Source organism: Rhodoferax ferrireducens (assembly GCF_049302455.1).
GTDB lineage: Bacteria > Pseudomonadota > Gammaproteobacteria > Burkholderiales > Burkholderiaceae_C > Rhodoferax > Rhodoferax ferrireducens_B.
Genome location: NZ_JBAQMD010000115.1, coordinates 1 through 94789, shown reverse-complemented (window position 1 = coordinate 94789; position 94789 = coordinate 1). Strand labels below are relative to the sequence as shown.

Annotated in this window: 86 protein-coding genes; 55 read left to right on the top strand and 31 right to left on the bottom strand. The window is 61.2% G+C overall.

The features are described from left to right. From WA157_RS19105 to WA157_RS19095, 3 genes are all read left to right on the top strand, one after another. Positions 1 to 903 (top strand): type IV pilus twitching motility protein PilT (locus WA157_RS19105; protein WP_422622490.1); only part of this gene is annotated, 903 nt, incomplete at its 5' end. A gap of 72 nt (positions 904 to 975) precedes the next feature. Continuing rightward, a complete protein-coding gene (locus WA157_RS19100) occupies positions 976 to 2112 on the top strand; it encodes a PilT/PilU family type 4a pilus ATPase (RefSeq protein ID WP_422622489.1) in 1137 nt (378 codons plus the stop codon). Positions 2113 to 2120: 8 nt separating this feature from the next. Next, a complete protein-coding gene (locus WA157_RS19095) occupies positions 2121 to 3035 on the top strand; it encodes an NAD(P)-dependent oxidoreductase (RefSeq protein WP_422622488.1) in 915 nt (304 codons plus the stop codon). Positions 3036 to 3077: 42 nt separating this feature from the next. Here the strand turns inward: WA157_RS19095 and WA157_RS19090 are convergent, their stop codons facing one another. Genes WA157_RS19090 through WA157_RS19080 form a run of 3 tightly spaced genes read right to left on the bottom strand, consistent with a single transcriptional unit; the run spans position 3078 to position 4735 of the window. Next, positions 3078 to 3716, bottom strand: a complete 639-nt coding sequence (locus tag WA157_RS19090; RefSeq protein ID WP_422622487.1) for a BON domain-containing protein — start codon at positions 3714 to 3716, stop codon at positions 3078 to 3080. Between the two features lie 2 nt (positions 3717 to 3718). Beyond that, positions 3719 to 4312: a phosphoheptose isomerase gene (locus WA157_RS19085; protein ID WP_011466136.1), complete on the bottom strand. Its 594-nt coding sequence runs from the start codon at positions 4310 to 4312 to the stop codon at positions 3719 to 3721. A 36-nt stretch (positions 4313 to 4348) separates the two neighbouring features. After that, a complete protein-coding gene (locus tag WA157_RS19080) occupies positions 4349 to 4735 on the bottom strand; it encodes a YraN family protein (protein ID WP_422622486.1) in 387 nt (128 codons plus the stop codon). On the opposite strand from WA157_RS19080, the gene rsmI reads away from it, so the two are divergent. The 9 genes from rsmI (at position 4735) to WA157_RS19035 (ending at position 16948) form a co-directional block, all read left to right on the top strand. Beyond that, positions 4735 to 5670, top strand: a complete 936-nt coding sequence (gene rsmI / locus WA157_RS19075; protein WP_422622485.1) for a 16S rRNA (cytidine(1402)-2'-O)-methyltransferase — start codon at positions 4735 to 4737, stop codon at positions 5668 to 5670. The genes WA157_RS19080 and rsmI overlap by 1 nt on opposite strands. A gap of 13 nt (positions 5671 to 5683) precedes the next feature. Further along, positions 5684 to 6133, top strand: a complete 450-nt coding sequence (locus tag WA157_RS19070; RefSeq protein WP_422622484.1) for a MerR family transcriptional regulator — start codon at positions 5684 to 5686, stop codon at positions 6131 to 6133. Positions 6134 to 6187: 54 nt separating this feature from the next. Then, positions 6188 to 6550 carry an EthD family reductase gene (locus WA157_RS19065; protein ID WP_422622483.1) on the top strand — a complete coding sequence of 121 codons (363 nt, stop codon included), beginning with the start codon at positions 6188 to 6190 and terminating at the stop codon, positions 6548 to 6550. Positions 6551 to 6730: 180 nt separating this feature from the next. After that, complete coding sequence (gene trhA, locus WA157_RS19060) at positions 6731 to 7351, top strand: PAQR family membrane homeostasis protein TrhA (RefSeq protein WP_422622482.1); 621 nt, start codon at positions 6731 to 6733, stop codon at positions 7349 to 7351. Between the two features lie 191 nt (positions 7352 to 7542). Then, positions 7543 to 11199: an indolepyruvate ferredoxin oxidoreductase family protein gene (locus tag WA157_RS19055; RefSeq protein WP_422622481.1), complete on the top strand. Its 3657-nt coding sequence runs from the start codon at positions 7543 to 7545 to the stop codon at positions 11197 to 11199. Positions 11200 to 11273: 74 nt separating this feature from the next. Further along, entirely contained in the window at positions 11274 to 11603 is a 330-nt protein-coding gene (yajC, locus tag WA157_RS19050) for a preprotein translocase subunit YajC (protein WP_041791009.1), read from the top strand. Between the two features lie 30 nt (positions 11604 to 11633). After that, complete coding sequence (gene secD, locus WA157_RS19045) at positions 11634 to 13514, top strand: protein translocase subunit SecD (RefSeq protein ID WP_422622480.1); 1881 nt, start codon at positions 11634 to 11636, stop codon at positions 13512 to 13514. A 23-nt stretch (positions 13515 to 13537) separates the two neighbouring features. Next, the gene (gene secF / locus WA157_RS19040; protein ID WP_422622479.1) at positions 13538 to 14491 is read left to right on the top strand and encodes a protein translocase subunit SecF; all 954 of its coding nucleotides are present in this window, start codon (positions 13538 to 13540) and stop codon (positions 14489 to 14491) included. 84 nt (positions 14492 to 14575) lie between these two features. Next, positions 14576 to 16948, top strand: a complete 2373-nt coding sequence (locus WA157_RS19035) for a DUF1631 family protein (RefSeq protein ID WP_422622478.1) — start codon at positions 14576 to 14578, stop codon at positions 16946 to 16948. Here the strand turns inward: WA157_RS19035 and WA157_RS19030 are convergent. The 3 genes from WA157_RS19030 to WA157_RS19020 form a co-directional block, all read right to left on the bottom strand. Next, positions 16945 to 17457 (bottom strand): DUF494 family protein, encoded by a 513-nt coding sequence (locus tag WA157_RS19030; RefSeq protein WP_422622477.1) that lies wholly within the window; start codon positions 17455 to 17457, stop codon positions 16945 to 16947. The genes WA157_RS19035 and WA157_RS19030 overlap by 4 nt on opposite strands. An 87-nt stretch (positions 17458 to 17544) precedes the next feature. After that, positions 17545 to 18774, bottom strand: coding sequence for a DNA-processing protein DprA (dprA, locus tag WA157_RS19025; RefSeq protein WP_422622476.1), 1230 nt, complete (start codon positions 18772 to 18774; stop codon positions 17545 to 17547). A gap of 43 nt (positions 18775 to 18817) precedes the next feature. Beyond that, positions 18818 to 20047: a LysM peptidoglycan-binding domain-containing protein gene (locus tag WA157_RS19020; protein ID WP_422622475.1), complete on the bottom strand. Its 1230-nt coding sequence runs from the start codon at positions 20045 to 20047 to the stop codon at positions 18818 to 18820. 360 nt (positions 20048 to 20407) lie between these two features. Between WA157_RS19020 and def the strand changes: the two genes are divergently transcribed. The 10 genes from def (at position 20408) to WA157_RS18970 (ending at position 30101) form a co-directional block, all read left to right on the top strand. Continuing rightward, positions 20408 to 20917, top strand: a complete 510-nt coding sequence (gene def, locus WA157_RS19015; RefSeq protein ID WP_422622474.1) for a peptide deformylase — start codon at positions 20408 to 20410, stop codon at positions 20915 to 20917. Then, complete coding sequence (gene fmt / locus WA157_RS19010; RefSeq protein WP_422622473.1) at positions 20914 to 21885, top strand: methionyl-tRNA formyltransferase; 972 nt, start codon at positions 20914 to 20916, stop codon at positions 21883 to 21885. Before def ends, fmt begins: the two co-directional genes overlap by 4 nt. A gap of 51 nt (positions 21886 to 21936) precedes the next feature. After that, on the top strand, positions 21937 to 23748 hold the full coding sequence (locus WA157_RS19005) for an NAD(P)H-dependent oxidoreductase subunit E (protein WP_422622472.1): 1812 nt from the start codon (positions 21937 to 21939) through the stop codon (positions 23746 to 23748). Further along, positions 23745 to 24467: a 2Fe-2S iron-sulfur cluster-binding protein gene (locus WA157_RS19000; protein WP_422622471.1), complete on the top strand. Its 723-nt coding sequence runs from the start codon at positions 23745 to 23747 to the stop codon at positions 24465 to 24467. The genes WA157_RS19005 and WA157_RS19000 overlap by 4 nt, the downstream gene beginning before the upstream one ends. Then, positions 24464 to 25030 carry an NADP oxidoreductase gene (locus WA157_RS18995; protein WP_422622470.1) on the top strand — a complete coding sequence of 189 codons (567 nt, stop codon included), beginning with the start codon at positions 24464 to 24466 and terminating at the stop codon, positions 25028 to 25030. Before WA157_RS19000 ends, WA157_RS18995 begins: the two co-directional genes overlap by 4 nt. A gap of 12 nt (positions 25031 to 25042) precedes the next feature. Then, positions 25043 to 26566: a Ni/Fe hydrogenase subunit alpha gene (locus tag WA157_RS18990; RefSeq protein WP_422622469.1), complete on the top strand. Its 1524-nt coding sequence runs from the start codon at positions 25043 to 25045 to the stop codon at positions 26564 to 26566. Next, entirely contained in the window at positions 26563 to 27033 is a 471-nt protein-coding gene (locus tag WA157_RS18985; RefSeq protein WP_422622468.1) for a hydrogenase maturation protease, read from the top strand. Before WA157_RS18990 ends, WA157_RS18985 begins: the two co-directional genes overlap by 4 nt. A 93-nt stretch (positions 27034 to 27126) precedes the next feature. Next, entirely contained in the window at positions 27127 to 27543 is a 417-nt protein-coding gene (locus WA157_RS18980) for an archease (RefSeq protein ID WP_422622467.1), read from the top strand. 3 nt (positions 27544 to 27546) lie between these two features. Further along, positions 27547 to 28977, top strand: a complete 1431-nt coding sequence (locus tag WA157_RS18975) for an RtcB family protein (protein ID WP_422622466.1) — start codon at positions 27547 to 27549, stop codon at positions 28975 to 28977. A 17-nt stretch (positions 28978 to 28994) separates the two neighbouring features. Then, positions 28995 to 30101: a CapA family protein gene (locus WA157_RS18970; protein WP_422622465.1), complete on the top strand. Its 1107-nt coding sequence runs from the start codon at positions 28995 to 28997 to the stop codon at positions 30099 to 30101. A 24-nt stretch (positions 30102 to 30125) separates the two neighbouring features. Here WA157_RS18970 and WA157_RS18965 read toward each other — a convergent pair whose 3' ends face one another. The 3 genes from WA157_RS18965 to WA157_RS18955 all read right to left on the bottom strand — a co-directional run bounded on the left by WA157_RS18965 (position 30126) and on the right by WA157_RS18955 (position 33512). Then, positions 30126 to 30587: a CBS domain-containing protein gene (locus tag WA157_RS18965; RefSeq protein WP_422622464.1), complete on the bottom strand. Its 462-nt coding sequence runs from the start codon at positions 30585 to 30587 to the stop codon at positions 30126 to 30128. Positions 30588 to 30620: 33 nt separating this feature from the next. After that, positions 30621 to 31181: an HPF/RaiA family ribosome-associated protein gene (locus WA157_RS18960; RefSeq protein ID WP_422622463.1), complete on the bottom strand. Its 561-nt coding sequence runs from the start codon at positions 31179 to 31181 to the stop codon at positions 30621 to 30623. A gap of 114 nt (positions 31182 to 31295) precedes the next feature. Next, positions 31296 to 33512, bottom strand: coding sequence for a molybdopterin-dependent oxidoreductase (locus tag WA157_RS18955; protein ID WP_422622462.1), 2217 nt, complete (start codon positions 33510 to 33512; stop codon positions 31296 to 31298). A 337-nt stretch (positions 33513 to 33849) separates the two neighbouring features. Here WA157_RS18955 and WA157_RS18950 point away from each other — a divergent pair, with 337 nt between their 5' ends. The 4 genes from WA157_RS18950 to WA157_RS18935 all read left to right on the top strand — a co-directional run bounded on the left by WA157_RS18950 (position 33850) and on the right by WA157_RS18935 (position 38567). After that, positions 33850 to 34998: a PEP-CTERM sorting domain-containing protein gene (locus tag WA157_RS18950; RefSeq protein ID WP_422622461.1), complete on the top strand. Its 1149-nt coding sequence runs from the start codon at positions 33850 to 33852 to the stop codon at positions 34996 to 34998. Continuing rightward, positions 34965 to 35357, top strand: coding sequence for a hypothetical protein (locus WA157_RS18945; RefSeq protein ID WP_422622460.1), 393 nt, complete (start codon positions 34965 to 34967; stop codon positions 35355 to 35357). The genes WA157_RS18950 and WA157_RS18945 overlap by 34 nt, the downstream gene beginning before the upstream one ends. A gap of 434 nt (positions 35358 to 35791) precedes the next feature. Then, complete coding sequence (locus WA157_RS18940; protein ID WP_422622459.1) at positions 35792 to 37195, top strand: aspartate ammonia-lyase; 1404 nt, start codon at positions 35792 to 35794, stop codon at positions 37193 to 37195. Positions 37196 to 37241: 46 nt separating this feature from the next. Beyond that, positions 37242 to 38567 (top strand): anaerobic C4-dicarboxylate transporter family protein, encoded by a 1326-nt coding sequence (locus WA157_RS18935; RefSeq protein WP_422622458.1) that lies wholly within the window; start codon positions 37242 to 37244, stop codon positions 38565 to 38567. Positions 38568 to 38595: 28 nt separating this feature from the next. On the opposite strand, the gene WA157_RS18930 is transcribed toward WA157_RS18935, so the two are convergent. After that, on the bottom strand, positions 38596 to 39696 hold the full coding sequence (locus WA157_RS18930; RefSeq protein ID WP_422622457.1) for an MBL fold metallo-hydrolase: 1101 nt from the start codon (positions 39694 to 39696) through the stop codon (positions 38596 to 38598). A gap of 108 nt (positions 39697 to 39804) precedes the next feature. Between WA157_RS18930 and WA157_RS18925 the strand changes: the two genes are divergently transcribed. The 6 genes from WA157_RS18925 to WA157_RS18900 all read left to right on the top strand — a co-directional run bounded on the left by WA157_RS18925 (position 39805) and on the right by WA157_RS18900 (position 46660). Continuing rightward, positions 39805 to 40269 carry a MerR family transcriptional regulator gene (locus WA157_RS18925; RefSeq protein WP_422622456.1) on the top strand — a complete coding sequence of 155 codons (465 nt, stop codon included), beginning with the start codon at positions 39805 to 39807 and terminating at the stop codon, positions 40267 to 40269. Beyond that, positions 40250 to 41494 (top strand): isovaleryl-CoA dehydrogenase, encoded by a 1245-nt coding sequence (locus WA157_RS18920; RefSeq protein WP_422622455.1) that lies wholly within the window; start codon positions 40250 to 40252, stop codon positions 41492 to 41494. Before WA157_RS18925 ends, WA157_RS18920 begins: the two co-directional genes overlap by 20 nt. Positions 41495 to 41598: 104 nt before the next feature. After that, entirely contained in the window at positions 41599 to 42270 is a 672-nt protein-coding gene (can, locus tag WA157_RS18915) for a carbonate dehydratase (RefSeq protein WP_422622454.1), read from the top strand. Positions 42271 to 42329: 59 nt separating this feature from the next. After that, the gene (gene aceK, locus WA157_RS18910; protein ID WP_422622453.1) at positions 42330 to 44177 is read left to right on the top strand and encodes a bifunctional isocitrate dehydrogenase kinase/phosphatase; all 1848 of its coding nucleotides are present in this window, start codon (positions 42330 to 42332) and stop codon (positions 44175 to 44177) included. A gap of 76 nt (positions 44178 to 44253) precedes the next feature. Then, positions 44254 to 45447 (top strand): acetyl-CoA C-acyltransferase, encoded by a 1194-nt coding sequence (locus WA157_RS18905; RefSeq protein WP_422622452.1) that lies wholly within the window; start codon positions 44254 to 44256, stop codon positions 45445 to 45447. Positions 45448 to 45529: 82 nt separating this feature from the next. Further along, positions 45530 to 46660, top strand: coding sequence for an acyl-CoA dehydrogenase family protein (locus WA157_RS18900; RefSeq protein WP_422622451.1), 1131 nt, complete (start codon positions 45530 to 45532; stop codon positions 46658 to 46660). A gap of 773 nt (positions 46661 to 47433) precedes the next feature. On the opposite strand, the gene WA157_RS18895 is transcribed toward WA157_RS18900, so the two are convergent. Beyond that, entirely contained in the window at positions 47434 to 48495 is a 1062-nt protein-coding gene (locus WA157_RS18895) for an AraC family transcriptional regulator (RefSeq protein ID WP_422622450.1), read from the bottom strand. A gap of 123 nt (positions 48496 to 48618) precedes the next feature. On the opposite strand from WA157_RS18895, the gene WA157_RS18890 reads away from it, so the two are divergent. Genes WA157_RS18890 through WA157_RS18870 form a run of 5 tightly spaced genes read left to right on the top strand, consistent with a single transcriptional unit; the run spans position 48619 to position 55802 of the window. Further along, positions 48619 to 50355, top strand: coding sequence for an AMP-binding protein (locus WA157_RS18890; protein WP_422622449.1), 1737 nt, complete (start codon positions 48619 to 48621; stop codon positions 50353 to 50355). 10 nt (positions 50356 to 50365) lie between these two features. Beyond that, complete coding sequence (locus WA157_RS18885; RefSeq protein ID WP_422622448.1) at positions 50366 to 51988, top strand: carboxyl transferase domain-containing protein; 1623 nt, start codon at positions 50366 to 50368, stop codon at positions 51986 to 51988. Positions 51989 to 52044: 56 nt separating this feature from the next. Continuing rightward, entirely contained in the window at positions 52045 to 52821 is a 777-nt protein-coding gene (locus WA157_RS18880; RefSeq protein ID WP_422622447.1) for an enoyl-CoA hydratase/isomerase family protein, read from the top strand. 22 nt (positions 52822 to 52843) lie between these two features. Continuing rightward, entirely contained in the window at positions 52844 to 54868 is a 2025-nt protein-coding gene (locus WA157_RS18875) for a biotin carboxylase N-terminal domain-containing protein (RefSeq protein ID WP_422622446.1), read from the top strand. Positions 54869 to 54881: 13 nt separating this feature from the next. Beyond that, the gene (locus tag WA157_RS18870; protein ID WP_422622445.1) at positions 54882 to 55802 is read left to right on the top strand and encodes a 2-hydroxyacid dehydrogenase; all 921 of its coding nucleotides are present in this window, start codon (positions 54882 to 54884) and stop codon (positions 55800 to 55802) included. Between the two features lie 6 nt (positions 55803 to 55808). Here WA157_RS18870 and WA157_RS18865 read toward each other — a convergent pair whose 3' ends face one another. Both WA157_RS18865 and rtcA read right to left on the bottom strand, forming a co-directional pair. Next, positions 55809 to 56312 carry a type 1 glutamine amidotransferase domain-containing protein gene (locus WA157_RS18865; RefSeq protein WP_422622444.1) on the bottom strand — a complete coding sequence of 168 codons (504 nt, stop codon included), beginning with the start codon at positions 56310 to 56312 and terminating at the stop codon, positions 55809 to 55811. A gap of 77 nt (positions 56313 to 56389) precedes the next feature. Then, positions 56390 to 57427, bottom strand: coding sequence for an RNA 3'-terminal phosphate cyclase (rtcA, locus tag WA157_RS18860; protein WP_422622443.1), 1038 nt, complete (start codon positions 57425 to 57427; stop codon positions 56390 to 56392). Between the two features lie 199 nt (positions 57428 to 57626). Here rtcA and WA157_RS18855 point away from each other — a divergent pair, with 199 nt between their 5' ends. After that, a complete protein-coding gene (locus tag WA157_RS18855; protein WP_422622442.1) occupies positions 57627 to 58814 on the top strand; it encodes a radical SAM protein in 1188 nt (395 codons plus the stop codon). 28 nt (positions 58815 to 58842) lie between these two features. On the opposite strand, the gene WA157_RS18850 is transcribed toward WA157_RS18855, so the two are convergent. Beyond that, positions 58843 to 59205 (bottom strand): hypothetical protein, encoded by a 363-nt coding sequence (locus WA157_RS18850; RefSeq protein ID WP_422622441.1) that lies wholly within the window; start codon positions 59203 to 59205, stop codon positions 58843 to 58845. Positions 59206 to 59532: 327 nt separating this feature from the next. Between WA157_RS18850 and WA157_RS18845 the strand changes: the two genes are divergently transcribed. Next, positions 59533 to 59730: a hypothetical protein gene (locus tag WA157_RS18845; protein ID WP_422622440.1), complete on the top strand. Its 198-nt coding sequence runs from the start codon at positions 59533 to 59535 to the stop codon at positions 59728 to 59730. Between the two features lie 83 nt (positions 59731 to 59813). Here WA157_RS18845 and WA157_RS18840 read toward each other — a convergent pair whose 3' ends face one another. The 3 genes from WA157_RS18840 to WA157_RS18830 form a co-directional block, all read right to left on the bottom strand. After that, on the bottom strand, positions 59814 to 60341 hold the full coding sequence (locus tag WA157_RS18840; RefSeq protein ID WP_422622439.1) for a hypothetical protein: 528 nt from the start codon (positions 60339 to 60341) through the stop codon (positions 59814 to 59816). A gap of 76 nt (positions 60342 to 60417) precedes the next feature. Continuing rightward, the gene (locus tag WA157_RS18835) at positions 60418 to 61215 is read right to left on the bottom strand and encodes an abortive infection family protein (protein ID WP_422622438.1); all 798 of its coding nucleotides are present in this window, start codon (positions 61213 to 61215) and stop codon (positions 60418 to 60420) included. 88 nt (positions 61216 to 61303) lie between these two features. Beyond that, on the bottom strand, positions 61304 to 61969 hold the full coding sequence (locus tag WA157_RS18830) for a hypothetical protein (protein WP_422622437.1): 666 nt from the start codon (positions 61967 to 61969) through the stop codon (positions 61304 to 61306). Between the two features lie 590 nt (positions 61970 to 62559). Between WA157_RS18830 and WA157_RS18825 the strand changes: the two genes are divergently transcribed. From WA157_RS18825 to WA157_RS18815, 3 genes are read left to right on the top strand one after another with little or no spacing between them, the layout of a single operon-like run. After that, positions 62560 to 62808 carry a DUF3297 family protein gene (locus WA157_RS18825; protein ID WP_422622436.1) on the top strand — a complete coding sequence of 83 codons (249 nt, stop codon included), beginning with the start codon at positions 62560 to 62562 and terminating at the stop codon, positions 62806 to 62808. Between the two features lie 48 nt (positions 62809 to 62856). Then, entirely contained in the window at positions 62857 to 63765 is a 909-nt protein-coding gene (locus WA157_RS18820; RefSeq protein WP_422622435.1) for a hydroxymethylglutaryl-CoA lyase, read from the top strand. 1 nt (position 63766) lies between these two features. Beyond that, entirely contained in the window at positions 63767 to 64522 is a 756-nt protein-coding gene (locus tag WA157_RS18815; protein WP_422622434.1) for a YbaK/EbsC family protein, read from the top strand. 23 nt (positions 64523 to 64545) lie between these two features. Here the strand turns inward: WA157_RS18815 and WA157_RS18810 are convergent, their stop codons facing one another. The 5 genes from WA157_RS18810 to WA157_RS18790 form a co-directional block, all read right to left on the bottom strand. After that, complete coding sequence (locus WA157_RS18810; protein WP_422622433.1) at positions 64546 to 64881, bottom strand: hypothetical protein; 336 nt, start codon at positions 64879 to 64881, stop codon at positions 64546 to 64548. A gap of 9 nt (positions 64882 to 64890) precedes the next feature. Continuing rightward, a complete protein-coding gene (locus WA157_RS18805; protein ID WP_422622432.1) occupies positions 64891 to 66414 on the bottom strand; it encodes a Do family serine endopeptidase in 1524 nt (507 codons plus the stop codon). 130 nt (positions 66415 to 66544) lie between these two features. Then, entirely contained in the window at positions 66545 to 67879 is a 1335-nt protein-coding gene (locus WA157_RS18800) for an ATP-binding protein (RefSeq protein ID WP_422622431.1), read from the bottom strand. Continuing rightward, positions 67876 to 68541: a response regulator gene (locus WA157_RS18795; protein ID WP_422622430.1), complete on the bottom strand. Its 666-nt coding sequence runs from the start codon at positions 68539 to 68541 to the stop codon at positions 67876 to 67878. The genes WA157_RS18800 and WA157_RS18795 overlap by 4 nt, the downstream gene beginning before the upstream one ends. 20 nt (positions 68542 to 68561) lie before the next feature. After that, complete coding sequence (locus tag WA157_RS18790) at positions 68562 to 69074, bottom strand: OmpH family outer membrane protein (protein ID WP_422622429.1); 513 nt, start codon at positions 69072 to 69074, stop codon at positions 68562 to 68564. Between the two features lie 533 nt (positions 69075 to 69607). On the opposite strand from WA157_RS18790, the gene WA157_RS18785 reads away from it, so the two are divergent. Both WA157_RS18785 and WA157_RS18780 read left to right on the top strand, forming a co-directional pair. Further along, positions 69608 to 69781: a hypothetical protein gene (locus WA157_RS18785; RefSeq protein WP_422622428.1), complete on the top strand. Its 174-nt coding sequence runs from the start codon at positions 69608 to 69610 to the stop codon at positions 69779 to 69781. A 247-nt stretch (positions 69782 to 70028) separates the two neighbouring features. Next, positions 70029 to 70661: a 2-hydroxychromene-2-carboxylate isomerase gene (locus WA157_RS18780; RefSeq protein ID WP_422622427.1), complete on the top strand. Its 633-nt coding sequence runs from the start codon at positions 70029 to 70031 to the stop codon at positions 70659 to 70661. A gap of 6 nt (positions 70662 to 70667) precedes the next feature. Here WA157_RS18780 and WA157_RS18775 read toward each other — a convergent pair whose 3' ends face one another. Next, positions 70668 to 71774 carry an ABC transporter substrate-binding protein gene (locus WA157_RS18775; protein WP_422622426.1) on the bottom strand — a complete coding sequence of 369 codons (1107 nt, stop codon included), beginning with the start codon at positions 71772 to 71774 and terminating at the stop codon, positions 70668 to 70670. A gap of 157 nt (positions 71775 to 71931) precedes the next feature. Between WA157_RS18775 and WA157_RS18770 the strand changes: the two genes are divergently transcribed. Beyond that, positions 71932 to 78282, top strand: coding sequence for an excinuclease ABC subunit UvrA (locus tag WA157_RS18770; protein WP_422622425.1), 6351 nt, complete (start codon positions 71932 to 71934; stop codon positions 78280 to 78282). A 4-nt stretch (positions 78283 to 78286) separates the two neighbouring features. On the opposite strand, the gene WA157_RS18765 is transcribed toward WA157_RS18770, so the two are convergent. From WA157_RS18765 to WA157_RS18755, 3 genes are all read right to left on the bottom strand, one after another. Next, entirely contained in the window at positions 78287 to 78907 is a 621-nt protein-coding gene (locus WA157_RS18765; RefSeq protein ID WP_422622424.1) for a MarC family protein, read from the bottom strand. Positions 78908 to 78976: 69 nt separating this feature from the next. Then, complete coding sequence (locus tag WA157_RS18760) at positions 78977 to 79663, bottom strand: ProQ/FINO family protein (protein ID WP_422622423.1); 687 nt, start codon at positions 79661 to 79663, stop codon at positions 78977 to 78979. A gap of 66 nt (positions 79664 to 79729) precedes the next feature. Further along, a complete protein-coding gene (locus tag WA157_RS18755; protein ID WP_422622422.1) occupies positions 79730 to 80308 on the bottom strand; it encodes a DsbC family protein in 579 nt (192 codons plus the stop codon). Between the two features lie 207 nt (positions 80309 to 80515). On the opposite strand from WA157_RS18755, the gene WA157_RS18750 reads away from it, so the two are divergent. Next, a complete protein-coding gene (locus WA157_RS18750) occupies positions 80516 to 81118 on the top strand; it encodes a 2-hydroxychromene-2-carboxylate isomerase (RefSeq protein ID WP_422622421.1) in 603 nt (200 codons plus the stop codon). Positions 81119 to 81144: 26 nt separating this feature from the next. Further along, positions 81145 to 81837 (top strand): dienelactone hydrolase family protein, encoded by a 693-nt coding sequence (locus WA157_RS18745; protein WP_422622420.1) that lies wholly within the window; start codon positions 81145 to 81147, stop codon positions 81835 to 81837. Positions 81838 to 81862: 25 nt separating this feature from the next. Here WA157_RS18745 and WA157_RS18740 read toward each other — a convergent pair whose 3' ends face one another. From WA157_RS18740 to hemB, 5 genes are all read right to left on the bottom strand, one after another. After that, positions 81863 to 82585 (bottom strand): amino acid ABC transporter ATP-binding protein, encoded by a 723-nt coding sequence (locus tag WA157_RS18740; RefSeq protein ID WP_422622491.1) that lies wholly within the window; start codon positions 82583 to 82585, stop codon positions 81863 to 81865. Then, positions 82572 to 83339: an amino acid ABC transporter permease gene (locus WA157_RS18735; protein WP_422622419.1), complete on the bottom strand. Its 768-nt coding sequence runs from the start codon at positions 83337 to 83339 to the stop codon at positions 82572 to 82574. The genes WA157_RS18740 and WA157_RS18735 overlap by 14 nt, the downstream gene beginning before the upstream one ends. Positions 83340 to 83360: 21 nt before the next feature. Next, on the bottom strand, positions 83361 to 84128 hold the full coding sequence (locus WA157_RS18730; protein ID WP_422622418.1) for a basic amino acid ABC transporter substrate-binding protein: 768 nt from the start codon (positions 84126 to 84128) through the stop codon (positions 83361 to 83363). 124 nt (positions 84129 to 84252) lie between these two features. Next, positions 84253 to 85494: a magnesium transporter CorA family protein gene (locus WA157_RS18725; RefSeq protein WP_422622417.1), complete on the bottom strand. Its 1242-nt coding sequence runs from the start codon at positions 85492 to 85494 to the stop codon at positions 84253 to 84255. A 58-nt stretch (positions 85495 to 85552) separates the two neighbouring features. Continuing rightward, a complete protein-coding gene (hemB, locus tag WA157_RS18720) occupies positions 85553 to 86566 on the bottom strand; it encodes a porphobilinogen synthase (protein WP_422622416.1) in 1014 nt (337 codons plus the stop codon). Positions 86567 to 86849: 283 nt separating this feature from the next. On the opposite strand from hemB, the gene WA157_RS18715 reads away from it, so the two are divergent. The 8 genes from WA157_RS18715 to tuf form a co-directional block, all read left to right on the top strand. After that, positions 86850 to 87278 (top strand): CopD family protein, encoded by a 429-nt coding sequence (locus WA157_RS18715; RefSeq protein WP_422622415.1) that lies wholly within the window; start codon positions 86850 to 86852, stop codon positions 87276 to 87278. A gap of 16 nt (positions 87279 to 87294) precedes the next feature. Beyond that, positions 87295 to 88389, top strand: a complete 1095-nt coding sequence (locus WA157_RS18710) for a VanZ family protein (protein ID WP_422622414.1) — start codon at positions 87295 to 87297, stop codon at positions 88387 to 88389. A gap of 10 nt (positions 88390 to 88399) precedes the next feature. Further along, positions 88400 to 88783, top strand: a complete 384-nt coding sequence (locus WA157_RS18705) for a (2Fe-2S) ferredoxin domain-containing protein (RefSeq protein WP_422622413.1) — start codon at positions 88400 to 88402, stop codon at positions 88781 to 88783. Positions 88784 to 88898: 115 nt separating this feature from the next. Then, entirely contained in the window at positions 88899 to 90086 is a 1188-nt protein-coding gene (locus WA157_RS18700) for a D-alanyl-D-alanine carboxypeptidase family protein (protein WP_422622412.1), read from the top strand. Between the two features lie 189 nt (positions 90087 to 90275). Next, complete coding sequence (rpsL, locus tag WA157_RS18695) at positions 90276 to 90653, top strand: 30S ribosomal protein S12 (protein ID WP_011466063.1); 378 nt, start codon at positions 90276 to 90278, stop codon at positions 90651 to 90653. A 149-nt stretch (positions 90654 to 90802) separates the two neighbouring features. After that, positions 90803 to 91276, top strand: coding sequence for a 30S ribosomal protein S7 (gene rpsG / locus WA157_RS18690; RefSeq protein WP_011466062.1), 474 nt, complete (start codon positions 90803 to 90805; stop codon positions 91274 to 91276). A 163-nt stretch (positions 91277 to 91439) separates the two neighbouring features. Further along, positions 91440 to 93542 (top strand): elongation factor G, encoded by a 2103-nt coding sequence (gene fusA / locus WA157_RS18685; RefSeq protein WP_422622411.1) that lies wholly within the window; start codon positions 91440 to 91442, stop codon positions 93540 to 93542. A gap of 180 nt (positions 93543 to 93722) precedes the next feature. Continuing rightward, positions 93723 to 94789: elongation factor Tu (tuf, locus tag WA157_RS18680; RefSeq protein ID WP_422622410.1), on the top strand; the 1067-nt coding region annotated here is incomplete at its 3' end.

Below are 94789 nucleotides of genomic sequence, written 5' to 3'. Positions count from 1 at the left end.
CATGCCATGGTGTACGACATCATGAACGACTCGCAGCGTAAAGCCTATGAAGAGTTTCTGGAGGTCGATTTTTCGTTCGAGATTGAAGGGCTGGCCCGCTTTCGGGTCAATGCCTACAACCAGCAGCGCGGGGCTGGTGCGGTGTTTCGGACCATCCCGAGCAAAATCCTGACCTTGGAGCAATTGAACGCACCGAAGATTTTTGCCGATCTGGCGCTCAAACCGCGTGGCCTGGTGCTGGTGACCGGCCCCACCGGCTCGGGTAAGTCGACCACCCTGGCGGCCATGGTCAATTTTCTCAATGAAACCGAGTTCGGCCACATCCTGACGGTGGAAGACCCGATCGAGTTTGTGCATGAGTCCAAAAAATGCCTGGTCAACCAGCGCGAGGTTGGCACCCACACACTCAGTTTTGCCGCCGCGCTGCGCTCGGCCCTGCGCGAAGACCCGGACGCCATTCTGGTGGGCGAAATGCGCGACCTGGAAACCATCCGCCTGGCCATGACCGCCGCCGAAACCGGCCACCTGGTGTTTGGCACCTTGCATACCTCCAGCGCCGCCAAGACCATTGACCGCATCATTGATGTCTTTCCGGCCGAAGAAAAAGAGATGGTGCGCGCCATGTTGTCCGAATCCCTGCAGGCGGTGATCTCGCAGACCCTGTGCAAAACCAAGGACGGCCAGAGCCGCGTCGCGGCGCACGAGATCATGCTCGGCACCAGCGCCATCCGCAATTTGATCCGTGAGGCCAAGGTGGCGCAGATGTATTCGAGCATTCAGACCGGCAACAGTGTGGGCATGCAGACACTGGATCAGAACCTGAGTGATCTGGTCAAACGCAACGTCATCAGTCCGTCGGAGGCGCGCTCCAAAGCCAAGATTCCGGAGAATTTCCCCGGCTAAAGTAGGGCTCCCACGCTGCTCACGGCGTGTGTTGCGCTGCCCCCACGACCCAATTAACAAAGAGGTGTTCTCATGGAACGCGATCAAGCCACCAAATTCATCAACGATCTGCTCAAGCTGATGATCAGCCGCAACGGCAGCGACTTGTTCCTCACGGCCGATTTTCCGCCCGCCATCAAGGTGGACGGCAAGGTCACCAAGGTCTCGCCCCAAGCGCTCACCGCGGCGCATACCCTGTCGTTGGCGCGCTCCATCATGAGCGACAAGCAGGTGGCCGAGTTTGAACGCACCAAAGAGTGCAACTTTGCCATCGCACCGCCCGGTGTTGGCCGTTTTCGCGTCAGCGCCTTTATCCAGCAGGGCCGGGTTGGCTTGGTGCTGCGGGTCATACCGCTGAGCGTGCCTACCATTGATGGTTTGGGTGTGCCCCCGGTACTCAAGGAAGTGGCCTCTGCCAAGCGCGGCTTGTGCATTTTGGTGGGAGCCACCGGCTCCGGCAAATCGACCACCCTGGCCGCGATGGTTGACTGGCGCAACGAAAACTCGTTTGGTCACATCATCACGGTTGAAGACCCGATTGAGTTTGTGCATCAGCACAAAAACTGTGTGGTGACCCAGCGCGAGGTCGGAATCGACACCGACAGTTGGGAAGCGGCGCTCAAAAATACCCTGCGCCAGGCGCCCGATGTCATTCTGATGGGCGAGATTCGCGACCGCGAAACCATGGAGCATGCGGTCGCGTTTGCCGAGACCGGGCATTTGTGTCTCGCCACCTTGCACGCCAACAGCGCCAACCAGGCGCTGGACCGGATCATCAATTTCTTCCCTGAAGAGCGCCGCGCGCAGTTGCTGATGGACTTGTCGCTCAACCTGAAGGCGCTGGTGTCGCAGCGGCTGATCCCGAAACAGGATGGTCGCGGGCGCTATGCGGTGGTCGAGATCATGCTCAACACGCCGCTCATCTCCGACATGATCTTCAAGGGCGAAGTCTCCGAGATCAAGGAGATCATGAAGAAAAGCCGCAACCTGGGCATGCAGACTTTCGACCAGGCTTTGTACGACGCCTACGAAGCCAACCTGATCACCTATGAGGACGCCCTGCGCAACGCCGATTCACTCAATGACCTGCGCCTGCAGATCAAGCTCAACAGCCATCGCGGCAAAGCCCAGGACCTGAACGCCGGTACCGAAAATTTCTCCATCGTTTAAAGACCACCATGAACAACACACCTCGCAAAACATATGAACCTACCCCGGCCCGCAAAGTCGCCTTTCTGGGCCTGGGCGTCATGGGCTATCCGATGGCCGGGCATCTGGCACAGGCCGGTCACCAGGTGACGGTGTACAACCGAACCGCTACTAAATCAGTAGCATGGTGTGCAGATTACACGGGGGCTGGAGCCGTAAAACATGCCCAAACGCCGAGGCTGGCGGCGCAACAGGCCGAATTCGTTTTTTGCTGCGTGGGCAACGACGATGACTTGCGTAGTGTCACCCTGGGTGTCGATGGCGCCTTTGCCGGGATGGAGCCGGGCAGCGTGTTTGTGGATCACACCACCGCCTCGGCCCGCGTGGCGCGCGAGCTGTACCGCGCGGCCAAAGACATGGGCCTGCACTTCATTGATGCGCCGGTATCGGGTGGCCAGGCCGGGGCGCAAAACGGTGTGTTGACCGTGATGTGCGGCGGTGATCAGGCCGCGTTTGACAAGGCGCAACCGGTGGCCATGGCCTTTTCCAAGGCCTTTACGCGTCTGGGCGAGAGCGGCGCAGGTCAACTGGCCAAGATGGTGAACCAGATTTGCATTGCCGGGCTGGTGCAGGGCTTGAGCGAGGCGATTGCCTTTGGCCAGCAGGCCGGTCTTGACATGAACCAGGTGCTGGACGTGATTGGCAAGGGAGCAGCGCAGAGCTGGCAGCTCGACAACCGGGGCAGGACCATGGTGGCCGACAAGTTCGATTTTGGATTTGCGGTGGACTGGATGCGCAAAGACCTGGGGCTGGTGCTCGATGAGGCCAAGCGCAACGGTGCGCGCCTGCCGGTCACCGCGCTGGTGGACCAGTTTTATGCCGACGTGCAGCACATGGGCGGCCAACGCTGGGACACGTCGAGCCTGATCAAGCGCCTAAGATGAAGTTCCCCCACGCTTCCTAGGGGCGGCCCGTCGGAAATTGCTCTATTTCTTGGTCTCAACCGGGGCCGGTTTGGGCAGCAGGTTTTGCAGCTCTTCTTCGCTGATGATCTCCAGCACGCGCACTACTTTCTGCACGCCGCCGGTGGCGCGGGTAATGTCGGTGGCCCGGTTGGCCTCGCGCTGGGTCACGCGTCCCATCAAATAGGTGGTGCCGCGTTCAGTCACCACCTTGAAGGCGTTCGCATACAGGTCCTTGGCGTCGATCAAAGCCGCTTTGACCTTGCCGGTCACCAGCGCGTCCGAAGAACGCTGGGTCAGGGTGGAGTGCCCCAGCACCGCCAGCTCATTGACGATGGCGCGCACATTTTCAACCCGTGACACCACTTGTTCCACCAGTTGCTTGTCCTGTGCGTTGGGCACCTCGCCCGTCAACAGCACCTGGCGGTTGTAGCTGGTCACGCTGACGTGGACCCGGTCCCCGAGGTTCTCGCGGATGCGGGCGGACGCGTGCAGTTCAATGCCCTCGTCTTCAATTTGTGTGCCCGTGGTACGGCGGTCGGTGGCCATCAGCGAGCCCATGACGGCGCCGCCCATGATGATGGGCGCGCAAGCGCTCAGCGTGCCGCCCAAACTGGCGCTGAGCACCATGAGGGTCAAAAGTTTTTGAGTTGCAAATTTCATGGTCATGTTTCTTGATCTCCAAGTAGCTGCGCGTCCACTGCGTCGCAAATGCAATGCAGCGCCAGAATGTGGACTTCCTGAATGCGCGCGGTGCGGTCGTGGGGCACACAAATGTGCACATCGGTATCGCGCAGGGCGTGGCTCATTTTGCCGCCACCGTGTCCGGTCAAACCCACCACCACCATTTCGCGCTCGTGCGCGGCCTCAATGGCGGCCAGCACATTGGCTGAATTGCCGCTGGTTGAAATGGCCAGCAACACGTCGCCGGGTTGCCCCAGGGCGCGCACCTGGCGCGAAAAAATCACGCTGAAGTCGTAATCGTTGGCAATCGCGGTGAGGATGGAACTGTCGGTGGTCAGCGCGATAGCCGCCAGCTCCGGGCGTTCGCGCTCAAAGCGCCCGACAAATTCGGCCGAAAAATGCTGCGCATCCGCCGCCGAGCCGCCGTTGCCGCAGGCCAGCACTTTGCCTCCGCTGGTGACGCAGGCCAGCAGCGCCTGCACGGCGGCGGCAATTGGTTTGCTCAAAATGGGCGCGGCCTGGTATTTCAGGTCAGCGCTGTCGATAAAGTGTTGTTGAATACGTTGCTCAAGCATAGGCGCGATGATACCCGGCCCCTTCTTATGCCGTGCTCAATAGGTCTCAAAGGCCGCTTGCAACCATTGAATGACACCGCGCTCCAGCGTCACCACATCAAAGCGGCAGGGCGGTGGCTCGCGCAAGCGCATCAAATAATGACGCGCCGCAAAAATAATGCGCCGTTGCTTGGTGGCGCTGATGCTGGCCGCAGCCCCGCCATGGCTGGCGTTGGCGCGTTGACGCACCTCGACAAACACCGTCGTGCCATCCGGCGCGCGCATGATCAGGTCAATTTCTCCGCCCCCGCGCCCTGGCGTCCGATAATTGCGCTCCAGCAGGCGCAGACCCGCCTGCTGCAGATGGCGCAGTGCGGACTCTTCGGCTGCATCGCCTGCTTGCTTGCTGGTGCCGACCTGGGTCTTGATTTGAGGAATTGCCATTGACTTCTGTTTACGCTTCTTTGTATGCCTCTGCTTTGGGCGCCGCGTCTGAGGCCGCCGGTGGCCAGAATTATCCGCCCGGCGCGCTCTACGTGGTGGCCACGCCGATCGGCAACCTGGCCGACATCACCTTGCGCGCATTGCATGTGCTGCAGTTGGCCGACACCATCGCCTGCGAGGACACGCGCCATACCCAGGCCTTGCTGCGCGCCTACGGTATCGACAAATCAAATGCGCAATTGCTGGCCGTGCACCAGCACAACGAAGCGCAGGCCGCGCAAGTGGTGACTGAGCGGCTGCAGCGGGGTGAACGCGTGGCCTACGCGAGCGATGCCGGCACCCCCGCCGTCAGCGACCCTGGCGCGCGCCTGGTCGCCAGCGTGCGCCAGGCTGGGCTGCCCATCGTGCCACTGCCCGGTGCCAGCAGCGTCACGGCCGCCCTGAGCGTGGCGGGCATTGCCGCGGACGACGCGCAGCATGGCGGGTTTGTCTTTGTTGGTTTCTTGTCGTCCAAATCGAGCGAACGTGCCAGCGCCATTGAAGCGCTGGCGCAGGAAGCGCGCGCGGTGGTGTTGCTGGAGGCGCCGCACCGGATTGAAGCGCTGGCTGCGGCGCTGGCCACGCTGGGCGAGCGACCGCTCACGATTGGGCGAGAGCTGACCAAACAGTTTGAAGAAATCGCCACCATCGCGGCGCATGATTTTCCCGGCTGGCTGCAACACGACACCAACCGCAGCCGCGGCGAGTTTGTGTTGGTGCTGCATCCGGCCGCCGTGGTAGCCGATGCGGGGGCCGAGCAGCGCATCCTCCAACTGCTGTTGGCCGAACTGCCTTTGAAGACCGCCGTCAAACTGACCGCCGACATCACGGGCGCCTCGCGCAATGCCTTGTACGAGGCGGCACTGGCCATGAAGAAGGGGCAGGCCGCGTCATAGCCCGGCCGGGCAAATGAGGCTGGTGGTTCGATGGCAAAACGATCATGAGGAACACGAAAAAAGGCGGGATTCACTGCGGTTCTGCGATGAAGATCGTTGGGTACGCCTGATGTACATAGGAAAGCTCGCCAAATTGAGCGGGGCAACACCAAAGGCGATTCGCCTGTATGAGGCGATGGGCCTTATTCCCGTTCCCAGCCGACAGGGGCAGTACCGCGTTTACTCGTTGAAAGACGTGTCACTGGTACATATGATCCGGCGTGCTCAGGCTGTCGGTTTCAGCCTTGCCGAATTGAAACCCCTGGTTGCACTTAAAGCGAAAACCAATCAGCTTTCCATAGAGGAAGCGAACCGTCTGATTGCCAGGAAACGGGAAAAACTGCGCAATGACATGAATAAGATCATGTCGCAAGACCAGCAACTGATGGCGCTTCATGAAGAGCTCAATCGGATTTGCCCATAGGAATCAGGAACGAGTTTTGCCGATAGCTTGACTCTGCCCCCAGGGACAAGGCTGATGATCCAGATATCACCTTTTCCAATCTACGAGGCAGCGATGGTAAAAATCAGCATTTTGTATCCGAACAGCAAGGGCTCACGATTCGATCTGAGCTATTACAGTCAAACACATATGCCAATGGCTATCGACCTGCTTGGTACTCACACCGGCTTTAAAGGTGTTTCGGTGGAGCACGGACTTGGAGGCGCAATTCCTGGCACAGAGGCGACCTACGTCGCCATGTGTCACTACCATTTCGATGCAGTTGAAAGCTTCATGGCGGCATTCACACCACACGCGGCGACACTCCAGAATGACATGCAAAACTACACGGACATTGAGCCGGTTATTCAGGTCAATGAAGTGTTGATTGCTCGGTAGTTATTGCCTTATCGCTTGATCCATCGGTTGGGTCATGAAAGTGAAGGAAAAATCATGCTTGCCCCGGCAAAGGCCCCGGCCAAAGCAACTGGCAAGCGCGCCGCAGCGGCGCCCGTCAAAGCGGCGCAAACTACACCCTCCAGCACGGACCGTGTCATCTCCCCGGCTTAAGGACGTTTTGTGTACGACGGCGAAAAATTCAACAGTGTCAGCCACCTGATTGGCTCGGCATTCTCCATCTCTGGCCTGTCCATCCTGGTCACGGTGGCCGTCATGCAAGGCGATCCGTGGAAGGTGGTGAGCTTCAGCATCTATGGCGCGACACTCGTGCTGCTGTATTGTTTTTCAACCATTTACCACAGCATCCAGCATCAGCGCGCCAAGGCGATTTTGCAAAAAATCGACCACAACGCCATCTACCTGCTGATTGCCGGCACCTATACGCCGGTCGCGCTGGTCACCCTGCGCGGACCTTGGGGCTGGACGCTGCTGGGTTTGAGTTGGGGGCTGGCGTTATTTGGTATTGCCCAGGAGTTGACGCTGGGCCGGCGCACGCGTCGTCTGTCAATGATGCTGTACCTGCTGATGGGGTGGCTGGTGGTCATTGCCATCAAGCCATTGACACACGCCATGCCATTGGCCGGTCTGGTTTGGCTGGTGGCGGGAGGCATCGTGTACAGCCTGGGCATCTACTTCTACGTGTATGGTGACCGCCGCCGCCATTACCACGGCATTTGGCACCTGTTTGTGCTGGGCGGCAGCTTCTGCCATTTCATTTGCATCTTGCTGTATGTGGCGTAAGCGGTGTCTCAGTTCATTTCAGCTGGATTCAGACATCAGCCAGCGGCCATCCGACCTGACGGACTTGGCTGTTTAATGTCTCTGCCCTACACTTTCCCGCTTCAAAGAGGCCTCCGACTTGCAGTCGGTGACCCCCGCAGCGCGCACCGACCGCGCCGCGTTGACCCTGCACGCCTGGAGACCCGCCAACCATGAACGCCTCATTGCCCGACCTTCTACCTCAAGCGCTGGCCAGTGCCACGCTGGACGACAAATATGCGCTGGACAAAGGTCGTGCCTTCATGAGTGGCGTGCAAGCCCTGATCAAACTGCCGATGTTGCAGCAGGCGCGTGACCAGCTGCTTGGCAAAAACACGGCCGGTTTCATCAGCGGCTACCGCGGCTCGCCGCTGGGCAATTACGATCAGGCACTGGTCAAGGCGGAGAAACACCTCAAGGCGAAGAACATCGTTTTCCAGCCTGGTGTTAATGAAGAACTGGCCGCCACCGCCTTGTGGGGCACCCAGCAGCTCGGCTTCGCACCGCCCGGCTCCAACAAGTTTGATGGTGTGTTTGGCATCTGGTACGGCAAGGGCCCGGGCGTGGACCGCTGCGGCGACGTCTTCAAGCACGCCAATATGGCGGGCACCACGCCGTGGGGCGGCGTGATCGCCGTGGCGGGCGACGACCACATCTCGAAAAGCTCGACCGCAGCGCACCAAAGCGACCATATTTTCAAGGCCTGCGGTACGCCGGTGTTTTTTCCGGCCAGCGTGCAGGAGATTCTGGATCTGGGTCTGCATGCCTTTGCCCTGAGTCGTTTTTCCGGGGTCTGGGCCGGTATGAAGACGATTCAGGAGGTCGTCGAATCCAGCGCCACCGTGATCATTGATTTGGAGCGGGTGCAGATCAAGATCCCGACCGACTTCGAGATGCCGCCGGGCGGTGTGCACATTCGCTGGCCCGATGCAGCCCTGGCGCAAGAGGCGCGCCTGTTTGACTTCAAGTGGTACGCGGCGCTGGCCTATGTCCGGGCCAACCGGCTCAACTACAACGTGATCGAGGGCCCGAATGACCGTTTTGGCCTGATTGCCAGCGGCAAGGCCTTTAACGACACGCGCCAGGCTTTGCTCGATCTGGGTTTGGACGATGCGACCTGCCAGCGTCTGGGCATCCGTTTGCACAAGGTCGGCGTAGTGTGGCCGCTGGAAGCCCAGCTGACGCGCGAATTTGCCACCGGCCTGCAGGAAATTCTGGTGGTGGAAGAAAAGCGCCAGATCATTGAGTACCAGCTGAAGGAAGAGCTGTACAACTGGCGTGCTGACGTTCGGCCCACCGTGCTGGGCAAGTTCAACGAGGTTGACAGCGGCTCGGCAGGCTCCCACTATGGCAGCGGTGGCGAGTGGTCGATGCCGAACCCGAGTGCCAATACGCTGTTGCGCGCCAATGCCGACTTGTCGCCTGCCCTCATTGCCCGGGCCATCGCCCAGCGCTTGAAGAAAATGGGCCTGGACGCCGACACGACGGCGCGTATCGACGCCCGACTGGCTATTCTGCAGGCCAAGGAGCAGGCCATGCAGATGCTTGAATTGAGCAGCGTCAAGGGGGCCGAGCGCCAACCCTGGTTCTGCTCCGGCTGCCCGCACAACACCTCGACCAAAGTCCCCGAGGGCTCGCGTGCCATGGCGGGCATTGGCTGCCACTTCATGGCGATCTGGATGGACCGTGCCACCGTGGGCTTTACCCAGATGGGCGGCGAGGGTGTGCCCTGGGTCGGCCAGCAGCCCTTCAGCACCGAGAAGCACGTGTTTGCCAACCTGGGCGATGGCACCTACTTTCACAGCGGGCTGATGGCGATTCGCCAGGCCATCGCGGCGGGCGTGAGCATCACCTACAAGATTTTGTACAACGACGCGGTTGCCATGACCGGTGGCCAGCAAATTGGCGAGCGCCCCGAAGGACACTCCGTGGTCCAGATTGCCCAGAGCGTGCGGGCCGAAGGCGCTATCAAAATAGTGGTGGTGACGGACGAGCCGGACAAGTACGCCCACATCACCGGCTTGCCCGAGGGCATTGCCATTGAACACCGCGACGAACTCGATCGCATCCAGCGTGAGTTCCGGGAAATCAAGGGATGCAGCGTCATCATCTATGACCAGACCTGTGCCACCGAAAAACGGCGCCGGCGCAAGCGTGGCAGTCTGGTCGATCCGGCCAAACGGGTTGTCATCAATGAATTGGTGTGTGAGGGTTGTGGCGACTGCGGCGTGCAGAGCAACTGTCTGAGCGTGGAGCCGCTGGAGACCGAGTTTGGCCGTAAGCGCCAGATCAACCAAAGTACTTGCAACAAGGACTATTCGTGCGTCAAGGGGTTTTGCCCGAGTTTTGTCACGGTAGAGGGAGGTCAGCTGAAAAAGAAATCAAAGGGCCAGGGACCGTCGCCGTTTGATGCGGCATGGGGCACGTTGCCGGAGCCGACGATGGCTTCGACGATCGGTCAGGCCGATCAGGTCTGGGGTATCGTGGTCGCCGGCGTCGGCGGCACCGGTGTTATCACCATTGGCCAGTTGCTGGGCATGGCGGCGCATCTGGAGGGCAAGGGCATCGTGACGCAAGATGCGGGCGGCCTGGCGCAAAAAGGCGGCGCCACCTGGAGCCACGTGCTGATTGGTGCCTCACAAGACGCCATCCGCACCACGCGTGTGGGCATGGCGGGGGCCGACCTCATCATCGGCTGCGACCCCGTTGTGGCGGCCAGCACGGAAACCCTGCTGCGCATGCTTAAGGGGCGCACGCAGGTGGCGCTGAACTCCCACGCCGCGCCAACGGCCGCTTTCGTCAAAAACGCCAACTGGCAAAACCCGGCCGAGGCCTGCGTCAGCGACATCGTCAAAACAGTGGGACTCGATGCGGTGGCCGCATTCAACACGGAGCTCGCGGCCACCCGTCTGATGGGCGACAGCATTTACACCAACCCGATGCTGCTCGGCTTTGCCTGGCAAAAGGGGTGGATTCCGCTGCAGCAAGCATCGCTGCTGCGCGCCATCGAGCTCAATGCGGTGGCGGTCGAGCAAAACAAGACCGCGTTTGCATGGGGTCGTCGCGCGGCGCAGGACGGGGTCGCGTTTGACAAGATGCTCAACCCGGGGCAAGTGGTGGCTTTTGCCAAGCGCAGTTCACTCGATGCGTTGATTGCCAAGCGCGTGGCCTTTTTGACGGATTATCAGAATGGCGCCTACGCTGAACGCTACAAATCCTTTGTGCAGAAGGTGAAAAGTGTGGATGAGTCGGTCGGCCCCGGGAGCCTGGCTTTGAGCGAGGCGGTGGCCCGCTACCTGTTCAAGTTGATGGCCTACAAAGATGAGTACGAGGTGGCGCGTTTGCATAGCCACAGCGATTTCAACGCCAGGATAGCCGCCTTGTTTGAAGGTGATTTCAAGATTCATTACCACCTGGCGCCCCCCTTGCTGGCCAAAAAGAACGCGCGCGGCGAGTTGCAAAAGCGGCCCTATGGCCCCGCCACGTTGCTGGCTTTCAAGGTGCTGGCTCAGCTCAAGGGCCTGCGCGGCACGGCGCTGGATATTTTTGGCAAGACCGAGGAGCGTCGCCAGGAGCGCGCCCTGATCACCGAGTACCAGGCCAGCATCAATGAGTTGCTCGGCGTGCTGGGCCGCAACCCGTCTGCGGGGCAGTCGGGTGAAGGCGAGCTGGCGCATTACCAGCTGGCGCTGGACATTGCCCGTATTCCGGAGCAGATCCGGGGTTTTGGACACATCAAGGCGCGCCATCTGAGCGCGGCGCGCCAAAATTGGCAAGAGTTGATGACCCGGTTTCGGGGCTCCGTGGCCCCGCATACAATGCCCGGTTGACTCTTTTTTACACCAGCCGGCGTGAAAAACTGCGGTGCATCTTGTTTTTTTAACCAATGATTTTGGAGTTACCCGTGTTTATTTCTTCAGCCTTCGCCCAAACCGCCCCTGCCGCCGCTGGCGGCGATATGCAATCTTCACTCATGAGCATGCTGCCGCTGGTGCTGATGTTCGTGGTTTTGTATTTCGTCATGATCCGCCCGCAGATGAAAAAGCAAAAGGAACATCGCGCCATGATTGAGGCCCTGGCCAAGGGCGATGAAGTCGCCACCGTCGGGGGCATGCTGGGCAAGGTCAGCAAGCTGGGCGAGGGTTATTTGACGCTGGAAGTGGCACCCAACGTTGAAGTTCAAATTCAGCGCAGTGCCGTGGTGCTGGTCTTGCCCAAGGGCAGTATCAAGTAAGCAGCAGTTACAACATCGAGAAGCGCGATCATGAATCGTTACCCAGTCTGGAAGTACGTGATCATCTTGATCGCGCTGGTGGTGGGGGTCGTGTACACCCTGCCCAATTTTTTTGGTGAAGCCCCGGCGGTGCAGGTGTCGGCGGTCAAGGTTGGCGTCAAGGTCGACAGCGGCACAAAAGTGCAAGTCGAAGCAGTCTTGCAGACAGCAGGCCTGGCCGCTGATATGGTGACGCTGGACGGCAACTCGGTCAAAGCGCGCTTTGGCAACACCGAGACCCAGCTCAGGGCCAAGGATGCGATTCAAAAAGCCCTGATCCCTGATCCGGCCAACCCCAGCTACGTGGTGGCGCTCAATCTACTGTCGCGCTCCCCGGCCTGGTTGACCGCCCTGAATGCCTTCCCGATGTACCTGGGGCTGGATTTGCGCGGTGGTGTGCACTTCATGTTGCAGGTCGACATGCAAGCGGCGTTGACCAAGAAAGCTGAATCATTGGCCGGGGATATTCGTACCAGCCTGCGCGAGAAAAATGTTCGCCACAGCGGCATCAGTCGCAACGGCCAGACCATCGAAGTGCGTTTTCGCGATGCGCAAACGCTCGAAGCGGCCAAAGAGATCCTGCTGGATCAATTTGCCGACCTGCAATCGGTGGATGCGCTGGACGGTACCGATTACAAACTGACGGCCTCCATCAAGCCCGTGGCGGCGCTGCGGGTGCAGACACAAGCGCTCAAGCAGAACATCACCACCTTGCACAACCGAATCAATGAGCTCGGTGTGTCTGAACCGGTCATCCAGCAGCAGGGCCTGGACCGGATTGTGGTGGAGTTGCCGGGTGTGCAGGACACCGCCAAGGCGAAAGATATTCTGGGGCGCACCGCCACCCTCGAAGTGCGCATGGTGGATGAAAGCAGTGAAGCGCGGGCGGCCGAGGGCGGTACGGCGGCGGTACCGTTTGGGTCCGAGCGCTTCCTGGAACGCAGTGGCCAGCCCGTTATCGTGAAAAAACAGGTGATTTTGACGGGTGAAAACTTGACCGATGCCCAACCCGGTTTTGACAGCCAGACGCAAGAAGCCGTGGTCAACCTGACGCTTGACGCCAAGGGCGCGCGTATTTTCCGCGATGTCACGCGTGAAAGTGTCGGCAAGCGCATGGCGATTTTGCTGTTCGAGAAGGGCAAGGGCGAAGTGGTCACCGCGCCCGTGATCCGCTCGGAGATTGGCGGCGGCCGGGTGCAGATTTCAGGTCGCATGACCGCGATGGAAGCCACCGATACGGCCTTGCTGTTGCGCGCCGGCTCGCTGGCGGCACCGATGGAAATCATCGAGGAAACCACCATCGGCCCAAGCCTGGGTGCGGAGAATATCGCCAAGGGCTTTGACAGCGTTACCTACGGCTTCATTGCGGTGACCATCTTCATGTGCATGTACTACATGCTGTTTGGCCTGTTTTCGAGTATCTCGCTGGCCGTCAATTTGCTGCTGCTGGTGGCGATGCTGTCGATGCTGCAGGCCACCTTGACGCTGCCGGGCATGGCCGCGATGGCGCTGGTGCTCGGCATGGCGATTGATGCCAACGTGCTGATCAACGAGCGGGTGCGCGAAGAGCTGCGCAATGGCGCCTCGGCGCAGGCCGCCATCCACGCTGGCTATGACCGGGCCTGGGCCACGATTTTGGATTCCAATGTCACCACCTTGATTGCAGGGCTGGCCCTGTTGACCTTCGGTTCCGGTCCGGTGCGCGGCTTTGCCGTGGTGCACGTTCTTGGCATTCTGACCAGCATGTTCTCCGGCGTGTTCTTCTCCAGAGGCTTGGTCAATTTGTGGTACGGCCGGCAAAACAAGCTCAAGACGGTGTCCATTGGGACCATCTGGCGCCCTGAGCCCGATGCGCCGGCGGCCTCGAAATAAGCGCGAACTACAGCGAGATATTCATGGAATTCTTCAAAATCAAACGCGACATTCCGTTCATGCGGCATGCCATCATTTTTAACGTGGTGTCGCTCATTACCTTTCTGGCAGCGGTTTTCTTTTTGTTCAGCCGCGGTCTGCATCTGTCGGTGGAGTTCACCGGTGGCACCTTGATGGAGGTGACCTACACGCAGCCGGCTGACTTGAACCTGGTTCGCAGTACGGTGGCCAAGCTCGGTTTGAACGATGTCCAGGTGCAAAACTTTGGCACCGCGCGTGATGTACTGATCCGTCTGCCGGTGCAAAAAGGCGTCACTTCTGCCCAGCAGAGTGTGCAGGTGATGGCCGCACTCAAGGCGGCGGATGCGACCGCGGTCATGCGCCGCACCGAATTTGTGGGTCCGCAGGTGGGCGACGAACTCGCTGCTGACGGCCTGAAGGCGCTGGCCTCCGTGGTGGTCGGCATCATGCTGTACCTGTCACTGCGGTTTGAATGGAAATTCGCGGTGGCGGCGATCATCGCCAATTTGCACGACGTTGTCATCATCCTCGGGTTTTTTGCGTTTTTCCAGTGGGAGTTCTCACTTCCGGTGCTGGCCGCCGTGCTGGCGGTGCTGGGTTATTCGGTCAACGAGTCGGTGGTGATTTTTGACCGGATTCGCGAGAATTTCCGGCGCTATCGCAAGATGAACACGATGCAGATCATCGACAGCGCCATTACCTCGACCATCAGCCGGACCATCATCACACACGGATCAACCCAGATGATGGTGTTGTCCATGTTGTTGTTCGGGGGCGCCACGCTGCACTATTTTGCCCTGGCCCTGACCATTGGCATTTTGTTTGGTATCTACTCTTCGGTTTTTGTGGCGGCCGCCATTGCCATGTGGCTGGGCATCCAGCGCGAAGACCTGATCAAGGGCGGGGCCAAAAAAGAAGAAGACCCGAATGACCCCAACGCTGGCGCCACCGTTTGATCAAACCGTGTGCCCAGGCCCATCCGGGCCGTGACGGATCGTTCCGTGCCGACGCCGTTGTTTTGGTCTGACTAGAATCAAAGCATGTCCACCCAGGCCTCCATGGCGCAACGCATCCAGCTCGCCCAAGAGACGCGCAAGCGCTTTCTGGCGGAGGCGGGTCGTGCCATGGTGGAGTTGGGTGTTGCGGCCCGGCAGCGGCTGACCGAGTTGATGAACGAGGCTGCGCCTTCGCGTGACATGCAAAACCGGCGCGACGCCTGGACGCTTTACCAGAGCTGCCAGACGGGCTGGGTTGAAGGTACCCTGACGGCCTGGCAGGCAGCCTTGAAGGCACCGGCGGCTGCGCCAAAGAGGGCGCCCGACGGTGATCTGGAGCTGGTTGGCACCGACGTGGTCGAGGACAAGATCATGGCCTCCCGGCTGGTCTTGAGCGTGATGGAAAAAGTCAGCGCCGAGTTGGATGATCTGCGTGTGCGCATCAAGCTGCTGGAGGGCACGCAAGACCTGCAGGACCACGATATTTTTCGTCCGGAAGTGTTGCTGCTGTTGATGATCGAACAGTGGTCCCTGGCTGGCATGCCCCGCGAGGCCTGGCCCCTGGTGAACGAGGTGGCGAGCACGCTGTTGACGCAGCGAATCAACCAGGCTTATGCGAACGCTAACGCCTTGTTGATCAAGCAAGGGGTGTTGCCGACGATTGAATTAAAAGATCGCGTCAGGCGTATCCCGTCCGCTGCGCCCCGCAGCGGTCCTTCGCCCATGCCATCGCCGGTGTCCGGTCGCGGCGCGCCTGAGGGTGCCGCCAGCCGTCGGGCGGCGCAGGCGGGCTCTGACACGGGTGGCGGCAGTGAGCGTGGTCATGTCGGTGGCGGCGCGCCGTCGGGTCATGCCAGGCCGCAATCCGCCGGGTTTTTTGGCGGCGCGGCCGAGGAGACCCGCATGATGACGTCCGGCACACCGCTGGCGCGGGCCCGCAGTCGGGCGCAGGGTGTGCTGGGCCAACTCAAGCGCTTGTTGCTGGGCTCGGGTGCAGGCGATTTTGAAGCCACGCACTATGAGCCGCCGTCGCCCGCATTGGCAGCGGCGATTGCGATGCGTTCCCAGCCGGTGGGCGTTTATTCCAGCGCTGGCACGGTGCTCGATGAGGACAGTCCGGCGGCGGTGGTCAGGGTGGCGGGCGAGCTGCGGCGCAGAACCACCGATCTCAAGAACAAGGCCGAAACCAAGAGTGAAAAAGCCATTATTGAAATCGTGGCCCTGATGTTCCAGGCCATCTTGCAGGAGGAACGCATTCCGCCCAGCATTCGGGTCTGGTTCGCGCGCCTGCAAATGCCGGTGCTGCGGCTGGCGCTGGCCGAGCCGGATTTTTTTGGCACCCTGAATCATCCGGCGCGCGAGTTGATTGACCGCATGGGGTCGTGTGTCATGGGTTTTGACGCCAGCGGCATCAGCGGCAGCGCGGTGGAGACCGAGATCAAGCGGGTGGTGCAGGTGATTGAGCAGTACCCCGAAACCGGACGCCGGGTGTACCAACTGGTGTATGACGAGTTTCAGAAGTTCCTGGCCAAATTCCTGACTGGACGCGCGTCAACCCAAAAAGCGGTTAGCGTGGCGCAGCAGGTGGAGCAAAAGGAGACACTCACGATCCAGTACACGATCGAGATGCGCAACATGCTCAAGGACATGCCGGTGCGCGACGAGATTCGTGAGTTTTTGTTCAAGGTCTGGGCCGAGGTGCTGGCGGTGGCGGCGGTGCGCAAAGGCCCGCAGCACGCTGACACGCTCGCGTTCAAAAAAACCGCCACCGATCTCCTGTGGGCCGCCAGCGCCAAGCCCAACCGCAACGACCGCGCCCGTGTGATCGCGGATTTGCCGCAATTGCTGCAGAAATTGCGCGCCGGCATGACGCTGCTGGGCGTGGCACCGTCCGAGCAGCAGCGCCATATTCAGACCGTCAGCGACACCCTGGCCGACGCGTTCCTGTCCAAGACCCAGGCGATTGGGAGCGAGCAGATTGCGGCCATGGCCGAACACCTGGAACACCTCGAAAACTTCGTCACCGATGACGGCCTGGGCGACCTGCCGCTGGACGCCCAGAGTATTGAAATGATGCTGGGTATCGACGCCTCAGCAATGGATGTAGTGACTGACGGTGGCTCCCAGCCCAGTGCGGCGATGCTGGCGTGGGCGCAGGAGCTGCAGGTGGGAGCCTGGTTTTCGCTGGACCACAACGGTCAACTCGCTCAGGTGCAGTTCGCCTGGCGCAGTGAAGGCAAACACCTGCACCTGTTTGCTTCGTCCACCGGGCACTGCTACCTGATGCAGACCGGGCGCCTGGCGGCCTACCTGCAGGCGGGTCTGTTGCTGCCGCAAGAAGAAGAAACACTCACTGTGCGCGCCACGCGCGATGCCCTGGGCAAGCTCGAAGCCAATCCGGAGCGGCTGCTCGGTTAATGGGCCACCCGGCTCGCGCCGTCGTCACACAGCTCGTCGAGTATCAGCGCGTCGGGCTCCAAGCCCAGACGCCAGAACACCATGAGCACAATGACCTTGAAGTCTTCCAGCGCCAAGGGGTAGGCGGGTGCTGCCATGGCGCGCTCCAGCACGATCTCGCGCAGAGGGCCTGGCAGCGCGCCCGCGTTTTCGAGAAAAGTGACAAAGCCCAGACAGGGCGCACCCAGGTGATTCTGCTCGGCCGCTGTGTACACGCGCAGGCTGTGCGGCGACTGGGCAATGGCATCTGTTTTTGATGCTTCTTGGGTGCTGTGGCCCGCGTCGGCTGGCGCTATCGCCACCGACTGCTCGCGCGCCGCCAGACTCAGGTCATGCAACCAGGTCAAGGCGTCCTGAATTTCCTCGGCATCAAAGCCGACGGCGCTGAGCTTTTGCTGCAGATCAGCCGGTTCAGGGCAGGACTCGCCATGCCAATAATTCTCGTAAACGAAAACAAGGACTTCAAACATGGGTGCAATATAGCCCGAAGGCGGATCGCTTAAGCGACAAGTTGACCGTCAAATCAGACCTGGCCCCTCGGGTCGTCGCGCGGGCGTCTATCCCCGGCTCATGCGCTGGAACAGGCCGCCGGGCAGGCGCACCAGCAGACCGTCGAGTTCGAGCGTCATCAACTGCGCTTGCAGGCCGGCGGTGTCGATGCCGCAGCGCGCCTGCAAGGCGTCCAGCCCGACGGGGTCGAAGCCGATCGCATCGAGCAACGCCGTTTGAGTGCCAAATGAGCCTGTAGCCCCCGCAGAACAAGCGTCAACAGCTATTGAATCGAGAGCGGGCGCCAGGCCGCTGTCAATTTTCATCTCCTCCAGCACGTCCTGCGCCGATTCCACCAGCTTGGCGCCTTGCTTGATGAGCGCGTGGCAACCGCGCGCCTGCGTGGAATGAATCGAGCCGGGAATGGCAAAAACATCTTTGCCCTGTTCGGCGCTGAGCCGCGCGGTGATCAGGGAGCCGGACTTCAGGGCGGCCTCGATCACCAGCGTGGCCTGCGCCAGCCCGGCAATCAGACGGTTGCGCTTGGGAAAATTGGCGGGCAGCGGCGGCGTGCCCAAGGGGTACTCGCTGATGAGCAAGCCGTTTTGGGCGATGCGGTGCGCCAGCGCCAAGTGTCTTTTGGGGTAGACCCGGTCCAGCCCGGTGCCCACCACGGCCACCGTGGCAAGCCGGTCGGAGCCCGGCGCCAGACTGTCGAGCGCACCCTCGTGGGCCGCGCCGTCCACCCCCAGGGCCAGTCCGCTGACCACGGTCAAGCCCGCCAGTCCCAGCGCCTTGGCAAACTGGCGCGCGTTGGCCGCGCCTTGGGGGGTCGGGTTACGGCTGCCGACCACGGCAATGCTGTTGGCCAGACTCAAGGCCAGCTTGTTTACTATTGAAGTAGTAGCTGCTTGCCCTTTATTGACGGGGGCTACAGCCTGATTTGATACAAATTCACCGCCACCCAGCAGGTACAGCATCAGGGGCGGGTCTTCGATGTTGAGCAGCGATTGCGGGTAGTTGGCATCCCCCAGCACCACGATTTGGCGCCGGGCACCACCGACACCGGTGTCCTGCAGCCAGGCCCAGGTCTGCTCCAGCAGTGGCGCCAGCTCAGGCGGCTCGGCGCGCAGGGCCGTGGCCTGCCGGGCGCTCACCACCTGCTGCAGCGTCGACGACGACTGCTCAAACACCTTTGCTGGCAAGCCAAACGCCACCAGCAATTGGCGGGCGGCTTCGTTGCCGACGCCGCTGCTGAGCGTCAGGCGCAGCCAGGCGGCCAGTTCGTCGCGTTCCACTGAAACCTTGGGGGTGCTGGCGTCAACGGGGTGTCAGTCTGCCTTAGCGCGGGTTGACCAGCCGGTCGCCGACTTTGACGCCATCCGTGATGTCGAGCACCAGCGCATACGAGAGTTTCTCGAAGGGGCGAAACACCATCAGCAGGCCATTGCGTTCATCGGGCAGCTTCAGCTCGGGGCGCGCCGCATCGGTTTTGTCGATCAGGCGCGCACCGTCTTTCAGGATCGCCAGGACGTGCCCGCTTTCGATGCCGTCGCGCGTGCCCAGATTGATCGCCACCACCTGGTTCTGCGCTGCGTTGACCACCGCGCTGCCGTAGACCGAGACAATGCGGGCGTTGACTGGCCCCTGGGGGGCGTGCGGCACGTAGCTCAACAACTGTTGTGGTGGCTCGGGCAGCAGCCGGTCGCCAACGCGCATCTCTTCCTTGGCCGCCACAATGTCAATCGTGGCCGGGATGATGTCGGTGCGGGGTTTGCCATCCTTGCCAACCGAGGCCTGGGTGGATTCGCCGCGCACCAGCAGCGCCTTGCCCACGTACTGCGCTTCATAGCCCAGAATTTCAGCGGTGACCGGGTCTTTCAACGGCGTGGCGTTGCGAAACACCCGGTACGCTTTCTGCTTCTGCGACGGTTCATCGATCAGCACCGCGTCACCCTGGCCGCGCGCGTAGGCCCGGTCACCCCGGGTCAGCAGCACGCGGCCCTCTTGCGCCGCCACAATGCGCGGCGCCAGGGCCAGGCCGTTCTCGTCCACGATCACCGGCTCGGCCAGAAACGGTTCGATCAAGTGGCTTTTGAGCGTCGGCAGGGCGTTGTCGGCCAGCTGTTCAATCCGGGTGCGTGGCGACAGGCGCACGGTCGTCAGCACCGCCGCATCGGCGCCCGATTGGCGAGTGCGCAGGGTGGCGCGCCCGCCCTGGCGCTCCAGATACAGCGTTTGCCCCGGGTAAATCAGATGGGGGTTGCGGATGTCAGCCAGATTCATGCCCCACAACTCGGGCCAGCGCCAGGCGCTTTTCAGGAACATGCCGGAGATGGCCCATAACGTGTCGCCGCGTTTGATGGTGTACTCATCGGGGGCGTTGGCCGCCAGTTCGCTCAAGGGCACGCCGGCCTGCGCGACCTGCGTCGCGGTCGCCTTTTGCCCTGCCGTGATCGGAAAATTCTGGGCCCAAGTTGGCGCGGTGGCCACGCTGGCGGTCAGCACCGCCAGGGTGATCCCCATGACTTTGGCGGCGGCGGTGGACTTTGGCATCAGGTTTTGGGTCATAGGGTTCTGCACGGCAAATGTGTTTCAGGCGGTTGGGGCGCCAGGCGGCGGACTGGCCAGCCTGGAGGACAACATGATAAGTCACGCACGATTTTGCACTTAAGCCCTTGATCCGGCAACGTTTCCTCGGTCTACCGTCTGCCGGCAGCGCCAAAAGTAGCGAAAATAGCGACATATCCCAAAACCTTGCGGGACAGGCCGCAGCCTGAAGGTTTGCGGGACAGACCGAAGTGACGCGAAGCGTACAAGCTCTGTCCTCAACATTTCAAGGCGTGCCAGCTCTGTCCTCAACTAAACTGAGACTTTGCGGGACAGACCGCAGCTACGCCCAGCGAGCCAGCTCTGTCCTCAATTAATTAAATGGCATTACTTCCAATTCTTTGTTATCCCGATCCCAAACTGCACACCGTGGCCAAACCGGTGTCAACGGTGGATGTGCGCGTTCAGACCCTGATCGTGGATATGCTGGAAACCATGTACGAGGCCAAAGGCATTGGCCTGGCGGCGACCCAGATCAATGTGCACGAGCGTCTGATCGTGATGGATGTCTCTGAAGAACGTGACGCGCCGCTGGTGCTGATCAACCCGCAACTGGTCTGGAGCAGCGCCGAGACGCACCTCAACGAAGAGGGCTGTTTGTCGGTGCCGGGTATTTATGACGGTGTCGAGCGTTTTGACGCCGTCACCGTGACGGCGCTGGACGCTCAGGGCCAGTCGCGCCTGATTGAAGCCGAAGGCCTGCTGGCCGTGTGTATCCAGCATGAGATGGACCACCTGCTGGGCAAGGTTTTTGTCGAATACCTGTCGCCGCTCAAGCGCAACCGGATCAAGAAAAAAATGCTCAAAGCGCAGCGCGAGGAGCGTGAGTGAGGCTGATCTTTGTCGGCACACCCGAATTTGCCCGCGTCGCGCTGGCACAGCTGCACGCTAGCGGGCATGAAATTGCGCTGGTGCTGACACAGCCGGACCGGCCCGCCGGGCGCGGCATGAAGCTGCAGGCCTCCGCCGTCAAGCAGTTCGCGCTGGATCACGGTCTGGCGCTGGCGCAGCCGCGCAGCCTGCGGCTGGATGGCAAATACCCTGAGGACGCGGCTGCCGCACGGGAGGCGCTGGTGGCGGCGCAGGCCGATGCCATGGTGGTGGCCGCCTATGGCCTGATCCTGCCGCAGTGGGTGCTGGATGTGCCCGCCCGCGGTTGCTTCAATATTCACGCTTCGCTGCTGCCGCGCTGGCGGGGCGCGGCACCGATTCACCGCGCCATCGAGGCGGGCGACGCGCAAACTGGCGTGACCATCATGCAAATGGACGCCGGGCTCGACACCGGCGCCATGCTGCTGGCGCAGGCGATCCCGATCGAGGCGGGCGACACCACCGGCAGCCTGCATGACCGGCTGGCCGAACTGGGCGCACAGCTGATGCTGCAAGTGCTGGCGCAGGCGGTCCATGGCCGTTTGCAGCCGGTGGCACAGGCGGCACAAGGCGTGACCTACGCCCACAAAATTGAAAAACACGAGGCGGCCATCGATTGGACGCAACCCGCTGCGGTGATCGCGCAACGCATCCGTGCCTTCAATCCATTCCCCGGTGCCACGGCGGTTTTGAATGGTGAAACGCTGAAGATATGGCTGGCAGACGTCGCACCGGGTGTTCCATCCGTTTCCAAGGAATTTGGATCAATTCTGGCTGTAGCCCCCGCAGGTATTGAGGTTGTAGCTATGAAATCAATAGTAAACATCACACAGCTGCAGCGCCCCGGCGGCAAGCGCCTGGGCGTGGCCGAGTTTCTGCGCGGGTTTGACGTGCAGCCCGGCATGGTTTTTGAGAAGCCCGGCAGCTAGCGCCGCCCAAGGCCAGCTTGACTTCAGACGGTGTTCGTTTAAATTCAAGCCATGTGCCCGAACCGCCAAACCCCCCTGGCCGCAGCGCCCGAGCTGCAGCGCCTGCTGGCGCGCTACCCGCCTGACCCGCATGCCTTGCTGCAGATTCTGCGCGAGTTGCAGGCCCTGCAAGGCTGGCTGGCGCCTGACGCCCTGGGCCAGGTCGCCAGCGCGCTCGGCCTGACGCTGGCGCAGGTGCAAGGGGTGGCTGGTTTTTACCGCTTCTTGCACACCCAGCCGGTCGGCGCCTACCGCGTGCTGTTCAGCGACAACGTGACCGACCGCCTGCTGGGCAGCGAGGTGCTGCTGGCCGATCTGTGCCAGCGCCTGGGGGTCGTACCCGGTCAGCTCAGCTTTGACGGCTTGGTCAGCGTGGAGCGGACCTCCTGCACCGGGCTGTGCGATCAGGGGCCGGCCTTGCTGATCAACCACCATCAGGTGCTCACCCGGCTGGACGCCGCCCGGGTGGCGCACATGGCCGAGTTGATCCGCGCGCGCGTGCCGGTGCCGCAATGGCCCGCCGCGTGGTTCGAGGTGCAGGACAACATCCGCCGGGCCGATGTGCTGCTTGGCGCGCCTTGCGCGCCGGGGGCTGCGTTGGCACAGGCGCTGGCGCGTGGGGCAGACGCGACGCTGGCCGAGATCAAGCACTCCAATTTGCGCGGGCGCGGCGGCGCCGGTTTTGCCACCGGCCTCAAATGGGAGCTGTGCCGCCAGGCCCCCGGCACGGAGCACATCGTGGTGTGCAATGCCGACGAAGGTGAACCCGGCACCTTCAAGGACCGCGTGCTGCTGAGCCGACAGGCTGACGCGGTGTTCGAGGGTATGACCGTCGCCGCCCACGTGCTTGGCGCGCGCCGCGGTTTTCTTTACCTGCGGGGCGAATACCGCTACCTGCTGGAGCCCTTGCTGGCCGTTTTGCAGCGCAGGCGCGCGGAGCAGTTGCTGGGCGCCCACATCCTGGGGCAGGCCGGTTTCGATTTCGACATCGCCATTCACGTCGGCGCCGGCGCCTATGTCTGCGGCGAGGAGTCGGCGCTGATCGAGTCGCTCGAAGGCAAGCGCGGCACGCCGCGCATCCGCCCGCCATTCCCGGCCGAGCACGGCTACCTGGGGCATCCGACCCTGGTCAACAACGTGGAGACTTTTTGCGCCGTGGCGCACATCGCGCAGCACGGCGGCGCGCTCTGGGCCGGCATCGGAACGTCCAAATCGACCGGCACCAAGATTCACTCGGTGTCGGGCGACTGCGCCCGCCCGGGCCTGTACGAATACCCCTTGGGCACGCCGGTGAGCCGCCTGCTGGCGGACTGCGGCGCGCGCGACACGCAGGCGGTGCAGGTCGGCGGGCCGTCCGGCGTGTGCCTGGCGCCAGACGAGTTCGAGCGCCGCATCGCGTTTGAAGACGTGCCGACGGCGGGCGCCTTCATGGTGTTTGACCGCTCGCGTGACATGTTCGAGGTGGCACGCGGTTTTGCGCATTTTTTTGCCCACGAGAGTTGTGGCTTCTGCACCCCATGCCGGGTCGGCACCGCCTTGCTGGTCAAGCGCATGGACAAGCTCGCGGGCGGCCATGGCTCAGGCGACGACCTTGATGTGCTGTTCGAGTTGGATCGCCTGCTGCACAGCACCACCCATTGCGGCCTGGGGGCGAGCGCCTGCAACTCCTTGCGCGATACGGTGCTGAAGTTTCGCCCGGCCTACGAGCAACGATTGCAGTCGCTCGATTTCGAGCCGGGTTTTGACCTCGACGCCGAGCTGTCGATTGCCCGGCGCATGACCGGTCGCGACGACGCCGCCGCGCACCTGGAGAACCGCACATGACGGATGACGTGAGCCCCAGCCAGAGCTTCTCGCTCGACGGCGACGACCTGCCGTTTGCGTCCGGGGAGACCATTTTGCAGGCCGCCACGCGCGCCGGGCGCTACATCCCGCACCTGTGCTGGCACCCGGACTTTGCGGCGCATGGCTCGTGCCGGATCTGCAGCGTCAAGGTGAATGGCCGCGTCGGTGCCGCCTGCACCGTGCAAGCGGCGGCCGGGCTGGAGGTCGAAAGCAATACGCCGGAGATGAACCGCCAGCGCAAGACGCTGCTGCAGATGCTGTTCGTTGAGGGCAACCACTTTTGCCCCAGTTGCGAGAAAAGCGGCCATTGCCTGCTGCAGGCCACCGCCTACCAGATGGGCATGGAAGGGCCGCACTTCGAGGAGTTCTACCCCAACCGCCCGGTGGACGCCAGCCACCCCGACATCCTGCTCGACTTCAACCGCTGCATTTTGTGCGAGTTGTGCGTGCGCGCCAGCCGCGAGGTCGATGGCAAGAACATCTTTGCCGTTGGCGGCTATGGCATTGGCACCCACCTGCTGGTGAACAGCGCCAGCGGGCAGTTGGGCGACACCGCGATGAGTCTGGATGACCGCGCGGCCCATATCTGCCCGGTGGGCGTGATCCTGCCCAAGCGGCGTGGCTTTGTGATCCCGATCGGACAGCGGCGTTTCGATTTGAAGCCGGTGTCGCAGCAGGTGGAAGGCGACGCGACATGATGGCAACTGCGATGCCCCAAACGCCGCGCAAGCTCAAGGTCGCCACCGTGTCGCTGGCCGGCTGTTTTGGCTGCCACATGTCTTTTCTGGATATTGACGAGCGGCTGTTCGATCTGATCGAGCACATCGAGTTCGACCGCTCGCCGCTGACCGATATCAAGCAGGTCGGGGCATGTGACATCGGCCTGATCGAAGGCGGCCTGTGCAATGCCGAGAATGTGCTGGTGCTGCGTGAGTTCCGCGCGCACTGCAAAACGCTGGTGGCAGTCGGCGCCTGCGCCATTACCGGCGGTTTGCCGGCGCAGCGCAATCACCTCGATTTGGGCCAGTTGCTGACTGAGGTCTACCGCAGCCGGCCGGGCCTGAGCGCGGGCGGCGCCATCCCCAATGACCCCGAACTGCCGCTGCTGCTGAACAAAGTGCACCCGATCCGCGAGGTGGTGCATGTGGACTACTCCCTGCCCGGTTGCCCGCCCTCGGCTGACGCTTTCTGGCACTTCTTGAGCGACCTGATGGCCGGGCGCACGCCGCACCTGGGGCACGGCCTGATCCACTATGACTGACTGTGACCGAGTATGAGCACCTCACTCGAAACCGCTGCCCCTGACGCCGTCGCCCAAGGCCTGCGCCGGGTCGCCATCGACCCGGTGTCACGGGTTGAAGGCCATGGCAAGGTCACGCTCTTACTGGACGCGAACAACCGCGTGCAGCAGGTGCGCCTGCACATCGTTGAGTTCCGCGGCTTCGAGAAATTCATCGAAGGCCGACCCTACTGGGAAGTGCCGGTGATGGTGCAGCGGCTGTGCGGCATCTGCCCGGTGTCGCACCACCTGGCGGCGTCCAAAGCGTTCGACCGGGTGGTCGGCGCCTTGCCCGTCACGCCCACGGCCGACAAGATCCGCCGCCTGATGCATTACGGCCAGGTGATGCAGTCGCACGCCCTGCATTTCTTTTACCTGGCCGCGCCCGACCTGCTGTTTGGTTTTGACTCCGAGGTGAACCGGCGCAACATCGTCGGCGTGGCGCAGGCCCATCCCGACATCGCCCGCAAAGGTGTGCTGCTGCGCAAGTTCGGCCAGGAGGTGATCCGCGCCACCGCCGGCAAGCGCGTGCATGGCACCGGTTCGGTGCCGGGCGGCGTCAACAAGCATGTCAGCCCGCAAGACCGGGCCCTGCTGCAACGCGATGTGGCGCAAATGCTCGCGTGGGCGCAAGAAGCGGTGGCGATAGCCAAACAATTACATGCGCAGAACCCGGCGCTGTACGACAGCTTTGGCAGCTTTCGCTCCAACCTGTTGTCGCTGGTCAGGATGGATGGCGCGCTGGACCTGTACGACGGCGTGCTGCGGGCGCGCGACACGGCGGGTGTCATCCTGTTCGACGGCGCCAGCGACCAGGACTATCTGGGTTTGATCGAGGAAGAAGTCAAACCCTGGACCTACATGAAGTTTCCGTTTCTCAAAAGCCTGGGGCCGGAGCTGGGCTGGTACCGGGTCGGGCCGCTGGCACGGCTGCAAAACTGCGACTTCATCCCCAGCCCTCTGGCTGAACGTGAGCGCCTGGACTTCATCGCCTGGGGCCGGGGCGAGCCGATCCAGGCCACGCTGGCCTACCACTGGGCGCGCATGGTGGAGATGCTGCATTGCGTCGAGGTCATCCAGGGTCTACTCGATGACCCCGACATCCTGGGCGGCGAGCTGATCGCCAGCGGGCCGCGCCAACGCGGCGGCGTCGGGGTGATCGAGGCACCTCGCGGTACGCTGTTCCATCATTACGAGGTCGGCGACGACGATCTGGTGACGATGTGCAACCTGATCGTCTCGACCACCCACAACAACCAGGCCATGAACGAATCCGTGCGATCGGTGGCACGCGAGTACCTGGACGGGCGCGAGCTGACCGAAGGCCTGCTCAACCACATCGAGGTCGCCATCCGCGCTTACGACCCCTGTCTGTCGTGTGCCACCCACGCGCTGGGTCAGATGCCGCTGGAGGTGACTCTGCTCGGGTTTGACGGCGCGCTGATCGATCGTGTCCTCAAGTCGCACAGCGGTGAGTTCCGCCATGACCTGGGTACTGTGCCAAGCGTATCGGTATGACGGCAACACCCGCGCCGGTGGCGCCGCTGCTGGTGTTCGGCTGGGGTAATCTGAGTCGCGGCGACGACGCGCTGGGGCCTTTGTGCATCGAGCGCCTGCGTGCCCTGGCTGCGCCTGCCGCCGCCGTGGACTACCTCGACGACTACCAGTTGCAGATTGAACACGCACTCGATCTGGTGGGCAGGCAACGTGTGTTGTTTGTCGATGCCAGTCTGAGTTGTCGTGCGCCGTTCGAGCTGACGCAACTGCACGCCGCGCCGGACATCAGCTTCACGACGCACGCCTTGAGCCCGCAGGCGCTGATGCAGGTGTTTTGTGATCTGCGCGGCGAGGCGCCGCCGTCCTGCACCCTGCTGGCGATTCGTGGCGAGCGTTTCGAGCTTGGCACGCCACCCAGTCACGCCGCGCTGGCGCATCTGGCGGCGGCGCTGGCCTGGGCGACGGACTGGCTTGATGCAGACCAATGACAGCGCGTTTGCGGATTATCAAACGCTCAGGTGCCACAGCGGCGGATAAGAGAACCCGTGAGGCGTGCACCGCATGCCCCGGGCACAACCGCAATGCACAACCACTGGGAACACTTCGAGCATGGCGCCGACATCGGCGTGCGCGGCATTGGTGTCACCAAGGCCGGCGCTTTTGAGCAGGCCGCGCTGGCGCTGACGGCTGTGATCACCGACCCGCAGCAGGTGGCCGCAGTTGAGGCCGTGCACATCACTTGCGAGGCGCCGGACGACGAGTTGCTGCTCGCCGGCTGGCTCAATGCGCTGGTGTATGAGATGGCGGTGCGGCGCATGCTGTTTGGCCGCTTTCATGTCGACCTCAATGGCACGCACCTGGACGCGCAGGTCATGGGCGAGCCCACCTCGGTGCAGCGCCATCAGCCGGCGGTGGAAGTCAAGGGCGCCACTTACACCGCCTTGCGCGTGGCACCCATCGATGGTGGCTGGCTGGCGCAAACCGTGGTCGATGTCTGAGCCATGGATCTGACGCTCCTGAAACAACACAGCGCCTGTGCCTGGGAGATCCCGGCGCAGGGCAAGATGCGTGTGCCGGCCATGATTTACGCCAGCCGGGAACTGGTGCGCGCGATGGACCACAAGGTCTACGAGCAGGCGGTCAACGTGGCCATGCTGCCGGGTATTGTGGGCGCCTCGTATGTGATGCCCGACGCCCACTGGGGTTATGGTTTTCCGATCGGTGGCGTGGCGGCCTTCGATGCCGATGCCGGGGGCGTGGTCTCGGCCGGCGGCGTGGGTTTTGACGTCTCGTGCGGTGTGCGCTGCCTGCACACCGGGCTGCGCCGCGAACACATCATGGCCGTGCAGCGCGAGCTGGCCGAAGCGCTGTTCGAGCACATCCCGGCCGGCGTCGGCAGCACCGGGGCGATCCGGCTCAACAGCGTGCAGATGGACGCCATGCTCAGCGGCGGGGCCAAGTGGGCGGTCGAGCGGGGTTGGGGCAGCAGTGCCGACCTGGAGCGGGTCGAAGAGCATGGCCAGATGCTGCACGCCAAACCCAAATACGTCTCGGAGCAGGCCAAGAAGCGCCAGCGCGAAGAGATGGGCACGCTGGGCAGCGGCAACCATTACCTGGAGGTGCAGGAGGTCACGGCGGTGTTTGATGACACCATTGCCAGCGCCTACGGCCTGCACCAAGGCGACATCGTGCTGATGATTCACTGTGGCTCGCGCGGGCTGGGGCACCAGATCGGCACCGAATTTCTGCGCAAAATGGTTGAAGCCGCGCCGGGCTACGGCATCATCCTGCCCGACCGCGAGCTGGCGTGTGCGCCGATACGCTCCGACCTGGGCCAGGAATACCTCGGTGCGATGCGTGCGGCCATCAACTGCGCGCTGGCCAATCGCCAGATCCTGACGCAACTGGTGCGCGACGTGTTTGCCAAACTGCTGCCCTCGGCGCAACTGCCGGTGCTGTATGACGTGTCGCACAACACCTGCAAGCTGGAAACGTACAAGGTCGACGGCCAGCTGCGCGAACTCTATGTGCACCGCAAGGGCGCCACACGGGCCTGGGGCCCCGGCCACCCCGGCTTGCCGCAGGCTTTGCGTGCCAGCGGCCAGCCGGTGCTGATTGGCGGCTCGATGGGCACCGGCTCTTATGTGCTGGCGGGTACCACGGCCTCGGAGTCACTGGCGTTTTCGTCGGCCTGCCACGGCGCCGGACGCGCCATGAGCCGGCATCAGGCCCTCAAGACCTGGAACGGGCGCACGGTGGTCGATGAGCTGGCGCAACGCGGCATCCTGATACGCAGCCCTTCCATGCGCGGCGTGGCCGAGGAAGCACCCGACGCCTACAAGGACGTGAACGCGGTCGTCGATGCCGCCGATGTGGCTGGCCTGGCGCGCAAGGTGGCGCGGCTGGAGCCGCTGGTGTGTATCAAGGGCTAGACGTCACCCGACAAACCATGGACACCGTCACACTCTGGCTGGCCGGCGACGTGATGACCGGGCGTGGCATCGACCAGATTCAGGCGCACCCCGTTGCGCCGCTGCTGTATGAGCGCTGGGTGCGCGACGCGCGCGACTACGTGCGGCTGGCCGAACAGTTCAATGGGCCGGTGCCGGCCCCAGTGGCACCGGACTACATCTGGGGTGATGCGCTGGCCGAGATCGAGCGGCGCCAACCCGAACTGCGCCTGGTGAATCTGGAGACGGCGATCACGACCTTGGATGAAGCCTGGCCCGACAAGGGCATCAACTACCGCATGCATCCCGCCAACATCGGCTGCCTCACCGCCGCGCGCATCGACGGCTGCGCGCTGGCCAACAACCATGTGCTGGACTGGGGACGCCCGGGACTGGCAGAAACCCTGCACACGCTCAAGCAGGCCGGAATCCAGAGCGCCGGCGCCGGCAGCCATCTTGAGGCCGCCTGCGCACCCGCCACCTGGCCACTCGCTGGCGGCGCGCGCCTGCTGGTGTTTTCCTGGGCCGGTCCGGACAGCGGCGTGCCGCCCGCCTGGGGCGCCACGCCGCAGCGTTCTGGCGTCGCACTGCTGGCCGATTTGACAGAGGCCAGCGCGCAGCAAGTCGCCGCGCGCGTCGCCCGGCAGCGCCAGCCCGGCGACCGCGTCGTGGTCTCGCTGCACTGGGGCGGCAACTGGGGGGTCGAAGTGCCGCAACTGCATCGCCGCTTTGCGCAGCGCCTGATTGAGCTGGGCGCGGCCGATCTGGTGCACGGCCATTCGTCACACCATCCGCGACCGGTCGAGGTTTACCGCGGGCGGCTCATTCTTTATGGCTGTGGTGATCTCATCAATGACTATGAAGGCATCGCGTCGCAAGAGCGGTTTGATCCCAGTGCCGTGTGTCTGTACTTTGCGCAGCTCGCGCGCGACACCGGCGCGCTGCAGCGGCTTGAGATCGTGCCCATGCAGCTGCGCCGCCTGCGGCTGAGACACGCCCAACCCTCTGCGCGACGCAGCCTGCAATCATTGTTCGAGACCGAAGGCCGGCACTTCAACACGGGCGTGCAAGCGCAAGCCGATGGCAGCTGGCAACTGCGCTGGTGATGGCCTGGAGCCGTGTTCGCAGGCTCACTTTCGGATCTGGCGTTCGCGCTGGCCCTCGCTGTCGATGGCAGCCACCAGCAGACCCAGTTCCTGCGCCAGGATGTCCAGCACATCGTCGAGCGTCACCACACCAATCAACTCGTCCTGCTCGCCGACCACCGGAATGCGCCGCACACCCTTGCGGCGCATGGTATGCATCAGGTCAATCAGTGAGTCGTCCTCGCGTGCGGTGACCAAGTCGGTGCTCATCACGTCCTCAACTTGCAGCGTGCTGGGGTCGAGATCGGCGGCCACCACAGCGGTCACGATATCGCGGTCGGTGAGCACGCCCACCACGATTCGCTTGCCACCCACCTCATCAACCACAACGAGGCAGCCGACATGGTTCTCCCGCATCAGCCGCGCCGCGCCGTTCAGGGGCGTCTGCTTGAAGGCGATGGTCACGCTGCGTGTGCATATTTCGCCTGTGGTTAAACGTTCACCCATAGCGTTCTCCCCTGTTTTCCTGCCTGTGACACTTCATTCGGCTGGTGGTTCACCCATGCCATGCTTGCCCAGACTCACGCGCTTGGCCTGGAATCCTTCACCGCCCACTTCGGGAATGAATTGCACGGCGCTGCCAATCTGCAGGTGCTCAAACGGCGTACCCGCCACGTTGTCGCGGCTGAAGTAATACTCGTCGCCAGCAGGCGTACGGATGAAACCAAACCCCCCGGCATCGTCCAGGCGCACGAGCTCGCCATGCAGCGCCAGTGCGTGCTGCTTCTCCTGCCCCCTGCGCTTGCGCACGACGTCCTCAAGCTGGCGTTTCATGTGGTCGAAAGCATCGCGCAGCGCCACGTACACGTCTTCGTTCTGGACCCGGTTCACCACCAGTTCGTGGCCCGGCAGCGTGACGTCGATGCGCACGCCGAAAGGGCGGCCCTGATGCTTGTGCTTCTGCTCCAGGTCGATATGGACATGGCAAGCCATGATGTCGGGGGCGAAAGATTCGAGCCTGTGCGCATGTTCACGCGCGCTTGCCTCAAGCGCGTCGGAAGGCTCCATGTCGTGAAATTGAATGTGAACCGGAAGCTTCATCTTGTCCCCTTTGCTGGCATCCCGCTTCATTGTGCGGGTCACCACGGCAAACCGCTTGAGATTTGTCAACGCCAGCAGTTGCGACCTTATTCCCGGCCCGCGGGCTGAAAGCTGTCAAGCCATTGCCATCATGCTGATTGCCACCCCGCTCAGCACGGCATTGCCGGAGAGCGGGTCGCGCGCCTGATCATCCAGCAGCGCATTCAGGTTGGCACCGGGGCGCTGGGCGGCCAGGCTCAGTTGCGCACCGGGCAAGTCGTGGCCCCAGCCGTGCGGCAGGCTGACCACGCCGGGCATCATGTCGGTGCTGATTTGCACCTGCGCCTCAATGCTGCCCGCGCCGTTGCTGATGCGCGCCAACGCTCCTTCTGTGAGTTGCAGGCGCGCCGCATCAGCCGGGTGCACCAGGGCTGTACACCGAAACGGCCCCTTGGCCAGGGTGGGCAGGTTGTGCATCCAGCTGTTGTTGCTGCGCACATCGCGCCGGCCGATGATGACCAGATCGGGCGCATGGCTGTGCAGGTCGGCCCAGGCACGCGGCAGGTCTGCCAGCAGCAGGGGCGGGGCCAACTCAATCTTGCCGCTGGGGGTGCGCAACAGCTCCGGCACACGCGGCTGCAACTCACCCAGGTCAATGCCGCCGCTGCCGCTGGCCGCATTCACCTTGGCCAGGGTCAAGCCATCGGGTTTCAGGCCAAATGCGTCGCCATACGGGCCGGTGCGCAAGGCCACATCGAGCAGGCGTTGGGGCCCGCGCAGGTTTCGGGTGGCGTCCATCACCGCAGCGGCTTGCGCACCGAACTGACGCTGTGTATCTTGCGCAAACTGCGCGTCATCCAGAGCATTCACATCCACGTCGGCTCCTTGACCCTGCGCGATGGCGGCCAGCTTGAGCAGGATTTGCCACTCAGAGGGCCGATCCTCGGCCGGCAGCACCGGTGGGCTGTAGCGGGCATGGTTGCGCCACGACAACTGGGGGAATGACACGTCAAAGTGCTCGTCTTGCAGGGGCGACAGGCCCGGCAAAATCACGTCCGCATGGCGCGTGGTCTCGTTCAGGTAAATGTCCACACTGACCATGAAGTCCAGCGCCTCCAACGCCCGGGCCAGACGCGCCCCGTTGGGCGCCGAGAGCACCGGGTTGGTCGCCACCGTGATCAAGGCGCGGACTTGGTCGGTGCCAGGGGTCTCAATTTCTTCAGCCAGGCAGGTCATGGGCAGCTCACCCATCACCTCGGGCGCGCCACTCACGCGCGAGTGATGGCGTCCCGTGGCCACGCCGCGCCCGCTGCCGCTGGCACCCGACGTGTTGCTGGCAAATGCGGCGGCTTTGGTGAACATGGCACCGCCCGGCGCATCCAGATGGCCGGTGAGGATGTTGAGCACATCCACCAGCCAGCTCGCCAGCGTGCCAAAGGTTTGTGTGCAGGTGCCGATGCGGCCATAGACGGCGGCGCGCTCGGTGTGCGCCAGCTCACGCGTCAATTCAACAATGGTGTCGGCCGCCATGCCGCAGCGCGCGGCCACCGCCTCAGGCGTGAAAGCAGCCACCGCTTGCTGCACCGCATCAACGCCATTCACCCAGTCAGCCACCGCACCCAATCGCACCCACTGCCTGGCAAACAAGGTGTTCACCATGGCCGCCAGCAAAAACACGTCGGCACCGGGGCGAATGAAGTGGTGCGCATCGGCCACGGCGGCGGTCTCGGTGCGCCTGGGGTCAATCACCACCAGGCGGCCACCACGGGCCTGCAGGTCCTTGGCTTTGCCACGAAAGTCGGGCACGGTCCACATGCTGCCGTTGCTGGCCAGCGGGTTGGCACCGATCACCAGCAGCCATTGCGTGCGTGTGATGTCGGGCAGCGGCACCGTCATCCAGTGGCCAAACATCAAGCCGCAGGCCAGTTGCTTGGGCACCTGGTCCAGGCTGGAGGCCGAAAACACGTTGCGCGTGCCCAAAGCGCGGGCCAGCTTGGGAAAATAAGTCAGCAAGCCGTATTTGTGCACCGTCGGGTTGCCCACCGCCACAGCAACCGCCTGGCGGCCGTGCTGGGCCTGTAATGGCGGCAGGCGGCGCGCAATCTCGGCAAAGGCTTCGTCCCAAGTGGCGGCCACATGCCGGCCGTTGCGCTTGATCAGCGGCGTGCGCAACCGGTCCGGGTCGTCATGCAGGTCTTTGAGTGCCACCGCTTTGGGGCAGATATAGCCCTGGCTGAGCACGTCGCGGGTGTCCCCCTTGATGCTGGTCACAACACCGTCCTGTACCTTGATCTCCAGCCCGCAGCAGGCTTCGCACAGGGGGCAAATTCGATAATGGGTGGTGTCCGTCATGGCAGGCCTCGTTCAAGAAAGGTGGCATTGAGTCACAGGCTGAAGCGGGTTGTCCAGAACATGGGTGACAGCCGTGTTTTGCTGAGGCGGCTGCGGGTCTTGCCGGGGCTCAAGATGAACGGCGCGTGATGAACTGAACTGCGGTTTTGATTAAAAAAGTGTCGCCGATTTTTACACCCGCCCCGGGCGCGGCGCCCCTATGGTCGCCAGTGCATAAGCTAAGTCTTTGATTCTTATGGATTCCATTGTCTCTTGCCGTCCATTGGCATGAATGATGCTGTCGATCAAGTGAGCTGTCGTTCGGGCGAACGAAAGCGCAATGACCAGGAGAAACACCATGTCAACCAACAACACAGTACGCAGGATCAGGCAGATTGTCTCTGGTGCGTTAGTTTCGATTGCGAGTACGGCGGCATTGGCAAGCCCGGCCGTATCCACGGTACAACTGCCCGGTGTCAATGAAATGAGCGCTGGCCTGTACGGTGACTTCCAGGTCTACTCACTGGATTTGCTTCAGCAATGCTCGCCAACCGACCCTCGGTGTCAGCCGTACGTCACCAACGGCCCGAACGGCAAGGTTTCGTCTGGCCCCGGCCAGATATCTACAGGGGTGCTCATTTATCAGGGTGGCGCAAGCGGTAATAACTATGACAACGCCAGTGGTCCCTTGAATCCGCTGGCACCGGCGGGGGATAACCCGTTTGTGCCACCGCAAGGCACGACATCGACCTATCAGTTCGCTGCGGCCGACGAGCCGACACCTCCTGTACTTCCCCCGCCGCCCCCGGGTATTCCTGGTTTTACCGGTGATCAGACCGGTACGTGGGAAATTACGCTCGCAGCGCTCGCCGACTATCTCGGTATCGGAACCGCCACTCCGAACAACCTCATCTTTCTTTTCGACAACAATCAGCAAGGTGCGGGAGAGGAAAGTCAGTGGCTGTACATGTGGGCATCGGCTGCTATCCTGGATATCAACGGCGCGCAGGTCGGCAGCCAGTGTTATTCGTTGTATGCTAATAGTTGGAGCGGCACCTGCACAAATCCGACGCTGGTTGATCCGGCATTTGTTGATGGCGTTAACACCGTAGCGAACACAAGCTACGTCGCGATAGTCGGAGATTTCTGCGTCGACAAGCTTACCGGCGTATCGTACGCCGCCACTGGGAATTCCTGCGCGGTCGATGCTACACACACTCAGGGTGGGTACTACATTACGAACAATCTCGGAAATAGTTTCGCGGAATTCGCGGCGTGGAACCAGGCGCTCGAGGATTTCGTTATCGCCAACTACCTGTTGCATCCGGACTATGTGCTGTCGGTGAACGCCAGGTTCGCCAACATGAACGACGGTCCGGAACAGTTGTGGATCGGTGGCACCTCCTTCACGAACCCGCCGGTACTGCCTGAGCCGGGAACCCTGGCGCTGTTAGGGCTCGGCTTTGCCGCAATGTGGACAGCATCGTTCCGCCGTCGGCAAAGCTGATTTTTCGAGTTCATCTGGAAAGACCCCGTGATGCGGGGTCTTTTTTTTTGGTGCGCCCAGCATGGGCGCACTCCTGGAGGTGCAAGTCCTCCCGCAAGCTGATCACAGCGAGCGAAGTGAAGCGCAACTGCATGAGGGCGACCGAATGTGGGAAGGAAGCGTGGAGCGTAAATTGCGAGCCGATGGACAAGAACCGGATAGAAGGCGCTGCCGAGCAGGGCGAGCGGGCCAGAAACCGCAAAGCCCTTGTGATCAAGGCGAAGTGGCGTAAATCCGGCGAAGTCTATTCCTCGTTTCCTCGCGTTTCACCTGACGACCTTGCTGAAATCCGTAAACAAAAGAAGCAGATGTTTACTTGACAACGTGGTGAGTCCCTGTAAACCGCCCGGTGCGGACCCGCATGCCGGGTGGTGTGGCAGGGGTGCAGCCTGTGATGGCTGCTCCCTATGCCGATTGGGCGCGCTTCATCCGCGCCGCAAGATAAGGCACGAAGCCCGAATCCTGGCGGAGACGGGTTTTTTGCTTTCTGCCTGTCATCTATCTCGATGCAGTGGCCCTGCATCACAGCCTGTTTTGCGTCGCGCGCCCCGGTTTATTCTGGTCATGCATTTTTTGCATAAAGCCATTGAGTGCGGATTTATTTGCGCTCAAGTCCCAGGGGGCAGTCCTAGACTGACTGGCATGCAAACAGCCAACCGGTGCCTCACGGCCAGTCTCACGCCTTGCATCTTTCTGATGGCACGAGGCGATCACGCTGCGCGCCAACTATCGACCACCAACCAAGGAAAACACAATGAGAACTCGAATCGAAAAAGACTTTCTGGGCGAAAAAGAACTGCCCGACAGCGCCTACTATGGCGTGCAGACACTGCGCGGAAAGGAAAACTTCCACATCACCGGCATCCCGATGTCGAACGAGCCGTACTTCGTCAAAGCGTTCGGCTACGTGAAGAAGGCTGCCGCACTGGCCAATCGCGATCTTGGTGTGCTTGACGCCAAAATCGCCGATGCGATCGTTAACGCCTGCGACCGTTTGATTGCCGGGGAAATGCGCGACCAGTTCGTCACCGATTTCATCCAGGGTGGCGCTGGCACATCGACGAACATGAACGCCAACGAAGTGATTGCCAATCTGGCGCTTGAGCGCCTCGGCCACAAGAAGGGCGAGTACCAATACTGCAACCCCAACGATCATGTGAACTTCGGGCAATCGACCAACGACGTCTATCCGACCGCCTTTCGACTGGCCCTGATCCTGCGACTGAACAGCTATATGGACGCGCTGGGACAACTGCAAGAGGCATTCTTCGCCAAGGGGCGGGAGTTCCAGAACGTGCTGAAAATGGGCCGAACGCACCTGCAGGACGCAGTCCCCATGTCGCTTGGCCAGGAGTTCCATGGTTGGGGCACGACCATGGGCGAGGAAGTGCAACGCATTGCCGAGGTTCGCCAGTTTCTGCACGAAGTCAACTTGGGCGCGACCGCCATCGGCACCATGGTGACGGCAGCGCCAGGCTATCCGGAGCTGGCCATCAAATACCTGACCGAGGTGACCGGCTGCACCTTCATCCTGGCGGGCGATCTGGTCGAGGCGACATCCGACACGGGCGCCTACGTGCTGCTTTCCGGTGTACTGAAACGGACCTCGTCGAAACTCACCAAGATCTGCAACGACCTGCGCCTGCTGGCCTCCGGTCCGCGTTGCGGCTTCAAGGAGCTCAACCTGCCGCAGATGCAGCCGGGCAGTTCGATCATGCCGGGCAAGGTCAATCCGGTGATTCCAGAGGTCGTCAACCAGACCAGCTTCCTGGTCATCGGCCTGGACCTCACGGTGACGCTGGCCGCGTCGGCGGGGCAGCTGCAGTTGAACGTGATGGAGCCCGTCATCACGTTCGCGCTGTTCACGTCGATCTCCACCATGGAAAACGCCGTCAACAGCCTGAACGTCAACTGCATCCAGGGCATCACCGCCAACGTGGAACACATGCACAGCAGGGTGTTGAACTCGCTCGGCATCATCACGGTGCTCAAGCCTTCACTGGGCTACAAGCTGTGCGGGGAGATCGCGCGTGAGGGCTACGAGACCGGGAAATCACTGCATGACATCGTCGTCAAGGAGCGAAAACTGATGACACAGCAACGCTGGGACGAGATGTTTTCGTTCGAGAACCTGATCAGCCCGAAGTTCGAGCAATAAGCAAGCACGCCAAGTCCGCGTCCAACAAAGAAAGAGAGAAAACAAAATGACAGTTTCAATTGTTCTTCAATTCCTGGTCGTGCTGGCGGCCATCTGGATGGGGGCGCGATCCTCGGGCATTGGCCTGGGTTTGTGGGGCGCGGTGGGTCTGATGGTCTTGATCGGTGCCTTTGGCATCACGCCAACCTCGCCGCCGGTCGATGTGATGCTGATCATCCTGGCCGTCATCATGGCCGCGTCGGTCATGGAAGCAGCGGGCGGCATCGACTTTTTGGTCGGGATCGCCGAGCGCATCATTCGGGCCAATCCGAAGTACGTGACGATCGTCGCGCCACTCACGACCTGGACCTTCACCTTCCTCGCCGGAACGGGGCACATCGTTTATCCGCTGCTGCCGGTGATCTATGAGACGGCGCACCGCAGCGGCATCCGTCCGGAACGACCGATGGCGGTGGCCACCATCGCCTCGCAGCAGGCCATCACCGCCAGCCCGGTTGCCGCGGCCACGGCGGCCATGATCGGCATGTTTGCCGAAAAAGGCATGACGGGCTGGGGGCTGCGTGAGATCCTGATGATTTGCGTACCCGCCACGCTCGTCGGCGTCATCGCCGCCGCCATCGTTTCCATGTTCATCGGCAAGGACCTGAAGGACGACAAGGTGTATCAGGCGCGGCTTGCCGCCGGCGAGATTCCGGCGCCCCAATCGGCCGCTCAGCGCCCGGCGCTCAAGCCGACAGCGAAACTGGCTGCGTTTGTCTTCCTGAGCGGGGTTGCATTGGTCGTGCTGTTCGGCTTCTTCCCGGCACTGCGGCAACTGCCCGGGGCAAAAAGCCCGCTGTCCATGCCGATCGTCATCGAAATCATCATGATGTCCATCGCTGCGATCATGCTTTTGCTGACCAAGGTCGCTGTTGACGATGTTCCCAAGACCGCCACCTTGCGTGCCGGCGTGGTCGCGGTCATCGGTATTTTTGGCCTGGCCTGGCTCGGCGACAGTTTCATTTCCGCCAACAAGGACTTGATTGTTCCAGCGATCGGTGAATGGGCGAAGGTCGCGCCCTGGACCTTTGCCTTCGGTCTGTTCCTGGCCTCGGTGTTGCTTTACAGCCAGGCTGCAACCACCCGGGCGCTGATGCCGCTGGGCGTTGTACTCGGTATTCCGCCCCAGTTCCTGATCGGTATGTTCCCGGCGGTCAACGGCTACTTCTTTATTCCGACCTATGGCTCACTGATCGCAGCGATCAACTTCGACCTGTCTGGAACAACCAAAATTGGACGCTACGTGCTGAACCACTCGTTCATGATTCCCGGACTGGTGGCCACGGTAGTGTCAGTCGCGACCGGGCTGCTGATCGCGCGCATGATTTTCTGATGCGGCAATGGGGCAGGCGATGAGCGGCTCAAATGCCAGCGCCAGCCCCAAAGCGATAAACCCCATCGTCGCCGAGCCTGCGCTGCAAGCGCCCCTCAAACCACAGCGCATGCAGGTGGGCAATCGACTCACCCATGGCAAAGGTGGTCTGGTGCAGGTCCAGCGCGCGTTTGAACAGCAGCGGCAGCAGTTCGGCGGCGCTGCACGGCTTGACGGTGCAGGCCTGCATCACTTCAAGCAGCCGCTCGTCATGATGGTCATGTAATTGTTGAATGCGCGCATGCAAGCCGGTGAAGGGCTTGCCGTGGGCCGGCAGGGTGAGGGTCTGGGCTGGCAAAGCTTTGAATTTGTCGATGGAATCGAGGAACTGCCTGAGCGGGTTCGATTCAGGTTCCTGGTCGTAGACGCTGACGTTGGTGGAGATGCGCGGCAGCATCATGTCGCCGCCGATGAGTACCTTTAATTCTGCGCAGTAGAGCGAGATGTGCTCGGGCGCATGGCCGTAGCCGCTGATGCACAACCAGGCGCGCCCGCCAATGGTGAGCACGTCGCCGTCCTGCAGGCGCCGGTACTGGCGCGGCACGGCTGGCACCAGGGTCGAGAAATAGCTGCCGCGGCCCCTGATTTTTTCCAGGGAGTCCGGGTCGCTCAAGCCATGCAAGGCAAAAAACGCGGCCGCCGCGTCGCTGCTGAAACCGCCCGGGCCCTGGCTGCCGATGCGTGCCAGGCCGAAATCGGTGGCGCTGATCCACAAGCGCACCTGCCAGCGCTCGCACAGCCAGTACGCCAGGCCAATGTGGTCCGGGTGCATGTGGGTCACGATCACGCGCAGGATCGGCAGGCCGTCGAGTTCATCGGCAAAGACCTGCTCCCATTGCGCCTTGGCCGGCTCGGAGCTGATGCAGCAGTCGACCACGCTCCAGCCCGGCTGGCCGTCGATTTCATCGCGCAAGAGCCAGAGGTTGATGTGATTGAGCGCAAACGGCAAGCCCATGCGCAGCCATTTCACGCCGGGGGCGACCGTGACGGCCGTGCCGGGCGTGGGCAGGGTGTGGCCCAGCGGGTAGTGCAATTGCTGTTCGAGTTTGTCGGCGTGTGGATTTGCGCCGGGGGGTTCAGGTGGTTTCAAGCGGGCTCCAGATTTGCGACATAATTGACGTTTACGTAAACGTCAACCAAGGTCGGCATTATAGGTGCATGCGCTCACCGTTGCTGTCCCCAAGGTTGATCACCCTTTATGGCACTCACTTACAACATCAGCGACCTGGCCAAGGAATTTGACCTGACCACGCGGGCGATGCGCTTTTATGAGGACATGGGCCTGTTGCAACCCGAGCGCACCGGCCCGGGTGGTCGTTCGCGGGTCTACAGCGGGCGTGACCGCACCCGCCTGAAGCTCACCTTGCGCGCCAAGCGGCTGGGTTTCAGCCTGACCGAGGCCAAGGAAATCATTGACATGTACGACAGCCCGCGCGATACCGGCGCGCAGCTGCAGAAATTCCTGCTGGTGCTGGCCGAACACCAGAAACAGCTCGAAGCGCAGATGACCGATCTGCAGGCCAACCTGGATGAGCTCAAGGAGCACCAGCGCGAGGCCCGCGCCCTGCTGGCCGCCAGCAGCAAGAAACCAGCGGCCAGCCGCAGCGCCGCCAAACCATCAACTCAACCCAACGGAGACAAAAATGAACCTGCCCGGACTTAACTTTCAACTCGGTGAAGACATCGACGCCCTGCGCGATACCGTGTACGAATTTGCGCAACGCGAGATCGCGCCGCGCGCCGCCGCCATTGACAAAAATGACCAGTTCCCGATGGACTTGTGGCGCAAGATGGGCGACCTGGGCCTGCTGGGCATCACCGTCGGCGAGGAGTACGGTGGTGCCAACATGGGCTACCTGGCGCACATGGTGGCGATGGAAGAGATCTCCCGCGCCTCGGCCTCGGTGGCCTTGAGCTACGGTGCCCACAGCAACCTGTGCGTGAACCAGATCAAGCGCAACGGCAGCCTGGAGCAGCGGCAGAAATACCTGCCCAAGCTGATCTCGGGTGAGCATGTCGGCGCCTTGGCCATGAGCGAATCCGGTGCGGGCAGCGATGTGCTGGGCATGACGCTCAAAGCCGAAGACAAGGGCGGCTTTTACCTGCTCAACGGCAGCAAGATGTGGATCACCAACGGCCCGGATGCCGACACGCTGGTGGTGTATGCCAAGAGTGACCCCGAGCTGGTGAATGACCCCCACGCTTCGCTGCCCCCCGAGGGGGCTGTTTTGCCTAGGGGCGGCCCGTCGGCAAAACGCGGTGCCGTCACCGCCTTTTTGATCGAGAAGGGCATGCCTGGCTTCTCGGTCGCGCAAAAGCTCGACAAACTAGGGATGCGCGGCAGTCATACCGGTGAACTGGTGTTCAACAATGTGGAGGTGCCGGCGCAGAACATCCTGGGCGGCCTCAACAACGGTGCCAAGGTGCTGATGAGCGGGCTGGACTACGAGCGCGCCGTGCTGACCGGCGGGCCGCTTGGCATCATGCAGGCGGTGATGGACAACGTCATTCCCTACATTCACGACCGCAAGCAGTTCGGCCAGAGCATTGGCGAGTTCCAGCTGATTCAGGGCAAGGTGGCGGACATGTACACCGTGCTGCAGGCCGGGCGCGCGTTTGCCTACACCGTGGCCAAGAACCTGGACCTGCTCGGAGCAGAGCATGTGCGCCAGGTGCGCAAGGACTGCGCGTCGGTCATTTTGTGGACGGCTGAAAAAGCCACCTGGATGGCGGGTGAGGGCGTGCAGATATTTGGCGGCAACGGTTACATCAATGAGTACCCGCTGGGGCGCCTGTGGCGCGACGCCAAGCTGTACGAGATTGGCGCGGGCACCAGTGAGATTCGCCGCATGCTGATTGGACGGGAACTGTTTGCGCAGACTTCTTGAAACCTTGCGGGACAGACCGCAGCTCGCGCGTTGTGCGCCAGCTCTGTCCTCAACTGATCATCGGAGGTCCACCAGCTCCGTCCTCAACTGATTAAGATGCCTTCATGAACACCTCCCTGCAAGACCTCTTCGCCCACAACCGCGCCTGGGCCGCGCAGATGGCGCTGGAGCGGCCGGGCTTTTTTACCAAGCTGCAAAGTCAGCAGAACCCCAAATACATGTGGATTGGCTGCTCCGACAGCCGGGTGCCGGCCAACCAGATCACCGGGCTGGCGCCGGGCGAGGTGTTTGTGCACCGCAACGTCGCCAACGTGGTGGTGCATTCTGACCTGAACGCCTTGTCCGCCATCCAGTTTGCGGTGGAGCGCCTGAAGGTGGAACATGTGCTGGTGGTGGGGCATTACGGCTGCTCGGGCGTGCAGGCGGCGCTGGCCGGTGCGCGCATCGGGCTGGCGGACAACTGGCTGCGCCATATTCAGGATGTGCGTGACCGGCACCAGGCGCTGCTGGCAGACTTGCCTGAGCATGCGCGTTATGACGCGCTGGTGGAGCTGAATGTGATTGAGCAGGTGGTCAACGTGGCGCAAAGCACGGTGCTGCAAGATGCCTGGGGCTCGGGGCAGAACGTGACCCTGCATGGCTGGGTCTATGGTGTGTTCAACGGCTTGCTGCAGGACCTGCACATGAGCGTATCAAACCCGGAGGAGTTGGCAGCGCATTACCAGTCGGCCGTGGCCCGCGTCGGCGCCGCCTTTCGCAGCCCTTTGAATTTATAAGAAAATGGCCTCTAGCCCCCGTTTTTATTGCGTAACTAGCTACTGAATATATAGCTAACATGTTTCCTACCCGGCTTGATTCTTCGCTGGCTTACGACATTGCCAAGGCCATGATGGATGGGTTTAACCGCCATTACCGCCTGTTCAGAACCGAGTCGGCGCGCGCCAAGCACCGCTTCGAGACCGCCGACTGGCATGGCCAGCAGCGCGCCCAGCGGGACCGGATCGAGTTTTATGACCTGCGGGTGCGTGAATGTTTTATGCGGCTGGCGCGCGAGTTCAAGGCGGACGAACAGCCCATGGAGGTGTGGCAGCAGGTCAAGCTGCATTACATCGGCCTGCTGGTGGACCACCACCAGCCCGAGCTGGCCGAGACTTTCTTCAATTCGGTGACGACCAAAATCCTGCACCACAGCTATTTCCAGAACGACTTTATTTTTGTGCGCCCGGCGGTGAGTACCGAGTACATCGAAAACGACGAGTCCGAGACCAGCCCGACCTACCGTTCCTACTACCCCACGCACGACAGCCTGGCCGAGGTGCTGGTGCAGATGGTGCTGGACTTTGATTTGCGCTGCCCGTTTGCCGACTTGGGCGGTGACGCCGCGCGGGTGCAGGAGGCCATGGCCGAGCAACTGGGCGACGTCAAGCTGCGCGCCAATTTCCAGCTTCAGGTGCTCTCCGGCCTGTTTTTTCGCAACAAGGGCTGCTACATCGTCGGCAAGCTGATCAACGGCTTTAATGAGTTTCCATTTGCCTTGCCGGTGTTGTACGGCAGGGCAGGCCAGCTGGTGATTGATGCCGTCCTGTTTGGCGAGGATGATTTGCTGATGCTGTTCAGCTTTGCGCGTGCCTATTTCATGGTGGACATGGAAATACCGTCGGCCTATGTGCAGTACCTGCGCAGCATGATGCCGCGCAAGCCGCGCAACGAAATCTACAACGCCCTGGGGCTGGCCAAGCAGGGCAAGACACTTTTTTACCGCGACTTTTTGCACCACCAGCGCCACTCCACCGACAAGTTTCGCATCGCACCCGGCATCAAGGGCATGGTGATGCTGGTGTTTGACCTGCCCTCGTTTCCTTACGTGTTCAAGGTCATCAAGGACTTTTACCCACCGCCCAAGGACACCACGCGCGAGCAGATCAAGGCCAAGTATTTGCTGGTCAAGCAGCACGACCGGGTCGGGCGCATGGCCGACACGCTGGAATACAGCGAAGTGGGTTTTCCGCGTGCGCGCTTTGACGATGAATTGATCGCCGAGCTGGAGAAATTCGCGCCCAGCCAGCTGGAGATCAGCGACCGTGACGGCGACGGCCGCATTGAAGTCATCATCAAGCATGTCTATATTGAACGCCGCATGATTCCGCTCAATATTTACCTGCAGGAGGCGTTTGATGCCGGCGGCGCCAACCCGGACGACACCAGCCCGGCGGCCGCGCGGGCGCGTGAGCAGATCGAGCGCGGCGTCATCGAGTACGGCAACGCCCTGAAAGACCTGGTGGCGGCCAACATTTTCCCCGGCGACATGCTGTGGAAGAATTTTGGCATCACCCGCCACGGCAAGGTGGTGTTTTACGACTACGACGAGATCGAATACATCACCGACTGCAACTTTCGCAAGGTGCCGCAGGCGCGCAATGAAGAAGACGAGATGTCGGGCGAGGTCTGGTACCGGGTCGGCCCCAAAGACGTGTTCCCCGAAACCTTTGCGCCTTTCTTGCTCGGCAACCCGTTTGTGCGCGAGGTGTTCATGAAGCACCACGCCGAGTTGCTGGACGCGGCTTTCTGGCAAAGCCACAAGGAACGCATCCAGGCCGGGCACGTCTATGACGTGTTTCCGTATGATCAGGGCAAGCGCTTTCACCCGGAGATCAGCGATGCGCAAGTACCGTCATCGATCTGAATTTGCGACCGGCCTGGTGGCCGCTCACGCAGACCCCCTCTGCGTCAAACCGATTTTTTAACTGAAAGGACTTGATATGAATGACTCTATTGTTATCGTCAGCGCTGCCCGCACCCCCCTGGGCAGCTTTCAGGGCGACTTTGCAGGCCTGGCGGCCCACGACCTGGGCGGCGTCGCCATCCAGGCCGCTCTGAACCGTGCCAGCGCCAATTCCAAACTCACGCCCGAGATGGTCGATGAGCTGATCTTTGGCAACTGCCTCATGGCCGGCCAGGGCCAGGCACCCGCGCGCCAGGCCGGCTTCAAGGGCGGCCTGCCCAAGAGCACCGGTGCCGTCACCCTGTCCAAGATGTGTGGCTCGGCCATGCGCGCCACCATGTTCGCCCACGACATGCTGCTCGCCGGCAGTGCCGACGTGCTGATGGCCGGTGGCATGGAGAGCATGACCAACGCGCCTTATCTGCTGCAAAAAGCGCGCGGCGGCTACCGCATTGGCCACGACCGCATTTTTGACCACATGATGCTCGACGGCCTGGAAGACGCCTACGAAGCCGGTCGCTCGATGGGCACCTTTGGCGAAGACTGCGCCGCCAAATACGGCTTCACGCGCGAACAACAAGACGCTTTTGCCACCACCAGCGTGCAGCGCGCACAAGCCGCCACCAACTCGGGCGCATTTGCCGCGGAAATCGCGCCGGTGACGATCAAGGGCCGTGCCGGTGACACCGTCATCTCCATCGACCAGGGCCCCGGCAAGGTCAAGCTCGACAAGATCAGCAGCCTGAAGGCGGCCTTCAAGAAAGACGGCACCATCACGGCGGCCAGCAGTTCCAGCATCAACGACGGCGCCGCTGCGCTGGTGCTGATGCGCGCGTCGACCGCCGCCAAACTCGGCTGCCAGCCGCTGGCGCGCATCGTCAGCCACGCCGTGCATGCGCAAGAACCCGAATGGTTCTCGACCGCCCCCATCGGTGCCAGTCAAAAAGTGCTGGCCAAAGCCGGCTGGGCGGTCAAAGACGTGGAGCTGTGGGAAGTCAACGAAGCCTTTGCCGTGGTGCCGATGGCGCTGATGCATGACCTCAAACTGAGCCATGAGATCGTCAACGTCAACGGCGGCGCCTGCGCCCTGGGCCACCCGATTGGCTGCAGCGGTGCCCGCATCATCGTGACGCTGATGTACGCGCTGCGGGCCCGCGGCCTGAAAAAAGGCGTCGCCACGCTCTGCATCGGTGGCGGTGAAGGCACTGCCGTGGCCCTCGAAATGCTATAAAGTTAATAGCTGTCTGCGCAAGACGGACGGGGGCTAGCGCCCCCTTTTTTATAAATTTGACGAATGATTGAGAGCCTGACCCATGTTGCTAACCCAAGACCAGGAAATGATCCGCGACGCGGTGCGCGCCTTTGCCCAAGCCGAACTCTGGCCCAACGCCGCCCAGTGGGACAAGGAGCACACTTTTCCCAAGGAGGCGCACAAGGGGCTGGCCGCGCTGGGCGCCTACGGCATTTGCGTGCCGGAAGAACTGGGCGGGGCCAACATGGACTACCTGACGGTGGCGCTGGTGCTGGAAGAAATCGCCGCCGGTGACGGTGGCACCAGCACCGCGATCAGCGTCACCAACTGCCCGGTCAACGCCATCCTGATGCGCTACGGCAACACCGCGCAGAAGAGGCAATGGCTGACGCCGCTCGCGCAAGGCCAGTTGCTGGGCGCGTTTTGCCTGACCGAGCCGCATGTGGGCTCGGACGCGTCCGGCCTGCGCACCACGGCCACGCGCGAAGGCGATGCTTATGTCATCAACGGTGTCAAGCAGTTCATCACCAGCGGCCAGAACGGCGACGTGGCCATCGTCATTGCCGTCACCGACAAGGGCGCGGGCAAGAAGGGCATGAGTGCCTTCATCGTGCCGACCGACGTACCCGGCTACGTGGTGGCGCGGCTGGAAGACAAGCTCGGCCAGCACAGCAGCGACACGGCGCAGATCAACTTTGACAATTGCCGCATTCCGGTGGAGAACCTGATTGGCCTGGAGGGCGAGGGCTACAAGATTGCCTTGGGCGCTCTGGAGGGTGGGCGCATCGGCATTGCCGCCCAGAGTGTGGGCATGGCGCGCAGCGCCTTCGAGGTGGCGCTGGCCTACGCCAAAGAGCGGCAAAGCTTTGGCACCGCCATCTTCAACCACCAGGCGGTCGGTTTCCGCCTGGCCGAGTGCGCCACGCAACTGGAGGCAGCGCGCCAGCTCATCTGGCACGCCGCGTCCTTGCGCGATGCCGGACGCCCGTGCCTGAAAGAAGCCGCCATGGCCAAGCTGTTTGCCAGCGAAATGGCAGAGCAGGTCTGCAGCGCCGCCATCCAGACCCTGGGCGGCTACGGTTATGTCAGCGACTTCCCCGTCGAGCGCATCTACCGCGACGTGCGCGTGTGCCAGATTTATGAAGGCACGTCGGACGTGCAGAAGATCATCATTCAAAGAGCACTTTCCTGAGACTTTGCGGGACAGACCGCCGTTACGCGAAGCGAACAAGCTCTGTCCTCAACATTTCAGGGGTGTTTTTGCGGGACAGACCGCCGTTACGCGAAGCGAACAAGCTCTGTCCTCAACAACAGCACAAAGCTCGCCGACAGACCAAGGCCTGAGCCTCACTATTTATAACAAATTGACCTCTAGCCCCCGTGTAATAAGCGTTAGTAGCTATTAAATGCATAGCATATTCGGCTGGGTGCCTTGTCCGGACGCCGGGGCTGCCTGTTATTTGGGCGTTGTGACGCAGCCCGCACCGGCTGTGGCTTTGGCGCCTTTTCAGCCGCTTCGTCCACAAAGTTGTCCACAGAAGTTGTGCATCAATGGCGAGCGGTTTGGGCCGCTTCTTTGGCCCTGTCAGGGCGGCATCTTTTAGGGAATATTTATTTTTTTCAAGTTCCTTTGCTTGTCAAATTGCGTATTTTTCTGCTAGGCGCTTGCACCTTCTTGACCCGTAAATTGGGACTTATACCAGTCGCCTGTTTATTGGGCACCGTGTTGCAGCCCGCGCCCAGCAAGGGTTTGCCGGGTTGTCCCTGAACTGCTGCACAAAGTTATCCACAAAATTTGTGGAGCAAATAGCACCTGCGGTCCCGGCCCTGCGCCAGTTTTCGCGCCCGGCCTGCCGGGCCGGGTTTTGCCGGGCGCGCCCGTGCTGGCTTCGCGCGCCGGGCCCCGGGCTCGGCCTCTCAAGTTATCCACAAAATTAATAGCGAAGAATCCGCACCGGGCGGCGCTTAAGTCCGTGCCGGCGGCCCTGAACGCCGAAACGCCGCCGGCGAGGTGCCGGTCCAGCCGCGAAAAGCCCGGATGAAACTTTTCTCGTTCTGAAACCCGGCCCCTTGCGCCACTTGCTTGATCGGGCGCGAGGTGCGCAGCAACAGCGCCAGCGCGCGACTTTGACGCACATCATTTTTGAGCGCCTGCAGCGAGGCCCCTTCGTCCTTGAGCTGGCGGTGCAGGCTGCGCGGCGAGAGCTTGAGCAGCGCGGCCAAATCGTCCGCGTTGTGGCTTTGGTCCGGCTGCGTCTGCAGTGCCTGGCGCACGCGCTGCACCAGCAGGCGGTCGCGCCGGTATTGCAGCACCGTCAAGGGCAGCGCACGTTGCAGCATCTGCTGCAGGGCCGCCTCATCGCGGCGCAGCGGCAGGGGCAGGTAGCGCGCATCGAAGCGGATCGCCGCGGGCGCCGTGTTGAAGACGCTCGGGCCGGAGAACAGCACCCCATAAACGTCCTGGTGCCTGGGGGCGGCAAACGGAAACTGCGCGCCCTGCAGGGGGATGCGCGAGTCGATCAGCCAGCAGGCCAGACCATGGATGTTGCGCAACACCGAGACCAGGCAGAACTCGCGCAAGTCGCCCAAGGACCGGTGCTCGGTGATGGACAAAGTGGCGGTGTCGCCCGCAACCGTCAATTGCAGGGTGATGTCATCGGCAATCAGCCCGTGGTGGCGGCACCAGCGCTGCAAGGCCAGGCCCAGGCTGGGGGCGCTGATGCTGGCACGCGCCAGCATGCCGTAGCTGCCCCACGGCAGGCGGCGGCTGAACCAGCCCAGGGCCTCGTCGTCGAGCTCCTGCATGGCGGCACCCGAGATGCGCTCCATTTGGGCCGCGGTGATGCGGGCCGCCGGGTCCGCCAGGTCAGCTGGCGCAATATGTGCCAGTTCCAGCGCCTTGGCCGGGTCTTTGTGCTGGTCCGCGTAAGCCTGCACAATGGCCTTGACAAATGCAATGGGAGTCAGGGCCGGACCGGCGGTCAGGCTGGCGCCGGCGAGTGCGGGATGGAGTGGGCGGGACGGCATGAGCTGGAGTATGTGACGCTTTGGCACGATTTGCAACCTGGGTGGCACACATGGATGGCGTCGGACCGCTATGCTTGTCGCTGCGATGGCTATCCGGGCTTGTGCCCACTTGGGGGAATTACCATGACACCAACTACCGCGGACACTTCGCGTGCGCCCGCCTTGACCTGCAGCTTGTCCAGCGGCGCGACCGATGGGCCCTTGATCGAGCAGACGCTGGGTGACTTTTTTGACGCCATGGTGGCGCGCCAGCCCGACCACGAAGCGCTGGTCAGCGCGCACCAGCACCAGCGCTACAGCTACCGCGCGCTGCAAACAGCGAGTAATCAACTGGCCAGCGCCTTGCTGGGCTTGGGCTTGAAGCCGGGCGAGCGGGTCGGCATCTGGTCGCACAACAACGCGCAGTGGCTGCTGATGCAGCTCGCCACCGCCAAGGTCGGCCTGGTGCTGGTCAACATCAACCCGGCCTACCGCGTGGCCGAGCTGGACTATGCCCTGAACAAGGTGGCGTGCAAGGCCCTGGTGACCATGGCCCGCTTCAAGACCAGTGACTACCTGGGCATGCTGCGTGAACTGGCACCAGAGTTGGACACGTCGCAGGCGGGCGCCTTGCAGGCCGCCCGCCTGCCGCATCTGCGCACGGTGGTGTGGATTGACGAGCCGGGGCAGGCCGATGAAGCGCCGGGCCTGCTGCGCTTCTCGACGCTGCTGGCTTCGGGGGACGCGGCGGACCCGCGGCTGGAGGCCATTGCCAGCACGCTGCGCGCCAGCGACCCGATCAACATCCAGTTCACCAGCGGCACCACCGGCTTCCCCAAGGGCGCCACGCTGACGCACCGCAACATCCTGAACAACGGCTTCTTCATTGGCGAAGCCATGAAGCTCACCTCCAAGGATCGCCTGTGTATTCCGGTTCCGCTGTACCACTGTTTTGGCATGGTGCTGGGCAACCTGGCCTGCCTCACGCACGGCGCGACCATTGTTTATCCGAGTGATGGCTTCGATGCGCTGGCCGTGTTGCAAACCGTGCAGGACGAGCAATGCACCGGCCTGCACGGCGTGCCTACCATGTTCATCGCCGAGCTGGACCATCCGCGCTTTGCCGAGTTCGACCTGACCAGCCTGCGCACCGGCATCATGGCCGGCTCGCCGTGTCCGATCGAGGTCATGAAGCGGGTGATGCGCGACATGCACATGCTGGAAGTCACCATCGCCTACGGCATGACCGAAACCAGCCCGGTGAGCTGCCAGAGCAGCACCACGACGCCACTGGAAAAGCGGGTGTCAACCGTCGGCCTGGTGCAGCCACACTTGCAGGTCAAGGTGATTGATCCGGTCAGCGGAGAAACAGTGGCGCCGGGCGTGTCAGGCGAGCTGTGCACGCGCGGCTACTCGGTGATGCACGGTTACTGGGAAGACCCGGGCCGCACCGCCGAGGCGATTGACGGCGAGAAATGGATGCACACCGGCGACCTGGCGACCATGGACATTGAGGGTTACGTCAACATCGTCGGGCGCATCAAGGACATGGTGATTCGCGGCGGTGAAAACATTTACCCGCGTGAGATCGAAGAGTTTCTCTACCGCCACCCCCAGATTCAGGACGTGCAGGTGGTGGGCATCCCGGACCCCAAATACGGCGAGGAGTTGTGCGCCTGGATCGTCCCGAAGCCGGGCCAGACCCTGAGCGAAGACGATGTCAAAGCCTTCTGCAAGGGCCAGATTGCGCACTACAAGGTGCCCCGCTACATTCGCTTTGTGACCGGGTTCCCGATGACCGTGACCGGCAAGATCCAGAAGTTCAAAATTCGGGATGACATGAAGCAGCAGCTTGGACTGCAAGAAGACAAAACGGCCTGAAAGAAGTTCTATGCCCATCCTCGACACCAAACTCAATGCCCGCTCCGCGGATTTCCAGGCCAACGCCAAAGCCATGCGCGTGCTGGTGGATGACCTCAACGCGCAGACCGCCCGCGCCGCTTTGGGCGGTGGCGAAGTGGCCCGCGCCCGGCACACCGGGCGCGGCAAGCTGCTGCCGCGGGACCGGGTGCAGATGCTGCTGGACCCCGGCACGCCGTTTCTGGAGCTGTCACCGCTGGCCGCGATGGGCATGTACCCGGACCGCGACGGCACCGACAGCGCGCCCAGCGCCGGTGTCATTTGCGGCATTGGCCGCATCGAAGGCGTGGACTGCATGATTGTGTGCAATGACGCCACGGTCAAAGGCGGCACCTATTACCCGATGACGGTCAAAAAGCATTTGCGGGCGCAGGAGATTGCGCAGCAAAACCGCCTGCCCTGTGTATATCTGGTGGATTCGGGCGGCGCCAATCTGCCGAACCAGGACGAAGTGTTTCCCGACCGCGACCACTTTGGCCGCATCTTCTTCAACCAGGCGACCATGAGCGCGCAGGGCATTGCGCAGATTGCGGTGGTGATGGGCAGCTGCACGGCAGGCGGCGCCTACGTGCCGGCCATGAGCGACGAGGCCATCATCGTCAAGAACCAGGGCACCATCTTTCTGGGTGGCCCGCCGCTGGTGAAGGCCGCCACCGGTGAGGTGGTCAGCGCTGAAGACCTGGGCGGCGGCGACGTACACACGCGCCTGTCGGGCGTGGCCGATCACTTGGCGCAGAACGACCTGCACGCGCTGGCGCTGGCGCGCCAAGCGGTTGCCCATTTGAACCAAATCAAGCCTCCAGCCCCCGCGTTACTTTGGTCAGTAGCTCCTAAGTTTTTAGCAGAAGAGTTGTACGGCGTGATTCCGACCGACACACGCAAACCGTTTGACGTGCGCGAAATCATCGCCCGCGTCGTCGATGGCTCCGAGTTTCACGAGTTCAAGCCGCGTTACGGCACCACGCTGGTCACAGGCTTTGCCCATATTGAAGGCATGCCGGTCGGCATCATCGCCAACAACGGCATTTTGTTCAGCGAGTCGGCGCTGAAAGGCACGCACTTCATCGAGTTGTGCTGCCAGCGCAAGATTCCTCTGGTGTTTTTGCAGAACATCACCGGCTTCATGGTCGGGCGCAAGTACGAGAACGAAGGCATTGCGCGCAATGGCGCCAAGATGGTGACTGCCGTCGCCACGGCCGCGGTGCCGAAGTTCACCATCATCATCGGCGGCAGTTTTGGCGCCGGCAACTACGGCATGTGCGGCCGCGCCTTCAGTCCGCGCTTTTTGTGGATGTGGCCGAACGCCCGCATCTCGGTCATGGGCGGCGAGCAGGCGGCCAGCGTGCTCGCGACCGTCAAGCGCGACGGCATCGAGCTCAAGGGAGGGGCCTGGAGCATGGAGGAAGAAGAAGCCTTCAAGGCGCCGATCCGCCGCCAATACGAGAGCCAGGGCCACCCGTATTTCGCCACCGCCCGCCTGTGGGACGACGGCATCATCGATCCCGTGGACACCCGCCGTGTGCTGGCGCTGGGCCTGAGCGCTGCGCGCAATGCTCCGATCGAAGATACCCGGTTCGGCATCTTCCGCATGTAGTGGCTGCAGCGCGAAACTGATTTTGATCTGATGAAAACCTTGCGAGGCTGACCGCTATGGCAACACTGAACATTCAACCCGGCCCGGTGGCGCAGGTCACATTGAGTCGCCCCGAGGTCCGCAACGCCTTCAACGACGAAGTGATCGCCGAACTCACAACGGCGTTCACTGAACTGGGCCAAAACAAGGCGGTGCGCGCCATCGTGCTGGCAGCTTCAGGGCCGGCCTTCTGTGCCGGTGCGGACCTCAACTGGATGCGCCGTATGGCCGACTACACACACGCCGAAAACCTGGCGGATGCGGCGCAGTTGGCCGAGATGCTGCGTGTGATCTACACCTGCCCCAAGCCCACGGTGGCCCGTATTCAGGGCGACGTTTATGCCGGTGGCATGGGCCTGGTGGCGGCGTGTGACATGGCGGTCAGTGTGGATACGGCCAACTACTGCCTGAGCGAGGTCAAGCTGGGTCTGTACCCGGCCACCATCAGCCCGTATGTGATTCGCGCCATGGGCGCGCGCGCGGCGCACCGATACTTTTTGACCGCCGAGCGTTTTGACGCGGTGGAGGCCTTGCGCATCGGTTTTGTGCACGCCGTGGTGAGCGCAGAACAACTGGATGCCAAAGTGAATGAAATGACCCAAGCGCTGCTCAGCGCCAGCCCGAATGCGGTGCAACAGTGCAAAACCTTGTTGCACAACGTCGCCGGCCAAGACATCGATGCCGCGTTGATTGCACAAACCGTCGAAGGCATCGCCACCATTCGCGCCAGCTTTGAAGGCAAAGAGGGCGTGCAGTCCTTTCTGCAAAAACGCAAACCCGCGTGGCTGTCCTGAATTTTCAAGAGAGAAGCAACATATGTTTAACAAAATCCTCATAGCCAATCGGGGGGAGATCGCCTGCCGCGTAGCGGCCACCGCGCGCCGCATGGCCATCAAAACAGTGGCGGTCTATTCCGATGCCGATGCCAACGCCAAACACGTCAGCGTGTGTGACGAAGCCGTCTATATCGGGGGCAGCGCGCCCAAAGACAGCTACTTGCGCTGGCAAAACATCATTGCGGCAGCCCAGGCTACCGGGGCGCAAGCCATCCACCCCGGCTACGGTTTCTTGAGTGAAAACGAAGAGTTTGCGCGCGCCTGTCTTGATGCCGGCCTGGTGTTTATTGGCCCGCCGTCGTCCGCCATTTTGGCCATGGGGCTGAAAGCCGAGTCCAAGCGCCTGATGGGGCTGGCCGGGGTGCCGCTGGTGCCCGGCTACCACGGCGCCGACCAGGACCCGGCTTTGCTGCAGCGCGAGGCCGACGCCATCGGTTACCCGGTGCTGATCAAGGCCAGTGCCGGCGGCGGCGGCAAGGGCATGCGGGTGGTGGCCAACGCGGCGGACTTTGCATCGGCGCTGGCCTCCTGCCGGCGCGAGGCCATCAACAGCTTTGGCAATGACGCGGTGCTGATCGAAAAATACGTGCAGCGCCCGCGCCACATCGAGATTCAGGTGTTTGGCGACACACTGGGCAATTACGTGTATTTGTTTGAGCGCGACTGCTCGGTGCAGCGCCGCCATCAAAAGGTGCTGGAAGAAGCGCCCGCGCCGGGGATGACGCCCGCGCTGCGCCAGCAGATGGGCGAGGCGGCCGTGGCTGCGGCGCAGGCCGTGAATTATGTGGGGGCCGGCACGGTGGAGTTCATCGTGGAGCAGCGCCCGGACGGTTCCATGGATTTTTTCTTCATGGAAATGAACACGCGCCTGCAGGTGGAGCATCCCGTGACCGAAGCCATCACCGGCCAGGACCTGGTGGAGTGGCAGCTGCGGGTGGCCGCCGGTGAGGCGCTGCCGCTGCGCCAGGACCAGCTCAAGATCACCGGCCACGCCATCGAAGCCCGCATTTGTGCGGAAAGCCCGGACAACAACTTCATGCCCGCCACCGGCACCCTGCAGGTTTATGGGCTGCCCGCATGCGTCACGTTTGGGCGCAGCAATGGCGGTGTGCGCGTGGACTCCGGCGTGCGCGAAGGTGATGCCATCAGCCCGTTTTACGACTCCATGCTGGCCAAGCTGATCGTGCATGGCGACAACCGCGAGCAGGCGCTCTCGCGGCTGGACACCGCGCTGGCCCAGACCCACATCGTCGGGCTCAACACCAATGTGCAGTTTTTGCGCCATGTGGTGCAAAGCCGCTCCTTTGTGCAGGCGGATCTGGACACCGGGCTGATTCCCCGTGAAGAGTCCGTGTTGTTCAAGCAGGAAAAAGTCGGTTTGAGCCTGGCCGTGGCCAGTGTGATTGCGCATACCTTGCAGCAAGAACGCTGTGCCCAGGCGCAACTGGCCGAGCGCGCGGGCTGGCTCGACCCCTGGGCCCGGCGCGACGGCTGGCGCTCGCACGGCCCCAGCACGCGCCGCTTCGACTACGCGTTTCAGGGCCAGGTGCATGTCGTGCAGCTGACGACTTTGCACGACGGTGCCCTGCAACTGGCGGTGGCGGGTGAGGTGGGCGGGTTTTCGTTTGTGCCGTTGACGCAAGGCATCGATGTGCGCTTTGCGGCCCGGCGCCAGATTGTCAGTGTCTATAGAAAAGACGCTGTAGCCCACGTCTTTACTGCGCAAGGCGCTACAGAAATAGTAGCAATCGACGCCCTGGCGCACGCCGGCGACAGCCAGGTCGAAGGCGGGCGATTGACGGCGCCGATGCCGGGCAAGGTGGTGTCGTTTGCCGTCAAGGCCGGTGACAAGGTCAGCAAGGGCCAGCCGCTGGCGGTGATGGACGCCATGAAAATGGAGCACACCATTGCCGCCCCGATGGATGGCGTGGTGGCCGAACTGCTCTACGCGCCCGGCGACCAGGTGGTGGAAGGGGCCGAGCTGCTCAAGCTGGTGTCTCAGTGAAAATCGGACCATCATGAAAATCAGTTTCTGTTGCACCGGCACCGAACCCGCACCCTGGCTGGCGGGTCTGCGCGCGGCCTTGCCGCAGGCTCAGGTCGAGCTTTGGCAGCCCGGCGCAGCGCCGGCCGATTACGCCGTCGTCTGGGCACCGCCGCAACAGTTCTTTGACCAGCAGCCGCAACTCAAAGGCGTGTTTGCCATCGGCGCTGGCGTCGATGCCTTGCTGAGGCTGCGCCTGCCGCCACAGGCCACCGTGGTGCGACTGGACGACGCGGGCATGGCGGTGCAGATGGCCGAGTACGTCTGTCACGCTGTCATTCGCCACTTTCGCGAGTTGGATGTTTATGCGGCCGACATCAGCCACGGTCAGTGGACTTTTCACAAGCCACGCAACCGGGCCGACTTCTCCGTCGGCGTCATGGGCCTGGGCGTGCTGGGCCAGCGCGTGGCGCAGGCACTCACCCAGTTTGAGTTCCCCGTGAATGGCTGGAGCCGCTCACCCAAGGTGATCGAAGGCGTGCGTGGTTTCAACGGCAGGGCGCAGTTGGACGCGTTCCTGGCTTGCAGCCGCATTCTGGTGAACCTGCTGCCGCTCACAGCTGACACCCAAGGCATCCTGAATCGCGACACCTTGAGCCGCCTGCAACCCGGTGGCTACGTCATCAATGTGGCGCGCGGCGCGCATCTGGTGGATGACGATTTGCTGGCCTTGCTTGACAGCGGCCACTTGGCCGGTGCCACGCTGGACGTGTTTCGCACCGAGCCCTTGCCCCTGAAGCACCCGTTTTGGCAGCACCCCAAGATCACCATCACGCCGCACACCTCAGCGCGCACCCTGCGCGAGACCAGCATTGCGCAGATAGCGGGCAAGTTGGAGGCGCTGGAGCGCGGTGAGACGGTCGTGGGACGGGTTGATTTGGAACGGGGCTATTGAGTTGGGCTAGCGCGGCAGCAGCTTGATGGTTTCCCGCATGAAGGCGGGCAGGTCGGACGGCTGCCGGGACGTCACCAGGTTGCCGTCCACCACCACCTCGCTGTCCTCGTACAGGGCGCCCGCCTCTCGCATCTCCGCCTCCAAGGTGTGAAAGCAGGTGGCGCGGCGTCCGCGCAACAGGCCGGCGGTGATGAGCGTTTGCGGGCCATGGCAGATGGCTGCAACGGGCTTGTTGTCCGAAAAAAACGCCTGCGCAATGCGCAGCGCCGCCTGCTCCTTGCGGATGTCGGCCGGCGCTTTGCCGCCGGGCAGAACCAGGACGGCGTATTCGCCCGGTTTCACGTCCTTCAGCGCCTTGTTGGCCTCGACTTGGTAGCCATGCTTGCCATTGATTCTCCCGCGGCGCATGGATGCGATATCCACCTCGATCCCTGCCTCAAGCAGACGATAGTAGGGAACCAGAAGCTCGGAGTCTTCAAAATGATCCGCACTGACGATGAGCGCTTTCACGGTGGGCTACTCCTTTTAGAGGAAGAGGATGGGCACTTCGCGTCCATCGTAAAGATGTGACGGACGAGCGAGTTGATTTATGGCAAACGCGGCCGACAATCAACGCGCCAAAGTTGTCCAACCTGGGCCACGCCAAATTCAACCGGCAGGAAGCGCTCGATCAGCCACATGGCGGTGCTGGCATGCGAAGACAGCGTGCGCACGGTGAAATGGGACGGGCCGCCAGCCAGCGCGGCATAAACCAGCAGTTGATCTGCGGCATGGACATCGAGGGTCGCGCCGGATTCGATTTCAGCGCACAAGGCGCGGCCCACCTCATCGCCCAAGCGCTCCGCCGGCACGCCGCGTTGCGCCGTCGTGGCCGCGCCCAACACGTCATGCCCACAGTGCGCCCACAACACAATCGCCCCACCTTGCCCAATGGCCTGCGGCCAGGCGAGCTGTTGTTGCTCGATCTGCGGCGCGGGGACCGGCGGCAGCGCCTCCAACGCCGCCCGCGCCATGCGTGCGGTGATGTGCGTTGGCAAGTTGGAGACATGGGCGATGCCGCGCACCTCGCTCAGCGGGCCCCGCGTCTCCAGCGCCAGCGGCCGCAGACGCGCCCCTGGTTCCACTTCAACCTTGACCTCTCCGCCGCCGCGCGGGTAGTAACCGCGCTTGACCAGGTGGAGCGACACGCGCCCGCCCATCAACGACAGCAAGGGCAAGAATACATACCGAAAATAATCCAGCGGCGGCGCCGCGCGGACGTCCGTCCCGCCCGTGATCCCCATAACAAGACGCTCTTTGCACATCAGCGCCACCGGCAGCACGGCTTGCAACACCAGCGTCATGCTGCCGGCAGTGCCCACGTCGAACTGAAATTGACCGCCGCGCAGACGATCGGGGCGAAAGACAATCTCCTGTGACTTGACCTGCAAGCCCTCTACCTCGGCGTCACACAAGGCCGCCACCGCCTTCACCGCCGCGAGGTGTTGGGCCGCCAGCCCCGGGTTGGATCGCCTGGCGCGCACGTTGCGGACACGCAGCGTCTGCCCGGTGATTGCCGCCAACGCCACCGCCGTGCGCAGCAATTGACCGCCGCCTTCGCCATAGGAGCCGTCGATCTCGATCATCTCTGACATTGTGCGTGAAATCGGCACTGTTTAGAAGATCGTCTTCGCCCGCAGCCCGTCGCTACGGCGCCATAAAAGCTCATTCTTGCCACCGTAGCGCTTATCATCGGTGCGCGTCAGAGGCGGCCTCTTCGCTACCCGCACGAAATTCTGGTCGCGCACGTCTGCAACCCGATCTACCAGTCCTTCAGTCCAAATAATGCACCACTCGACTCCGATTCACTTCTATTCAGACAGCGCCAAAGCGGACATCCCGCAATCAGACGTCAACCCCATCGTAGGCGGCCGGGTCGAGCTGCAATTGCTGACCACCCTCAAATGCAACCTGAAGTGCAGCTATTGCTCATTGGGCGTGGGCGAGGTGTTGGGCTCCCAGGTTCATGTGGAGTACGACATTGAGCAACTCTGTGCCTTCGTCGACAAGCATCTGTTGGGCAAGGAAGTCTATGTGACGTTTTATGGGGGTGAGCCCACGCTGAACAAGCCACTGATGCTGGAAGTGATGCAGCGATTCCCGCAGTTTCGCTTTCAACTGCAGACCAACGCCACCCTGATCTCGAAACTGCCGGACGAGACCTTGAGCCGGCTGTCGAACGTGCTGGCCTCGATTGACGGCGGCGAAGCCACCACCGACGGCTACCGTGGACGTGGCATCTACCGCCAGGTGATGAAAAACCTGCGGGAGGTGCGCGCCAAAGTGGGCGGCACCATCACGGCCCGGGTGACCTGGGGCAATCCTGACACCTGTTTTGAGGAACTGGATCAGCTGGTCGGGGAGGACACGCCGTTTGACTACCTGTACTGGCAGTTTGTGGCCGATGAGCAGTATGGTGGCGACTCGGTGGCCAAGCGCCAGTCCGTGCTGGTGCAATTGATCGACAAGTTCTTCTCGCGCACCGATGTGATCTACCCGCTGATTCCGCTCATGGGCATGGTCCGCAACAAGCTGTTCCCGACCCGCGCACAAGAACTGTATGCGGGGCGCACCCAGTGCCGCGTGTCCACGCACTTGCTCAACGTGATGCCCAATGGCGAGATTTATCCCTGCCCGGACATGATGTACGCGCCGGAAATGAAGATGGGTGATGTCAAAAGCAACTGGCTCAAAAAGAGCCCGCTGCAGCCCACCGCCGCCATGCCCTGCGACGGCTGCGAGGCGTTTTCATGGTGCCGTGGCAATTGCATGAAGAACATGTACCTCGGCTATGTCAAGCAGGACGAGCGCTACCGCACCAACGTGGTCGAACCGATCTGCGAGTTGATCCGTTTTATGGGCCGCGAGATCGATCAACACAAGCCGCAAGCCTGGTTCGACCGGGCCACACTGCCGGTGCGCAAACAGATCATGGACTGTGAAGTCTATGAGTATGTGGAGATCATGCCCTGAGCCAGGGCCGGTCAAAAACCGAGCAGGCTCAGTTGCCTGCCGCCGAGGAAGACGTGGGTGATGGTGCCACCTTGCTGGCGACAGTCTTGGCCGCGTGGGCCGTTGCTGTTGCGCCGTGTTCGATGCCCCTGGCGGCAGCCTTGGCACCCCGTTCAACGCCACTGGCAGCCGCTTGCGCGCCACGCTCGACCCCATGTGCGCCTGCGGTCACGCCTTTTTTGACACCGCTGGCGGCGGCCTTCGCCCCACGCTCTACTGCCCTTGCTACCTTTTCAACGACAGACGGTGGTGTGCCCGCAGCGGGCTGAGTTGAATCGTCCGCGCTGGCTGAAGCACAACAGCAGACCGTGACGGCCAAAAGCGCAAGCCTGGTTTGAAATAGAGGGTTCATGAGTGAGAAATTAAGTGCCGGTTGACCGTACGATGATACGCGTGTGAGTCACCGGCGACGGCTGGACGCCTTGCGCCCAGCCGCCGTAGTAGACATATCCGGACCCAGCAAAGGAGCGTTGAAACGATGACCATGAACGTACGCAGCTACGCTGCCCATTTCCCCCCAGCCCGCTGGGCCTGTTCCGCTTCGACCGCCGCAACCCCGCAAGGATGACGTGGTGATCGAAGTCCTCTACCGCGGCGTGTGCTACTCCGATGTGTACAACGTCCGCAACGACTACCGGAAAGCGTACTCAGAATGACCGGGTTATGAGATTTCCATGTCATGAGTCATGCTCAACTTAGCCCAGTTGTGACCAGTCAGATCGAAATCAACGCCACTTGGCTGACGGTCAGGTCCTTGATGTCAATGTCGGGTTTGGAGCAAGCAGTTCGGAAAACTGGACAGCCGCTTGCAGTCTTGAACGGCGGTTCGATCGAAAAAATGAGCGATGCCACCGTGATTGGTTGTATCCAAGACTGATTGCAGCCATTCGCTTCGCTACTAAGCAGTCGTTACGTTTGACTTAAGCGGCCTGCCGAAGGCAGGTCCGCTTGAAGGAAGGTTTAAGCCTGTGGTTCACGCCACATGCCTCCACCAAACCCGTCTCGAGCATAGATCTTCAGCGGTTGCTTGGACACGAAACTCCGGCACTCGAGATCTTGATACGTGATGCAGATCTCCGTCTCGGAACCGTAGCGAAGCCAAGGCTCGCTACCACCCCTCCAAGCGAAGGCACCAAATGAGGTTGTCAATTCCTCTCCGTTGCGGAGCAACGGTATCTCACTGCTTGGCAGAAAGTTGGACTCAATCATCTCAAAGTACTTTTGCGTGGCGTCTGGTTCAAGTAGCTTCCTAATGTCGGCGTGAGTCGCCATCATTCTGACTCGCACGGCCGGCCTTGAACCGGTGTTTGCAATGATGAGTTTGAATGTGGCAGCCAATTCGCCTGTGTGATGCTCCGTTATGAAGGCTGTGACGATTGGTCTGTTCGATTGAAGCCAGTTGACCTTGGTGAAGTACAGCGAAATACCCGCTGCCAAGAGTGCGACTACGGAGACGATGAACTTCCAATCCTCTGCAGAGAGCGTCATACAAGCCTAACGTTTAGGGTCAGGAGCGCTGCGCGGCTTTATCGCGTAGCGTCCCCTGCATCGCAGGGTTGGGCGTCTAGGCACCATGCCAACGTTCCATGATGAAGATAACGAGCGTGTGTGATGCATTCACTGCCAGACGCGCTTCGGATACCTGAATGGCCGGCGGCAATACTCCTCGTCCATGTGCCGACCCAATATGAGTTCTATACGCGCCAATGCCATCTACGATTGATGCCAACCCTTGAAGGATTCGCTTTTGATCGTTTTCGAGCGTTGGGTCGAGATTGAGACCCAAATGTGTTTGCACTGATCGCCAAAGTGGAACTACTGTCTGCTTGTTTGGCATCTCAAGCGAGAAGATCTCAATGTAGGTCTTACACAATGCCTCAATGATCGAGCTGGCAGCCGTAATCGCGGCATGAGGATCTTGGTCTAGCTGAGACACCGCACGAGCAAACTCGGCCTCGATAGACGCGAAATCGCCTGCCCTTAAAAAGTCGGCGAGCGTCTTTGTAGCGGGACTTGCTCCGGCTAACGTGACATGCCCATTGACTTGATAACTGAGTTGGTTCCGTGAAAGGGCTTCTCTGATGCGCCTTTGCCCAGCTTCAATTTCCGGGCGGTACTCGGATGGCTCTTGATCCATGAAGTGCTGGATTACTCGGCCAAGGACGGCAAATGCGTTAACGCCGGTAACTTCATTGCAATGTTTCAGCCATGAGGCGCATTTGGCTTCGCAGTTTCCCTCAGGCACGTCACCAGGGGCGCCACATTCCATGAATAGAGCATTCAGCTTCGAATGGCTGTAATAGTGCGCCGCGATCACCGACGACACAGCACCAATTACAGAGTTCGGAATTTTGTTCGCCACTAGCAGTCTCCAGACGCCCAACGTGAAGTTGAGGGGCGCGCTGCCGATAGGCGGAGCATCCCCTTGAACGCCATGTTAAGGAATGGGCTTAAGAACGGTGACACTTGCTGAGGGACCAATCGGTTCCACCTGTTGCTTGGGGAATTAGGCAGAAGTCGGCCGTGAAGTCCTTTCCACATGCACGTGCAGTCCAGTGCTCTTCCCAAACGCCTTCATGGGTCTTTCCATCGGCCTCCAAACGGAAAGGCTCAACTGTGACTTTGGAGTCAAGAACTTTTACATTCCTGCAGTCCGACTGCACACCTGCCATGGCTGCTGCTGCACCAAGACCCCTCATTAGGTCGGATGCCAAGCGCGGGCTCGTCTTAGTGAGTCCAGGGACCAACATCGCAGGCCGCGGTTGTTTGCCGTTTTGTCCTTGGAATAGGACGTTGTATACGGTGCTTTCGTCGCATCGGTGAAACGTGAAGCGATACGTCCATGTTCCTGCCAGAGGATGTTCAGCGCCTTCTTGGAATGAAAGCGGCTGCAACACCGCAAAACTTACTGGATCCCACTTGTACCCGGTTTGGCAAATTTCTTTTCGGTCAAAGATGTTTTGGTCGTAAATGATCCCAATCGTCATGATCAACTTTTTGTGGGGCTCGGAGTTTAGGTACTGAAGCGTTCGTTCATCTGGAACAACCTGCGCAAACGACGAAGACGCTATCGCAAGAAGACTCATCGCAATTAGAAACCGGAACATCTTGGCCATATGAGAACCTTTATTGTTGATTTGAATACATTTCCAAACGTAATATAGCCGAGCGCTATCTTGGCATTCCCAAACTAGACGACGGAATAAACCGGAAACCCACCCGTTGATGCCAAAGCTCTTAAGCGCTAAGGCCCATACCGCCGCTTTGCGTCAATTCCACTAGAAGTTGAGTTCATTTCCATCCCTTTGAACCCTGTCGCCTATCCCGACGAAATCTGGTTAACGTCGAGTTCACTTCTTTCGACGTTTCATTTGGTCAGAACTTATAGCCCAGAGGGCCATGCGCCTGGATGTCACCTCCCGCCGCACAAGCGCCGCAGAGTCGCCAGAGTTTATTTCCGCCACTGAATCACCGGCTCCGATGGACAGGTCAATTTTTGCCAAGGTCAGCTTGGTTCGGTTGGCCTCCCTATTTTGGCTTTTCGGTCTTCCCAGCGACTGATTCCTGCCCGTCTCAGCGGCCGCTGATGGCGTGGTTGAAACTGCCATTCAGGTCACCTTGCCTGTTGACGCATCTGACTCAAAACAGGCAAGGGCCAAATCATGGAAAATCGGCACAGATTCGCCTTATTGACAAAGAGATATTTATGAACGAAGCCACTCAATTTCCGCCCCTGCCCGACCGTCTGTCCATTGACCCGCGCAGTCCCCATCACGTGGCTGCCGTATTCGAGCATGACGTTGGTATTCGATTGAATGACAAGGAGCGTTTGAATGTTGCGGAGTACTGCATCAGCGAGGGCTGGATCAAGGTTCCCGCAGGCAAGACGCTGGATCGCAAGGGCAATCCGCTGATGATCACGTTGAAGGGCAGCGTCGAAGCGTTTTATCGATGACGTGCCGCCAGGTCAAGAGAAAACAGATTCCAACTTCAGAGAGTTTTCATGTCCATCCCTACACGAGTCAAATTGGTCGAGGTCGGCCCGCGTGACGGCCTGCAAAACGAAAAGCAGGACGTGCCCGCCGCGGTCAAGATTGAACTGGTGCACCGCTTACAAGCCGCTGGCCTGAAAGAAATTGAAGTCACCAGCTTTGTGTCGCCCAAATGGGTGCCGCAAATGGCCGACAACGCCGAAGTCATGGCGGGCATCAATCGCCTGCCCGGCGTGCGTTATTCGGTGCTGACGCCCAACCTCAAGGGTTTTGAAGCGGCACTCTTGACAAAGCCGGATGAGATCGTGGTGTTTGCTTCCGCCAGCGAAGCCTTCAGCCAGAAGAACATCAACTGCAGCATTGCCGAGAGCATCGAGCGTTTTGCGCCGGTGGTGGATGCTGCGCGCGCGGCAGGCATTTATGTGCGCGGCGCCATGAGTTGCACCGTGGGCTGCCCGTATGAGGGCGAGGTTGCGCCCGCGCGCGTGGGCTACCTGGCGGGCCTGATGCGCGGCATTGGCGTGCAGCATGTGGGCGTGGCCGACACCATCGGCGTGGGCACGCCGCTCAAGGTGCAGCGCGCCATGGAAGCCACGCTCAGGCATTTTGATATCAACGATGTGTCAGGTCACTTCCACGACACCTATGGCCAGGCCTTGGCCAACACCTTGATCTGCCTGCAAATGGGGGTCTGGCAATTTGATGCTTCGGTGGCAGGCTTGGGCGGGTGCCCGTATGCCAAGGGGGCCACCGGCAACGTGGCGTCTGAGGACGTGGTCTACCTGCTGCACGGCATGGGCATCGAGACCGGCATTGACCTGGACAAGTTGATCGACGCGGGTCAGTTCATCAGCGACTTCTTGGGTCGCTCAACCCAATCACGGGCCGGCAAAGCCTTGTTCAACAAACGGCCGGCTTGAAATGAACCAGACGCACAAAGTGCACGCCAAGCCTTTGTCCGCCGCTGTGCAGCGCGTGGCTGCTGCCCTGCAGGCGCAGGGGCACGCCGGTGCACCGCTGATGCTGAGTGACGCTGCGCGGACCGCGCAGCAGGCGGCCGACGCGCTCGGCGTGGTCGTTGGGCAGATCGCCAAGAGCATCATCTTCAGGCGTCTGGCCGATGATGCGGCGGTGCTGGTGGTGACGGCGGGTGATCAGCGCGTGGACGAGGCCAGGGTCGCGGCACTGGTAGGCCCGCTGGGCCGCGCGGACGCCGCTTTCGTCAAGACCAAAACCGGCTTTTCGATCGGCGGCGTGGCCCCGATTGCACACGCGTCTGATTCAGTGACACTGATCGACCAGACGCTTTTTCGCTTTCAAGACATCTGGGCCGCCGCGGGTCACCCGCATGCCGTGTTCCAGCTGCGCCCGCAGGATCTGGCCCGACTGACCGGCGCACCGGTGGTCGATGTGGTGCAGGCGTTAGCGCCCGACAGACCACAGGATGTTATTGAATTAATAGCCTCTCGTGCAGTACTGGCGAGGGCTACAGGTCAAAATGTTCCTTCACCGTGCATCTCGGTCTGTCGCATGAGCGAAGACACCGGGCTGTGTGAAGGCTGCTGGCGCACCCTCGATGAAATCATTCAGTGGAGCAGTGCCGATGACCCGGCCAAACGCGCCATCTGGGCGCAGATTGAGCTGCGGCTTGCGGCATTGAAGACCGTCACCGATTAGCTGTTCGTGCCGACCGGACTGTTTTACTTGATCATAAAAGCCAGTGCGACGGCTCCGAGCGCGAGCAAACCCAGTCCGGCGACAAAAACAACCTCGGCGCGGGTTTCATAGGATGTGCTGAGTGGGTTCGGCCGCATTGAAATGAAAGACAAAAGTGCGCTGGCCAGAAATACCAGCGCGTCAATGGCCAGCAATTTGTCAATCACCATGTGCCACTCGCCGCCTGTGCCAAGATGACTGATCGATAACACGGTCATGCACACGCCGATCATGGTTGCCGAGGTCGGCAAGATATGGGTTGAGAGACCGCGCGGCACCGGTTTGTCCGCTGCCGCGGTCTGTTGGATCAAGAACTGCATGTCCGTTCATCAACCCAGGCGCACCGGCACGAAAATCTTGCTGCCGTCACGCTCAATCAGCAACGCCACCGATTTATTGGCCTTGGCCACTATGGCGCGCACTTGGGCAACACTTTCAATCGGCGTGCCGTTCACCGCCACCAGTACGTCACCCGCTTGCACACCCGCCAGGGCGGCAGGGCCGGCTGCATCCTCGACCAGCAAACCCTGGTTCACACCGGCGGCGCGTTTCTCCTGCGGCTGCAAGGCGCGCAGTGCCAGCCCGAGCTTGCCTTTGCCGACGCCGTCGTCTGCCTTGGCAAGCTGCTCCACCTTGGCGCTGGCGTCGCCAAGCCTGGCGGTGAATTGTTCGCGCTTGCCCTGACGCCAGATTTCAAGACTGACCTGATCGCCCGGCGCTGCCGTGCCGATCAGGGCCGGCAGATCGCTGGACACGGTGATCGGTTGGCCATTGACTTTCAGGATCACGTCACCGCTCTTGAACCCCGCCTTGTCCGCCGGGCCGTCCTTGTCAACGTTGGACACCAACGCGCCTTCGGGTTTGTCGAGATGGAAGGAGTCGGCAAAAGTCTGGTTCACCTCCTGGATCACGACACCCAGGCGCGCGTGGCTGGCATGTCCGGTGGCGACAATCTGATCCTTGACCTTGCTTGCCAATTCGATCGGAATGGCAAACGACAGGCCCTGATAGCCGCCGCTTTGACTGTAAATCTGCGAGTTGATGCCGACCACCTGGCCGCGGGTATTGAACAGCGGCCCGCCTGAGTTGCCGGGATTGACGGCCACGTCAGTCTGAATGAAGGGCACGAAACTGTCGTCCGGCAGCGAACGGCCTTTGGCACTCACCACCCCTGCGGTCACACTGTTCTCGAAGCCAAACGGCGATCCGATGGCAAGTACCCACTCGCCCACTTTCAGGTCGCGCGTGTTGCCCACGGTGATGGTTGGCAGGTCTTTGGCATCGATCTTGAGTACCGCGACATCGGTCTTCAGGTCGGTGCCGAGCACCTTGGCGCGGAATTCCCGGCGGTCGGTGAGTTTGACGGTGACATCTTTGGCGTCACGCACCACATGGGCGTTGGTCAGTATCACGCCATCGGGACTGATGATGAACCCCGAGCCCTGGCCGTGCATCGGCATCTGGGGCTGGCCCGGAAAGCCACCGTTGGGACCTTGAAAGCGTTTGAAGAATTCAAAGAACGGATCGTTTGGGTCAATGCCGGGCATACCCGGCATACCCGGCATACCCGGCCTGGCGCCGTGTTGCGCACCATCGCCGTTGTCTTCGCCCGAAGTTTTGATCATCCCGGTGACGCTGATGTTGACCACCGCCGCGCCATTACGTGCCGCAATCTGGGAGAAATCCGGTAAGGCCAAAACGGGGGCCATCGCTGCTGCGCTTTCAGTGGGTGCTGTTGAAACGGCTGCTTGCGCGTGTGAAAAACTCAGGGCACCAGCGCCCGCCGCACCCAGAACGCCAACTGAAACGAGTGCCAGCACCAGGCGCCGCGGGGCAAAGAGAGAGGTATTCATGAGAGGTCCTTTCAAGTCGTTGAGTGAAACCACAACTTGATTGTCAGAACCTCAACTTAGACCAAACTTAAATCATCACACGACGACACCGCTCGCGCAAACCGGGCGCTGACAAGCCGTTTCCGTTGAGTCAAGAAACGCGGGTGAACGTGACCGTCGCGCGCAGGCCGCCCAAACTCTCAGAGCGGTCAATGGACAGCGTCGCCTGGTGCAAGTCCGCAATCGTCTTGACGATGGCGAGCCCCAGGCCGCTGCCGCTGCCCTCGGTGCCGGCGACGCGATAAAAGCGATCGAGCACACGCTGGCGATCTTCTGCGGCAATACCGGGACCACTGTCGTCAACGGTCAACAGCGTCTGCCCGTCCTTGCCGCGGATCGCGAGGTTGACCGTTCCGCCCACGGGCGTGTACTTGATGGCGTTGTCGAGCAGGTTGCGCATGAGAATGCGAAGCGCTTCCTCATGCCCCATCACGATGCCGGGATCTGCCTGCGCCAGGCCGAGGTCAATCTGGCGTGCGGCCGCCGCTCCAGCCGCGTCGGCCAGCGCGAGTCGTGCCAGGGTCGTCAAGTCAATCGGAACCGCTTTGGCGCCCGCCGCGGAGTTCGATTGTTGTCGCGCCAGTACCAGCAACTGCTCAACCAGCCGCGTAGCCCGGTCGATGCCTGCGTTGAGGCGGTTGATGGCGACGTCACGCGCTGCTTCGTCAGCGGCACGGCGCAGGCCCTGCAGTTGAAGCTTGAGCGCCGCCAGTGGTGAACGCAGCTCATGCGCGGCATCAGCCACAAAGTTATTTTGCGCATCGAAGGCCTGACGTACCCGGTGGAACAAAAGGTTCAATTCATGAACAAGAGGACGAATTTCGTCGGGCAAATCACCCTCGCTCAATTCGCTCAAGTCATCGGCCTGGCGTGTCGCGATTTGCTTGCGCACCCGTGATACGGGTGCCAGCGAGGCACTGACCACCCACCAAACCACCAGCATCAACAGAGGCACCATGAGCACCATGGGGCTGACTGTGCGCAGGGCCAAAGTCCCGGCCATTTCACGACGGGCCGCCATATCCTGTGCCACTTGGATCACCTGCGCGCCTGCGGCGACCGAAAACAAGCGGTAAGTGGTTCCCCGCGCTTGAACGGTGGAGAACCCCAGCACGGCGCGCTGGGGCAATTCAGCCCGTGCGCTTGACTGAAACACACGCAGACCGTCAGCGGTCCACACCTGGATCACGAAATCAAAGTTCTCTTCATCTTTGGTTTCGAACGACTCATCGAGTTCGCCACCTACCGGCAAGCCGGGGCGTAGCGACATGGCCATCTGCTGCATTTGGTAATCAAAAATGACATCCGCCTCGGCCAAAGCCGTTCGGTAGGCGATGACCGCTTGCACCCCGGCCAGGAAAATAATGGCGACCAGAAGCAGCCAAAGCAATCGCCCGCGCAGCGAATGCGACGGTGGCAAACTCATGGGGCGCCTTTGGGGATCGTGTAACCAACACCCCGCACATTCTGGATGATGCGAGGCCCCAGTTTTTTGCGCAGTCCGTGGATATACACCTCGACCGCATTGCTGCTGAGGTCGTCTTTCCAGCTGTAGAGTTTTTCTTCAAGTTGCCTGCGGGAAAGCACCATGCCCGGGCGAGCAAGCAGCAGCTCCAGGATGGACCATTCTCTTGCCGACAGCACCACGGCCTGTCCATCAAGCAGCACCTCACGCGTGACCGGGTTGATGCTCACACCCAGGTGTTCATAGACCGGCTCTGCGCGGCCAGCCGCGCGGCGGATCAAGGCCCGTATGCGAGCCAGCAGTTCATCGAGTTCGTAGGGCTTGACGATGTAGTCATCGGCACCCATGTCCAGGCCTTCAACGCGTTGCGCTATGGCATCGCGTGCCGTGGCGATGAGCACCGGGGTGCGGTCCTTGCGAGCGCGCAGCCGGCGCAATACCGCAAGCCCGTCCCGGCGCGGCAGCCCCAGGTCAAGCAGTACCAAATCGTAGGTCTGGGAGTCGAGTGCGGTGTCGGCCATCTCCCCATCCTTGACCCAATCGACCGCGTAGCCTTCCGCCCGGAGCAAGTCCAGCACGGATTCCCCAATCATCAAGTCGTCCTCGACCAGCAGCAAACGCATGAGACTGGCCCCGCATTCGGTTATTTGATGCTCTGCGCATTCATGATCTTCAACACCTTGTCTGTGATGTCATGCGTTGGGTTGACATAGACCGCATCTTGCAACACCAGGTCATACTTTTCTGCCTCGGCCACCTGTTTGACGACCTTGTTGGCCTCTGCCAGCAGTTGCTGCAATTCGTCGTTTTTGCGCGCAGTCAGGTCTTCCTGAAAACCGCGATGCTTTCGTTGCAACTCGCGGTCCTGGTCTGTCAACTGTTTTTGACGGCTGACACGCTGCGCCTCCGACAGGGTGGGCGCTTCGACCTCAAATTTGTCGGCCGCCGATTTCAGCAGTGCATCCTGCGCAGCAATCTCTTTTTCGCGCTTGGAAAATTCCTGCTGCAGCTTGGCTTGGGCTATCTTGGCGCTATTGGCCTCCTTGAAGAGGCGGTCGGTTTTGATAAACCCGAGGTGAAGTGCCTGCGCCTGAGCGCTGATCAGCAAGCCAGCGAAAGCAAGGCCGGTGCAGCACCGGCGTAGAAAGTTGTCCATTTAAAATTCGTTCCGATCTGTTGTTGCGTGGCCTGTATCTTCGTCACATTGGATGCATCTTGTCTGGACCTGTCCCGCCTTGATGCAGTACCCAGGCCGACTGCCCGATATTGTGGTCCATCGGGACTTAGGTGAATCTTAAGGCTGCGGGGAAAATTAAGACCGGCTAAGTTTGACAGGTGATAGTTGGCCATTCTCTTAACCCAAGCTCCACAACTTGCGCCCCTGATGCTTGTTGGGCGCGCTGACTTCAAGCATTCACACTTGGCTGGCCGGATTGCACGCCTTGGCCGCCGTTTACCACCGCGTTTTATTGAGGGACAGCGTGCTGAGCGCCATGTTGCCGCCATGGATGGCGCATGCGGTCGCAGGGCTTGGCTACCGAAGAAAAACGGGCGGGCAAGTGGGTCGCGCGTAGACAGTGGTCAAGCTCGTGCCGTGTTTAAGTTTCACCTAAGTCTCCTGAGAAAAAATAAAAGCGTCCGAACTACATTTTCAGATTGACGCCTATGCCACGTTCATTGAGTTCCGCCATGATGGCCACGCTGCCTGTGGCTCTGTTTGCGGCGACTCATGCGCAGGCGGAAGAAAACGAAGGCGGTTTTCGAGGGTTTTTCAAAGATGACTTGCATGGAAAAAGTTCGTCGCAGAACCGGGTTGCGGATCAAGTGTTGACACCATTTCACATACAGAAAGAAATTCCATGAAGCAAACTCTGAAAAAAATGTCCTGGCTTATCTGCTCTCCAAGTAGGCCGGTGTCATGAAGTCCCTTGGCCCTGTTTTCTCTGGTGAGAAATGCGTCCAACCGCTGGACATCCAGCGCCGCACCGCTGCGAATCAGCTGCGCGATTTGCCACGCCGGTGCGGACAAGGGCGTCTTCGATGAGCATCGTGTCAAAATTCCGCGCTAAGCTGCGGCATGTACATCTGATGGCGTCGAAAATGGCAAACCATGAAACACATCACCTTCTATCTCGATTTCATTTCACCCTACGCCTATCTGGCTTTTGAAAAATTGCCCGAGGCGCTGATGGGGCACAGTTACAGCGTGACCTACAAACCGATCCTGCTGGCCGCGCTGCTCAAGCACCATGGGCAACTGGGGCCGGCCGAGATTGCGCCCAAGCGCGACTGGACCTACCGCCAGGTGCTGTGGCTGGCGCGCCAGCAGGGGGTAGAGCTGCAGTTGCCAGCCAGTCATCCATTCAATCCGCTGGCGTTGTTGCGGCTGGCCGTGGCCTGTGAGGCGCAGGGTCTGCCCAATCGTTACGTTTGCGAAACGCTGTTCAAACACGTCTGGCAGGGCGGCTTTGAGGCCACCGATGCCCAGCGTTTGCAGGCCGTCAGCCAACACCTGGCGCCGCAGCGGGCCCCCGACAGCGACGCGGTCAAAGCGCTGCTGAAAGCGCACACGGATGAGGCTGTCGCACGTGGCGTGTTTGGCGTGCCGACCTTTGAGGTCGATGGCAAGCTGTTTTGGGGTTTGGATGCCTTGCCGATGCTGCAGGACTATTTGGCCGGTGATGCCTGGTTTGCCGCCGCGTGGGGCGCTGCCGCCGCGGTGGCACCCGGGGTGCGGCGCTGAGCTGGCTTACCTTCTGAACTTGCCGTCCACACTGATGATGGACAGGTCGGCAAAGTCCAGCCCGCCGTGGTCGGTCGGGCTGTAGCTGATCTCCAGGCCGCCCAGGTCAAATTTTTGCATGCCTTCCAGCGCGGCCTGGAGCCGTTCGCGCGTCGGCTTGGGACCACTGCGACGTAACGCTTCCACCAGCACCTTGGCCGATGCAAAACCCTCCAGCATGGCCGGGCTCATATCTTTGATGTTGTGCGCGTTGGCCAACTGCGTGGCTTCTTTGACGAGTCCATAACGAAAAGTTTGTGGCAGCACCTGGCTCACGATCACGCCGCGCGCCTGGTCACCCAGCAGTTTGACAAAGCCGCTGGAGGCGTTGTTGGAGAGGGTGACCAACTGGGCGCCGCTGCCAGCGGCCTTGACCGCCTTGACGCCGCTGACCACCGCGGTGCCGGAGCCGATGATGATGATGGCCTGCGGGTCTGCCTTGGCCACGATCGGCGCGATGGCGGAAAAATCAGGTTTGCTGCGGTCGAACTTTTCCAGCGCGACTGCTTTGATCTTGGCGGTTGCCAGGCCATTTTGTACGCCTTGAAGTCCGTCGCTGCCAAAAGTGTCGTCCACGTGGATCACGGCAATGCGCGTGATGCCGATCGAGGCCAGGTGGGCGATGGCTTTTTCGGCCTCACGCTGGTAGGTGGCGCGCACGTTGAAGATGTGGCGTTGTACCGGTCGACGCAACACCATGGCACCGGTGGACGGTGCAATCAAGGGCACGCCATGCTGATCCAGCATCGGGATGATGCCCTCGGTATGCGGTGTGCCGCGGGTCATGAACAGGGCGAGTACCCCGTCCTGTTCAATCAGTTTGCGCGCGTTCAGGGCGGTCAGCTTGGTGTCGAACTTGTCGTCCAGGGTCAGGATTTTGATCTTTTCACCGTTGACGCCGCCTTTGGCATTGACCGCGTCAATGTAGAGCATGGCGCCGGTGTCCGCTTCTTTGACTGTGGCGGCGACGGCGCCGGTCACGCCCACGGTCTGGCCGATCAGGATTTCCGCATGCAGTGCGGCGCCGCACAGCATGAATGTGACGGTCAGTGCCAGCAAACGACTCAATTTCATAGTGAACCTCTTCGATGAATGGGCAAAAGTCTAGGGCGATATCGGTACGGGTCAATTAGGGTAAGCACGTGCCGCAATGACACTGGATACCCCTGCGCGATGGCCAAAGCCTTGGAAGTCCCTAGAATCTTCTGCCTCAACAGCCAAAAGCCCAACCATGACCCAGGGAATTATCCGCATTCGCGGTGCGCGCCAGCATAACCTCAAAAACCTGGACCTCGACATCCGCACCGGCGAGCTCACGGTGGTGACCGGGCCCAGCGGTTCGGGCAAGTCGAGCCTGGTGTTTGACACCTTGTTTGCCGAAGGCCAGCGCCGTTATGTGGAAACCTTCTCGGCCTATGCGCGCCAGTTTCTGGATCGCATGGACAAGCCCGCCGTGGACAAGGTCGAAGGCGTGCCGCCGGCGATTGCGATTGACCAGACCAACCCGGTGCGCTCCAGCCGCTCCACGGTGGGCACGATGACCGAGCTCAATGACCATTTGAAGCTGCTGTTTGCCCGCGCTGGGGCTTTGTTTGACCGGGTCACGGCGCAGCCGGTGCGCCACGACAGCCCCGAGACGATTTACGCGCAACTGCTGGAGCGCTCAGCGCAGGCGAATACCCGCCTGGCCATCACCTTCCCGGTTGAATTGCCGGCCAGTGCCACGCCGGAAGAGGTGGCGCAGTGGTTGTCGGTGAGCGGCTTTACCAAGGTGCAGGCGGAGCGCGATCTTGAGGTGGAGGCAAGCCCGGCTGTCGGCCACAAAAAGCCCGGCAAAGCCGCACCGGAGTCGGCATCCAGGCGCAAAGTGCTGGACGTGGTGGCGGACCGGTTCAGGCTGGGTCACGCCGAGCGCGCGCGTGTGCTGGAGGCGATTGAGGTGGCGCTCAAGCACGGTAGCGGCCGGATCAATGTTTATGTGCTAAATGAGGCTGCAGCCCCCGATGTTCAAGGGAGTTCAGCTACAGATTCGATAGTAAATTCGGCGCCTGAGATCTGGCGCTTTTCCACCGGCCTGCATTGTCCCGAGAGCAATTTGCGCTACACCGACCCGATCGCGTCGATGTTTTCTTTCAACTCCGCCGTGGGTGCCTGCGACGCCTGCCGCGGTTTTGGCCGCGTCATTGGGGTCGACTACGGGCTGGTGATTCCCAATGACAAGCTGACCTTGCGCGCCGGCGCCATCAAGCCGATGCAGACCCCCGCCTGGCAGGAGGCGCAGGACGATTTGATGCGCCACGCGGAAGGCGCCGGCATTCCGCGCGACACGCCCTGGTACAAGCTCACGCCCGAGCAGCAGCATTGGGTGATCGATGGCTCCCCCAACTGGAACGGCAAGTGGAACCAGCACTGGTTTGGCATCAAGCGCTTCTTTGAGTACCTGGAAACCAAGTCTTACAAAATGCACATCCGCGTGCTGCTGTCCAAGTACCGCAGCTACACGCCATGCCCGAGCTGCGGCGGTGCACGGCTGAAGACCGAGAGTCTGCTGTGGCGCATGGGCAGCAAGGCCGATGCGGATGCCGTTTTGGCGCCGACGCAGCGCTTCATGCCGGTCGGGGTGTCGTGGTCGCGTGAACAGTTGGAGGCCCTGCCGGGCCTGTGTTTGCACGACTTGATGTTGTTGCCGCTGGAACGGGTTCGACGCTTTTTCGATTCGATGCAAGCTCGGCTTGGGGTGTCGGAGTGCGCCGCGCCGGAAACAGCCGGGGAACCCGGTTTGCCCGTGGCGGTGGTGACTTCTGAGGCTGATGCCAAGACCCTCAAACTGCTGTTCGAAGAAATCAGCACGCGCCTGAAATACCTGTGCGAGGTGGGCATTGGCTACCTCACCCTGGACCGCCAAAGCCGCACCCTCAGCGGGGGCGAGGTCCAGCGCATCAACCTGACCACCGCCTTGGGCACCTCGCTGGTCAATACGCTGTTTGTGCTGGACGAGCCCAGCATCGGCTTGCACCCGCGCGACATGCACCGCATCATCGTGGCCATGCAGCGCCTGCGTGACGCGGGCAATACGCTGGTGGTGGTGGAGCACGACCCGGCGGTGATGCTGGCGGCCGACCGCATGATTGACATGGGGCCCGGCCCGGGCGAGCGCGGCGGGCAAATCGTGTTTGACGGCTCGACCGCCGACCTGCGCCATGCCGACACCCTGACCGGCGCTTACCTGGGCGGGCGCAAGCAGGTCGGCCTGGGCTTCCAGCGGCTGGTGGCCGCCAACACCCCACGCCTGGTTCTGGAAGGTGCACGCGAGCACAACCTGAAAAACGTGAGCGTCGAATTTCCGCTGCAGCGCCTGGTGTGTATCACCGGGGTCAGCGGTTCCGGCAAGTCAACCCTGATCCAGGACATCCTGGCACCGGCGCTGAAACGGCATTTTGGCAAGCCGTCCGAGGCCCCGGGTGCCTTCGAGCGCCTGCTGGGCGCCGAGCAACTCAGTGACGTGGTCTTTGTGGACCAGTCCCCGATTGGCAAAACCGCACGTTCCAACCCGGTGAGCTACGTCGGCGCCTGGGATGCGATCCGTGAGATTTTTGCCAATGCCCCGCTGTCGCGGCAGCGCGGCTACACCGCGTCCAAATTCAGCTTCAACAATGGCGACGGCCGCTGCGCCACCTGCGGCGGATCGGGCTTTGAACATGTGGAAATGCAGTTCTTGAGCGACGTTTACCTGCGCTGCCCGGACTGCGATGGCAAACGCTACCGCCCTGAGATCCTGGAGATCACGATTGAGCGCCCGCTACCCGTTCGCCCTGAGCCTGTCGAAGGGCTCTCAGGGGCTTCGACGGGCTCAGCCCGAACGGTGAGTGTGAATGCCCGAATGATCAGTCTCAACGTCGCCGACGTGCTGAACCTGACCGTCAGCGAAGCCGCTATCCTTTTTGAACATGATCGCGAGGTAATACGGGGGCTGCAGCCCATTATTGATGTAGGTCTGGAATACGTGAAGTTGGGCCAGCCGGTGCCCACGCTCAGCGGTGGCGAGGCGCAGCGTCTCAAGCTGGCTGGGTTTTTGGCCGACGCTGCCAAAAGTGCGAGCGCGAGCCGTCAGGCCATCGCCCGGCGCGGCACTTTGTTCATGTTCGATGAACCCACCACTGGCCTGCATTTCGACGACATCGCCAAGCTGATGCGCGCCTTGCGCAAACTGTTGGATGTGGGCCATTCATTGATCGTGATCGAGCACAACCTGGATGTGATTCGTGCCAGTGACTGGCTGATCGACCTCGGGCCCGAAGGAGGTGAGGCGGGCGGCGAGGTGGTGGCGTTTGGCACACCGGATGATGTGCGGCAGCATCCGACTTCCCATACGGGCAAAGCCTTGCGTGAGTACGCCGCGGCGATGGGGGGGGTGCATGGAGTCCATGAATTCACTGCGCCGTATTTGGTGCACGCTGCGGCGGCGGGGGTCACGCCGGGCGCCTCAGACGCAGGCTCAACATCGTTGCCCGGCGCAACCCCCGCCGCCGCGGATCGTGGTGTGCATGCGGCTGAAAACGCCATCCAGATCATCAATGCGCGTGAGCACAACCTCAAGTCGCTCAGTGTTGATATTCCACGTGGCAAGTTCACGGTGGTGACCGGTGTGTCGGGTTCGGGCAAGTCGACGCTGGCCTTCGACATTCTCTTCAATGAAGGGCAGCGCCGCTATCTGGAGTCGCTCAACGCGTATGCCCGCTCCATCGTGCAACCGGCGGGCCGACCGGAAGTGGACGCGGTCTATGGCATCCCGCCAACGGTGGCGATCGAGCAGCGACTCTCGCGCGGCGGGCGCAAATCGACCGTCGGCACCACCACCGAAGTCTGGCATTTCTTGCGCCTGCTGTTTGTCAAGCTGGGCACGCAGCACTGTATCCATGACGGTACGCCCGTCGCCCCGCAAACGCCCGACAGCATTGCCGCCCAACTCATGAAAAACTTTCGCGGCCAGCACATTGGACTGCTGGCGCCGCTGGTGATGAACCGCAAGGGCGTCTACACCGAGCTGGCCGACTGGGCGCGGCCGCGCGGCTTCACGCACTTGCGGGTGGACGGCAACTTTTTGCCGACCACGGCTTTCCCGCGCATTGACCGTTTCAAGGAGCACACGATCGAGCTGCCGGTGGCGAGTCTGGACGTGCTGCCGGAGCAAGAAGCCGCCTTGCGTGCGGCGCTGGCGCAAGCGCTGATGCATGGCAAAGGCGTGGTGCATGTCTTGAGCAACTTGAGTGGCTTGCGTGCCGCCATGCTGGCGGGCACGTCGACAGCGCAGATTGGCACGCTGCAGGCCTTTTCCACCCTGCGCGCCTGCCCGGTGTGCAGCACCAGTTACGCCGAGCTGGACCCACGCCTGTTCTCCTACAACAGCAAGCACGGCTGGTGCCCGGACTGCGTCGGCACCGGTGTTCGCCTGACCAAGGAGCAGCGCAAGGTGTTCGACGACTCGGTGCGTGATGACGATAACAAAGGTCGCGAGCAGACCTTTGCCGAGCCCGAGGTGGAGGACCTGGTGGATGCGGTGTGTCCAGCTTGCCAGGGCACCCGGCTCAATGCGACGGCTCGGGCGGTGAAGTTCGGCCTGCAACTGGCAAGCCCTGCGACCGCAAGCGTCCATGCCAGGCAGGCGATCGAGGGGGTGGCCATCACCGAACTGGCTCGCCTGAGTGTCACCGACCTGCGCCAGTGGGTGGAGACGCTGCAGACCCAGGGCCGCATGAGCCAGCGCGAAACCGACATTGCGCGTGACCTGGTGCCCGAGATCAAGGGCCGGCTTGAGTTTCTGGAGCAGGTGGGCCTGGGCTACCTCACGCTGGACCGGGGCGCGCCCACGCTCAGCGGTGGCGAGGCGCAGCGCATCCGCCTGGCCGCGCAACTCGGCAGCAACCTGCAGGGTGTGTGCTACGTGCTCGACGAGCCCACCATTGGCTTGCACCCGCGCGACAACCAGATCCTGCTGGGTGCGCTGCAAAGCCTGAGCGACCAGGGCAACACGCTGGTGGTGGTGGAGCACGACGAAGACACCATCCGTTACGCCGACCACATCATCGACATTGGCCCCAGCGCGGGCAAACGCGGCGGGCAACTGGTGGCCGAGGGTTCTGTGGCCGACATTCAGGGGGCTTCTGAGTCGCAAACGGGCAAGTATCTTTTGCATGCGATGAAGCATCCGTTGCAGGCGCGACGTTCTGTGTTGGTTCACGCGATGGCCGGAACTGGTGGGGTACTCGCTGCGTCTAAAGCCGGTTCGCCGGGCGCCTCAGCGACTAGCTCAACATCGTTACCCGGCGAACCGGCTTCAGCCGCGACACCGTTGGTTCGTGGTGCGAATCTGAGCATTGCTGTATCGAATGCCACGACTGCAGTGAATTTGGCAAAACCCCAAGTCCAGGGGGCGGATTCCATTTTCGTCCCCGCTCCCCCAAAGAAGAAAAAAGCCGCTTCGAAATTGGAATCTGACCCCAATTTCACGACCCCCGAAGTGCAACGCTGGCTGACGGTAACCAACGCCACCATGCACAACCTGCAAGACGTCACCGCCCAAGTCCCCTTGAGCCGACTCGTCGCCATCACCGGTGTCAGCGGCTCCGGCAAATCGACCCTGGCACGAGACGTTTTGCTCGCCAACGTCCACACCGCCGTGCAAAAACGCAGCACCAAAGCCGGTCGCGACGCCTTGGACGCCGGCGAGCAAATCAGCTGGATCGGCTGCGCATCTGTCACCGGTTTCGAGTCGGTCGACCGCGTGCTCGAAGTCGATCAAACCCCGATCGGCAAAACCCCGCGTTCGTGCCCGGCCACCTACATTGGCTTCTGGGACATCATCCGCAAGCTGTTCGCTGACACGCTGGAGGCCAAGGCACGCGGCTACGCGGCCAACCGCTTCAGTTTCAATACCGGTGAGGGCCGCTGCGCCGGTTGTGAAGGGCAGGGCATACGCACCATCGCCATGAGTTTTCTGCCGGACGTCAAGGTGTTGTGCGAGACCTGCAAGGGCGCGCGCTTCAACCCGGAGACGCTGGCCGTCACCTGGCGCGGCAAGAACATTGGCGACGTGCTGCAAATGGAAGTGGATGAAGCGGTGCAATTTTTTGCCGCCATGCCCAACATCAGCCACCCGCTGCAATTGCTGAAAGACGTGGGGCTCGGTTATCTGACCCTGGGTCAACCCTCACCCACGCTCAGCGGTGGCGAGGCGCAGCGCCTCAAGCTGGTGACGGAACTGAGCAAGGTGCGCGACGACATCACGCGGCGCGGTCAAAAAGCCCCGCACACCCTGTACGTGCTGGACGAACCCACCGTCGGCCTGCACATGGCCGACGTGGAGAAGCTGATCAAGGTGCTGCACCGCCTGGTCGATGGCGGCCACAGCGTGGTCGTCATCGAACACGACCTGGACGTGATTGCCGAGGCCGATTGGGTGATTGACCTGGGGCCCGACGGCGGTAACGCCGGTGGCCGCGTGGTGGCGGCGACGACGCCGGAGGGTGTGGTGGCGCTGGGCACGCCCACCGGCGTGGCGCTGGCGGCGGTGCTGGCCAGGTAGCAGTCTACCGGCCCAGAATCGGAAACAGCTTGATCAGTCCGTCCGACATGACCTCGACCGCCAGCGCCGCCAGGATCAGCCCCATCAAGCGCGTCATGACGTTGATGCCGGTCTTGCCCAGGCCGCGCGCAATCGGCTGGGCCAGCGAAAAGCACAAGGCGGTGGCCAGGGCGATGACCAAGCCGTAGCCCACCAGCGTGCTCAACTGCCAGAAAGTCTTGGCCTTTTCGGCATAAATCACCACCGTCGACATGGTGGCCGGACCGGCCAGCAGGGGAATGGTGAGTGGCACCACCGCAATGCTGGCGCGGACGGAGGCGTCATGCATTTCCTCTTCATTCGATTTGGCCTCTGCTGGCTGAGCGTTGAGCATGGCCAGGGCCGAGGTCAGCAGCAGCATGCCACCACCGACCTGAAAACTGGCCAGCGAGATGCTGAAAAAATCCAGAATGTGCAGGCCCATCAGGGCGCTGGTGGTAATCACAACAAAGGTGCTGAACGATGAAATCCAGATCGTGCGCCGCCGTTGCTCGCGCGTGAAGTCCTGCGTGTAGTGAATGAAGAACGGCACGATGGCCAAGGGATTGACAATGGCCAGCAGCGTGACGAGGGGCTTGAAATCCATAGAATTTTCCTCCTGATTGGTTCGCTAAAAGGCCAAGCTCAAGCCGGAGAAAAACGGGCGGATCAAGCGCTAGGGTTTGACAGCGGGCACCGGCTGGCTGCGACCCTGATCCAGCACCAGCATGACGTCGCGCTGATCCAGTCCGTACATGTCGGCAAACTCTGCGGGTGTCTTGCCGCTGCTGTTGAATGCCCTGAGCAAGGCCTCTTGCTTGGCCAACTTTTGATCCAGTTCGGCAAATGCTTCCTCCAGCAAGGTATTGGCGCTCGCATCTTTTGTCAACACCCTGGCCTGGTACTCCTGGCGTGTCAAGCCGGACGCGGCAAACGCGGCGAGCAATTGGGCACGCAATTTTGGCCGCAAATCGGCCTGGGTGCGGCCTTGCCGACGGCGAAACAGCTCCAGCAGGGCGAAGTGCACATGCTCCGGGGCGACAGCTTCCACGGCTGCGCCCTGCAGGTCATGGCGCGGCTTGCCTGCGGCAACACTTTGCAGATAGCGCGTCGAGCGGGTGTGCAGGCCCAGTGCCAGCTTGAGGCTGTCGCGCTGGAACTGCTCGGGGTGAAGGGCCAGCAGCTCCTGAAAAATACCGAGCTTAAGCGGCAGGAACTCGGCGCCAAACAGATGCGGATAGAGTTCAAACAGCTTCTCCAGCACGGGCTGGACAGCTTGCGAGCGCCCGGGCTTGCTGGCTTGCTCTTTGGGCTGCGTCGGTGTATCGGCTTGGGCGGGTGCTTCGGGTGTAGTACTGGTCATAGGATTAAACGGTAGGTCAACCCGCGATTGTCGACCAAGTGGCCTGCCACCGGTTGGCGGCAGCGCTTACGGCGCATCCACACCCAAAAATTCGGCCAGTGCGGCCGTGCTCATGGCCCCCTCCCGACTCACGGTTTGTCCGGACTTCATGTTTTTGGCGACGACGAACGGGACCGATTCGGCGCCAAAGCTGTTCAACAATTGGGTGTTGTTCTTGATCGATTGCTCGATTTCCGGTGTGATGCTGCTGCTGGCTGAAATGCCGCCCTGGCCCGCCAGCAGTGACGTTTCATGCTCGGTCATCAAGGCCGCCGGATTGGCCGACGTCAGCAGTGCGGCGCCCTGTGCCTTGCTGGTCGCGTTGATCATGCCAATCGGAATCCAGACAAACTTGACTTTGCGCTGCAGCGGCTCGGACGCCTGCCACAGGCTACCGCAGTGCGGGCACTGGGTGTCGAAAAAAACATAAACCGTGTTGCTGCTCATCAAGGCGCCGACGGTAAAACCTTTGGCCTCGGCGGCTATCGTCGGCAAGGACAGTTCGCGCTTGCTCGCGGCCGCGGTGGCGGCGGAGTCCTTGGGTGAGCAGCCGCTGATGCCCAGCGCCAGCAGCAGGGAGGAGAAGAACAGGGAATAAAGTTTCAAGGAACACCTCTTTTGTAGGGAGCAATGACGGACAGAAAATTCAGCGTTTGCAGAGGCCGGCATCTTACCGTGGGCTGAATTGACCGGCACCGTTGGGGTATTCTGCAACCCTGGTTGCTCGGTCACCCAATCGCCCGGTCGAGCGACTATCGTGGTAGGACTCATGCCCGCCGCACCCAAGAGACAAACGCCCAACAGGAAAATAAATTGAACACCAGCATTGACTACTACTTTGCCCCGCAAAGCCCCTGGACCTACCTGGGTCATGCCCGTTTTGAGGCGATCGCCAAGGCGGCGAACGCCGTTGTTCGGGTGTTGCCGGCCGATTTTGGAAAAATATTCGCGATCTCAGGTGGCTTGCCTTTGCTCAAACGCGCGCCGCAGCGCCAGGCCTATCGACTGCTGGAGCTGGCTCGTTTTGCTGATGTCTTGAAGTTGCCCCTGAACGTGCAACCGCGTTATTTTCCAGTCGCGCCCGACGATGCCGCGCGGCTGATCATCGCCGTGGATCTGCAGGACGGTGCGCAGGCGGCGCTGCGCCTGAGCGGCGCAGTATTTGGCGCCGTCTGGGAGCAGCAGCGCGACATCGCCAACGCCCAAACGCTGGCGGAGTTGATCACCGAGTGTGGTCTGCCATCAGAGCGGCTGGCGCAATCGCGCAGTCAGGCTGTGCAGGATCAATACGATGCCAACACCCAGGCCGCCATCGAAGCGGGCGTATTTGGCGCGCCCAGTTACTGCCTGGGCGGCGAAATCTTCTGGGGCCAGGACCGGCTGGACTTCGTCGAGCGCAAGCTCAATCCCAACTGAACAAAAACTTTCAAAAGGGCATGCAGATGGCTGATTTCATTGAATTGACGGCGCCAGACGGCCTCAAATTTCCCGCCTACCAGGCGCGACCGGCAGGGCCGCTCAAAGGGGCGATCATCGTGCTGCAAGAGATTTTTGGGGTCAACCCGCATATTCGCGCGGTGGCCGATGACTTTGCGGCGCAAGGTTACCTGGTGCTGGCGCCGGCCACCTTTCACCGGGTCAAGCCGGGCGTGGAACTGGGCTACAGCCCGGCCGACGTGGCGGCGGGCGTGGCCCTGAAGGCAGCGGTGGAAGGGCTGGCGCCACCTGGCGTGATGCAGGACATCCAAGCCGCCATCGACCACGCTTTGAGAGCGGGCTCAAGCGGCAAGGTTGGCCTGGTGGGTTACTGCTGGGGCGGCCTGCTGGCCTGGCGCGCGGCCTGCCAGTTGTCGGGCTTGCGTGCGGTGGTGCCGTACTACGGCGGCGGCATGACCCGTGCCGTGGAGATCGGACGCACGCCGATCTGTCCGGTGCTGGCGCACTTTGCCAAGCAGGATCAATCGATCCCGCTGGATGGGGTGCAAGCCTTCCAGCAAGCGCACCCTGAGGTGGAGGTGCACCTGTATCAGGCGAGCCATGGCTTCAACTGCGATCATCGCAGCGCCTACGACGCCGCCGCTGCCGCGCTGGCGCGTGAGCGCACGCTGGCCTTTTTGGCCAGGCATTTGGCTTGACGTCCCGCGAGGTTGTTGTGCCGCGCTACAGCACCTTGCTCAGGAAGCGGCGTGTGCGTTCTTCCTGGGGCCGATCAAAGAGGTCGGCCGGTGTTCCTTCCTCGACCACCAGGCCTTCGTCGATGAACAGGACCCGGTCCGCGACCTGGCGGGCAAAGCCCATCTCGTGGGTGACCACCACCATGGTCATGCCTTCCTCGGCCAAGGCCTGCATGACGGCCAGGACTTCCCCCACCATTTCGGGGTCGAGCGCAGACGTGGGTTCGTCAAACAGCATGATGCGCGGCTGCATGGCCAGGGCCCGAGCAATGGCCACACGCTGCTGTTGCCCGCCGGACAGCTGGTTCGGGTAGGCGTCAATCTTGTCGAGCAGACCGACCTTGACCAGCAATTCGTGGGCGCGGCTGTGGGCTTGCGCGGCGCTCAGGCCGCGCACCTTGGTGGGGGCCAGCGTGATATTTTCCAGCACGGTTTTGTGCGGGAAAAGATTGAAGCGCTGAAACACCATGCCGATTTCAGAACGCAGGGCATCCACATCGGTCTTGGGGTCATGCACCGAAACGCCGCCCACCAGCACCTGCCCGCCGGACGCATCTTCCAGACCGTTCAGGCAGCGCAGAAAGGTGCTTTTGCCCGAGCCGGAGGGACCGATCACGCACACCACCTCGGACGCCTGGATGCTGCAGTCAATACCCCGCAACACCTCCAGGGTCCCAAACTGCTTGGTCAGGCCCTTAACGCGTATCACCTCGTCCATAACGCGCCTCCAGGTTCTTCACCACATAGGCCAGGCCCAGCGTCAACACCCAGTACATCAACGAAATCGTGAGATAGGGTTCCCAATAACGCGAATACGCGCCGGCGACCGTGCGTGCCGCGTAGGCCAGCTCGGCCAGACCAATCGCGGAAATCAGTGACGAGTCCTTGAGCAGTGAGATCGCGTTGTTGCCCAGCGGCGGTAGCATGCGGCGAAACGCCTGCGGCAACACGACGTGGAACATGGTCCGAGGGAATGACAGGCCCAGTGAACGGGAGGCTTCGACTTGCCCGCGGTCGATCGACTGGATGCCGGCCCGGAAGATCTCGGAAATATAGGCGCCCGCATTGAGGGTGAGGGCGATCACGCCGGACAGGAAGGCACCGTAGTTTTGTTTGAGGTTGCGCGCGGTTTCGCCTGAAATCAGCAGGCCGTCGGCCGGGTTGATGAACAGCGGCAGCACCGCAAAGTGAATCAGCAGAATCTGCACAAACAGCGGGGTGCCGCGGAAAAAACTGACATACACGGTAGAGGGCCAGCGCAAGGCGAACTTGCACAGCTGCCGGGCGGGCGCATGGCGCGCTTCGGCCAGGCGCGCCATGCCGATGGCCAGGCCCAGCGCCGTGCCCTGCACGATGCAGATCAGCGTGACCAGCATGGTCATTTGCAGGCCGCGCCAGAACAGCACGGCGTACTCGGCAATGATGTCAGCGCGAAACCAGCCGAACCAGAGTACTTGCTCCATCGGGAAAGTGCGACCTCGGGCTTATTGGACTGGCAGGACCGGCGCTTCAGCCAGGAACCATTTCTTGTAGATCTGCGCGTAACTGCCGTCGGCCTTGATGGCGCTCAGACCGGCATTGAGTTTGTCCAGCAGCGCTTTGTTGCCCTGCTTGACGACGATGCCAAAGTACTCTTTGGGAAAGCTCGGATCGTTCACGGTCTTGAGCTGCTTGTGCTCCTGAGCGCGAAAGGCGATGACGCCGTTGTCGCCGATGGCAGCGTCCACACCGCTGTTGACCAGCTCGGAGATGACCACGGGGGTGCTTTCAAAGCGACGAATATCGGGGTTGGTTTTGCCGAATTCGCGCGAGGCGGTGTCGTCGCCCGTGCTGCCCGTGACCACGCCAATTTTTTTGCCAGCGAGGTCTTTCAGGCTTTTGGCCGTGCTGTCTTTCTGGACCGCGATCAGCTGGCGCGCTTCAAAGTAGGGCATGGTGAAGTCATACGACTGTTTGCGCTTGTCGTTGATGGTGACGCCAGAAATGACGAGATCGACGTCGCCATTGTTGAGGGCCGCGAAGATGCCGGTCCAGGGTGTGTTGACAACCTTGATCTGCAGTCCCGCTTTTTGCGCGACCGCCTTGATGATGTCCACGTCATAACCCACGATCTCTTTGGCTGGGTTTTCGTAGGCAAACGGGCGGTAGGTGGCGCTGGAGCCGACGACCAGCTCCTTGTTCTGAGCCTGGACGCTGCCCAGTGCGAGTGTGAGCAAGCCGGCCGAAGCCACAATTTTGTGCAGGAGGTTCATGGTCGCGTCCTATGAGGTTAAGGAAAAAATGCTGGCGCGTCCAGATCATGGACGCCAAGGGAAGATCGTTGATGGTAACGCTTGCAACACTTGAACCGACGCACTTCGGGCGGGGCCGGATGGTTCAGCGTGCCGAGCGCTCCAGGAAGCGTTTGCGCCAGAAAAACACCACCAAGGTCACGGCGGTGAACCCCATGGCCACCATGGCCAGCCAAAAGCCGTTGGATCGGTGAAGCAAAGGGATGAAGTCAAAGTTCATGCCAAAAATGCCGGCAATCAGGTTCAGCGGCAAAAAAATGGCGGTCAGCACCGTGAGCGTGCGCATGATCTCGTTGGTGCGGTGGCTTTGGGCGTTGAAGTGCATCTGCACGGCGGCCTCGGCGCTTTGCTCGAGTCGGCGCACGTGATGCACCACGCGCTCAATGTGTTCCAGCACATCGCGGCTGCGCACCAGCAGCAGCTCATGCTCGCTCTGGCTCAAGGGGGTGTCGGCCTCGGGCCAGGTTTTGAGGGACTCGATCCAGTCCTGCACGGCGCTGTGCTGGTCTTCGCAGATCTCGTCCAGATGGTGCAGCGACAGCCGTGCGCTCAGCAGTGCGCTCCAGTTGTTGAAGCGTGTCTTGGGGTCCAGCAACTCTGCCTGCCAGTGGTCGAGCTGGTGCGTGAGGTCGCGGCGCAGTTCCAGGTAGCTGTCCACCATCTGGTTGACGATGCGCAGCATCATGTCGGCCGGGTGCGCAGGCACGCCCCGCGCTCCGGCCGAGCGACTGTCTGGGGTGACGCCGTTGCCGTTGTGAGAGGATGCCGAGTGGCCGCCGGCTGCCAGTAGCCGCGCGGCATAGGCGTCGCGCATCGCACAGTCGGTCGGGTGGATCGTCAGCAGCACGCGGTCAAACACCGCAAAACCCACCGGGCTGGTGTCGATGCGCCGCAAAATGGGCGGACCACCGCGCGCGGGCAAATGGTTCAGCGTTTGGCCAGGCTGCGCCGGATCGACCGCCAGGCCGCCTGCCGCCAGACGGCGAAACACCAGCAGGTCGTATTGCGAGGTGTAGTCGTAGCGCGAAGGCAGTTGCTGGTTCAGCAGGTCAGAGACGTGCAAATCAAGCAGTTGCATGCCGGTGAGCGCTTGCAGCGTGGCCTGCAGCTGGGTTTGCAGCACATCAAACTGCGCGCGGGCGCAAGCAATCCAGAGGTAGCCGTTTTCTGGCAGGCGCACTTGCTGCAGCGCGGCCAGCGCGGTGAGCCGGGCCGACGCGGCGGCGGGCTCTTGCGGTGTCAAACCGGGGGTCTCCCCGTCGGCGGCAATCACGGTCTCACTGACGCCAGTGCCGTCAATGGTGAAAATCCGCAGGGGCTGTTTCATCACGGAATTTATATAAGAAATCGGCCTCTAGCCACCGTACCTATTTCGTAAGTAGCTATTATTTTTGTAGTAATCGAGCCGCGTCACGGGCGAAGTAAGTGAGCACGCCATCGGCCCCGGCGCGCTTGAAGGCCAGCAGGCTTTCCATCATGACGGCGTCATGATCGAGCCAGCCGTTTTGCGCTGCGGCCTTGAGCATGGCGTATTCGCCCGACACCTGGTAGGCAAAAGTGGGGACCTTGAACTCATCCTTGACGCGGCGCACCACGTCCAGATACGGCATGCCGGGCTTGACCATCACCATGTCGGCGCCCTCGGCGATATCGAGCGCGACTTCGCGCAGCGCTTCGTTGGAGTTGCCCGGGTCCATCTGGTAGACCTTCTTGTTGCTTTTTCCCAGATTGGCCGCCGAGCCCACGGCGTCGCGGAACGGGCCGTAAAACGCGGACGCGTATTTGGCGCTGTAGGCCATGATGCGGGTGTGAATGAAGTGATTCGCTTCCAGCGCCTGGCGGATGGCGCCGATGCGCCCGTCCATCATGTCGCTGGGGGCGACGATATCGGTACCGGCAGCCGCTTGACAGAGAGCCTGCTTGACCAGTACTTCGACGGTTTCGTCGTTCATGATGTAGCCGTCTTCCAGCGGGTCCGGGCTGGGCAGGCCGTCCTGGCCGTGGCTGGTGAAGGGGTCGAGCGCCACGTCCGTCATGATGCCCAACTCGGGAAATTCTTTCTTCAAGGCCCGCACCACGCGCGGCACCAGACCGTCCGGGTTGAAGGCTTCGCGGCCATCGGGGGTTTTGAGCGACTGCTCAATCACCGGGAACAAGGCCATCACCGGGATGCCCAGCTGGACGCATTCCTCGGCCACCGGCAGGAGCAGGTCCAGGCTCAGGCGTTCCACGCCGGGCATGGAGGAAACCGCCTGGCGTTGCCGTTGGCCGTCCACGACAAAAATCGGGTAGATCAGGTCATGCGGGGTCAGTGCATTTTCACGGACCAGGTTGCGTGTGAAGCTGTCACGGCGCAAACGGCGGGGGCGACCCAAGGGGTAAGAAGCATAGGTTGTCATGGTTAAAAGTGTAAGGGGTCCAGGGGTTTGGTCGCGCTGATTACAAAATATTTCATTCGTATTCTTGAAACGGAGGCGGATTTTTGTTAAATTACGCGTGGGCGGTTCGCCGCCTCCCGCTTTTCCTCCCTGAGCGGGGCCTTGATGTGTGACAGCAAATAGGCTTACCACCCCAGCCCTCGAGCTGGGGTTTTTTTTGCCCGATGCTTTGGCTTCGAAGCGAAGCCGGTCCAGCAGCGCGGCCACAAGACCAGGTCGGCCGCTCCATACTAAACTGCCGCTTATGCTCTGGATTAAATCGCTTCACATTGTTTTTGTTGCCAGCTGGTTTGCCGGCCTGTTTTACCTGCCGCGCATCTTTGTCAACTTGGCCATGGTGCCTGCTGATTCTGCCCCCGAGCGTGAGCGGCTGTTATTGATGGCGCGCAAATTACTTCGCTTTACCACCCTGATCGCGGTGCCCGCCGTGGGCCTGGGCGTGTGGTTGTGGGCCGGTTATGGCATTGGCTGGGGACCGGGCAATGGCTGGATGCATGCCAAGCTGGCCGTGGTGGCGCTGGCATTGGGCTATCACCACAGTTGTGGCGTTTTGCTGCGCAAGTTTGTGGCCAATCACAATAGTCATGGCCACGTCTGGTACCGCTGGTTCAATGAGGCGCCGGTACTGATGCTGCTGGCGGCGGTGCTGCTGGTGGTAGTCAAGCCGTTCTGAATCCGGGCGGGCGTTGATGCACAAGACCTCAGCGTGGCCCCTGGCTTTGATCTACGTTGGGCTGATCTGTTACGCCAGTCTGTACCCCTTTTCCGATTGGCGTTACCAGGGCGTCGTGCCCTGGGCTTTCCTCAGCGGCCCGTGGCCCAAATACTGGACCGGTTTTGATGTCACGATCAATCTGCTGGGTTATTTGCCGCTCGGCTTTTTGTTGGCGCTTAGCGCGTTGCGCACTGGCAGGGGGCGGTTTGCCGTAGCGCTGGCGACGTTGTTAGCGGGCCTCTTATCGTTGGCGCTGGAGTCATTTCAGAATTATTTGCCCTTTCGTGTGCCCTCGAATGTGGATTTGGGACTCAATGTGGTGGGGGCCTGGCTGGGCGCGTTGCTGGCCTGGGGCATGGAAGAATTGGGGGTCATAGAGCGCTGGAGCATTTTCAGGGCGCGCTGGTTTGTGGCGGATGCCCGGGGAGGCCTCGTGTTGTTGGCTTTGTGGCCGGTCGGCCTGTTGTTCCCGGCGGCGGTGCCATTTGGCTTGGGGCAGGTGCTGGAACGGCTCGAATCAAGCTTGGGCGATATTCTGCAGGACACACCGTTGCTGGACTGGCTGCCGGTGCGCGATATCGAACTGCAACCCCTGGTGCCAGGTGCTGAGCTGGTCTGCGTCATGCTGGGCATGCTGATTCCGTGTCTGCTTGGTTTTTGCATCATCCGCGCGACCTCTCGGCGCCTGCTGTTCTTGTTGCTGGTGTTGGCCTGCGGGATGGGGGTGACGGCGCTCTCGGCCGCCTTGAGTTATGGCCCGGAGCATGCTTGGGCATGGTTCAGCGTGCCGGTCAAGGCCGGCTTGGTCGCAGCGATGGTGCTGGCGCTGTTGCTGCTGGGGGTGCCGCGACGTGTGAGCGCGGCCCTGGTGTTGCTGGCGCTGGGCGTTCACCTTGACTTGCTTAATCAGGCACCTGCCAGTCCCTATTTTGCGCAAACCTTGTCCACGTGGGAGCAGGGACGTTTTATCCGTTTTCACGGCCTGGCGCAGTGGGTGGGGTGGTTGTGGCCTTATGCAACTCTGGTCTATGTGCTGTTCAGGGTTTGGGTCAGAGACACAAAAAACTAGAATCCCGGTCATGACTGAAACGAAATTCAACAGTGAGTCAGGTCATGTCCCTGACCTGCAGCCGCTCAAATCCTATTACGAGCGGCATGTTTTCTTTTGCCTCAATGAAAGAAAAAACGGCGAACAGTGTTGTGCCCAGTATCAGGCGCAGCAAGCGTTCGATCACTGCAAGACGCAGGTCAAGGCAGCGGGCCTGGCAGGCCCGGGGCAGGTCCGGGTTAACAAGGCCGGCTGCATGGATCGATGTGCTGCCGGACCGGTGCTGGTGGTTTACCCGGAGGCGGTCTGGTACACGTATTTGGACAACGCCGACATTGACGAAATCGTGGAGTCGCACTTGAAAAACGGCCAGGTGGTGGAACGACTTCTCATCCCGCCGACGCTGGGCCGCTAAGATTTTTTTAAGCGTTTTTGGCCTCTAGCCACCGCTCATCAAGCGTAATAAGCTATTATTTATATAGCATAAATTCAGTCCGACTTGCAGCATGCAAGATCGGCGCAACCAATTCATGATGAAAAAACTACTCTTGACTCTTGCTGCCGCAGTGTGTTTATCGGTTTCGGCACAAACGCCCCAGCCGCCCGAAATTGCCGCACGTTCCTATTTGTTGTTCGATATCACGGCCAATCAGTTCCTGGCGGAGAAAGACATTGACAGCCCGGTGGAACAGGCGTCGCTGACGAAGTTGATGACGGCCTATATTGTTTTTGATGCGTTACGCAGCAAAAAAATTGACCTCAAGCAGACGCTGCCGGTGAGCGAGCGCGCCTGGAAGATGCCGGGTTCCCGCATGTTCATCGATCCCAAGATGAAAGTGCCGGTGGAAGATTTGATCAAAGGCATGATCGTGCAAAGCGGCAACGATGCCACCATGGCGTTGGCCGAAGGCGTTGGCGGCACGGTCGAGCGCTTCGTGCAACTCATGAACGAGCAAGCCAAGGCGCTGGGCATGAAGTCCACCAACTACAAGAATCCGGAGGGTTTGACCGAGGCGGGCCACACCACCACCGCCCGTGATCTCAGTATTCTGGCCACCCGCCTGATGCGCGATTTCCCGGATTACGTGGCCTATTACGCTATCAAGCAGTATCGTTACCCGGGAACCCCGGCTGCCAATGGCAGCAACCGCAACTTGCTGCTGTTTCGCGACCCGACAGTGGACGGTTTAAAAACGGGACATACCGATGCCGCGGGCTATTGCCTCATCGCCACCGCGAAGCGCGACTTCGTCGGCCTGGGTGCACCGGGTGCGGCCCCCGGATCACCGGGCGCAACGGGAAGTCGGCGCCTATTGTCTATCGTGTTGGGTGCGACCAGTGAAAACTCGCGCGCCAACGAGTCGCAGAAGCTGCTGAACTGGGGCTACACCGCGTTTGAGCCGGTCAAGCTGTTCGATGCCAATCAGGCGGTCGTCTCTCCGGCGGTCTGGAAGGGCAAGGCGGCGATCGTCAAATTGGGTCGCCCGGAGGCGATTGTGGTGGCTGTCCCTGCGGGTACGTCGGGCAAAATCAAGACGCAAGTGCTGCGCTCGGACCCGCTGGTCGCCCCATTTACCAAGGGTCAACAAGTGGCAACCCTGAAAGTCACCAGCGGGGAGCAGACGCTGACTGATGTGCCGTTGCTGGTCTTGGAAACGGTTGAGCAGGCCGGGGTGTTGGGCCGTGCCTGGGATGCATTGCGCCTGTGGATCAAGTAGTGAGAGTCTGTGGAAAAGTTGGCGCTGGCACACAACGTCTAGCTGCCAAAGCTGCAAAAAATCATTGCGGGCAAGTGCTTGACCTGCTATAGTTGAAAGCTTTTCGGAATTTCCGAAGGGATTCACGTTTTCGAAGTATTTAAGTCTTAGCTGTCAAAACAGCTATCAAACGTTTAGGGACGTTTTTCAATGCCAACCATTAATCAACTAGTACGTCAGGGGCGCGAGGTCGAAACGATCAAGTCCAAAAGCCCTGCGATGCAAAACTCTCCACAGCGTCGCGGTGTGTGCACTCGTGTGTACACCACCACGCCTAAAAAACCAAACTCGGCTCTGCGTAAAGTCGCCAAAGTGCGCCTGACCAATGGGTTTGAGGTTATTTCCTACATCGGCGGTGAAGGTCACAACCTGCAGGAACACAGCGTCGTGCTGGTTCGTGGCGGTCGTGTCAAGGATTTGCCTGGTGTGCGTTACCACATTGTGCGTGGTTCGCTCGACTTGCAAGGCGTGAAAGACCGCAAGCAGTCGCGCTCCAAGTACGGTGCCAAGAAGCCAAAGGCCAAATAAATTTTCGTTTGGTCGAATAAAAAAGGTGTTGTTTCCCGCGTGGCGCGGTGATGCAACGTAGTGACCCGCTGTTGGGTCGAGTAAGTAAAAACCAGAATGGTTTTTGCGGCGTCTGATAAAGACGCCAACTGAAGCAAAGAGGTGAAAAAATGCCACGTCGTCGCGAAGTCCCTAAACGTGAAATCCTGCCGGATCCCAAGTTCGGCAATGTCGAGTTGTCCAAATTCATGAACGTGATCATGGAAGGCGGCAAAAAAGCGATCGCCGAACGCATTATTTATGGTGCGCTTGAGCAGATCGAGAAGAAGAACCCTGGCAAAGACCCGGTTGAAGCCTTCACCATGGCCATCAACAACGTCAAGCCGATGGTTGAAGTGAAGTCCCGCCGCGTGGGTGGCTCCAACTACCAGGTGCCGGTTGAAGTGCGCCCGGTGCGCCGCTTGGCTTTGTCCATGCGCTGGATCAAGGAAGCGGCTCGCAAGCGCGGTGAGAAATCCATGGCGTTGCGCCTGGCCAATGAACTCATGGAAGCCACCGAAGGTCGGGGCGGCGCCATGAAAAAGCGGGATGAAGTTCACCGTATGGCAGAGGCCAACAAGGCCTTTTCCCACTTCCGCTTCTAAGAGGCGGTTACTGCGCGATTTTCATGCGTCGGTGCGGCTTTTTGCCGCGCTTTTTGCACTGCCAACAGGGTGGTGCCCAGTCTGAAAGTCGCTCGCTACGCCTCAAGGATCGAAAATCCTTGGGGGTAGCAGTTTGAAGATATAGATCAACCAAGGATCCATCATGGCTCGCCATACCCCCATTGAGCGCTACCGCAATATCGGTATTTCGGCTCACATTGACGCCGGTAAAACCACCACCACCGAGCGCATTCTTTTTTATACCGGCATCAATCACAAGATTGGTGAAGTGCATGACGGCGCTGCCACCATGGACTGGATGGAGCAGGAGCAAGAACGTGGCATCACGATCACCTCGGCGGCCACCACCTGCTTCTGGAAAGGCATGGAAAACAACTTTGCCGAGCACCGCATCAACATCATCGATACCCCTGGACACGTCGATTTCACCATTGAGGTCGAGCGTTCCATGCGTGTCCTCGACGGGGCCTGCATGGTCTATTGTGCCGTGGGTGGTGTGCAGCCGCAGTCCGAGACCGTTTGGCGTCAGGCCAACAAGTACAAAGTGCCTCGCCTGGCATTTGTGAACAAGATGGACCGCACCGGGGCCAACTTCTTCAAAGTCGTGGACCAGATGAAGCTGCGCCTCAAGGCCAGCCCTGTGCCCATGGTGATTCCAATTGGCGCGGAAGAAAATTTCACTGGCGTGGTCGACTTGCTCAAGATGAAGGCCATCATTTGGGATGAGGCTTCACAAGGTATGTTGTTTGACTACCGTGAGATTCCTGCCGAACTGGTGGAGCTGGCCAAAGAATGGCGTGAAAAGATGGTTGAGGCTGCCGCCGAAGCATCTGAAGAGCTCATGAATAAATACCTTGAAGAGGGCGATTTGACCGAAGATGAGATCAAATTCGGTATTCGTACCCGCACCATCGCCAGCGAAATCCAGCCCATGTATTGTGGCTCCGCGTTCAAGAACAAAGGCGTGCAGCGCATGCTGGATGCCGTGGTTGAGTTCATGCCGTCGCCAGTCGATATTCCTCCGGTCAAGGGAATGGACGAAGACGAAAACCCGGTGGTGCGCCAAGCTAACGACACCGAGAAGTTTTCTGCCCTCGCTTTCAAGCTGATGACCGACCCGTTTGTGGGGCAGTTGACCTTTGTGCGCGTCTACTCGGGTGTCCTGCAAAAAGGTGACAGTGTCTACAACCCGATTCGTGGCAAAAAGGAACGCATTGGGCGGATTGTGCAGATGCACGCCAACAATCGCCAAGAGGTGAGCGAAATTGTCGCGGGCGATATTGCAGCTTGTGTCGGTTTGAAAGACGTGACGACCGGTGAGACCCTGTGCGACCCCAGCGCCATCATCATGCTCGAGCGCATGGTGTTCCCTGAGCCCGTCATTACGCAGGCCGTGGAGCCCAAGACCAAGGTTGACCAGGAAAAAATGGGTATCGCTTTGCAGCGTTTGGCGCAAGAAGATCCTTCCTTCCGCGTCAAAACGGATGAAGAGTCCGGCCAGACCCTGATCGCCGGTATGGGCGAGTTGCACCTCGAAATCATTGTTGACCGCATGAAGCGCGAATTTGGCGTTGAAGCCAACGTGGGCAAGCCGCAAGTGGCCTACCGCGAAACCATTCGCAAGACGGTCGAAGATGCCGAAGGCAAATTCGTGCGCCAATCGGGCGGCAAGGGTCAGTACGGTCACGTCGTGCTCAAGATTGAACCGAACGAACCCGGCAAGGGCATTCAGTTCATCGACGCTATCAAGGGTGGTGTTGTCCCGCGCGAATTCATCCCTGCGGTTGAAAAAGGCATTAACGAGGCTGTGACCTCGGGCGTGTTGGCCGGTTACCCGGTGGTTGATGTCAAGGTGACACTGCATTTCGGCTCCTACCACGATGTGGATTCGAATGAAAACGCCTTCAAGATGGCGGCCATTTTTGGCTTCAAAGAAGGTTGCCGCAAGGCGGGCCCGGTGATTCTGGAGCCCATGATGGCTGTGGAAGTCGAAACACCGGAAGACTACGCCGGCAACGTGATGGGCGATTTGTCCTCACGTCGCGGCATGGTGCAAGGCATGGAAGACATGGTCGGTGGTGGCAAGGCCATCAAGGCGGAGGTACCCTTGTCTGAAATGTTCGGTTACTCCACCACGCTGCGTTCCATGTCACAAGGTCGCGCGACCTACACCATGGAATTCAAGCACTACACGGAAGCGCCGCGTAACGTGTCCGAAGCCATCATGGCGGCTAGGGCCAAATAATTTCTGTTTGATTTGCGGGACAGGCCGCAGCGGCACAAAGCGAGCTGGCCCTGTCCTCAAACTGATCGGATTTACAACTGTCTGCGATTTCGCACCCCGAGCTGCCCGTGGCAAGGGAAACCGTGACGAACTGCAAACATTAAACCAATTCACGGGTATTGCTCTTCTAAGGATTTGAAAATGGGAAAAGAAAAATTTTCGCGTAGCAAGCCGCACGTCAACGTCGGCACCATTGGCCACGTCGATCACGGCAAGACCACCCTGACAGCGGCCATCACCAGCGTGCTGGCGGCCAAATTTGGCGGCACCGCCAAGGCCTACGACCAGATCGATGCAGCGCCCGAAGAAAAAGCGCGCGGCATCACCATCAACACGGCCCACGTCGAGTACGAAACCGCCAATCGCCATTACGCCCACGTCGATTGCCCCGGCCACGCTGACTATGTGAAAAACATGATCACCGGCGCGGCGCAAATGGACGGCGCCATTCTGGTCGTGTCCGCCGCTGACGGCCCCATGCCGCAAACCCGCGAACACATCCTGCTGGCGCGTCAGGTCGGCGTGCCTTACATCATCGTATTCCTGAACAAATGCGACATGGTCGACGACGCCGAACTGCTCGAACTCGTTGAAATGGAAGTGCGTGAACTGCTCGACAAATACGAGTTCCCGGGCGACACCACCCCCATCATCCATGGCTCGGCCAAACTCGCCATGGAAGGCGACAAAGGCCCCATGGGCGAACAAGCCATCATGAAACTCGCTGATGCGCTGGACAGCTACATTCCCCTGCCGGAACGTGCCATTGATGGCGCCTTCCTGATGCCCGTCGAAGACGTGTTCTCGATCTCCGGTCGTGGCACCGTGGTGACCGGCCGCGTTGAACGCGGCATCATCAAAGTCGGCGAAGAAATCGAAATCGTCGGCATCCACGACACCCAAAAGACCACCTGCACGGGCGTCGAAATGTTCCGCAAACTGCTCGACCAAGGTCAAGCGGGTGACAACGTCGGCATCTTGCTGCGCGGCACCAAGCGTGAAGACGTGCAACGCGGCCAAGTGCTGTGCAAGCCCGGTTCGATCAAACCGCACACCCACTTCACGGGCGAGATCTATGTCTTGTCCAAAGACGAAGGTGGCCGCCACACCCCGTTCTTCAACAACTACCGTCCCCAGTTCTACTTCCGTACCACGGACGTGACCGGTGCGATCGAGTTGCCAGAAGGCAAAGAAATGGTGATGCCGGG

Excerpts from the sequence above, each read along its gene's own strand:
- WA157_RS19100 (WP_422622489.1), top strand. The coding sequence starts at position 976 with ATGGAACGCGATCAAGCCACCAAATTCATCAACGATCTGCTCAAGCTG.
- WA157_RS19095 (WP_422622488.1), top strand. The coding sequence starts at position 2,121 with ATGAACAACACACCTCGCAAAACATATGAACCTACCCCGGCCCGCAAA.
- WA157_RS19090 (WP_422622487.1), bottom strand. The coding sequence starts at position 3,716 with ATGAAATTTGCAACTCAAAAACTTTTGACCCTCATGGTGCTCAGCGCC.
- WA157_RS19085 (WP_011466136.1), bottom strand. The coding sequence starts at position 4,312 with ATGCTTGAGCAACGTATTCAACAACACTTTATCGACAGCGCTGACCTG.
- WA157_RS19080 (WP_422622486.1), bottom strand. The coding sequence starts at position 4,735 with ATGGCAATTCCTCAAATCAAGACCCAGGTCGGCACCAGCAAGCAAGCA.
- WA157_RS19070 (WP_422622484.1), top strand. The coding sequence starts at position 5,684 with ATGAGGCTGGTGGTTCGATGGCAAAACGATCATGAGGAACACGAAAAA.
- WA157_RS19065 (WP_422622483.1), top strand. The coding sequence starts at position 6,188 with ATGATCCAGATATCACCTTTTCCAATCTACGAGGCAGCGATGGTAAAA.
- WA157_RS19055 (WP_422622481.1), top strand. The coding sequence starts at position 7,543 with ATGAACGCCTCATTGCCCGACCTTCTACCTCAAGCGCTGGCCAGTGCC.
- secD (WP_422622480.1), top strand. The coding sequence starts at position 11,634 with ATGAATCGTTACCCAGTCTGGAAGTACGTGATCATCTTGATCGCGCTG.
- secF (WP_422622479.1), top strand. The coding sequence starts at position 13,538 with ATGGAATTCTTCAAAATCAAACGCGACATTCCGTTCATGCGGCATGCC.
- WA157_RS19035 (WP_422622478.1), top strand. The coding sequence starts at position 14,576 with ATGTCCACCCAGGCCTCCATGGCGCAACGCATCCAGCTCGCCCAAGAG.
- WA157_RS19030 (WP_422622477.1), bottom strand. The coding sequence starts at position 17,457 with ATGTTTGAAGTCCTTGTTTTCGTTTACGAGAATTATTGGCATGGCGAG.
- WA157_RS19020 (WP_422622475.1), bottom strand. The coding sequence starts at position 20,047 with ATGACCCAAAACCTGATGCCAAAGTCCACCGCCGCCGCCAAAGTCATG.
- def (WP_422622474.1), top strand. The coding sequence starts at position 20,408 with ATGGCATTACTTCCAATTCTTTGTTATCCCGATCCCAAACTGCACACC.
- WA157_RS19005 (WP_422622472.1), top strand. The coding sequence starts at position 21,937 with ATGTGCCCGAACCGCCAAACCCCCCTGGCCGCAGCGCCCGAGCTGCAG.
- WA157_RS19000 (WP_422622471.1), top strand. The coding sequence starts at position 23,745 with ATGACGGATGACGTGAGCCCCAGCCAGAGCTTCTCGCTCGACGGCGAC.
- WA157_RS18995 (WP_422622470.1), top strand. The coding sequence starts at position 24,464 with ATGATGGCAACTGCGATGCCCCAAACGCCGCGCAAGCTCAAGGTCGCC.
- WA157_RS18990 (WP_422622469.1), top strand. The coding sequence starts at position 25,043 with ATGAGCACCTCACTCGAAACCGCTGCCCCTGACGCCGTCGCCCAAGGC.
- WA157_RS18985 (WP_422622468.1), top strand. The coding sequence starts at position 26,563 with ATGACGGCAACACCCGCGCCGGTGGCGCCGCTGCTGGTGTTCGGCTGG.
- WA157_RS18980 (WP_422622467.1), top strand. The coding sequence starts at position 27,127 with ATGCACAACCACTGGGAACACTTCGAGCATGGCGCCGACATCGGCGTG.
- WA157_RS18975 (WP_422622466.1), top strand. The coding sequence starts at position 27,547 with ATGGATCTGACGCTCCTGAAACAACACAGCGCCTGTGCCTGGGAGATC.
- WA157_RS18970 (WP_422622465.1), top strand. The coding sequence starts at position 28,995 with ATGGACACCGTCACACTCTGGCTGGCCGGCGACGTGATGACCGGGCGT.
- WA157_RS18965 (WP_422622464.1), bottom strand. The coding sequence starts at position 30,587 with ATGGGTGAACGTTTAACCACAGGCGAAATATGCACACGCAGCGTGACC.
- WA157_RS18960 (WP_422622463.1), bottom strand. The coding sequence starts at position 31,181 with ATGAAGCTTCCGGTTCACATTCAATTTCACGACATGGAGCCTTCCGAC.
- WA157_RS18955 (WP_422622462.1), bottom strand. The coding sequence starts at position 33,512 with ATGACGGACACCACCCATTATCGAATTTGCCCCCTGTGCGAAGCCTGC.
- WA157_RS18950 (WP_422622461.1), top strand. The coding sequence starts at position 33,850 with ATGTCAACCAACAACACAGTACGCAGGATCAGGCAGATTGTCTCTGGT.
- WA157_RS18940 (WP_422622459.1), top strand. The coding sequence starts at position 35,792 with ATGAGAACTCGAATCGAAAAAGACTTTCTGGGCGAAAAAGAACTGCCC.
- WA157_RS18935 (WP_422622458.1), top strand. The coding sequence starts at position 37,242 with ATGACAGTTTCAATTGTTCTTCAATTCCTGGTCGTGCTGGCGGCCATC.
- WA157_RS18925 (WP_422622456.1), top strand. The coding sequence starts at position 39,805 with ATGGCACTCACTTACAACATCAGCGACCTGGCCAAGGAATTTGACCTG.
- WA157_RS18920 (WP_422622455.1), top strand. The coding sequence starts at position 40,250 with ATGAACCTGCCCGGACTTAACTTTCAACTCGGTGAAGACATCGACGCC.
- can (WP_422622454.1), top strand. The coding sequence starts at position 41,599 with ATGAACACCTCCCTGCAAGACCTCTTCGCCCACAACCGCGCCTGGGCC.
- aceK (WP_422622453.1), top strand. The coding sequence starts at position 42,330 with ATGTTTCCTACCCGGCTTGATTCTTCGCTGGCTTACGACATTGCCAAG.
- WA157_RS18905 (WP_422622452.1), top strand. The coding sequence starts at position 44,254 with ATGAATGACTCTATTGTTATCGTCAGCGCTGCCCGCACCCCCCTGGGC.
- WA157_RS18900 (WP_422622451.1), top strand. The coding sequence starts at position 45,530 with ATGTTGCTAACCCAAGACCAGGAAATGATCCGCGACGCGGTGCGCGCC.
- WA157_RS18895 (WP_422622450.1), bottom strand. The coding sequence starts at position 48,495 with ATGCCGTCCCGCCCACTCCATCCCGCACTCGCCGGCGCCAGCCTGACC.
- WA157_RS18890 (WP_422622449.1), top strand. The coding sequence starts at position 48,619 with ATGACACCAACTACCGCGGACACTTCGCGTGCGCCCGCCTTGACCTGC.
- WA157_RS18885 (WP_422622448.1), top strand. The coding sequence starts at position 50,366 with ATGCCCATCCTCGACACCAAACTCAATGCCCGCTCCGCGGATTTCCAG.
- WA157_RS18880 (WP_422622447.1), top strand. The coding sequence starts at position 52,045 with ATGGCAACACTGAACATTCAACCCGGCCCGGTGGCGCAGGTCACATTG.
- WA157_RS18875 (WP_422622446.1), top strand. The coding sequence starts at position 52,844 with ATGTTTAACAAAATCCTCATAGCCAATCGGGGGGAGATCGCCTGCCGC.
- WA157_RS18870 (WP_422622445.1), top strand. The coding sequence starts at position 54,882 with ATGAAAATCAGTTTCTGTTGCACCGGCACCGAACCCGCACCCTGGCTG.
- rtcA (WP_422622443.1), bottom strand. The coding sequence starts at position 57,427 with ATGATCGAGATCGACGGCTCCTATGGCGAAGGCGGCGGTCAATTGCTG.
- WA157_RS18855 (WP_422622442.1), top strand. The coding sequence starts at position 57,627 with ATGCACCACTCGACTCCGATTCACTTCTATTCAGACAGCGCCAAAGCG.
- WA157_RS18850 (WP_422622441.1), bottom strand. The coding sequence starts at position 59,205 with ATGAACCCTCTATTTCAAACCAGGCTTGCGCTTTTGGCCGTCACGGTC.
- WA157_RS18845 (WP_422622440.1), top strand. The coding sequence starts at position 59,533 with ATGAGTCATGCTCAACTTAGCCCAGTTGTGACCAGTCAGATCGAAATC.
- WA157_RS18840 (WP_422622439.1), bottom strand. The coding sequence starts at position 60,341 with ATGACGCTCTCTGCAGAGGATTGGAAGTTCATCGTCTCCGTAGTCGCA.
- WA157_RS18830 (WP_422622437.1), bottom strand. The coding sequence starts at position 61,969 with ATGGCCAAGATGTTCCGGTTTCTAATTGCGATGAGTCTTCTTGCGATA.
- WA157_RS18825 (WP_422622436.1), top strand. The coding sequence starts at position 62,560 with ATGAACGAAGCCACTCAATTTCCGCCCCTGCCCGACCGTCTGTCCATT.
- WA157_RS18820 (WP_422622435.1), top strand. The coding sequence starts at position 62,857 with ATGTCCATCCCTACACGAGTCAAATTGGTCGAGGTCGGCCCGCGTGAC.
- WA157_RS18815 (WP_422622434.1), top strand. The coding sequence starts at position 63,767 with ATGAACCAGACGCACAAAGTGCACGCCAAGCCTTTGTCCGCCGCTGTG.
- WA157_RS18810 (WP_422622433.1), bottom strand. The coding sequence starts at position 64,881 with ATGCAGTTCTTGATCCAACAGACCGCGGCAGCGGACAAACCGGTGCCG.
- WA157_RS18805 (WP_422622432.1), bottom strand. The coding sequence starts at position 66,414 with ATGAATACCTCTCTCTTTGCCCCGCGGCGCCTGGTGCTGGCACTCGTT.
- WA157_RS18800 (WP_422622431.1), bottom strand. The coding sequence starts at position 67,879 with ATGAGTTTGCCACCGTCGCATTCGCTGCGCGGGCGATTGCTTTGGCTG.
- WA157_RS18795 (WP_422622430.1), bottom strand. The coding sequence starts at position 68,541 with ATGCGTTTGCTGCTGGTCGAGGACGACTTGATGATTGGGGAATCCGTG.
- WA157_RS18790 (WP_422622429.1), bottom strand. The coding sequence starts at position 69,074 with ATGGACAACTTTCTACGCCGGTGCTGCACCGGCCTTGCTTTCGCTGGC.
- WA157_RS18785 (WP_422622428.1), top strand. The coding sequence starts at position 69,608 with ATGATGGCCACGCTGCCTGTGGCTCTGTTTGCGGCGACTCATGCGCAG.
- WA157_RS18780 (WP_422622427.1), top strand. The coding sequence starts at position 70,029 with ATGAAACACATCACCTTCTATCTCGATTTCATTTCACCCTACGCCTAT.
- WA157_RS18775 (WP_422622426.1), bottom strand. The coding sequence starts at position 71,774 with ATGAAATTGAGTCGTTTGCTGGCACTGACCGTCACATTCATGCTGTGC.
- WA157_RS18770 (WP_422622425.1), top strand. The coding sequence starts at position 71,932 with ATGACCCAGGGAATTATCCGCATTCGCGGTGCGCGCCAGCATAACCTC.
- WA157_RS18765 (WP_422622424.1), bottom strand. The coding sequence starts at position 78,907 with ATGGATTTCAAGCCCCTCGTCACGCTGCTGGCCATTGTCAATCCCTTG.
- WA157_RS18760 (WP_422622423.1), bottom strand. The coding sequence starts at position 79,663 with ATGACCAGTACTACACCCGAAGCACCCGCCCAAGCCGATACACCGACG.
- WA157_RS18745 (WP_422622420.1), top strand. The coding sequence starts at position 81,145 with ATGGCTGATTTCATTGAATTGACGGCGCCAGACGGCCTCAAATTTCCC.
- WA157_RS18735 (WP_422622419.1), bottom strand. The coding sequence starts at position 83,339 with ATGGAGCAAGTACTCTGGTTCGGCTGGTTTCGCGCTGACATCATTGCC.
- WA157_RS18730 (WP_422622418.1), bottom strand. The coding sequence starts at position 84,128 with ATGAACCTCCTGCACAAAATTGTGGCTTCGGCCGGCTTGCTCACACTC.
- WA157_RS18725 (WP_422622417.1), bottom strand. The coding sequence starts at position 85,494 with ATGAAACAGCCCCTGCGGATTTTCACCATTGACGGCACTGGCGTCAGT.
- hemB (WP_422622416.1), bottom strand. The coding sequence starts at position 86,566 with ATGACAACCTATGCTTCTTACCCCTTGGGTCGCCCCCGCCGTTTGCGC.
- WA157_RS18715 (WP_422622415.1), top strand. The coding sequence starts at position 86,850 with ATGCTCTGGATTAAATCGCTTCACATTGTTTTTGTTGCCAGCTGGTTT.
- WA157_RS18710 (WP_422622414.1), top strand. The coding sequence starts at position 87,295 with ATGCACAAGACCTCAGCGTGGCCCCTGGCTTTGATCTACGTTGGGCTG.
- WA157_RS18705 (WP_422622413.1), top strand. The coding sequence starts at position 88,400 with ATGACTGAAACGAAATTCAACAGTGAGTCAGGTCATGTCCCTGACCTG.
- WA157_RS18700 (WP_422622412.1), top strand. The coding sequence starts at position 88,899 with ATGATGAAAAAACTACTCTTGACTCTTGCTGCCGCAGTGTGTTTATCG.
- rpsL (WP_011466063.1), top strand. The coding sequence starts at position 90,276 with ATGCCAACCATTAATCAACTAGTACGTCAGGGGCGCGAGGTCGAAACG.
- rpsG (WP_011466062.1), top strand. The coding sequence starts at position 90,803 with ATGCCACGTCGTCGCGAAGTCCCTAAACGTGAAATCCTGCCGGATCCC.
- fusA (WP_422622411.1), top strand. The coding sequence starts at position 91,440 with ATGGCTCGCCATACCCCCATTGAGCGCTACCGCAATATCGGTATTTCG.